General features: G+C 64.4%; 65 protein-coding genes. 40 read left to right on the top strand and 25 right to left on the bottom strand.

Annotated elements, in window-relative coordinates; translation table 11 throughout:
- The 5 genes from GEV06_09015 to GEV06_08995 all read right to left on the bottom strand — a co-directional run.
- The coding region (locus GEV06_09015) for a hypothetical protein (GenBank protein MPZ18039.1) at nt 1-264 on the bottom strand (264 nt) is incomplete at its 3' end.
- Between the two features lie 188 nt (nt 265-452).
- A complete protein-coding gene (locus GEV06_09010) occupies nt 453-2,057 on the bottom strand; it encodes an FAD-binding protein (protein MPZ18038.1) in 1,605 nt (534 codons plus the stop codon).
- A 366-nt stretch (nt 2,058-2,423) separates the two neighbouring features.
- Nucleotides 2,424-3,458 (bottom strand): serine hydrolase, encoded by a 1,035-nt coding sequence (locus GEV06_09005; GenBank protein MPZ18037.1) that lies wholly within the window; start codon nt 3,456-3,458, stop codon nt 2,424-2,426.
- A gap of 329 nt (nt 3,459-3,787) precedes the next feature.
- Nucleotides 3,788-5,488, bottom strand: a complete 1,701-nt coding sequence (locus GEV06_09000; protein ID MPZ18036.1) for a DUF2079 domain-containing protein — start codon at nt 5,486-5,488, stop codon at nt 3,788-3,790.
- A gap of 11 nt (nt 5,489-5,499) precedes the next feature.
- Complete coding sequence (locus tag GEV06_08995) at nt 5,500-7,203, bottom strand: amidohydrolase family protein (protein ID MPZ18035.1); 1,704 nt, start codon at nt 7,201-7,203, stop codon at nt 5,500-5,502.
- 271 nt (nt 7,204-7,474) lie between these two features.
- On the opposite strand from GEV06_08995, the gene GEV06_08990 reads away from it, so the two are divergent.
- A complete protein-coding gene (locus GEV06_08990) occupies nt 7,475-8,074 on the top strand; it encodes a hypothetical protein (protein ID MPZ18034.1) in 600 nt (199 codons plus the stop codon).
- 28 nt (nt 8,075-8,102) lie between these two features.
- Here GEV06_08990 and GEV06_08985 read toward each other — a convergent pair whose 3' ends face one another.
- On the bottom strand, nt 8,103-15,152 hold the full coding sequence (locus GEV06_08985) for a BamA/TamA family outer membrane protein (protein ID MPZ18033.1): 7,050 nt from the start codon (nt 15,150-15,152) through the stop codon (nt 8,103-8,105).
- 110 nt (nt 15,153-15,262) lie between these two features.
- Here GEV06_08985 and GEV06_08980 point away from each other — a divergent pair, with 110 nt between their 5' ends.
- From GEV06_08980 to GEV06_08970, 3 genes are read left to right on the top strand one after another with little or no spacing between them, the layout of a single operon-like run.
- On the top strand, nt 15,263-16,381 hold the full coding sequence (locus tag GEV06_08980) for a hypothetical protein (protein ID MPZ18032.1): 1,119 nt from the start codon (nt 15,263-15,265) through the stop codon (nt 16,379-16,381).
- A 37-nt stretch (nt 16,382-16,418) separates the two neighbouring features.
- The gene (locus GEV06_08975; protein MPZ18031.1) at nt 16,419-18,563 is read left to right on the top strand and encodes a prolyl oligopeptidase family serine peptidase; all 2,145 of its coding nucleotides are present in this window, start codon (nt 16,419-16,421) and stop codon (nt 18,561-18,563) included.
- Nucleotides 18,560-19,063, top strand: coding sequence for a DUF1569 domain-containing protein (locus tag GEV06_08970; GenBank protein MPZ18030.1), 504 nt, complete (start codon nt 18,560-18,562; stop codon nt 19,061-19,063). Before GEV06_08975 ends, GEV06_08970 begins: the two co-directional genes overlap by 4 nt.
- 54 nt (nt 19,064-19,117) lie before the next feature.
- On the opposite strand, the gene GEV06_08965 is transcribed toward GEV06_08970, so the two are convergent.
- Nucleotides 19,118-19,558, bottom strand: a complete 441-nt coding sequence (locus GEV06_08965; GenBank protein MPZ18029.1) for a hypothetical protein — start codon at nt 19,556-19,558, stop codon at nt 19,118-19,120.
- 104 nt (nt 19,559-19,662) lie between these two features.
- Nucleotides 19,663-20,529 (bottom strand): sulfurtransferase, encoded by an 867-nt coding sequence (locus GEV06_08960; GenBank protein ID MPZ18028.1) that lies wholly within the window; start codon nt 20,527-20,529, stop codon nt 19,663-19,665.
- Between the two features lie 216 nt (nt 20,530-20,745).
- Here GEV06_08960 and GEV06_08955 point away from each other — a divergent pair, with 216 nt between their 5' ends.
- The gene (locus GEV06_08955) at nt 20,746-21,258 is read left to right on the top strand and encodes an AAA family ATPase (protein MPZ18027.1); all 513 of its coding nucleotides are present in this window, start codon (nt 20,746-20,748) and stop codon (nt 21,256-21,258) included.
- A 112-nt stretch (nt 21,259-21,370) separates the two neighbouring features.
- Here GEV06_08955 and GEV06_08950 read toward each other — a convergent pair whose 3' ends face one another.
- Nucleotides 21,371-23,764: a heavy metal translocating P-type ATPase gene (locus GEV06_08950; GenBank protein MPZ18026.1), complete on the bottom strand. Its 2,394-nt coding sequence runs from the start codon at nt 23,762-23,764 to the stop codon at nt 21,371-21,373.
- A gap of 86 nt (nt 23,765-23,850) precedes the next feature.
- Nucleotides 23,851-24,201 (bottom strand): metal-sensing transcriptional repressor, encoded by a 351-nt coding sequence (locus GEV06_08945; GenBank protein MPZ18025.1) that lies wholly within the window; start codon nt 24,199-24,201, stop codon nt 23,851-23,853.
- Between the two features lie 175 nt (nt 24,202-24,376).
- On the opposite strand from GEV06_08945, the gene GEV06_08940 reads away from it, so the two are divergent.
- The 9 genes from GEV06_08940 to GEV06_08900 all read left to right on the top strand — a co-directional run bounded on the left by GEV06_08940 (nt 24,377) and on the right by GEV06_08900 (nt 35,658).
- On the top strand, nt 24,377-24,871 hold the full coding sequence (locus tag GEV06_08940) for a GAF domain-containing protein (GenBank protein ID MPZ18024.1): 495 nt from the start codon (nt 24,377-24,379) through the stop codon (nt 24,869-24,871).
- Nucleotides 24,872-24,880: 9 nt separating this feature from the next.
- A complete protein-coding gene (locus GEV06_08935) occupies nt 24,881-25,162 on the top strand; it encodes a hypothetical protein (protein MPZ18023.1) in 282 nt (93 codons plus the stop codon).
- Between the two features lie 114 nt (nt 25,163-25,276).
- Nucleotides 25,277-26,632 carry a hypothetical protein gene (locus tag GEV06_08930; protein ID MPZ18022.1) on the top strand — a complete coding sequence of 452 codons (1,356 nt, stop codon included), beginning with the start codon at nt 25,277-25,279 and terminating at the stop codon, nt 26,630-26,632.
- Nucleotides 26,629-27,831, top strand: a complete 1,203-nt coding sequence (locus tag GEV06_08925; protein MPZ18021.1) for an efflux RND transporter periplasmic adaptor subunit — start codon at nt 26,629-26,631, stop codon at nt 27,829-27,831. Before GEV06_08930 ends, GEV06_08925 begins: the two co-directional genes overlap by 4 nt.
- Nucleotides 27,832-27,841: 10 nt before the next feature.
- Nucleotides 27,842-30,922, top strand: coding sequence for a CusA/CzcA family heavy metal efflux RND transporter (locus GEV06_08920; GenBank protein MPZ18020.1), 3,081 nt, complete (start codon nt 27,842-27,844; stop codon nt 30,920-30,922).
- Between the two features lie 447 nt (nt 30,923-31,369).
- The gene (locus GEV06_08915) at nt 31,370-32,617 is read left to right on the top strand and encodes an efflux RND transporter periplasmic adaptor subunit (GenBank protein MPZ18019.1); all 1,248 of its coding nucleotides are present in this window, start codon (nt 31,370-31,372) and stop codon (nt 32,615-32,617) included.
- Nucleotides 32,614-33,309 carry an ATP-binding cassette domain-containing protein gene (locus GEV06_08910; protein ID MPZ18018.1) on the top strand — a complete coding sequence of 232 codons (696 nt, stop codon included), beginning with the start codon at nt 32,614-32,616 and terminating at the stop codon, nt 33,307-33,309. The genes GEV06_08915 and GEV06_08910 overlap by 4 nt, the downstream gene beginning before the upstream one ends.
- Nucleotides 33,306-34,463 (top strand): FtsX-like permease family protein, encoded by a 1,158-nt coding sequence (locus tag GEV06_08905; GenBank protein MPZ18017.1) that lies wholly within the window; start codon nt 33,306-33,308, stop codon nt 34,461-34,463. Before GEV06_08910 ends, GEV06_08905 begins: the two co-directional genes overlap by 4 nt.
- 4 nt (nt 34,464-34,467) lie before the next feature.
- The gene (locus tag GEV06_08900; protein MPZ18016.1) at nt 34,468-35,658 is read left to right on the top strand and encodes an FtsX-like permease family protein; all 1,191 of its coding nucleotides are present in this window, start codon (nt 34,468-34,470) and stop codon (nt 35,656-35,658) included.
- 101 nt (nt 35,659-35,759) lie between these two features.
- On the opposite strand, the gene GEV06_08895 is transcribed toward GEV06_08900, so the two are convergent.
- Nucleotides 35,760-38,999: a hypothetical protein gene (locus tag GEV06_08895; GenBank protein ID MPZ18015.1), complete on the bottom strand. Its 3,240-nt coding sequence runs from the start codon at nt 38,997-38,999 to the stop codon at nt 35,760-35,762.
- A gap of 258 nt (nt 39,000-39,257) precedes the next feature.
- Between GEV06_08895 and GEV06_08890 the strand changes: the two genes are divergently transcribed.
- The 14 genes from GEV06_08890 to GEV06_08825 all read left to right on the top strand — a co-directional run bounded on the left by GEV06_08890 (nt 39,258) and on the right by GEV06_08825 (nt 53,877).
- Nucleotides 39,258-40,082 carry a UTRA domain-containing protein gene (locus GEV06_08890; protein ID MPZ18014.1) on the top strand — a complete coding sequence of 275 codons (825 nt, stop codon included), beginning with the start codon at nt 39,258-39,260 and terminating at the stop codon, nt 40,080-40,082.
- A gap of 86 nt (nt 40,083-40,168) precedes the next feature.
- Nucleotides 40,169-40,492, top strand: a complete 324-nt coding sequence (locus tag GEV06_08885; protein MPZ18013.1) for a hypothetical protein — start codon at nt 40,169-40,171, stop codon at nt 40,490-40,492.
- Nucleotides 40,489-40,893 (top strand): PIN domain-containing protein, encoded by a 405-nt coding sequence (locus tag GEV06_08880; GenBank protein MPZ18012.1) that lies wholly within the window; start codon nt 40,489-40,491, stop codon nt 40,891-40,893. Before GEV06_08885 ends, GEV06_08880 begins: the two co-directional genes overlap by 4 nt.
- 275 nt (nt 40,894-41,168) lie before the next feature.
- A complete protein-coding gene (locus GEV06_08875) occupies nt 41,169-41,429 on the top strand; it encodes a hypothetical protein (GenBank protein ID MPZ18011.1) in 261 nt (86 codons plus the stop codon).
- A gap of 162 nt (nt 41,430-41,591) precedes the next feature.
- On the top strand, nt 41,592-42,263 hold the full coding sequence (locus tag GEV06_08870) for a hypothetical protein (GenBank protein ID MPZ18010.1): 672 nt from the start codon (nt 41,592-41,594) through the stop codon (nt 42,261-42,263).
- Nucleotides 42,264-42,714: 451 nt separating this feature from the next.
- Nucleotides 42,715-43,863: an ATP-binding cassette domain-containing protein gene (locus GEV06_08865; GenBank protein ID MPZ18009.1), complete on the top strand. Its 1,149-nt coding sequence runs from the start codon at nt 42,715-42,717 to the stop codon at nt 43,861-43,863.
- Nucleotides 43,823-44,512 (top strand): hypothetical protein, encoded by a 690-nt coding sequence (locus tag GEV06_08860; GenBank protein MPZ18008.1) that lies wholly within the window; start codon nt 43,823-43,825, stop codon nt 44,510-44,512. The genes GEV06_08865 and GEV06_08860 overlap by 41 nt, the downstream gene beginning before the upstream one ends.
- Nucleotides 44,513-44,533: 21 nt before the next feature.
- Nucleotides 44,534-46,387, top strand: a complete 1,854-nt coding sequence (locus GEV06_08855) for a hypothetical protein (GenBank protein ID MPZ18007.1) — start codon at nt 44,534-44,536, stop codon at nt 46,385-46,387.
- 605 nt (nt 46,388-46,992) lie between these two features.
- Nucleotides 46,993-48,474 carry a hypothetical protein gene (locus tag GEV06_08850; GenBank protein ID MPZ18006.1) on the top strand — a complete coding sequence of 494 codons (1,482 nt, stop codon included), beginning with the start codon at nt 46,993-46,995 and terminating at the stop codon, nt 48,472-48,474.
- Nucleotides 48,471-50,456, top strand: a complete 1,986-nt coding sequence (locus GEV06_08845; protein ID MPZ18005.1) for a HAMP domain-containing protein — start codon at nt 48,471-48,473, stop codon at nt 50,454-50,456. Before GEV06_08850 ends, GEV06_08845 begins: the two co-directional genes overlap by 4 nt.
- 16 nt (nt 50,457-50,472) lie before the next feature.
- A complete protein-coding gene (locus GEV06_08840; protein MPZ18004.1) occupies nt 50,473-51,837 on the top strand; it encodes a response regulator in 1,365 nt (454 codons plus the stop codon).
- Between the two features lie 165 nt (nt 51,838-52,002).
- Entirely contained in the window at nt 52,003-52,464 is a 462-nt protein-coding gene (locus GEV06_08835) for a hypothetical protein (GenBank protein MPZ18003.1), read from the top strand.
- A complete protein-coding gene (locus tag GEV06_08830) occupies nt 52,457-53,359 on the top strand; it encodes a hypothetical protein (protein MPZ18002.1) in 903 nt (300 codons plus the stop codon). The genes GEV06_08835 and GEV06_08830 overlap by 8 nt, the downstream gene beginning before the upstream one ends.
- A 62-nt stretch (nt 53,360-53,421) precedes the next feature.
- Nucleotides 53,422-53,877 (top strand): hypothetical protein, encoded by a 456-nt coding sequence (locus GEV06_08825; protein MPZ18001.1) that lies wholly within the window; start codon nt 53,422-53,424, stop codon nt 53,875-53,877.
- A gap of 118 nt (nt 53,878-53,995) precedes the next feature.
- On the opposite strand, the gene GEV06_08820 is transcribed toward GEV06_08825, so the two are convergent.
- From GEV06_08820 to GEV06_08765, 12 genes are all read right to left on the bottom strand, one after another.
- Complete coding sequence (locus tag GEV06_08820; GenBank protein ID MPZ18000.1) at nt 53,996-54,295, bottom strand: caa(3)-type oxidase subunit IV; 300 nt, start codon at nt 54,293-54,295, stop codon at nt 53,996-53,998.
- 21 nt (nt 54,296-54,316) lie between these two features.
- The gene (locus GEV06_08815; GenBank protein ID MPZ17999.1) at nt 54,317-54,925 is read right to left on the bottom strand and encodes a cytochrome c oxidase subunit 3 family protein; all 609 of its coding nucleotides are present in this window, start codon (nt 54,923-54,925) and stop codon (nt 54,317-54,319) included.
- A 97-nt stretch (nt 54,926-55,022) separates the two neighbouring features.
- Nucleotides 55,023-56,732, bottom strand: coding sequence for a cytochrome c oxidase subunit I (gene ctaD, locus GEV06_08810; protein ID MPZ17998.1), 1,710 nt, complete (start codon nt 56,730-56,732; stop codon nt 55,023-55,025).
- Between the two features lie 16 nt (nt 56,733-56,748).
- Nucleotides 56,749-57,744, bottom strand: coding sequence for a cytochrome c oxidase subunit II (gene coxB / locus GEV06_08805; protein ID MPZ17997.1), 996 nt, complete (start codon nt 57,742-57,744; stop codon nt 56,749-56,751).
- Nucleotides 57,741-58,634, bottom strand: a complete 894-nt coding sequence (locus tag GEV06_08800; protein MPZ17996.1) for an SCO family protein — start codon at nt 58,632-58,634, stop codon at nt 57,741-57,743. The genes coxB and GEV06_08800 overlap by 4 nt, the downstream gene beginning before the upstream one ends.
- Before the next feature lie 12 nt (nt 58,635-58,646).
- Nucleotides 58,647-59,210, bottom strand: a complete 564-nt coding sequence (locus tag GEV06_08795) for a hypothetical protein (protein ID MPZ17995.1) — start codon at nt 59,208-59,210, stop codon at nt 58,647-58,649.
- Entirely contained in the window at nt 59,197-60,378 is a 1,182-nt protein-coding gene (locus GEV06_08790) for a hypothetical protein (GenBank protein MPZ17994.1), read from the bottom strand. Before GEV06_08790 ends, GEV06_08795 begins: the two co-directional genes overlap by 14 nt.
- Nucleotides 60,371-61,006 carry a c-type cytochrome gene (locus GEV06_08785; GenBank protein MPZ17993.1) on the bottom strand — a complete coding sequence of 212 codons (636 nt, stop codon included), beginning with the start codon at nt 61,004-61,006 and terminating at the stop codon, nt 60,371-60,373. Before GEV06_08785 ends, GEV06_08790 begins: the two co-directional genes overlap by 8 nt.
- A 45-nt stretch (nt 61,007-61,051) precedes the next feature.
- A complete protein-coding gene (locus GEV06_08780; protein MPZ17992.1) occupies nt 61,052-61,618 on the bottom strand; it encodes a DUF3341 domain-containing protein in 567 nt (188 codons plus the stop codon).
- Nucleotides 61,611-62,999 (bottom strand): hydrogenase, encoded by a 1,389-nt coding sequence (locus GEV06_08775; GenBank protein ID MPZ17991.1) that lies wholly within the window; start codon nt 62,997-62,999, stop codon nt 61,611-61,613. Before GEV06_08775 ends, GEV06_08780 begins: the two co-directional genes overlap by 8 nt.
- 27 nt (nt 63,000-63,026) lie before the next feature.
- Nucleotides 63,027-66,101, bottom strand: a complete 3,075-nt coding sequence (locus GEV06_08770) for a 4Fe-4S dicluster domain-containing protein (GenBank protein ID MPZ17990.1) — start codon at nt 66,099-66,101, stop codon at nt 63,027-63,029.
- A 21-nt stretch (nt 66,102-66,122) separates the two neighbouring features.
- The gene (locus GEV06_08765; GenBank protein MPZ17989.1) at nt 66,123-66,782 is read right to left on the bottom strand and encodes a cytochrome C; all 660 of its coding nucleotides are present in this window, start codon (nt 66,780-66,782) and stop codon (nt 66,123-66,125) included.
- Between the two features lie 211 nt (nt 66,783-66,993).
- On the opposite strand from GEV06_08765, the gene GEV06_08760 reads away from it, so the two are divergent.
- The 8 genes from GEV06_08760 (at nt 66,994) to GEV06_08725 (ending at nt 75,984) form a co-directional block, all read left to right on the top strand.
- Nucleotides 66,994-67,419 (top strand): hypothetical protein, encoded by a 426-nt coding sequence (locus tag GEV06_08760; protein ID MPZ17988.1) that lies wholly within the window; start codon nt 66,994-66,996, stop codon nt 67,417-67,419.
- Nucleotides 67,420-67,443: 24 nt separating this feature from the next.
- Complete coding sequence (locus GEV06_08755; protein ID MPZ17987.1) at nt 67,444-67,641, top strand: hypothetical protein; 198 nt, start codon at nt 67,444-67,446, stop codon at nt 67,639-67,641.
- A gap of 15 nt (nt 67,642-67,656) precedes the next feature.
- Entirely contained in the window at nt 67,657-69,015 is a 1,359-nt protein-coding gene (locus GEV06_08750; protein ID MPZ17986.1) for a hypothetical protein, read from the top strand.
- Nucleotides 68,997-70,112, top strand: a complete 1,116-nt coding sequence (locus GEV06_08745; GenBank protein ID MPZ17985.1) for a gfo/Idh/MocA family oxidoreductase — start codon at nt 68,997-68,999, stop codon at nt 70,110-70,112. Before GEV06_08750 ends, GEV06_08745 begins: the two co-directional genes overlap by 19 nt.
- 81 nt (nt 70,113-70,193) lie before the next feature.
- Entirely contained in the window at nt 70,194-71,453 is a 1,260-nt protein-coding gene (locus GEV06_08740) for an ATP-binding cassette domain-containing protein (protein ID MPZ17984.1), read from the top strand.
- Between the two features lie 24 nt (nt 71,454-71,477).
- Nucleotides 71,478-73,367 (top strand): PDZ domain-containing protein, encoded by a 1,890-nt coding sequence (locus GEV06_08735; GenBank protein MPZ17983.1) that lies wholly within the window; start codon nt 71,478-71,480, stop codon nt 73,365-73,367.
- Nucleotides 73,368-73,502: 135 nt separating this feature from the next.
- On the top strand, nt 73,503-74,273 hold the full coding sequence (locus GEV06_08730; GenBank protein ID MPZ17982.1) for a hypothetical protein: 771 nt from the start codon (nt 73,503-73,505) through the stop codon (nt 74,271-74,273).
- Between the two features lie 34 nt (nt 74,274-74,307).
- On the top strand, nt 74,308-75,984 hold the full coding sequence (locus GEV06_08725; protein ID MPZ17981.1) for an FtsX-like permease family protein: 1,677 nt from the start codon (nt 74,308-74,310) through the stop codon (nt 75,982-75,984).
- A 525-nt stretch (nt 75,985-76,509) separates the two neighbouring features.
- Here the strand turns inward: GEV06_08725 and GEV06_08720 are convergent.
- Nucleotides 76,510-78,033, bottom strand: a complete 1,524-nt coding sequence (locus tag GEV06_08720) for a M24 family metallopeptidase (GenBank protein MPZ17980.1) — start codon at nt 78,031-78,033, stop codon at nt 76,510-76,512.
- 128 nt (nt 78,034-78,161) lie between these two features.
- Nucleotides 78,162-79,586 carry a fucose isomerase gene (locus GEV06_08715; protein ID MPZ17979.1) on the bottom strand — a complete coding sequence of 475 codons (1,425 nt, stop codon included), beginning with the start codon at nt 79,584-79,586 and terminating at the stop codon, nt 78,162-78,164.
- Nucleotides 79,587-79,795: 209 nt separating this feature from the next.
- Here GEV06_08715 and GEV06_08710 point away from each other — a divergent pair, with 209 nt between their 5' ends.
- From GEV06_08710 to GEV06_08695, 4 genes are all read left to right on the top strand, one after another.
- Nucleotides 79,796-80,746, top strand: coding sequence for a dihydrodipicolinate synthase family protein (locus GEV06_08710; GenBank protein ID MPZ17978.1), 951 nt, complete (start codon nt 79,796-79,798; stop codon nt 80,744-80,746).
- The gene (locus GEV06_08705) at nt 80,731-81,525 is read left to right on the top strand and encodes an SDR family oxidoreductase (GenBank protein MPZ17977.1); all 795 of its coding nucleotides are present in this window, start codon (nt 80,731-80,733) and stop codon (nt 81,523-81,525) included. Before GEV06_08710 ends, GEV06_08705 begins: the two co-directional genes overlap by 16 nt.
- Nucleotides 81,526-81,680: 155 nt before the next feature.
- Nucleotides 81,681-83,315, top strand: coding sequence for an amidohydrolase family protein (locus GEV06_08700; protein ID MPZ17976.1), 1,635 nt, complete (start codon nt 81,681-81,683; stop codon nt 83,313-83,315).
- Nucleotides 83,316-83,352: 37 nt separating this feature from the next.
- On the top strand, nt 83,353-85,462 hold a 2,110-nt coding region (locus tag GEV06_08695), incomplete at its 3' end, for a prolyl oligopeptidase family serine peptidase (GenBank protein ID MPZ17975.1).

The raw sequence follows: 85,462 nt of genomic DNA, 5'->3' as shown, positions 1-85,462 counted from the left end.
AAGTGATCCCCCTAACCATCGGCCAAGCCAGTACAGATAGATGAACGCGATCGAGCCGAAGAGGGCGTCCATGAACCGCAAGCCAACCTCGTTGTGTGGGAGTAGTCCCGTGCCGATGAGGCCGGCCACCATCCAGTACTTCAAGGGTGGCTTCGAGAGATGTGGCCGATCTGTTGGGCTCAGGCGCGGCGTGAGCCAGTCACCCGTCTCGAGCATCCGATCGACGGCATAGGAATAGATCGCCTCGTCACCGTGTAGATCCAATCGGGCCAACCCAAGGAACAGCGGAACGCAGAAGAACACAACGACGGCGGTCAGGCCGAGATAGGTGGGCCAGTGGGCGAGCGTGATCCTTTGCGGGGCGGCCGTGGAGACGTGATCGACAATACGGATGAAGCCCTCCTCGAGGGGTGACGAGGCCCGTCCGTCACCGACTCCCCCAATGCTCTACTCTAGTCGAACAGCACACCGCGGGCGAGCTTGCCCTCCGGATCGAGCGTGCGCTTCACGCGGCGCATCTCTTCGATCCCGCGGTCACCGTACAGCTGCCGAAGCAGCGTCTGCTTGATGGGATTTCGGCCGACGCCGTGCTCGGCAAGCGGGCACCCCCCGAGGCGTGCAATCGCCCGGCCGAACTCGAGGATAGCCGCTCGCCCCTGCCGCACATCGTCGTACGAGCGCGGGATGACGTTTGGATGCACGTTGCCATCGGAGATATGGCCCCAGATCGCGTAGTCGAGACCACGGCGCGCGAAGCCTTCGCGGTAGATCTGCATCATTTCGCCGAAGCGATCGAAGGGGACAATCATGTCTGCGGCGGTCTTCTCGATTCGCCTGTCCACGTTGTGCTTCGCGCGCGCCACGCGTTGGTTGACGCCCGTCGGCACGGCCTCGCGCACGGCCAAGAGCTCGTCGGCCCGCTGGCGAGCGCCCGGTAATGCGATCGACGCCCCGTCGAGGGCATCGTGCTGCTCGAGCAGCCGGCAAACGCGGACGAGCGGTGTGTCGGCCGCGTCCGGGGCGAGCGCATCCGCGATCTCGTTGTAGGCCTGCTCGGCACCAAGGGCGGTCGGGAGCTCGAGCTGAATGAGCAGGAGCATGTCGGTCTCTGGCGGCCAGGAGACGTTGTTCCGTCGATCGGCGCCGTCTCTGCGCAGAATGTCGAGCGACGGGCGATCGACGTGCTCGATGGCGGCCACGTCGATGCCACGCGGGTCGCGCGCGGCCCACGTCTCATAGGAGGCACGCCGCAGCGCGTCGACGAGCTTCAAGCCGCGAGCCTCGTCTGGCAAGGGGACGAGCGCCAAGCAGAGCCCGACCTGCCGCGGCAAGACGCTCAGCGTGACGTCGACGATGACGCCGAGCGTACCTTCGGAGCCGACGAATAGATCCACGCCGTCCATACCGGGACGGGCGTAGTAGCCCGCGGAGCACTTTGGAACGTCCGGCATGCCGTAGGTCGGCACCTTCACCCGCAGCGCACCACCTCCTGTCTCAATCTCGAACACGCCGTGGTCGTCGACCGTCACCTCTCCACGCTCGATCTCGAGGATGTCGCCGCTCGCCAGGACGACCCTGAGCGCGCGGACCCAATTGCGTGTGCTGCCGTACTTGAAGGTCGCTGCGCCAGCGGCGTTAGTGGCTACGACGCCACCGACGGTGGCTCCGCTGAAGGTAGGCACGGGTGGGTACCAGAGGCCGTGTGCATCGAGCGCCTCCTGCAAGCTGGCGAGCGACACGCCCACCTGCACCCGCACGCGGTCTCGCTCGATTTTCGTGATCTGATTGAGTCGCGCGGTGCTGATGACCAGATCATCCAGTGGCGTGGCGCCACCGGTCACTGACGACTGTGCACCCACCACGAGCACGCGCTGGTGGGCGGTGAGCAGCCCCGCGAGCTCCGCCTCGCTCCGGGGACTGGCAACGCCGACCGCGCGCCCACCGGAGTGGTGCGCAGCGTCTTCCAGGTAGGCGCGGAGATCATCTTCGGAGGTCGCAACACCGGGAAGGGCAGCTGCCCCGCGCGGTCGACTGGTCCTTATGCGGTGAGAAGGCATCCGCGTAATGGGGGAAATGGAACCGGGTACCTTTTCCGGAGCGAAAAGGTACCTGGTTCCATTTCCGCGAAGTCGCGGGTGGCGGCGACTTCTGTGTGATTCGCGACGAAATGTCTTCCTCGAGGAAGACGAGTGAGCTCCTGCAGCCCGTTCTGTTCGGTCCGCACCAGACGACCGTTGTTGAGACTGAGACGGAAGAAGTCCATCGGGACACCGCCTCGTCTCGGCCGGTGGCTCGGTGACCAGGGCGTGAACGGCGAGGAGCAGAGAGGGGAGGCTCGGCTCCCAGTTCTGACACGACCTGGTTGCCGTGCCTCCGGCCGAGGTATTTTCCGCTTTGCCCCTCGAACCATGAACCTTTCCTCCTCACGATAGGATGGCGGCAAGCACTTGGCCGAGAAAGCTGTCGAGTGCGTCACCCTGGATCCACCGGACGACCACGACGAGATCGTGCTCCCAGTCAATGTAGATGATGTTGTTGCCGGCGCCTCGAAACGTCACCGCGGTCGCCGGCGCGCTGGGGAGCGGCTCGCGATCGGTATTGAGAAACCAGTTCATGAACCCGTAGGTCGGGTTCGCTGAACCGGGCGTTCGGGCCATCCGAATCCACTCGTCGGAAACGACCGGTCGACCGCCCCACCGGCCGTTGTGCAGGAACAGGTAGCCGAAGCGCAGCATGTCGCGTGCGCTGATGAACATGCCACCGCCCCAGTGGCCGCCGCCGCTCACCGACTGCATTCGCTGGCCGTCGAGCTCGATCCAGGAGTTGCGATAGCCGTGCCAGCGCCATGTGCTCGACGCACCGATCGGGTCCATCAGCTCCGCGCGCAACACCTGCGGCAGCGGCTTGCGCCAGACGTGCAGGGCAGCCAACGCGAGCAGATTGACTCGTACGTCGTTGTACTTGTAATGCGTCCCCGGCTCGTGAAGGGGCCGGTTTGGATAGTCTGAGGGCTTCTCACCCTCGGGACGGTCCGCCCAATCCGGCTTGTCCCACAGCGTGCCACGCCAGTCGCTCGTCTGTCGCAGCAGATGCTCCCACGTGATCTTCGCGTTGTGGGGCGAGTCGAAGAGCTCGGTCGTCGGCATGTAGTCGACGACACGATCCTTTACGTCATGGATGAGACCCTGCTGCCACGCTAGCCCTACGACGGTCGATAGAAAGCTCTTGGTTACGCTGAACGTCAAGTCAGCACGCGCTGTGTCTCCCCATTCGGCGACAATCGCGCCGTGCCGCACGACGAGGCCGTTGAGTGCCGCGCGCTCACCCAGCGGACCAACGGCTTCATCGAACGGCTCCTCACCGAAGAGGACAGCCCTGTCGAGCGCCAGGTCCTTGGGACCGGGGTTCTCGTGCGCCACGGCGTACGCAACGGCTCGGTCGAGCGCGGCCTTGTCCATTCCCACAGCTTCGGGAGACGACCGGCGCCAAGAACCTCGTGGTGGGAAGTAAGTCCCCTCTTGTGGCCGCGTTTCGCTCTCGGCGCGCGCGGCTTCTTGCAGGCGTGGCGCTGCCTGGCCGCCCGCTCGGACCGTTGCCGCATGTATGGCCACGAACGGACCCACCCCAAGCACCGCGATAACGGACCAGCGCCACACCCTGGCTTCGAGCCGTCTGCGCCATCCCGGGCCCTCTTTACGTGTCATCTCCGTCCTCCTTGTTCGGCTCCGTGGCCCGCGTGGTCTGAAGGGCGCGCGCTGCGTACGGAACACTCAAGTCAACAGCATGTTCATTGACGCGGCCTCTGGGGCGGTTGAGGCTCCCATGAGCGCGTGTGAGCTTCCGGCAATCGTACTGCGAGGATACCGGGAGGCATCGCGCGGAGCGGTCGCAGCAACGTCAGGTCGGCCAGATCCGACGGATCGAACGGATACGCGCTGACATCGGGGGCCAGGAGCACTACGGCGCGGGTGTCCCTGGCGTCCTCGAGCGTCTCCGGTGTCAGGAGTTGGACACGCTCATCGTAGCCGGCATGCGGGTAGAGGCCGCTCTGCACGAGCACAACAGGCTCATTGGCGAGGCGATCCAGCGCTTCGGGAACTGCCGCTACCTCGCTCTTCCAGGGACGCAGGCTGTAGCCACGGTCTCCACTGCCGACAAGGAGCGCTCCGAGGAAGATCGCGGCCGCTGCCGCGAGACGGGCATGACCAGCATTCGCGACAAGTCGGCGAAACAGTGTCAGCGCGCCGGCAGAGGCCGCAATGGCCAGGAACGGCCCGAGAACGATGGCGTAGTAGATCCCGAATGCTCGCAACTGTTCGTTCGCTGATGCGCCATAGAGCGCGACGATTGGCACGATGCCGACGACCCATCGCCAACCAAGCACCGGCAAGAATAGATGGGGCACGATCACGGTCGTCCAGAAGCCCGACGTCATGGTGCTGACCAGAACACGCCAAGGCTGCGTCAGCATGCCAACCAGCGCCAGCATCGGAGTTGCGCCGTAGTTCGCCCAGAAGTGCGCGTATGTCGGCGTTCCGGCGTCCGTGAGCTTCGGTACGACGTAGCCGTAGTAGATACCCAAGTTGGCAGCGGCGACAGCGGTCGGCAAGAAGAGGAACAGCAAGCGGTCCGACCATGTCATTCGACGGAACGCATGCAGCCCCAGGGCTACGGACGCCGCGAAAATCGGCATGACAGCATCCTCCTTGACGAGCGCGCATGCGAGCATCGCTACTGAGAAGGACCTTCGCTGGCGCCGAAGTGCCGCGTCGATCATCCACGGCACGAACCACGCGAAGAGCACTTCGGGATGAAACCCGTAGTTGAGAGCTCGCGCGGTATTGTCATTGAGAATGAAGGCGAGGGCTGTCGCGCTTGCGAGCGCTCCGCCGGCTCCAATGCGCTGCATGATCCGCCGGACATGCACACCTCCCGCGACGACCGCTATCACTGACAGCGCAAGAAGCCAGAGCGGGCTGGGATACAGCGCATACACAGAGCAAACGGGGAGCATCCCCCAGTATGCGTGAACGGCCAGCTCACTGCGATGAGAGAATCCGGGCGCATCCGCAGTCTCCACATACAGCGGTCGCCCCTGCAGCGTCTGAAAGCAGGGCCGGTCGAAGTACACTGTGAAATCGACAGCGTTGATAGCACCGGATTGAAAGCGGGTCAGGACGAGCCAGAACAGGACAAGCCCCGCGATCAGCGCGGCGAACAAGACGACGCGACCACGCGGTTCCCAGCGGTCCAAGGCGCGAAGCTCGGTTTCTCGCCAGCGCCACGGACGCACGACCAACAGAGCCAGCACGAGTGCCGGTGCCACGACGACCGGCAGCCGCACGACCGGAGGCCAGCCCACCAACGGTGCACCGACCAGGACGACGACCACAACGAGGGCGATCGTGGCTAAGGCCGCTCGCACGCGCTCCTTCGGGTCCGCATTTCTCGCCGCGCCTCCCAGCTTCTGACTCGGGGTTGATCGCAGCCCTCACCGACTCACTTCTTCGCCCCCGGCCCCTTCAACGCGCGCCCAGGGCGGGCGCCGGTGTGCTCCCCATCCTTCAACACTCGGACACCGTTCACCCACACATGCTCCACCCCGGACGCAAGCTGGTGCGGTTTCTCGTACGTTGCAAGATCCGTAATGGTCTCCGGATCGAACACGACGACGTCGGCGAACATCCCGGACCCGAGCGTGCCGCGTGCTTCGAGTCCGAGGTTGCTCGCCGGCAGGCCCGACAGACGATGGATGGCCGCCTCGAGGGGGATGAGCTGCTCGTCCCGTACATAGCGGCCAAGCAGGCGTGCCACGTTTCCGTAGGCACGCGGATGCACGGAGGAGCGCAGAAACACGCCTTCCGGCGCGAGCGATCCCGCATCCGAGCCAAACGTCACCCAGGGCAACCGAATCTGCTTGCGCACGTTGTCCTCGGACATCAAGAAGTACACGGCTCCCACGCGCGTGCCATCCTCCGCAATGAGATCGAGGATCGTGTCGATATCGCTCGTCCCACGCTGCCGCGCGACGTCGCCGAGCGTCTTGCCCGTGAGCGGTTTCAGCTCCTCTGAGCGAAACTCCACCAAGAGCACCCGATCGGGCGATCCAGCCGCCTGATACAAGCTCTCCCAGTCGATCGCGGGCCGGCGCATGTCGGCCGCCACCTGACGCCGCCACGCGGGATCACGCAGGCGTTCGACGAACGCCTCCAGGCCTCCCTCGAGCCTCGACGGTGGCACCGCCGCCGTCAGTCCGGTTGCGCCGGCTGTATAGGTGTACATGTCTGCCGTGATCTTCAATCCCTCCGCACGCGCCCCTTCGATCTTGGCAATAGCCGCATCGAGCGTCGGCCAGCTCGCCTCGCCGGCCGCCTTGAGGTGATAGATCTCCGCAGGAATCTCCGCCTCGCGCGCGATTCGCAGCAGCTCGTCGATGGCCTCGAGCAAGCGTGTGCTCTCGTTGCGCAGGTGCGAGATGTACTTGCCGTCGTACTGCGCGGCCACTTTGCACAGCTCGATGAGCTCCTCGGTGGAGGCGTACGCACCGGGTGCGTAGATGAGTGACGAGCCAATGCCGAGCGCGCCCTCCTGCATCTCCTGCCGCACGAGGGTGCGCATGCGCTCCATCTCCTGCGCGGTGGCAGGCCTGTCGTCCAGACCGATCACGTGCTCGCGAATCGTCGCAGCACCAATGAACGACGCCACGTTCGCCGATACGCCCTCGCGTTCCAATGTCTCGAGATATTCGCCGAGCGTCGTCCAGGTGACGTCGTACTTGAGATCGCCCTGTGTCCGCTCGGTTCGCGCTTTCATCTCCGGCGAGAGCGGGCCCATCGACGATCCCTCGCCGAAGATCTCGGTCGTCACGCCCTGCTCGATGTCGCTGAGCGAGCGCCCGTCGACGAGGAGCGACTCGGTCGCCCACGAGAGCATGTTGATGAAGCCAGGAGCAACCGCCAGGCCGCCCGCATCGACCACCTCGCCCGCGCTCGCGCTCTCGAGATCGCCCACGGCCGCAATTCGATCGCCCGTGATTGCAACGTCGCCACGTCGGGGCGGAGCGCCCGTTCCGTCGTAGACGACGCCATTGCGGATCAGCACGTCGTAGCGTCGGCAGGCGCTACCGAGCGCGGTGAAACAGACCACTAGGAGCACGATTGAGATCCAGACGCGAAGAGCCAGGCGCGCACGAAGCTGGGGCATGGCGCTATTATGGTCGAATCAAGAGGGCGGTGCGCTGGCATCGGCCTTGCTGGAGTACTTCGGCGGCGGCTGGTCGACGTCTCCCGGGAGGGACACCGTAGCGCCATCCCGATTTGCAGGAATTGTAGAGCGCGGACGCCTCGGCGAGGCGCCCCAACCGCCAATGGGGCGCCTCCGCCGAACACGGCGTGCCCGGCGAGGGTAGGGCGCGTTCGCCAAACGCGCCGCCCTGAAAATCAGCCACCAACAGTGGCGACCTCAAGGAGTCTGCATGCGGAACCTAGCGATTCTCGGAGTGATGTTGCTGGTCCCTGCCTTCGTGCAGGCGCAGAAGAGCCCGCAGAAGCTCTTCGAAGCCGGAAAGTACGCGGAGACCATCGCCGCGCTGCCGGCGAACAAGGCACGCTCGGCCAGAGAGGCGTATCTTGCCGGGCAGACTCAGGCGAAGCTCAAACAAGACAGTCAAGCACGCGCGGCGTACAAGAAGCTCGCCTCCGGAGACGAGGACAGCGCCTGGACGTTCGTCGGGCGATCGGCGCTCGCACAATTGGGGGGCAACAAGGGCGAAGCGCTGAGTGCCGCCAAGAAGGCGGTAGCGCTCAACGAGAAGCTCGCCGAGGCGCAATACCAACTCGGCCTTGTCCTGAATTCGCGCGGCGAATACAAGGAGGCGGGCAGCGCATTCGCGAAGGCGGCGAAGCTCAGGCCGGACATGGCGTATGCGCACTATTACGCGGGCATGGCGTACAACAAGGCCAAGCGGGTCGACCTCATGGCCACGCACTTCGAGCGGTTCTTGAAGCTGGCGCCGGCCGCACCAGAACGTCCCGTCGTGGAGTCGGTCATGCGCACCGTCCGCGGCAGGCGATAACGCGCGATGGCTGGGTCAAGCGCGCTGATCAAAACGCCTGTCCAAGCGAGAAATACAATCGGGGCCGGCGGCGGCCGTCGACGTCGCGCGTGAGCGGCACACCGACATCGACACGAAACAGGGCGAATGGCGTGTCGATGCGCAAGCCGGCGCCGACCCCGACCTCGAGGTCGAGCGAGAGATCGGAGAACGCGTCGAACACGTTCCCCGCGTCCACGAAGCCCACACCTCGCACCCAGCGGTAGATCGGGAACCGCAGCTCCTGGTTGATCAGCAGCAACGCATTCTCTGCAAGAAAGTCCTCACCAACAATCGAACCGTCCGGGTAGCCGCGTAGGGTTTGCCCACCGCCGATCTGGAACATCTCGCTTGGGATGAGCACCTGGTCACCGATCGCGCGCGTGGCGCCAACACGCAGAGCAGAGGCAGAGACGACCGTCTCGGTCAGCCGACGGAAGTAGTACTGCTGCGCCACGTAGCGGACAAAACGAAGATCGGATGCCAGCCACGTGTCCGAGTACTCGAAGGTCGATGAGTGCAACCAGCCCCGCGTCGCATCAGAGGCATCGTCACGCCTGTCGACAATGACCGACGCGCCGAGCCGAGGCACGGTAACAGGCTCGTCCGGAAAGTCGGGAGAGTCCACACGTGTTCGACTTCGCGCATACGTGTAGCCGTACTCGACGGCCAGCCCCTCCCTGCGACGGAGCCGCAGCCGCTGAAAGATTGAGTACTCCGTTTCATCGGTTGTGGCCTCGAATGTGGCCGCTTCCGAAACGACATCGAAACCCTCACGCGAGCGCTCGACGAAGAGCGTGGTCGAGAGCGGCGCGTCGAACAGGCGCGGCAGTGTGAGAAACAGGCGGCCCGCTTGCCTCCGTCGTTGGTAGCGACCGGCGATGCCGCCGGTCGCGGTTGTTCCAAAGAGGTTGCGGTTCTCGAGATCCGCCGCGAGACCAGGCGTCACCTCGCGGCCAGAGCCGCTAGACGAGGGCTCGTCGTTGACACCGACGCCGTAGCGCAGTCGATATCGCGGCCGCTCCTGGAGCTCGACGATGGCGCGCACTGGCTGTTCGGTAACAACTTCCTTGGATGAAGATTGCGTCCGTCGTTCGATTGGCTGGAGGCTGATGTCGACGCGCTGAAACACGCCAGTTTCGTACAAGCGTTGCCTGGCCTCGAGCATCGTCCGCACGCCGATCGGCGCGCCGCGCTCGAGGCTGAGGGCCCGCAGGATGACCGGTTCGTCCGTGCCAGGTGCGCCCCGGATTGCGACATCTTCGAGCACCTGACGCGGCCCCTCGGCGACGTCGAGGTTCAACAACACGCGACCCGCCTCCGCTCCGCTTCGGCGAGGTTCTACGTCGACGCCGAGGCTGACCGTGGCATTCGCAAAGCCGTCGTTACGATAGGCTGCTTCCACGTTCCTGCGGCCGAGCTCGGCATCCAGCGGCAAATACGCGCTGCCGGGCGCGATGCCGAACCACTGGCGCACCTGGGCTGCAGTCTCCGCCTCCACCCCACTGACGTCCACGGAGGCGACCGAGTATAACGGTCCTTCGCGGATTTCGACGGGAAGGATCACCTCTCTGCCTCGTGACGCTTGCCCGCCGCGGTTGCTCGACCGTGCATCGATTCCGACCCGAGCGAGCGCCGCAAGGTATCCCTGCGCTCGATACCATTCCGCGAGACTCCGCTCGAATGCCGGCGGGTCGAGCCATGCAGTGAGCGCCAGGTCTCGCTCCCTTATGAAGGCGTCTATAGCTGCTGTCGAAGCCTGGTCGTTGCCCGTGTACTCGAGCCGCCAGGGAGATACTGGCCCTGGCTCGACGGTGACAATTGCCTGCTTCACCTCTTGTCGCGCATCGATGCGGACTTGCACACGCGCCTGTGGATGATTCGTCTCGATGAGGTGTCGGCGTGCAATGGCGGTGAGATCGTCCGACAGGAAAGTATCGAAGACGGCAGCCGACCAGGCGTCCCGCATACGTCTGCGCACATTGCCCGGCAGGTCGCTGCCGCGAACGACGACCTCGCATTGCGGACCGGTCTCGATCGTGTAATAGAGCGTGACGCCAGGCGCCTCGTCAGCCGCCTCCGGCCCGGCGGCCGGCTGAGCGGGCCGTTCAACAGGCGCCTCCTGCGATTGTCGCGATGTGCGAATCCGATGCTCGAAATAGCCCTGCTCCCGCAGGTACTCGGCCAGGCGATCGCGATCCTTCTGCCAGCGGTAGAAGTCGAAGCGATCGCCAGCCTCGAGCTTGAGCCGCCGCGCGAGCTGGCGCTCGTCCGCCTCGCTCACGCCACGAATGATGACGGCCGTGACACGCTGGCCTGGGCCGCGCTGTGCGCCCGAGTCGACACGCCGCGTCCGACGGCCGAGGGTCACGTCGTGGCGAAACTCGTAGGCTCTCGACTCATCGTCTCGAGAGACGGCCCTGAGCTCGACGCTTCTGAGCGGGCGATACGACGCTATCCAGGTAAGCGCACCTGCCTCGCGTAAGCTTTGCGAAAGAATGAGCTCGACGCCGCGGGGGAATCGCTTCGCTGCAGTCAGGCGGGCGGCCGGGTTCGCCTCGGTCGCGAGCTGGACCTGCTCGGACCCGATGTCTTCGGCAGCGATGCCACGCTCGAGCCGCAGTGCGTCGAGCCCGATGGTGCGACCGGCCAGCGCAAACAGGTCTCCTGAGATGGCGCTGAGAAGCTGCGTGCGCACGGCCTCAGTCGTGGATTCCCCAGCGCCGCCACCGGCCAGCATCGCGTAGAGCTCCGCCTCGGACTGCTGCGCATCGTCTGACTCGACGGTGACATCGAGGGTTTCGGGTGTGCCGCTTGCCTGGATGGTCACGCCTGTCGCACCCACGTGCGTCTGTGCGACAAGGTCGAGCGTGGGATCGAGTCGGGCAGGATCGGTGAAGTCGGCCGACCCGCGCTCGATGCGGTAGACAAGGCCGCCGAGATAGAGCTCGCCGCCTTCGCGCAGCTCGATGCGCCCGGCCACACCCGGCTGGTCGAGCGTGCCCAAGAGCTGCAGGTCCAACGCGGCGCCGAAACGGCCGTAGTTGTTGTCAACCAGGAGATCCTCTTGGCTGATGACGGCGATGTCGAGTCGAACTGGTGTTGCGGCAGCCGATGAACCTCCGCCGCTGGGCATGCCTCCTAGCTGCCCGCCGCCACCGAAGAGCTCGCGCCCAAGGGTGCCGGTGAGGATGATCGGCTCGCGGTACGAGCCGTGGAGAAGCGTGACGTCACCCCCGATGAGCGTCTCGCGCGGGCGAATCTCGACGCGCATGTCCGCGTTGAGCTCGGCGCGCAGGCCCTCGGGGTATTCGAAGGCGACGTTGCGTCCGGTGATCGTCGCTATGCCCGTGACGGCTGGCAATTGGCCGACGTCGAGTGTGGCATCGAGACGAATCGGACCGCCGTTGGCCATCCCCGTGATGCCAATCGCGCTGATGCGCTGCTCATCGAGCTGGATCGCGCCTGCCACGTCGGACACGAGCAGGCGTGGCTCGCGGAGCACGAGCTCACCCTCCGTCACGTCGATACGGCCGTCGAGCTCGGGCGTCGTTACCGGTCCTGTGGCGCGTACATCGATTGTGGCGGATCCAGCCGTGCCGATATCGCGCGCGAACGCGCCGAGCAAACGCAAGTCCAAGTTCCCGAGCGCGTTGAGCTCCACGACCGGCTGATGATCCAACCCACTCGCGCTCCCGGTCACGCGGAGCTCAGTGCCAGGCCCACGCCAAGAGAACATCTCGATCAGCGCGCGGCCATTGTCGATGCTGATGCGCGTCGGCGCGACCTGTTCAACGGGCAAACCCGCGAAGACGAGGTTGCCCCGGTCGAGAGTCAGCGTTCCGTTGACCGCCGCGAGGTCCAGGGCGGTCGCTCGTGCGTCGAGCGATAGTGCCAGCTCCCCGTCGACTTGCGCCGTTGTCAGGTCGTCGATGAACGGCTCGAGCAGCGCTGGCGTCAAGGGAGACGCCGTGACCTGCAGGCGCGCTTCATCTGGTGTTGCCGGCCGTGCAGCGACGAGCGGTTCTGGCAACCAGCGCGCGAGTAGTCGCAGAGGCAGCGAACCAGTCCCCGCGATCGTGGCGCGCTGCCATGTCCCAGTGAGCTGGTCTATCGTGAGTAAGCCCTCACCCAGGTGCGCCTCGAGGCCAAGGTTGGTGACCGGGGGCAGATCTCGATAGGTCACGCTCGTGTCGATGAGTGAGAGCGTTCCGGCGAGCCGCGGCGCGCGAAGGGTGCCAGTAGCGTTGGCATCGAGTTGGAGCGATCCTGTGAGGCCGAAAGGCACCGTCGAGAACAGCTTCACGATCGGCAGGAGGTCTGCGGCCCGCGCATCGAGCCTGGCGTGAAGCTTCTCGGTCGCAGGGAAGGCGCCGGTCTCCTCTTTCTGCACCCCCAAGCCGAATGACCCGTCAACGGTCAGATGGCTGGCCCCGCTGGCTAGATCGAGCCCCTCCACGGCAAGGCCGCGCGGCGAGTAGCGCAGCGCCGCCGGAGCTGCGAGCGCGAGCCGAGAGTCGCCGATCATGACGTTCGTCTCCGTTAGCGTCGCGCTGCCCTCCGTCTCTGCGAGGTTGTCGAGTCGTCCGTTCGCTCGAGCACCCAGGGACAGGCGTCCGGCGATCGGGAGATCGACGTTGGGCAGGAACGGGGAGAGGCGCTCGACGTCGAGGCCTTCGACGCGCGCCGTCAGCTCGAACGACCTCGCCTCGTCCAAGGCTTGAATGGCGTGGAGCTCGGTCGCAAATGACGAGGCCCGGGCGTCAATCACGGCGCGCTGCCCATCTGCGTCGACCGTCGCCTCGATAGGGCCGAGCGCCGCACCTCGCCATGTGAAGTCCGAAAGCGTGAGGCGTGCTGCGCCAGATGGGTGTGCCAGCGCGCCTTCGCCGCGGGCTTCGAAGCTCACCCGGCCCCCTACGGGAATCGACGCTGCAGTGTCCGACCCGTCCGGCGGCGGATCGATACGCAGATCCTGGCCTCGCGCATCCAACTCGTAACGGCCGGATGACAATGTGTAACTGCCAGTGGCTTCCAGCAGGCCGCTCGGATCTTGTGTCGCTGTCAGTCGCTCGATGCGAAGAGAGTCCGGCGTGAGTTGAACCTGCGCGTTCAGAGAGTCCAGCCGTTGACCGGCCGCGCGGAGGTTACTCGATGTGACCGCCGCATCGAGCATGAGACGAGTCGTCGTTCCAGCGAGCCGGCCGCTCATCTTCACTGTGCCGGTAGGACGCCGTTCGGCAGGCATTGCGCGAAGCAGCGCTGCGACCTCTGGAACGTCGGCTTGCACGAAGCCCTCGACACGGCCGGTTCGAAACGAAACGGTCGCCCGCCCATCGATCTGACTCTCTTCGAGCATGAGCCGCAAGCTTGCCACGGTCGCGCGGGTCGTCGTCGCCGTGCCGCGGGCGTCGAGCTGGCCCGCGCCGTGGCTGGACGACGTGAGATCACGAGAGGTGAGGCTCCAGTTCACGCGAGGTTGTCGGAAGGAACCGGTGAGATCGACGCGGGCATCCAGGCTTCCGTGGATGCGCTCTCCCGTCGGGAGTACGACGCCCGCCACATCCAATAGCGGCACGACGTCCGCAGCGTGCAGCGCGAGGCCGCCCGAGAGTGAGCCGTCGACTGGTTCAGCGGTGAAGTCTGCCTCGGCAGGTGACCTCATGTCCGAGAGCTCGCCCCCCACGCGGCCGCGGAGGGTCAGTCCCTCCGCCGCCAGGTCGGGCGTCAGCGACCACTGCCGCTTCGCGACCGTTAGCGCAAGCGTGCCCGCAACGGGCACTGGTCGGGGACGCGCTGCCCGTTTCGACGACGCTGTCGGCGTGAGTGCCGCATGCACCGAGACTTCCCAGTTCGGCCAGTCGAGCCCCGGACCCTCCACTCGCACCGTGCCTGCCGCCCGTGTGGCGAGATCGACGGGCAACGGACCAGCAACGGACGAGAGAAAGGTGGCGACATCGAGGCCCCGCCAGGTCGAGTCGATCTCCGACCTCACGCCCTGGTCCAGACCCACCGTGCCGCGCACAGCGACTTCCCCTGCGCCGACGGCCGCGCGCAGGTGCCTGACGATGACGCGGGTGGGATCGATTGAAGCGCGGCTTTGCAGCCGGATTTGCCGGAGATCGGCGTAGGCAAGCGAGTCGCTCGAGAGATCAACCTCGATGCGAGGCGCAGCCAGCTCACCCTTCACCGTGCCGCTCGCTTGCACGATGCCCCGCATGGGCAAGGTGGGCGCGGTCTCGGGGTCAGGCTCTCGGATTCCTTGGCCGGGAAGCAGAGGTGTCAGCTCGGTCAAGTCTGCCTCCACCCGGTATCGCAGGTCGCAGGCCGGCTCCGAAGCAAACAGCCGCATCACGCCGGCCCCCTCGATCCGGCTGTGTGCTGTCGTGAGCACTAGTGGTTCGAGGTTGAGTCCTTCGCTGGTCAGGCGCAACGCGCCCTCCACACGGGCCTCGAGTGGTTGGCCGCCGGTCTCGGCGCGAAGGTTGGCGGCCAGGTCGGCCGGACGCCATGCAGCCGGGCCCGGCGTCGCGCGCGAGACCAGCGACAGGCGGCTCAGCTCGAGCGCCGTGCCCAACGAGGGATCTGTAAAGCGAAAAGAGATATCGCGCAGGTCCAATCGGCCCAGATCGATCGCAGACGACGAGGGGGCCGGCTCACGTGCGGCGAGCTCGGGAAGGTTCCAGCGCCCATCTTGCGCGCGCTCGATAACGATGGCCGCATGGTCCACCGAAAGCGACTGCAGGCGTGCCGCGCCACCAACGAAGGCCCAGGGGAGATCGACTCGGGCGTGCCGCGCGGTGAAGAACGCCGGGGCTTCCCGACCAGCCGCAGCCAAGCGGACGTCGGCCAGCTCGATGCTGAGCGACAACAGGTTGTAATCGAGCCGACCGATCCGCGCGTCAATCCCATAATCTCGCTGGAGCATGGCCGTCGCCCACGCAGCCACGCGCCCGCGCACGAGGGGCGTGTGCAGGAGCGCCACGAACAGGGTCAGCACCAGTAGGAGCCCCGCGGCGATAACGAGTCCGATGCGCAGGAGTCGGACAGATACAGGCATAGCTGTGCTGGTGCCATGTTAGCAGCGCGCTAAACGGGGACAGCACTCGTTTTTCACATCGCGGAAAACGGGGGCTGTCCCCGTTCTTTCGCCCCGACTAGAATGTCTCTATGTCGTCGATGAACAAGAACCAGTCTCTCGGTGTCGGTTTGGTGGGGATCGGATGGTGCGCGGCGCAGCATATTCAGGCGTTCCAGAAGAACCCGCACACGCGTGTCGTGGCCCTGTGTGGTCGGGAGGTGCAAGGCGTCGAAGCAAACCTCACCAAATACGGCGTGAGCGCACAGGGTGCGCGCATCACGACCCGCTACGAAGATCTCCTGGAGGCTGACGATATCGAGATCATCTCGATTGTGACGCCCAACAATCTCCACGCCGCGCAAGCGATTGCAGCTGTCGAGGCCGGCAAGCACATCCTTCTCGAAAAGCCAACGGCCCTACGCCTCGACGAGCTCACGCAGCTCAGCGCCGCGGTCCGCAAAGCCGGGACTCGCTCGATTGTCTCGTTCGAGCTGCGCTACAATCCATACCTTCGGTTCGTTCGTTGGCTACGGTCGTCAGGGCGTCTGGGGCGCGTTCGCTTTGTACGTGTGCAATACCTCTCCCGAGTGCTGGACTGGTACGCGGGTTGGGACTGGTGTCGCACAAACGAAGGCGGCGGCAGCCACCTACTGGCGGCTGGCTGTCATGCGGTCGATACGTTCCGCTGGCTGAGCGGCCTCGAGCCCCTGGACGTCAGCGCGTTTCACACGCATTTTACCGCGGGCTACGAGTGGCCCACGTCGATTCTCGCGAACCTGCGGCTCCAAGAGGGAGCGCTGGGACACGTGACCAGCTCCACGGATTTCATGCTGCCGTATACGTTCGGCGTGGAGTTGATGGGTGATCGGCTCTCCGTCCGCGATACGCTCATCGCGTGGAAGGACGAACCGGTCGATCTCGAGGAGCTGCGCGACGCCAACCCTGTCCCCGAGGTGACACTACACCCGAGTCGTTACGGCAGCGCGGCAGAGGCGATTCAAATCGCCTGCGACAACATGCCAGATTCTGTCGACGTCGCACATCATCCATTTCAGGCAGAAATCGACGACCTCGTTGCCTGCATCCGGGAGGGTCGGGATCCAGAGCTGAACGTTCTCGACGCCGAAAAAACCATGCAGATCTGCCTGGCGGCGGATCGGTCAGCGGCGCTGGGCGGCACGGTCCTCGAGCTGCCACTTCGTGTCTGATGTTAGGTGGACGTAAGCCTCAGCATGCGGAGGCCTCATGCGAAACGTTGCTCTAGCCGGTGCCTTGCTCACGATGTTCCTCTCAAACCTATCCGCTCAAGAACCGAAGCGCCTTCCCTACCCGGACACGAAGGGGCTGGATGTCACCGACGATTACTTCGGTACGAAGGTTCGCGATCCGTATCGGTGGCTCGAAGATGACAACAGCGCCGAAACCGAGGCGTGGGTCGAAGCACAGAACAAGCTCACGTTCACGTACCTCGAGGGCATTCCCGAGCGCGAGGGCCTTCGTCAGCGCTTGACCGAGCTCTGGAACTACGAGCGCTATGGCGCTCCGGCAAAGCATGGCCCCTGGTACATCTTCTCGCACAATACAGGGCTGCAGAACCAAGCCCTGATCTTCAGGACGAAGAGCCTCTCCGCCGAGCCCGAAGTGCTGATCGACCCGAACGCGCTGTCGCCCGATGGCACGGTGGCGCTCGGCGCTCTTTCGTTCACCGACGACGGGCGGTTCGTGGCGTATGCCCTCCAGTCGAGCGGGTCCGATTGGAGAGAATGGCGCGTACGGGACGTCGCGACGGGACAGGATCTGCCCGACGTCATCAAATGGTCGAAGTTCGTGGGCGCGGCCTGGCTCGAGGACGGCTCCGGGTTCTTCTACGGCGGATATGCCGAGCCGAAGAGCGATGAGGCGCTCACCGGCGTCAACAAGAACCAGAAGCTGTACTTCCACAAGATCGGGACGACGCAGGATCAGGATCAGCTGATCTACGAGCGTCCAGACAAGCCCGATTGGATGTTCTCCGCGGACGTGACGGAGGATGGCCGCTGGCTCGTCGTCTCTCAGACCGAGGGTACGGAGCCTCGGAACCGGGTCTTCATCCGAGACTTGCGCCAGCCAGACTCGAAGATCGAGCCCTTGCTGAATCGGTTCGATGCGTCATACACAGTGGTGGGTAATGACAGCGATCGCTTCTACGTGCTCACTGACAACGGGGCACCACGTCGTCGTCTCGTCGCGATCGAGAAACGTGCTCCGGATCCGTCATCGTGGACGACCCTCATCCCGGAGGCATCCAATCGCGACGTCTTGGACGGCGTGACGATGGTGAGCGACCGGTTCGTCGGCATCTGGATGACCGACGCCCACAACGTGTTGCGGATCTATGGTCTCGACGGTGGAGTGGAGGGCGAGATTCCATTGCCCGCTATCGGGACGATCAACAGGTTCACCGGCAAGCGTAAGCACAGCGACGGCTTCTTCGCGTTCGAGTCGTTCACGCGTCCGACCACGACCTTCCGTTACGACTTCGCCGTGAAGCGAAGCGAGCCGTTCAAGGAGCCAAAGGTCGCCTTCGACCCAGCGGACTACGAGACGACGCAGGTCTTCTACCCATCGAAGGATGGAACGAAGATTCCGATGTTCATCACGTCACGGAAGGGCACGAAGCGCGATGGACAAACGCCAACGCTGCTGTACGGGTACGGCGGCTTCGATATATCGCTGACGCCATCGTTTTCGGTCTCGAGCATGGCTTGGCTGGATCGCGGAGGGATTTACGCGGTTCCCAATCTGCGTGGTGGTGGTGAATACGGTAAGGAATGGCACGACGCCGGACGGCTGGAGCACAAGCAGAATGTGTTCGACGACTTCGTCGCCGCGGCTGAATATCTCATTCGCGAGAGGTACACGTCATCTTCCAAGCTGGCTATCTCCGGCGGCAGCAACGGCGGTCTTCTCGTGGGAGCGTGCATGACGCAGCGACCGGATCTGTTTGCCGCAACCTTGCCCGCGGTTGGTGTGATGGACATGCTGCGCTTCGACAAGTTCACGGTTGGATGGGCGTGGCGGTCTGACTACGGCAGCTCGGCGACAAATGAGGGCTTCGATACGTTGATCAAGTACTCGCCGCTCCACAACATCGAGCCGGGTACCGCGTACCCCGCCACGCTCATCACGACGGCTGATCACGATGACCGCGTCGTGCCGGCGCACAGCTTCAAGTTCGCAGCAACACTGCAGGCGGCACAGGCCGGAAAGGCGCCCGTCCTGATCCGGATTGAAACGAAAGCTGGGCACGGCGCCGGCAAGCCAACCAGCAAGCTCATCGACGAAGCTACTGACCGCCTCGCGTTTCTCGTACAAGCGCTGGAAAACGGAGGACAGAGCAGCTCTCCATGAACGCGCAGCGGAGCGCCTCCGGATCGACGGATGCGGTCCTCAGCTCGTCGACGTTATCGAGGCTCGCGACCCAGCTCGATAATCTTGCGCTCATCCTCGGTGACGCCACCCCGGAAGCGCTCGGACGCCGGCCCTCATCGGGCAAATGGTCTGCGCACGAGCACTTGGCACACTTGGGTCGTCACCAGCAAGTGTTCCTCGAACGCATGGCCAGGATCGTGCGCGAGGACGAGCCGCCGCTCGGTTCATATCGCGCCGAGCAGGACCCCGAGTGGCCAGCTTGGCAAGCGCTTCCCCTCGATGAGGTGGTCGCCCGTCTGCGGCACGGTCGGCGTGAGCTCCTGTCATTCCTCGCCAGCCTGCAGCCGGAGCACTCCGCCCGGGTGGGCACTCATCCAGTGTTCGGGCGGATGTCCATCCCGGTGTGGATCGAGTTCTTCCTCGTCCATGCGGCACACCACCTCTATGCCGTCATGAAGCTCGCCCGCGGCGGCGCGTGAAAACGGGGACAGCCCCCGTTTTCCACTCCTCGGAAAACGGGGGCTGTCCCCGTTTCACCCCTTCAGTGCTTGGCGGGCGAGGGCTTGGACGGCGAGCACCATCGAGCGCAGGCCGAGCCCTTTGCCCATCGAGATGTTCTCGCGAAAGATCGCCTCGACAATCTCCGCGTCGACCCGCGCCACGTCTTCCGGCGGGAGACCAGAGAGCGCCTGATCGAGGATGGTCGCGAGGGCTTTGGCGGAGACGCCGCTGGGGCTCTCTACGGCAAAGTAGAACTTCAACGTGCCCTCTGGCTGGAGGTGGGCCCAGACATACGCTTCTGACTCGCATTGCGGAACCTGATTGGCCTGGGCGAACGGTCTGGTGGCGACCTCCGGCGGAACTTCGGTGAACTTGTCGGCGAAGCTGAGAAGGATCTGGGCGCGCTCGGTTGCATCCGGAAACATGGCGAGCGTCTCGAGCATATCGCCCAGCTTGCCAGGCTGCGTTGTCATCGTTTCACGATCCTCCACGCTCTTATGACGCGCAATCCCTCAGCACCGTCACAAGGCGGCACCGCCGTCTAGCCCGGGGGCGCTCCGGGCCACTAAGTGGACCACTAAGGCTTCTGGATGGGCACACCCACCAAGTTGCCCCACTCGGTCCAGCTGCCATCGTAGTTGCGAATATTCTGGAAGCCCAACAGGAACTTCAACGCGAACCAAGTGTGGCTGCTGCGCTCGCCAATGCGGCAGTACGCGATCGTGTCCACCTTGGGATCGAGCCCTTGGTCCTCCAAGTAGATCTGCCGGAGCTCCTCGGCCGTCTTGAACGTGCCGTCCTCGGGATTGATCGCACGCGCCCAGGGGACGCTCTTCGCGCCTGGAATGTGACCACCCCGCAGCGCGCCCTCGTTTGGGTACTCGGGCATGTGAAGCCGCTCGCCCCGGTACTCCTCCGGGCTCCGCACGTCTACCAGCTGACCACGGCTTCCTTCGACGAACTTCCGCACATCATCACGAAACACGCGATGCGGTCTGTCGTCTCGCGCAGTGACCTTGTAGGTGGCGGGCGGATGGCTTGCCACGTCACGCGTGAGTGGGCGACCTTCCTTCTCCCATTTGAGTCGTCCTCCATCCATCACGCGTGCGTTCGTGTAACCAAACAGCTGGAATACCCAGAATGCATAACAGGCCCACCAGTTGTTCCGGTCGCCGTAGAAGACGACGGCGGTGGCCGGCGTGACGCCGATACGTGACATCAACTGCTCGAAATCTTCGGCCGTGATGTAGTCGCGCCGGATCTGGTCGTTGAGATCCTTGGTCCAATCGACATGCACTGCCCCAGGGATGTGCCCGGAGGCATAGAGGAGCGTGTCCTCGTTCGATTCAACCAGTCGCAGCTTTGGATCGTTCAGGTGCTCGGCAACCCAGTCGGTCGACACGAGGACATCCGGCTGTTTGTATCCCCGATCTTCAATCTTCATGGAATGTCACTCCGAAAGAACCGTTGCGAACCCGAGACTTGTCTCGGGGCTCGCAATAGAGCGTCGTGGGGCGTGGCCGAAGGCCGCGGCCCGCAAGAACGTACACCACCGGCAAACAAAGGGACTACGTCCCTGTCGCGACTCAGGGGAGGGCCAACCGGCATCTTATCAGGGAGCCATGGAAGCCGTGAAACATCTATGTCAAACTTCCGTGCGATGGTCCTCATCTTGATGGGCGTCACCGCGTCTGGCAAGACCACGGTGGGTCAGCAACTGGCCGACGCGCTCGGCTGGCCATTCTACGATGGAGATGACTTCCATCCGGACGAAAACGTCGAGAAGATGCGCCACGGCCTGCCGTTGACGGACGCGGATCGGAAGCCGTGGCTCGATCGCCTTCACGCCCTGATTCGTGACACGCTGGCCCGGGGCGGGCATGCGGTCATCGCTTGCTCCTCTCTCCGCACGTCGTACCGCGCGACCCTCCGCGGAGGACTCACCGACATGAGGTTCGTCTACCTGAAGGTCAGCCGTCAGGTGCTGAAGCAACGCATCGAAGCACGGCAAGACCATTTCATGCCACCGTCGCTGCTCGACAGCCAACTGCAAACGCTCGAGGAGCCGGCCGAATCACTTCGGATCGACGGCGCTCAGCCGCCGGACGCCATTGTCCAGGAAATACGCCGCCGGCTGCGGCTCGATGAACCCCGTCCGTCTCACTCGGCCTAGCGTGACATAGCGAAAAGGGGACGGGCTCCTTCTCCTCTGCACAGGAAACGGGGACAGCCCCCGTTTTTCGCATGATGGAAAACGGGGGCTGTCCAGTGGGCTGTCCCCGTTTTCACAGCTGCGCGTGTCGCAGGCGCAGGGCGTTGACAATCACCGAGAGCGAGCTCAGCGTCATGGCAGCGCCTGCCCAGATGGGTCCAATGAGCGTACCGGTGAGCGGATAGAGCACACCGGCAGCAACCGGCACGCCAACGGCGTTGTAGACAAACGCGAGGAAGAGGTTCTGTTTGATGGTACGGAGCGTCGCGTGACTGAGCAGCCGTGCCCGTGCAATGCCGCGGAGATCTCCCTTGACGAGCGTGACGCCCGCGCTCTCAATGGCGACATCCGTGCCCGCGCCCATGGCCACGCCGACGTTCGCGGCCGCGAGGGCCGGCGCATCATTGATGCCGTCGCCCGCCATCGCTACGCGACGCCCCTTCGCCTGGAGCGCGCGCACCACATCCTGTTTCTCCGCTGGAAGCACCTCCGCGTGCACGCTCGTGATCTGCAACGCCCGAGCGACACCTTCTGCGGTTGTGCGGTTGTCGCCGGTCACCAGCACAATATCGATGCCCTCCTGACGCAGCGCCTCCAGCGCCTCTGGTGTGGTCTCCTTGACGGGATCCGTCACGCCGAGCAAGCCGGCCAGTTGGCCATCCACCGCGACGAACACGACCGTCTGACCGTGTGACCGCATTGCCTCGGCGTTAGCCGTCTCAGCCGATGTGCTCACGCCTTGGTGCTCGAGAAATCCCTGGTTGCCCACCGACACATCGCGTCCCTCCGCCGTGGCCCGCACACCGCCGCCCGTCGTCGACACAAACGTGCTAGTGTCAGCCAGCGCCAAATCGCGCTGTCGCGCGGCAGCAACGATCGCGTGGCCTATCGGATGCTCGCTGCCTTGCTCGACCTCCGCCGCGAGCCGTAACAGCTCCGTATCCTCGAATGGTGGGCGCGCGCGCAGCTCGACCAACGCCGGCTTCCCCTCGGTGAGCGTGCCGGTCTTGTCGACGACCAGCGTGTCCACACGGGCGAGCGTCTCCAGCGCTTCCGCGTCGCGGATCAGCACGCCGGCAGTTGCTCCGCGCCCAGTGCCAACCATCACGGCCATGGGTGTCGCCAGCCCGAGCGCGCAGGGGCACGCAATGATGAGCACCGCGACGGCGCTCGTCAGCGCGTACAACAGCCTTGGATCCGGTCCCCACAGAGCCCACGCTGCGAAGCTCAACCCGGCGACGACCACGACCGAGGGGACGAAGACCGCCGCCACGCGATCGACGAGGCGCTGGATCGGTGCGCGGCTGCGTTGCGCCTCGCTCACGAGGCGCACGATCTGCGCCAACAGCGTCGCCTGCCCGACGCGCTCGGCCCTCATCAGAAAGCTGCCCGTGCCGTTGATCGTGCCGCCGATCACGCGCGCGCCACGCTCCTTCTCCACCGGCATCGGCTCGCCGGTGACCATCGCTTCGTCGATGTAGCTGTGGCCGTCGATGAGCTCGCCGTCCACCGGCACCTTCTCGCCCGGCCGAACACGCAGCACGTCGCCGACGCGCACATCCGCCAGTGACACGTCCTCGTCTCCGCCGTCTCGGACTCTCCGAGCTGTCTTCGGAGCGAGGCCGAGCAGCGCGCGGAGCGCCGCACCCGTGCGTCCGCGTGCCTGAAGCTCCAGCACTTGTCCCAGAATGACCAACACGATGATCACGGCAGCGGTGTCGAAGTACGGCTCAACGACGCCATCATGCGAGAAGCCGCTCGGGAACCAATCGGACACGAGGGTTGCCGCCACGCTATAGACATACGCCGCGCCCGTGCCGAGCGCGATCAACGTGAACATGTTGGGACTACGCGTCACGATCGAGCGCCAGCCGCGCTCGAAGAACGGCTTACCGGCCCAGAGCACGATAGGGGTTGCCAGCACGAGCTGAATCCAGTTCGCCAGGTGGCCACCGATGGCGCGCGTGACTACGCCGCCAGCGATCATGTCGCCCATCCCAATGACAATGATGGGCAGGGCCAGAAGCGCCCCGATGACCAGGCGCCGCTTCATGTCCACGAGCTCAGGATTCGGCGCCTCCTCGAGCTCGACAACCCGCGGCTCGAGCGCCATACCGCACTTGGGACACGCACCAGGTTCATCGCTCTGCACTTCCGGGTGCATCGGGCAGGTGTAGACAGTCCGCACGCCGGGTGCAGCCAGCTGCTCCGCTTCCAGCGCCATGCCGCAACTTGGACATGGCCCGGGCTGTGCCTCACGCACACCGGGGCACATGGGGCAGACCCAAGCGGCCGCGCCCTCCGTATGCTCCGGTGTCTGCGCTGGTGAAGGAGCCGTCTCGCGCTCCGATTCGAGGAAGCGTTCTGGATCGGTGACAAATCGCGCTTGGCATCCGGCGCCGCAAAAGTAATACGTCGTGCCACGATGCTCGGCATGGAGCTTGGTACGTGTGGGGTCCACCTGCATGCCGCAGACCGGATCGAGAGCGATACCCGCTGACGCGGGCGCGTGGTGAGTCTTGTGAGCCATTGGGGCAACTCCGGACGACGGCGTCAACGGGAATGCTTGTAAATGAGCTCGAGCAGCTCGTCGTACGTCGCTTCGACGCGTGCGTCGGACCCTTCTCTCAGTGCCTCGGTCACGCAATGACGGAGATGGTTGGCCATCAGCCCTCGCCCGGCATGACGAAGGGCCTCCTGGGCGGCCGAGAGCTGCACGAGGATGTCAGGACAGTAGCGATCTTCCTCGACCATCCGGTGCAAGCCACGCACCTGGCCTTCGATACGCCGCAGCCGTCTGAGGTTTGCTGTCTTTGTGTCCGGATCAACGCCGGTCGCGTGGCGTTGGTCGTCACGACTGACGTCACCCGACCTGCGGGCTGTTGCTCGAGTCGCTGTGCGCATCGGTTGTGTCCCTACCCTGCCAAGGTCCAGCGGCACGCCGAACCGCCGCCGGATACCCATAGGGGTATAGTCTCATATACCCCTATGGGTATGTCAAGAAGACGGAAGAGGAACCGGGTACCTTTTCGAGCCCGAAAAGGTACCCGGTTCCTTTTTCGCCGAGGATAATGGAGTAATGTTCGAGCCAACCGTGATCGACGCCACCGACAAAGCCACACTCTACGGAGATCTCGAGCGTCAGCTCTCCGCGCTCCTGACCGGCGAGCCAGACCTCGCTGCCAACGCGGCCAACATGTCGTCGTTGCTCTTCCATGCCCTGCCAGACGTCAACTGGGTGGGCTTTTACTTCCTGAAGGATCAGGAGCTCGTTCTCGGGCCATTCCAGGGCAAGCCTGCGTGCACCCGCATCGCGCTCGGGAAGGGTGTTTGCGGCACCGCCGCCAGCCGCCGCCGGTCTGTCATCGTCGAGGACGTGGAGCGTTTTCCAGGACATATCGCCTGTGACAGCGCGTCGCGCGCTGAGCTCGTCGTGCCACTCATCGAGAACGACCGGCTTGTCGGTGTCCTCGATCTCGACAGTCCACGCCTCGCTCGCTTCGACGAGCAGGATCGCCTGGGCTGTGAGCAGCTGGCGGCGGCGCTCCTCCGTGCGAGCTCCTTTGTGCTATAAGTGCTGACGATGCTCCGGGCGATTGCACTCGCCTTGTTGGTTACGACGCTCACGCAGACGGCAATCCTGCCACTGTTCGCCCGGGAGGTGTGCACGGACGTCGCCCCTAGCGCAGACGATTGCGCGCCGGACTGCGCGGCTTGTCTCTGCTGCGCAGTGACGCGGGACATCGCGTCTGAGCTCACGCCCGTGATCGCTGACGGCGCGGTCAGCCGCGTCGCTCTGTGTCCATTCGGTCGGGGCGTGCCGCTCGTCGATCCTCGGGAAATCCCGCATATCCCCAAAGCCTAGACCTCACCACAAAGCTCTGGCCGCGAGAACGGCCCCTTCTTGCGTTTCTTCATTCGTGCACCCGACACCTGCGGGTCGGGGTCCACACATTTCGATTCGTCCGTGGGAGTGCCCATGCAACCAGGATTCATTACGTGTGCGCTGGTGGTGCTGGTGGCGTTGCCGGTGATGGCGACCGACGCGAGCGCGCAGCAGCCAGAAACATCAGTGCGGGGCGAGAGCCGCCGCCTCACTTCGGCCGAGAAGCCTCCGGCGCAGTGGAGCTTGTCGTTCCAGGAGGTGCTCGAGCGCGCACGGCAGCAGGCGCCCACCGCACGTGTCGCGCGCGCACGCATTGCCGAGGCGGAGGCCCGGCTGGTCGGGGCGCGCGCCAGACTGCGAAGCAACCCGGAGGTCTCGGCCACATTGGGTCCACGAACCAGCGAAGGGGACCACTCGAGCGACGTCGAGATCGGCGTGTCTCAGGTCTTTGAGCTCGGCGGCCGGCGTGCGGCGCGAGTGGCCGGCGCACAAGCGGGCATCGACGAAGGCACAGCCGTCGCGGAGGAAGCAATCCGCTTCGCCTTACGGGATGCGGCACTGGCCTTCTACGATGCCCTCCGCGCTCGAGAACGCGTTCGTCTGCTCGGCGAGGCCAAGCACGTTGCCGATGAGGTCCTGCGGAGCGCGGAACGGCGGTACCAGGCGGGAGACATCGCGGTGCTGGATGTAAACGTCGCCCGCGCCCAATTGGCCAGAGCCTTGACCGCGGAGGCTGCCGCCCGAGCCGACTTGACACGTCCGTTGGCTGACTTGCGGGTCCTGCTCGGACTGTCCCGCGGCGACGGTCTGCACTTGAGGGGCTCACTGACTGACGCCCAACCCGAGGGTCAGGCCTACGAGCTGACTCGGCGCATCGCGGACCCCTCCTCACCCGTCGCGCAACGACGGACGAGCGAGCTAATGGACAGAGTGGATGATCTTCCGGCATTTCGAGCCCTCGACGCCCAGATCCGTGAAGCGAGAGCCGACCAAGCACTCGCACGCGCCCAAGCCAAGCCAGATGTCGGCCTCTCCGCGAGCTACGCCAACGAGGAGGCGAGTCACATTCTCCTGGGCGGTCTCACCATCACGCTTCCGACGTTTCAGAAGGGCCAGGAGCTGAGCGCCGCGGCAGCCGCACGGCTCACGCGGCTTTCCCTCGAACGGGACGCGTTGCGCCGCGAGGCCGAGGTCCGATTGCAGGCGGCACTCGAACGCTACCGCGAGGAGCGTCGCGGCCTGGAGAGCCTGGAGCGTGATGCGTTGCCAGGCCTCGAGGAAAACGAGACGCTCGCGCAGCGCAGCTACGAAGCTGGAGAACTGAGCCTACCCGAGTGGTTGGTGCTCCGCCGCGAGCTCCTGGAGACTCGCCTCGAGCACGTCGACCGCCTCTTCGGCGTCGCTCGGTCCGCGCTGGACGTGGACTTCGCGTCAGGAGTGTTGCGATGAGTCGCTTTGCCAGACTCTCGACGATCCTCGTTGCCCTGGTGATCGCCTCGGCGTGTGGTAGCCCCTCGAGGATGAACGAGCAAGGAACAGAGTCCGAGCGATCAGCGCCAGAAGACGAGAGGGCGCACACAGAAGACGTGGGCGAGGAGCCTGTCCTGCGATTGAGAGCCGATGCGCTGCGCGACTTACGTCTGACTACGACGGCAGTCGAATCGCGGTCGGGGCGGCAACAGGTGGATGCGCTCGGCGAGCTGCAGGCGAATCAGGAGGCGTATGCGGAGTTGCACGCCCCCTTGTCGGGCCGGGTGGTCAAGCTGCTCGCGACACCGGGCGACCGTGTGCGCACCGGGGCGGGCCTCGCGGTCATCCAAAGCTCGGAGCTCGGCCGAGCGCGGGCGGCATACCTGTCGGCGATGGCGCGGCTCACCCTGGCGCGGCAGAATCGAGAGCGCAAGCGCGGCCTTGCGGCTCAGCGCATCGTGCCGGCCCGTGACGTTCAACAAGCCGACGCGGAAGCTGCCGCAGCAGACGCCGAGGTACGCGCCTCTCGCGCGACGCTGAGCGCACTCGGCGTGCCAACTAACGAGGAACGTCACGATACCTCGCATTTCACGCTGCGATCGCCAGTCAGCGGCGTCGTGCTCTCGCGCAGCGTGCTGCTCGGCCAGATCGCGGATGTGACATCGCCTGCCTTCACAATCGCCGACCTCGCCACGCTGTGGTTGACGGTTCACGTGTTCGAGCGCGATGCCCTCCGCGTCGATGTTCGTGCGCCCGCACGTGTTCGGTTCCCCGCGCTGCCCGGCCGCGGCTTCGAAGGCCGCGTGACGTTCATCGGTCGCGAGGTCGACGCGAGCTCTGGGACGATTCCAATCCGCGTCGTCCTCGAGAATGCAGGCGAGTCTCTGCGGCCAGGCATGTCCGGATCGGCGGAGCTGCAGCTCGATGCTGGCACGCTGACGATCTCGAGCGTCCCCACTGCCGCCGTACAACGACTCGGTGACGCATGGGTGTGCTTCGTGCCGCGTGACGATGGCGCGTTCGAGATACGCAAGGTTGGACGGGGACGAGATCTCTCCGGCGAGGTCGAGATCCTCAGTGGCTTACGTCCGGATGAGCGCGTGGTGGTGCAGGGCGCGTTCGTCCTCAAGGCTGAGGCAGAGAAGATGAGCGGCACCGCTGATCCGCACAACCACTGAAGAGACCAACATGATTGCTGCCATCGTTCGCTGGTCTTACGCGCGGCCCGCGCTGGTGCTCCTCTTGGCGTCAGCCGGCACGCTCGTCGGCGCGCTGTCGTTCCAAGGGCTCCGCCGCGACGTGTTCCCCGACCTTGCGACCCCCGTCTTCAACGTCATCGTCCAGAATCCAGCCATGGGGGCGGAGGAGTTGGAGACGGGCGTCTCCATTCCGATAGAAGTTGCGCTCGCCGGGCTGCCCAACGTCCGACGTGTTCGATCGGTCTCGCAGCTCGGTGTCGCACGAGTCACCATCGAGTTTCAGCCCGAGGCCGACTACTACCTCTCTCGTCAGTTCGTCGCGGAGCGGCTCTCACAGCTCAGTGGGGAGCTCCCACCAGGCACCGATGCGCCGCTGCTCTCGAGCCTGACGGGACGTTTGAACGAGATCTTCGAGTTCACACTCGAAGCAGAGGAGGGCGCCGCGGATCTGATGACGCTGCGTGACCTGGCAGAGTTCGAGGTGAGGAACCGCCTGCTCGCCGTGCCTGGTGTCTCGACCGTGGAGCGGCTTGGTGGGTATCTTCGGCAGTTTCAGGTCCAGATCGATCCCGAGCGGATGGTCGCGCGCGGGGTGACGCTCGAGGAGCTGCTCCACGCGGTCGACGAGAGCAACCTGAACGCCTCCGGCGGATTCGTGACCCAGGGAGATCTGGAATGGACGATCCGTGCGGTCGGACGCGCCGAAGGAGCTGTCGATCTCCAGAGCACGGTCGTGGCTGTACGTGGCGGCGTACCGGTCCTGCTGTCGGACGTCGCGGATGTGCGCGAAGCGCCGGCAACGCGGCGCGGTTTGGCGCACCGGCTCCGTGGCGAGGTCGTGAGCTGCCGCGTGGCCAAGCAGTTCGGCGCAGACACGGTGGAGGTTGCGACGGGCATCCGTCGCGCCATCACTGAGATCAGCGCCAGCCTGCCGGAAGGCGTCCACCTTCGTGTCGTGTACGACCAGTCACAACTGGTCGACTCGGCGCTCGGAGGTGTGAGTCGCGCGGTGCTCCTCGGCGCCATCTTCGTCGTTCTGGTGCTGCTGGCCTTTCTTGGCAACGTGCGCGCGGCGCTCATCGTGACGCTCACGATTCCGTGCTCGATCGCCCTTGCTGGCCTGCTGCTCGACCGCTTCGACATCGGCCTGAACACGATGACCCTTGGCGGGTTGGCCATTGCCGTCGGCTTGCTCGTCGACGCGTCGATCATCGTGGTCGAGAACGTGCTGCACAGGCTGGGCGAGCCAAGCGAAGCGTCGTCGTGGGAGCGTGCGCGCGGCGCGGCTATCGAAGTTGGCCGGCCGATTGCGTTTGCGACGATGACGGTCGTGGCGGTGTTCGTGCCGCTGTTCGGGATGACGGGGATCGAGGGCCGAATGTATCGCCCGCTGGCAGCGGCGGTGATCGCCACGCTGGTGGCCTCTCTCGGTCTGGCACTGACGGTCACGCCCGTGGCGGCTGGTTGGCTGCTGCGCCGCTCGCCCCAAGCGGGGTCGAGCGCTGGCGAGGAGACATGGATCATTCGGCGGATCAAACGGGCCTACCGACCGCTGCTCGACCTCTGCCTGCGCCGGTCCGGCGCCGTTGCCATCGTATCGACAGTCGTCGCGTTACCGCTCGTCGTGTTGAGCGGGCGCATTGGCACCGATTTCATGCCCGCGCTCGACGAAGGCGCCTTCCTCCTCCAAACCGTCCTTCCACCGGAGGCGTCACTCGAGCAAGTCGACCGACTCAATCATCGCGTCGAGGATGCGCTCCGCGCGTTTCCCGAGGTAGAGGATGTCGTTCGGCGGACGGGACGGGCGGAGCGCACCGAGGACCCGATGCCGCACACGCTGTCGGATGTCCTGGTCGCGCTCGCGCCGGATCGCTCGCGCACGCTGGACGAGCTCGAGACGGCCATGCGCGAGGCGGTCTCGGCATTTCCTGGTGTCTCCGTCCTGTTCACGACGCCGCTCGGTATGCGCATCGATGAGGGGCTCGGCGGGACGCCCGCGGATCTGTCGGTCCGGATCTTTGGCCCGGATCTCGCCAGGCTGCGCAGCCTTGCTGCAGACGCGCATCGCGCGATCGAGGGGGTGCGTGGGATCGCGGATCTCCGCGTGGAGTCCCTGACCGAGCTGCCGCAACTTCGCATCCGCGTCGACCGGCAGGCGGCGGCGCGGGTGGGACTGGCGCCTGGAGATATCGTTCGCGCCGTGCGGGTCGGGCTCGTCGGAGAAGAAGCGTCCGAAGTCTGGGTAGGACAACGTCGCTTCGACCTGTTGGTTCGGCTGCAGGACGTCTGGCGAAACGACGCAAACAGGATCGGTCGGCTGCTCCTGAACACCCACGCGGGTGTGCCGATTCCTCTCAACACGGTCGCGAAGATTGAAGAGGTCTTCGGGCCTGGGGCGATTCGACGAGAAGCAGGGGCGCGACGTATCGCCATTGATGCGAGCGTGACCGGGCGCGATCTCGGAACGACCGCGGCTGAGATCGGAGACCTCCTCGCCGAAAGGCTCGAGCTCCCGGCAGGCTACTTCATCGATGTTGGAGGACGGGTCGAGAGCCAGCAACGGGCGGCGCGCTCGCTGGCGGTGGCAACCGCCGTCGGCATCCTGGCGGTTGTCGTGTTGCTCTACCTGGCGTTGGGCTCGTTTCGCGAGACGTTGCTGATTCTCGCAACGCTGCCCAACGCGTTCGTTGGCGCCATTGTGGCGCTCTATCTGAGCGGAGGCACGTGGAACGTTTCCTCCCTCGTTGGCCTCATCGGCCTCTTTGGTATCGCGGTTCAGAACGGCCTCGTGCTGGCGACGCAGACGCACGGCCTCATGGCGGACGGCGTCCCCTTTGTGGACGCCGTCCGCGAAGCCAGTCTCGGCCGCGTGCGCCCAAAGCTGATGACCGCGGGCACCGCCATCCTTGGCCTGCTACCGATTCTCGTGCTGCGCTTCGAGGGAACGGAGATCGAGCGACCCCTCGCGGTCGTGATGGTCGGCGGGCTCGTCACGTCGACGCTCTTCACCTTGCTCGTTCTGCCTGCGTTCTATACGCTGCTGGGCCGACGGGTGACCTCCTCACCGTAGGTTCGTGCACGACAGCGGGGCCACGACTACTATCAGTATTCACTTATATAAGACTATCCTGTAACATCTGCGTCGAGACCCCCTACCCGGTACCCGCCCTTACCCCGGTTCAGATGTCGTTTACCGGGCTATGGCCACCAGCCACCGAAACGGGGAACCGCGGAACCGTTGACAGCGTAACCTCTCTCTGAACATCGGCGAGAGCCGCTCGCGATTCATGAGGGCGGATGTCATCACCGCGTCGATCTCGCGCCTTCTCATTCGACGTATAGGTAGGGCGCGTTCGCCGCACGCGCCGTGATCATGAGCGGCCGCCTCGGCGGGGCGTTCCTACCCGAGGTGGCGAGTGAATTGAGGTAATCTGGAACTCTTGGGGCACCAAGTGAGCGTCGGGGAGCGCGGCCAGAGGCCGCGGTCCGCTAGAACAGCCCGCGATTATCCATCCCCATGACGGACCTGAAAACAGATCTCGCATCGCTGCGCCTGGACCGGAGCTCCAAGCGTGGTGGCTCGACATGGCGCGCCTGGGGGACGGCTCTCGTGCTGGTGCTCGTCCTTGCGGGTGGTGGTTGGTGGTGGGTGACGCGCACGCAGGCTGCCACCGTACGCACTGCAAACGCTGTCGCGCAGAGCAGCGGCGGCGCCGGCGGCGGCCAAACCGTCCTGAATGCCTCCGGCTATGTGACGGCGCGGCGCCGCGCCACGGTCTCGGCCAAGATCACCGGTAGGCTGGTGGACGTGCTGGTCGACGAGGGGATGCGAGTGCGCGCCGGCCAAGTGCTGGCGCGCCTCGATGACTCCATGTTTCGCGCCGCGCTGGCGCTCGCCGAGGCGCAGCTCACCTCTGCAGAGAAGCTGCTCGCCGAGAACGAAGTGCGTCTTCGAGAGGCGGAGCGTCAACTCGGCCGGCAAGATCGGCTCACGAACGAGGGCATCGTGCCGCAGGCGGATCTCGACACAGCGCAAGCGGAAGTGGACGCGCTTGGCGCCCGCATCGCGGCGGGCCAGCAAGAGGTGGCCGTCGCTCAGCGGCAGGTGATCGTGCGCCGCACGGAGCTCGCCGACACTGTGATCACGGCACCCTACAGCGGAGTCGCGATCACGAAGGATGCACAACCGGGCGAGATGATCTCGCCGGGGGCGCAGGGCGGCAGTTTCACGCGGACGGGTATCTGCACCATCGTGGACATGTCGTCGCTCGAGATCGAGGTGGATGTCAACGAGGCGTACATCCAGCGCGTGTCGCCCAATCAACGCGTGTCGGCTGTGCTCGATGCGTACCCTGATTGGGAGATCCCGGGACGCGTGATCACGACCGTTCCGGCCGCCGACCGCCAGAAGGCCACGGTGCTGGTACGGATTCGGTTCGAGCAGCTCGATCCGAGGATTCTGCCCGACATGGGCGTGAAGGTGGCCTTCCTGCAGGATGCCCCCCAAGATGGCACTGGGTCGCAGACGACCGAGGCCCAGCCACGCGTCCTCGTGCCGAAGGGGGCCGTCCGGTCCGTCGACGGCAGCAACATCGTGTTCGTCGTGCGTGATGGCCGTGCCGAGCGTCGCGCCGTGCGTGTCGGTGCCGCGGACGGTGATCAGCTCGAAGTGCTGTCAGGTCTGACTGGCGGCGAGCGAGTCGTGGTTGAAGGGCCGGCCGATCTCGCGGACGGTACCACGGTTGAGGAGGTTTCTCGGTCATGAGTACGGACAGCGTTCTCGTCAAGGTTCAGGACGTACACAAGGTCTACCACCGTGGGAGCGAGCGGATCGACGTCTTGCAGGGGGTCAACCTCGACGTCGAGAGCGGAGACTTCCTTGCGCTCATGGGGCCGTCCGGCTCTGGCAAGACCACGTTGCTCAACCTCTTGGGCGGGCTCGATCGGCCGAGCGAGGGCAGCATCGACGTGGCTGGTGAGCGGATCGATCAGATGTCTGGTGGACGGCTGTCGCGCTGGCGGTCGGAGAACGTCGGCTTCGTCTTTCAGCTCTACAATCTCCTGCCGGTGCTCACGGCTGAACGGAACGTCGAGCTGCCATTGCTGCTCACCAGCCTCTCGCGCGCGGAGCGGAGGCGGCGCGCCCAGGTGGCCTTGTCGGTCGTCGGTCTCGGGGAGCGCGCGAAGCATTACCCGCGGCAGCTTTCCGGCGGCCAGGAACAGCGGGTCGGCATCGCGCGAGCCATCGTCCATGATCCGACGCTGCTGCTGTGCGACGAGCCGACCGGTGATCTCGATCGCAAGTCTGGGGATGAGATTCTGGAGCTCTTGCGCGTGCTCAACCAGGAGCATGGCAAGACGATTTTGATGGTGACGCACGACCCGCACGCAGCCGCCTGCGCGCGCCGCGTCGTGCATCTCGAAAAGGGCCGGCTGAACGCGGAGGTGGCCGCATGAAGTTCCTGCCGCTCGTCTGGCGCAATCTCATGCGCCGTAAGGTCCGCACAATCTTCACGGCGCTCTCCATTCTGGTCGCGTTCGTGCTCTTCGGAGCGTTGATGGCCATTCGAGGCGGATTTTCGCTCGGCATCGAGCTGGCCGGCGCAGATCGCCTGGTCATGATCCACAAGGTCTCGTTCATCCAGCCGCTGCCAATCGCGTACGGGGCGCGCATCGCCGCGACGTCAGGCGTGACCGCCGTGACACACGCCTCCTGGTTTGGCGGCATCTATCAGGATGAACGGAACTTCTTCGCGAACATGGCGGTCGAGCCCGAGTCGTTTCTCGAGATGTACCCGGAGTACGTGCTTCCAGAGGATCAGAAGAAGACGTGGCTCGCGGATCGCACCGGTGCGATCGTTGGCCGGGCCCTGGTCGAGCGCTTCGGCTGGAAGATCGGGGATCGTATTCCCTTGCAGGCGCCGATTTGGCGAAAACCGGATGGCTCGGCCTGGGAGTTCACGATCGACGGCATCTACGACTCAGGGAAACAGGGCACCGACATCACACAGATGTTCTTTCACTATGACTACCTGAACGAGACACGTGATGAAGAGGCTCGTGACATCGTCGGCTGGTACACCATTCGCGTGGCCGATCCAAGCGGTGCCGCGAATCTGGCCGATCGGATCGACGCGCAGTTCGCCAACTCCGCTGCGGAAACGAAGACGTCAACCGAGAAGGCGTTCGTACAGGCGTTCGCAAACCAGATCGGCGACATCGGCGCCATCATGATTGCCATCCTCGTGACAGTGCTCTTCACGATCCTGCTGGTCTCCGGGAACACCATGGCGCAATCGATCCGGGAGCGCACCAATGAGCTCGCGGTGCTGAAGACGCTCGGCTTCACTGACAGACATGTGCTGGGGCTCGTGCTGCTGGAGTCTTTGCTGCTGGCGGTGGTCGCTGGCCTGCTCGGTCTCGGTGTTGCCTGGCTGATCATTCTCCAGGGTGATCCGACCGGCGGTCTTTTGCCTGCGTTCTACCTGCCGACGCGAGACATCGTCATCGGCATCATCCTCATCGTCGCGCTGGGTCTCGTGGCTGGCGCGCTGCCAGCCTGGCGTGCCGGACAGCTCAAGATCGTCGACGCGTTGAGACAGCAAGGGTGACATTATGCTGAACTGGCTATCGCAGCTCGCGGCCGTGACCGCTGTCAACGTGCGCAGCATTCCCCAGCGCCTTGGCTCCTCCGCGGTGGCGGTCGTTGGCATTGCCGGTGTGGTCATCGTCTTCGTTGCAGTCCTCTCGATCGGCCGGGGCTTTCAGGCCGCAATGACGACGGCGGGGGATCCGCAGACGGCCATCGTGATGCGCGCGGGGAGCGACTCGGAGATGTCGAGCATCATCGAGCGCGACAGCGTGCAGATCATCAAGGATGCGACCGGCGTGCTGCGCGGCCCGAACGGCGCCACCGCATCCGCCGAGCTTTTCGTAATCGTGAACCACCCCAAGGCTTCCACCGGCACGGATGCGAACGTACCGTTGCGCGGCGTGGAGCCGGCAGCGTTCGCCGTTCGTGATGAAGTGCAAATGGTGGAAGGACGACGGTTCGAGACGGGCCGCAACGAGATCATTGTCGGAAGGGCTGCGGCGCGACAGTTCGGCGGGCTCGAAGTGGGCCGGACCGTCCGCTGGGGGCAGAATACCTGGACGGTGACCGGTATCTTCGAGGCGGCTGGTGGGATCTCGGAGTCGGAGATCTGGTGCGACGCGGGTGTGCTGCAACCGGCGTATCGACGGGGCAACACCTTCCAAACGGTGTTTGCCAGGCTGGAGTCTCCCGAAGCGTTCCAGACGTTCAAGGACGCCCTCACGACGGACCCACGGCTCGATGTGGATGTGGAACGTGAGACCGACTACTACGCCGAGCAGTCGACCGTCCTCACGCAGCTCATTACGACCCTCGGCTTTGCCATTGCTGGTCTGATGGGCGTCGGTGCCATTTTCGGCGCGGTGAACACGATGTACACCGCCGTGGCGACGCGCACGCGCGAGATCGCGACGCTCCGCGCGCTTGGCTTCGGGGGCAGTCCGGTCGTCTTCTCGGTCCTCGCGGAGTCTGCAGTGCTGGCGCTCATTGGAGGCGTGCTGGGCGGCCTTGCTGCGTGGGCCATCTTCGATGGCGTGCAGACCTCGACAATCAACTTTCAGTCGTTCAGCCAGGTCGCATTTGCCTTTCGGGTGACGCCGGAGCTGCTCTTTCAGGGGCTCTTCTATGCCCTGGTCATGGGCCTACTGGGTGGGCTTCTTCCCGCGATTCGCGCCGCGCGCCTGCCGGTAGTCGTGGCACTCAGGGAGCTGTAGAAACGGGGACAGCCCCGGACAGCCCCCGTTTTCCGAAGGATGGAAAACGGGGGCTGTCCCCAATTTACGGTTCTTGAAAAACGGGGGCTGTCCCCGTTTCATTAGAAATAGAACTTGAACACGAGCTCGACGGTGCGGGAGTCGCTGACGGTGCTCGTGATCGTCCCGAAGGTGGCCGCGTCGTTGATATTGCGATTCGGCGGGCCGAAGCTCGGGTGGTTCAGCAGGTTGTAGGCTTCGACCTTGAATTCGCCGTAGCGCTGCTGGGTAACGGGAAATCGCTTCGCCAAGACGAAGTCGAGATTCCAGTAGCCTGGCGCGCGCAGGATCCCGACGCCGGAGTCACCAAACGTCCCTCCAGGGGCGTGCTCGAACGCGCTGATATCGATCCATTCATCGATGGTCGGGTTGTTCACCTCGCCGCTGCCGATGCGGTTTGGACGTTCTGTACCTCGCACTGCCTGCAGAGACTGTCCCCCGCTGTCGACGACGGTGATCGGGAATCCGCTTCGCACTTGCACGATGCCGCTCACAATCCAGCCGCCGAGGATGGTATCCGTGAGCCTCGACCATTCACCTCCCAACGTCCGACCGCGCCCGAACGGCAGCTCGTAGTTGGCCGAGTAGACGAAGTTGTGCGTGGCGTCGAAGAACGCCGGGCCGTAGTTTGCCTCTGGATCATAGGCGTTGTACCAGTAGGCACCCTCGTTGGCGACTCCCGGTGATCCGTAGTAGCCGAGGTTATTGGTCATCGTCTTGCTCCAGGTGTAGGAGGCCAAGAACTCGAGACCATTGTTGAGACGTTGTCTGACGCTGGTCTGGAGCGCGTTGTATTTGCTGCGCCCGCGGGCACCAGTCGTGGAGATGTTGGTGATATCCGGCGCGACGGCAGACAGAGGACGGCGCTCGTCGAGCGGCGCCCAGGTGCTGGGGTCGCCTTGACCCGGAAGCGGCTGGTTGCCCTCGACGGGCGTCACGAGATGGTCGGCATCGTGTCCGACGTAGCCGATGTTGACCGACATGTTCGGAGTGAGCAGGTACTCAGCAAAGATATTCCACTGCTGCGTGAACTGCGCGCGGAGATCCGGATCGAATGCGCGAACCTGCCCGGACGGCGTGTCCAGTGGTTCCAGTCCCTCGAACCCAGTGGCAATGCTGCCCCCGCCGGTCGTCGTATCGTACTGGACATCGGATTCGAAGAAGAACGGTGGGTTCAGCGGGAGACGCAGGTTAGCACCAGTGCCTTCCATGTACTGCGAGATGCCGTAGGCACCGCGCACGACCGATCGGTCGGTCGGCGTCCAGGCAAAGCCAACTCTCGGCTCCCAGCCTCCGTAGAACGGCTCGTACAACGCACGGCTGTTCCCGTCCTGCCCGGCAAGGAGGTGCTGTCCGGTTGCGAGGTCGAAGTTGGCCTGGCGATCATCCTTTTCGACGAGCGGCGAGGTGTTGGCCCACCGCAAGCCGAGATTGAGCGTGAGGTCCGGCCTGATCTTGAAGTCGTCTTGCGCGAAGATGGCCGCGCGGTGGTGCAGGTGGGTCCATGGCGGCGCGACGCTCCCGCGCCCCTTCCTGGTGAGCTCGTCGAGAAGGAAGTCGGCAAACGCGAACTCCGTGAACCGACCGCCGTACACAAACAGGCCCTGTGCGCCGTTGTTGCCGGCGTAGTAGCGCTGCTGGCGCAGGTAGAGCCACTGGCCCCCGAACTTCAACGTGTGGCGGCCTTTCAACCAAGTGAGCCTCTCGTTGATTTGGTAGGTCTTGTTTTGCGTATCCCAGTCAGCGGCGCCGGCGCCGATATTGCTCAACCCGCTCCCCATGTTGATGGAGCTCAAACCGGGAATGGGCTGACCGCCGGGAATTCCGAACGCCGCGTTCCCATTACCGAGACCTCCCCAGTCGTGCGAGAAGCGTTGCTGCCCTACCTGGTTGTAGCCAACCAGCAGCTCGTTGACGAGCGTGCTGCTGAACGTCCGGTTCCAATTGAAGCCGAAGTTGCGTGTGGGCGCGTCGATCAGGTTGCTCATGATCAATGGCGTTGCGCGGCGCTCGGGAGCCTCCTCGTAGTCAGCGTATGAGAAGCGCCCCCACACCTTGTCCGCATCCGAGAGATTCGCGTCGATCTTGACGTCCCACTGGTGAGCGCGCGTGGTCGTGAACTGCTCGCCCACGAAGTTGCCCGACACGCCTTCCACATCCCGGTTCGGCAGCGGATAGAGTGACGTGTCACCGAGAATCGCGCGAGCGACTGGACTGATCCGGTTCTCGGGAATCTGATTGCCGGGGAATTGCTGGTTCGTACGCGGGTCGATGATTGGCGTGCTGACGTCGGAGAGATCGCCCCGCCGCCAGGACTCGGGCGCGACCGAGAGCACCTGCGAGCCTGGCTGGTCAAGGCGTGTTCCCTGATAGTCGCCGAAGAAGAACAGCTTGTTCCGAACAACCGGACCGCCGAGGGTGAAGCCATAGATATGCTGCGTCCGCTCCGGCTTGTCGGCATCCGAGCGGTTGTTCGCCCAGGAGTTCGCGTCGAAGTCGCTGTTCCGGTAGAACTCGAAGACGTTGCCTCGCACCTCGTTGCTGCCGGACTTGATGACGTTCGCAATCACGGCGCCGGCGACGTTGCCCAGCTCAGCGGAGTAGTTGTTGGTCTCGAGACCAATCTCGGCCAGGGCATCCGGGCTCGGCTGATAGGGCACCAGATTGTCGATGGACTCGTTCATGTCCACGCCATCGAGCGTGTAGTTGTTGGTTTGCTCCCGGTTGCCGTTCACGAACGGCCGGCCGCTTCCGAAGTTGCGGACCGCGGTGAACGCACGCGGATTCGGCGTGACCACCCCAGTGAGCAGCAGCGAGAGTTGTCCAGTATTCCGGCCATTGAGCGGTAACGCCGTGGCCGTGCGTGCCGAGATCACCTCACCTACCGAGGTGGACTCCGTCTGGAGCACGGGGTTGGCGCCAACCACCTCGACCGTCTCCTGGAGCGTACCAACTTCCAGGTTGAAGTCCATCCGGGCGATCTGGTTCGCTTCCAACGTCAGGGGCGGCGTGACGGACAGCTTGAACCCCGTGAGCTCCGCGTTCACGACGTAGGCACCAAGTGGCACCGACGTGATCGTGTAGTTGCCCGCCTCGTTGGTCACAGCGACATACGGGACGTTGGTTCCTTGATTGGTGGCCGTGACGGTCACGCCCGGCAACGCCGCACCGGTTTCGTCCGTGACGATGCCGGTGATGGATGCGGCGCCGGTCTGTGCGCCGGCCACGGCTGGCCACACGAGAAGCGCCAGCAGCGCAAGCAGATAGGCCCTGGGCCGCAAAGCGGCACAAAAGGTACACATGGCGATCTCCCCCCTCCTCACGAGGCGGTCCTAACGGACCGGCCGACAAAACTTTCATCGCGAACGTAGCGCGCGGCACTCGCCGCACCGCCAGAACTGCCGCTCGATCATGGGAAGCGTATCAGCGTTTGACGGACTCCGCGAGTGATATGCTTCCCGCGTCTCCCCCGGACCGGCAGCACCTGTGGCGACCCGCGGGGAGCCTGCCCGCCGGTCCCGACTGCGTGACGGTGGGCTTGCATCAGGAACGAACCGGTTATGACCAGCGGGCAAGAACAGCGTACGCCGCGCCGCCAAAAAGTCAACCCTGGCGCCATGGTCCGCAAAGAAAGCCCGATTCCCCTCTATTATCAGCTCAAGACGGCCATCGAGGCGCGGATCGAAGAGGGGGGCTGGCCGCCAGATACACAGCTGCCGTCGGAGCGCCAGCTCTGTGACCAATTCGGCATCAGCCGCATCACGGTTCGCCAGGCGCTCGCTGAGCTGGTGCGCGAGGGTCGGCTGGTCAGGAGCCACGGCCGCGGCACCTACGTCGCGCAAGCACACCTCAAGAAGCCAGTGTTCCCGCTGGTCAGCTTTACAGAAGACCTGCGCGAGCACGGGTTGCAAGCCGGCGCGCGTGTCCTCCGCTTCGAGCGGACGACACCACCGCCGCACGTCTCGCTCGCGCTCCGGCTGGCCGCTGGCGACAAGACCATCCTGCTGCAGCGGCTGCGCCTCGCCAATCACCGGCCGGTCGCAATCGAGACCGTGCATCTCCCAGATCGCCTCTGCGCCGGCTTCCTCGACGAAGACATGGCGGATCGGTCGCTCTACGCGACACTCGGGGCCCGCTATCACATCGTTCCGGCACGTGCCCGGCAGCAGTGGCAGGCGGTGCGCTGTGCCGCCTCCGATGCTCAGCTGCTCGCCGTGCCGAAGGGCAGTCCTGTCCTGCGCATCGATCAAACCACCTACGATCAGCGCGGCCGCGCGTTCGAGTACATGGAGTCGTTCTTCCGCGGCGACAAGTTCATCTTCTTTGCCGAGCTCACCAATCACAGCAGAGTGACCAGACGACAAGGCCGGAAGGCGACGCGGTGAGAGTCTGACAGGCCGTCGGCGCTCGTTTGACGAGGCGACCCAACTTTGATATGTACGTCTTAGATGTACGGTTAAGGGAAGTTGCTATGGCCAAGAAGGTCGTCCTGCCGCTTGCCAAAGCCCGGGCGAAATTGTACGAGCTTGCGGACCATGTGGCGAGCTCTCCCGATGCGGTGGTCTATCTGGAGCACCGCGGGAAGAAGGAGCGATTGGCGCTCGTGCGCGAAGCGCGCCTGGCGTATTTGGAAGCGACCGTGGAGCGCGCCCAGGCGCGAGTCACCAAACCGTTCAAGCTGGCCGGTAGCCTTCAGACGACATTGAGCGACGAAGAGCTCGAGGCGGCGTTGGCCGAGGCCAAGCGTGAGGCCGCACGGGCGTTCGACAAGAAGCTCGGAAACGTGCCCGGATGATCCACGTTGCCGTCACCGATGCGCACACGCTGATCTGGTACGGCCTCCGTCGATTCCGTAAGATCGGCGCCGCGGCGCGCAAGGTTCTGGAGCGAGCTGACACGGGACGCGCAGCAGTGTATGTGCCCACCATCGCGCTGGTGGAGATCGCCGAAGCCGTCTACCGCGGTCGGATCGATATCGCAGACGGGTTCGCCACGTGGGCCGACCGCCTCTTCAGCACACACCAGTTCATTCCAGCCGAGCTTACCCTCGACGTCGTTCTTCGTGCTGAAGAGCTGTATGCCGTTCCTGAACGTGGCGATCGTCTCATTGCCGCGACCGCCCTGGATCTTGGATATCCACTCCTGACCAGAGATCCTAATCTTCATCGCGTCCCGGGGCTGGAGACCGTCTGGTGATCGGGTGTCACGCTGTCACCCTATCACCTGTAGCCACCTCGCGCTCCTGTCAGGGAACTTGGTTCTCTCCTGAGGATACTCTGCGTCGATAAACCAGCCCCAACCAGACATTCGGAGGGAAGCAAGTACTCGCTCCTCTCTTGGCCGTTTCCTCTCCTCAGTACGTTCGTACTTAGTACATCTCGATAGCTCCGTCGCGGGACGGCATCGCTGTTGCGGTTATGGCGCGCAGTGTAACTCACTGTTGCAAACCATCCACGAAACAAGGAGGAGCCATGACAACCCGCCAGCGAATCGCTCTTAGTGCACTTCTTGCAGTGCCGCTCAGCGTGAACGCCCCCACAGTTCACCAGGCCGTCGCTCCAGCGCCGGTGATGGGGGCCGATCACGGCGCCCTGCTTGGCTACATTTCGTCGGAAGACCCGTACGGCTGGGCCTGGACCGCCGCCTTCCAGGCGACAACCGGCGCGATCTGCATTGCGTCGTTTGCCGCACCGCCCGCCGCCGCCATCTGCCTTGCATCGGCCGTGGCGTAGCGGGTTCGTGAAGAAGGGACGCCAGGAACGCGGCTGGCGGCGGTACTTGCCCGTGGCGAACACCGCCGCCAGCCCGGCTTGGCTTTAGCCCGGCGCGTTTCGGCGAACGCGCCCTACCGTGGTGAAGGTAGGGACGTCTCGCCGAGGCGTCCGATTGCTACCATGCGCTTCTTCGACCAATCGTCGCTGCTGCTCTGGGAGCCGTCGCGGTTCTTTGCGACGTGCCGCCCAACGGATCCCAACTGGCGTGCTGGTGCAATCGCACCGTTCACGTGCGCGGCAATCTATCTCGGCTTCGAGCTCGTGATGGCCAAACACCTAGAGCCGGTCGTCCTGGCGGCCGTTCGCGATTCCGGCGTGCCGCCGTTCCTGCTGACGTCGACGTTGTACAGCACCGCGGTGGCGAGCGCATTGGCCTTCCCTTTGCTATGGCTCGCGTCGACAGCGTTCCTCGTGAGCCTCGATGTCCTGTTCGTGGATCGGGGCGACGCGCGCAAGCAGCTCGAGCTCGCCGGCCGCGCCTTCGTGTCCCAGATCCCGGCTCTCGTGCTCCTATTCATTGCCGCGAGCGCCTTCGATGGCCGCACGCTTCACGGGTTGGACCTCAGCCGCGCCGAGAATCTCGGCCAGCTGCGGGCCCGCTTCGCGAGCAGTCCAATGTTTGCCACGGCCACCGCGGTGAGCCAACTGTCGCAAGTGTGGCTCTGTGCCCTTCTGGCACTGAGCTATCGCAGCCTCAGCGGGCTGCGCGCGGCAACAACAGCACTGGTCGCCGCGTTGCTCTACGGCATCTTCTTTCTCGGCGGCATGCTGATCCCGCTCCTTCTGGATTGAGCAACGGTCATGGCTGCGTCCTCGTGGAACAAACATCCTGGTTCGTCGCCGAGACCTGACCCCGCGCAGGATCGGGCCGGCATCGGCCGCAATCCATCGGCACGAGGCACGACGTGCTTGCGTCTCTGCGTGTACCTCGTCGTTGCGACGAGCATTGTCGGGGCCTTGGTCGCCTGGCTTCGGGGTGAGACGAGCGGTCCCCTGCCCGTATGGCCCGCCAACCGGCCGCTGGACCGCCTGCCGTGGAACGCCGCGCTCATCGCCGCGACGAACCTCCGTGTGGTGGCGGCGCTGCTCCTTGGCGCTCTCCTATTTGGTGCACCGACCGCGCTCATCCTCGCGTTCAATGCGTTCCGTCTGGGCTGGGATCTTTCCGCACTGGCGTCTGTCTCGCCGGGAGACGCCGCGCTGATGCTCCTCTACGTGCCTCTCGAGTACGCCGGCCTCGTGCATGGCGCAGCGGCGGGCATACAGATGGGGATCCGCTGTTTCGGCGTCCTGTTCGAGATCCCGCTTGCGACCGGGCCTCCACACGTCCTCGTCTTCACGATTCGTGCGTGCGGTTTGGTGCTCGCCGGGGCGTCGGTCGAGGCCTTTGGGATGTATCTGCGCAGCGTCGGGTGACGCTCGAAGGAGGCACATGCGGCTCCAGGGCTCCAAGATATTCGCACCAGACGCGTGGCCACATACCGAAGCACCAGGGGAGGGCGCCGCGCTTCGTGCACACAGCCTCGTGAAGCGGTTTCCAGGGTTCCAATTGGGCCCAGTCGACCTGGATGTTCGGCTCGGACACATCTACGGGCTGTTGGGAGTCAACGGCGCGGGGAAGACCACGCTGCTCTCTTGCCTGGCGCAACAGTCCGCTGTCTCGGCCGGTGAGATCCTTGTCGGCTCGCGTCGCGTGGCATGGACCGATTACTCGTATCGGGAGCTGGTTGGCTTCGTTCGAGAACTCCCAGTGCTCTACGAGCCATTATCCGCGGCACAGCACGTCCGTCTCGCCGCGCGGCTCTTCACGCGATGGGATCCGGCGCTTGCCGAACATTGGCTCGACCTCTTTCGAATCGACCGTCGAAAGCGCGTGCGCCACTTCTCCAAAGGCATGCGGGTCAAGTTGGCGCTCATCCTGGCGCTCGCCCATCAGCCGCGGTTCCTTCTGCTCGACGAGCCGATGAACGGCATCGACATCGAGAGTCGATTCGAGCTTCGAGAGTTCCTGCAGGCCATCGTTGCCGATGCGGACGCCGCAATTCTCGTTGCTTCACACGTGCTCCAGGACGTCGAGGCCCTGGCCACCGACCTGATCATCATCCGCGAAGGGCGCATCGTGTTCACGAGCGGCTACGACGCGCTCGGCTCACTCGCCGCGTGGACATTGCCGCCAGACGGACAGATGCAGATACCTCCTTCGCACCAGCTGCTCCGCGCCTGGGTGGACCGCCGTGGCCCACACCTGCTTACGCGCGGCCCTGTGCCGATACTCGATATGCCAGTGCCCTCCACCAACGTCAGGCGGGCATCCTTGGAAGACGTGTATCTTGCCTTCGCGCGAGGAACCGATGACAAACGAATGGCACCAGGTCAAGGCACTGGTGATTAAAGACGTGTGGCTTCATGGCCGCCCGATCGTGCTGTTGCTCACGGCCAACTTCGCCGTCTATGCGTCGCTGCTGTCTCTCGCGCCATGGCTCTTTCCCGATACGCGGCTTCGGGCCTTGGTGAGCGCGCTCTTCATGCCGCTGGTGCTCTACGCTGGGCTCATATCCTCCGTGTGGCTCATCGAGACGGAGCGCATGAAGGGCACGCTGGCGCTGTTACGAACGTTGCCCGTGTCCGACGGAGCGATCATTCTGTCGAAGCTCCTTCTCTCTTCGGCGGTACAGATGGTGACAGGCACGGCGGCGATCCTGCTCTTGCTCCCTTCCTTGCTGGAGCCGCGAAATCTCGCCTTCTGCCCAGTCCTCGTCGGCGGTCTGGTGACGTTTGGGAACCTGAGCATCCTGACCCGCTTGCGCTTCGGTACCAGGCTGGGCGGGGTGCTGCCCTTTCTCATCCTGCTCGTCCCCAGTGCCGCCATGATCGCCCTCGGCTGGCGCGTGCCAGCCGGCGCCGAGTACCTCGTGGAGTCGGTGCGGGCGCCGACGACGGTCCCCGCGTGGCTGGCGGCGGAGTTGTTGGTCAACGTCTCCTTGTGGCTGTACCTGACGCGCTGGCTGCCAACCCAGGATACCAGCGAGCTCCTCGAGTAGTTGCACGTGAAGGAGTCTGACGTGCCGTGTGCCCTCGATAACGGCCTGCCGTCCGATGGAAAGTACCGGGCGGTCAACATCCAGCGCTTTCCCGCCGGCGATGGTCTGGAGCTCGCCGTCCGCGAGCAGGACCACGTCGCAGTGGTCGTTCGGCCCGAGATAGCAGCAGCGCTTCAGTCCCGCCAGTCCTTTGCGCCGCTGGAGACCCACGCAGCAGCGTTTCAGCGTGTGTTCCGCGGAACGGCGCTCGAGGCGATCGACCCAACAGGCTTCTGTCGAGAGCTCTGTCGCGTCGGCTTGCTCGAGCCGGAGGCTGCATTTGTAGAGCGCTGTCGTCTGGCCACGGCGCCACAGTCCACCTCCACGACCGGCTCGATTCGCACCTTTGGGTGGATCACATGCGAGCGGCCGGACGCCTTGCGTCGCTCTGTGACGAGCTACATCGAGAATGCGAGAGCGCACGCTCGAGCAGTCGAGGCCGTTGTGGTGGACGGCTCGCTCAACCGTGGGGCCTACCTGCGCAATCAAGAGGTCCTCCGTAGCGCTGGCCGCGCGATGAACGTACAGGTTCGATACCTAGGGCCGGTCGAACGGGCCGCGTATGGTGCGGCCTTGGCTGCACGAGCGGATATCCCGGGCGAGCTCCTGGATTTCGCGCTTGGGGATCCCCAAGGGTGCGGTTGCGCCATCGGTGCGAATCGAAACGCGCTTCTGCTCGATACGCTTGGCGATCTCGTGCTCAGCGCAGACGATGACACGATCTGCCGGCCAACGCCCCATCCGAGCTCGCGGAACGGTTTGTCCCTGTACGGTAGGAGGGATCCAACAGATCTCTGGTCTTTCGGGGACAGGAGCAGCGCCCTCGCCTTCACGCCTCCGGCCGAGGTCGACATCGCAGCCGCTCATGAGATGGCGTTGGGGCTTTCATTGTCGTCGCTGGTTCGAGACCGGCTGGGATCGAATCAGTTGCACTGGGGCCAATTATCGGCCGACGACGTGCGCGTGCTCGAAGCAGGATCCGGCCATGTCATGCTGAGCTTCACCGGCGTGATCGGCGATTCCGGAATGGCAACGCATTCCGGGCTCTTGTGGGGATTGCACGAGCCTTCCCGCTCACGCGTGCTCGGTGACATCGTCGCCTACCGCACGGCTCTCGAAAGCAGGGAAGTGCTGCGCGTGGCACCGACGCTCTCCGCGGGCGCCTCTGCTCACTGCATGGGCACGGCATTTGGCTTCGACAACCGCCTGCTGTTACCAGCCTTCATGCCAGTACGGCGCAACGAAGATAGCGTCTTCGGCGCTGTGCTGAGCGCATGCCGAGACGAAGCGGTCTTTGCGCATCTCCCGTTAGCCCTCCTGCACGACGCGCCTCCACGCGCGGCCGGCCTTCGTGTCGAGTCGCCGTTTGCGCGCCGGCAGCTGAGCGATGTTCTGATGTTCTCGATCCTGTCACACCGCCGATCGCCCGGCCGACACCCCTGCTCGAAGAGGCTGCACCAACTCGGCTCGCACCTCCGGGAGGTTGGAGCACTGCCGTTGAGCGAGCTGGAGAAGCTCTTGCGAGTGCAGCTGGCCGCCCAGGCGAGTCTGTTCTTCGCCACGCTCGACTGGGTACAGCGCCTTTACGGAGCGCAGCCGGCGCACTGCGCTGCAGATATCACAGCCTGCGCGCAGGGGGCTCGCGAGGCGCTTCAGCACCCCGACGCGATCGTGCCGTTCGAGCTAACAGCGGGCCATCGAAACCGGGGGGAGGTGTTGACCATCACCCGCGACCTGATAAGACGATTTGGTGAGCTCCTGTGTGCATGGCCCCATATCGTTTCGACCGCGTGTGAGCTGCGACAGGCCGGGATTCGGCTCTCGCGACCGCTGTGAAACGTGATCAGGTGACACCACTGATAACATGGCACCGTGCAACGCGGGGAGGCGATCGCGCACCGGCACCGGCTCTCGATGGAGGCCACCCTCGCTGTCTGTCTCCTGCTCCTCAGCGCTACTGCCTCTTTCGCGCAGCTTCCCTCCGAGCCGGTCACGCTCTTCGATGGCCGCGTTCTCGTGAGCGGCGAGCTTCGGGTTACCATCGCGCCGCTCGATGAGGGCTATTTCAACGCGTCGGACTACAATCACAACCTGCTCCGTCTCTTGACCATCGGCCTCCTTGCAGAAGGCCGGATAAACGACCGGATCTCGGTGCTGGCAAACGTCGAGGACCGTACCGCGATTGGCAGGCTCCAAGGCGGCGGCGACCGGCACGTGCTGCTGCCCTACGCGCTCTTCGTGCGGGTTCGCCCATGGAAGAGCCGCGCGCTCGATATCGAAGCCGGCAGAATTCCTCGCGTCTTTGGCGCCTTCGCCGCCGGAGACTACGCCGCGTCGAACCCGCTGATAGGACGACCGCTCGCCTATCAGTATCTTCTCGCGTTACGTGACGATTCGCTTCCCGGCTCGACGACGGACCTGTTTCCCAACCAGGGCCGTGGATGGCGCGTGAGCTACCCGGTTGGCGATCTGCGTCCAGCCGCCGGTGTCCCGGTCGTGGCGAGCACACGGCTGGATACCGGTGTCCAGGTGCGGTGGCGGTCTCGCTGGCTCGATATGCGCGCGGCGCTCACGCGTGGCACGTTGTCGCATCCGCTCGTGCGCGACAACAACGACGGCAATCAGCTTGCCGGTCGCGTTGCCATCACGCCGACGCCTGCGCTCGTCCTGGGTCTCTCCGCCGCCCGCGGAACGTTCGTCGACGAGGCCGCGGTCGAGCGCTTGCCGGCGGAGCTCAGACAAGAGACGTTCGCGCAGCGCGCTCTCGGGCTCGATGCCGAGTGGTCCTGGTCGCGCTTCCTGTTTCGGACCGAGACCATAGTCAGCTCCTGGGAGGTGCCCGCCGTCGCGGCGCCTCGAATCGACCGTCCATTGCGGGCCCTGTCCGTCATGGGCGAGGGACGGGTGAAGATCACGCCGCGTGTCTACGCGGCGGCCCGTCTCGACGGTCTCACGTTCTCGAACGTAGCGGACGGCGCCGGCGCGTATCGCCCCTGGGAGGCGGATGTGACGCGGCTCGAGGTAGGTGGCGGTTTTCGCCTGCGCCGCAATGCGACCATCAAGCTTGCGTATCAGCACAACTGGCGCGACACGCCGCGGTTCGATCGCGGTCGATTCGTGGCGATGGAGCTCTCCTATTGGTTCTGAGCCGCTCTTTGCTCGCCGTGATGCTCCTGGGCGCCCTGCCGGGCATCGCCCTGGCCAATGGTGTCATCCGCGGGCGGGTCACCATGCCGCCGCGCGATCCAGTCGAGCACCGACCTAGCTTGATGCAGCCGCCAGCTCATGCACCGGAGGCGGAGTCAGGACCAGTCAGCGTCGTCTACTTGGAGCGGGCGCCGCGTGGCGCGTTCGAGGACAACGAGCAACGCCGCTATCGGATGGATCAGCGGGGCGAGCGCTTCGTTCCACACGTGCTCGCCATCCGCACCGGGTCGCTCGTCGACTTTCCCAACAACGACCCGTTCTTTCACAACGTCTTCTCGCTCTCGCGCATCAGGAGCTTCGACCTGGGACGTTATGCGCGGGGTCGATCGCGCGCGGTCCGCTTCGAGCGTCCCGGAATTGTCAGGGTGTTTTGTGACATCCACTCTCACATGAGCGCATTCATCCTCGTCTTTGCGCATCGATACTTCGCGGTGACAGACGAGGATGGCAACTACCGCCTCGAGAACGTCCCGCCCGGCACGTACACGCTCGCCGTCTGGCACGAGACGCTCCCTCCGACGATGCGAACGGTCACGGTGCATAAGAGCGGCGATGTCACTGTTGACTTCGCGCTCGTCGAGAAGGAGACCGACCACGAGCTTGCCTCGCCGAAGCGGCTTGCCTCGCCGAAAAGAAGCGAAGGCGGACTTGGCCGCCGACCTGTCCGCCGAAGCGCGGAGCGCGCAGGCGGAAGCGCGGAGCGCGAAGGCGGATGACTCGGTTCCTCTCCTCGCTCAGCAACCGTATCTTTCTGGCGAGCGCCCTCCTGGCTCTGATGGCGATCGGTGCGGCGATGCTCGTGGTCAATGCGGTCGTGACCGCACAGGCCGAGGCCGAGCTGGAGCGAGGCTTGGAGGAGGCCGCGACCCTCGTCGACGGGTATCACCGCGAGCACTTCGATGCTCTCGATCGGGACGCCCGCCTCATCGCCGACCTGCCGAAGCTCAAGGCTGCTGTCGACACGAACGATCCGCCCACGGTGCTACCCATCGTCGAGGCGTATCCTCAGCAACTCGGCGCCGATCTGTTCCTCGTGACGAATCGCGCCGGAATGCCCTTGGCCACGATCGGAGATCCCGGGGCAGGTGCCGAGGCGATCCGCGAGCTGCCGGCAATCAGGGCGGCGCTCGCCGGCCGCACGAGCAGCTCGTTCTGGCCTCGAGGAAATGGCGTTCTTCAGGTGGTCGTCTCGACGCCGATTTGGATAGAGCCCGTACCGGAGATTCTCGGAACGCTCAGCGTCGGCTTCAGCCTCGATGAAGCGCTGGCCAAGCGGTTCAAGCAGCTGACGCAAGCGGACATCGTCATGGCGTCGCCCACCCGCGTCTATGCGGCCACGCTGGATGTCACGCCGCCCGCGCTGCTGGAGGCGCTCCGGCGATCCCGCGGCCGTTCCGAGAAGAGCTCGGTGGCTCGGGTGACGCTCGAGGGGGAGGACTACGTTGCCGTTACGCGGGAGCTGCCGCTGAATCGCGCGTCGGCGACTGCTGGCGACGGCGGTGCTGATCCGGTGCCGCTTGCCATGGTGCTCCAGTCGCGCACCGAGCGCTTGCGCCCGCTGCGCACGGTGCACACCGCGCTCGTGGTCACAGCGCTCCTCGCCGTGGTCGGCGCAACGCTGCTCAGCTACCTGGTGGCACGGACGATCACTCGACCACTCGCGGCCATCACGGCAACCATGCGCGACGTTGCGGTGACCGGTGATTTGACCCGGGCCAGCTCGCCACCGTCCAGCGGTTGGTGGGAAGACGAGGATGCCCGCTTGCTCGCCCGGACGTTCGAGTCGCTCGCCTCGTCACTCGCGCGGTTCCAGCGAGAGGCGGCGCTCAGGGAGCGGCTCTCGACGCTCGGCCGGTTCTCGACAGTCCTGGCCCATGAGATCCGCAATCCTCTGATGATCATCAAGGCGTCACTGCACACGCTCAAGCGCTCCGCCTTCGCGCCTACGGCGCTTCGGCGAGACAAGTCCGGCGCCGCGGCTTCGCCGCTTCCGCCTTCGCGCTCCGCGCTTCGGCGAGACGAGTCCGCTGTCGTGCTGCCACCGCAGGAGGAGCTCAGCCCATCCGAGATCCCGGAGTGGTTGCCCCGACTTGCAGACATCGAGGAGGAGGTCAATCGCCTGGATCGGCTCGTTGGCGAGGTGCTCGATTACGCGCGGCCCCTGCGATTCAGCTACGAGACCGTCGACCTCAGCACAGTCTGCCGAGGCGCGGCCGAGGCCAGCACACGGGGCCACGACGTCAAGGTTGTCGTCGCGGCGCCACCCGAGCCGCTGGAGATCGTCACCGACGCCGAACGGTTGCGCGCGGCGCTCGTGAACATCCTGGCGAACGCGCGCGAGGCCGTCCTCACGCGGCGCGCCGACGAGGCACGGGTCACTCACCCCGTTACAACGAAGCCCACACCACCGGAAGACAAGGGCGCCGAGCTGAACGCGATGGCGATCACGTTGGAGGTGCGGCAGGACCGGCCGAGCAGGGTGCGTGTCGTCGTTGCCGATCGCGGGACTGGCATCGCCGAGGAAGACCTCCCGCGCGTCTTCGAGCCGTACTTCACAACCCGCCGGACGGGCTCCGGACTTGGCCTTGCAATTGCACGTCACATCGTCGAAGGTCTCGGCGGCACGATCGAGCTGGCCAGCCGGCAGGGCGAGGGTACCACTGTGACGATCGCGCTGCCCGTCGACTCGCGGGCCTAGGAGGGGCCCCTAATCCATGACGGTTCGTGGCTCCGTTCTCATCGTCGATGACGAGGTGAAGATTCGAACGTTGCTCGCGTCGGCCCTTGGTGACGATGGCCACGAGGTGCTCTGCGCGGGCAGCGCTGCGGAGGCGCGACAACTGCTCGGTCAGCGGCTCTTCGATGTCCTGGTCGTCGACAACTTGATGCCAGGGATGACGGGGCTGGAGTTGATTCGCGAGCTCTCGGCGACCGTTGCAGACAGCGATCGGCCCCAGGTCGTCATGATCACGGCACACGCAACCGTGGAAGGCGCCATAGCCGCCATGAAGCTCGGCGCGTTCGACTACTTGCAGAAGCCGTTCGAGGTCGACGAGCTCATCGTTGTCGTCGGTCGCGCCTTGGAGCATCAACGCCTTCGCACAGAGCACCGATATCTGTTGTCGGAGCGCGACGAAGAGTTCAATCACTACGGCATCGTCGGACGGAGCCGCGCGATGCAGGAGGTGATACGCCAGGCGGAGCTCGTCGCCGGATCGAAGAGCACGGTCTTCATCATGGGGGAGACGGGCACGGGAAAGGAGCTGGTGGCACGCGCCATCCACGCGCACAGCGCCGAGCGTCACATGCCGCTCATCAAGGTCAACTGCGCGGCACTCCCGGAAACACTGCTCGAATCCGAGCTCTTCGGCCACGTGCGTGGAGCGTTCACGGGGGCGATCTCGAACAAGAAGGGACGCTTCGCCCTGGCAGATGGCGGCACGCTGTTTCTCGACGAGATTGGGATGATCAGCCTCACGGTGCAGGCCAAGCTCCTGCGGGTCTTGCAAGAGCGCGAGTTCGAGCCGCTCGGCAGCGAGCGTAGCCAGCGGGTCGACGTCCGCGTGATTGCCGCGACGAATCGAGACCTCGCGGCGCTTGGCCGCGAGGGCCGTTTTCTCGAGGATTTGTATTATCGGCTGACGGTCATCCCGATTCGTATTCCACCGCTCCGTGAGCGTCGAGAAGACATCCCGGTGCTGGCGGAACACTTCGTGCGCAAGCATGCAAAGCGCGCGGGACGGCGCATCGAGCGACTCGATCAAGCGGCGCTCGATCGGCTCTCGGCCTACGACTGGCCAGGCAATATCCGCGAGCTCGAGAACGCCATCGAGCGCGCCGTTGTGCTGTCTGCGACACCCACGATCACGGCAGACGCCATCTCTTGGCCGGCGTCGCTCGGCTCGCCGTCGACCGTCCTACCATCGAGCGACCTCCACCAAAATCTCGACTGGGTCGAGCGTGAGACGCTCACGCGCGCGCTCGAGGCATCGCGCGGCGTCAAGAAGGACGCCGCTGAGCTCATGGGCATCAGTCAGCGGGCGCTCAGCTACTACCTTTCCAAGCATCGCGTCGATTAGCGACGTTGAACCACGACCGTCCGACCCTTCGTGGTTACGTGCAACGTAAGCCCTTACGCCAAGGGAAAGACTTTACCGGCACGAGTTGCCGAATTCGACCTGTTTACCAGGCGTGCGGCCGGCACCGGCCTTGCTGGGTTCTCCGCGGACTAGGAGGTTCTCAGCATGAGGTTCGTGCCGCTACGTGCCGTCTCGATGCGGGTGCTGCTCGTCGCCATCGCGATCACTGGTCTCGCGTGTGACGAAAAGCTGTCGGAGATCACCGGCCCCACACCGTCGCTCGAGCCAACGTTCTCCAACATTCGCGAGAACATCCTCGAAAGCACCGACGCCGCCGGACGCACGGCATGTGTGGCATGTCACACCAGCGCCGGGCGGCCTCCTGCTGGAGGCCTCGACCTTTCACGCGATCCCTATGCGGCGCTCGTGAACGCGCCAAGCCGGCAGAGGGAAGGCGCTGTCCATGTGGTTCCCGGCGATCCGGCGGGCAGCTATCTGATGCAAAAGCTGCAGGGTACTGCCGGCATCATCGGCCTTCGTATGCCACGCAACGGACCACCTTATCTGACGGAGGGCCAGGTCCTCGTTATCGAGCGTTGGATTCAACTCGGAGCTCGCAATGATTAAGAACACATCACCCGCGCTCGCACTGACGCTGACGCTGGCGCTGGCGCTCGCGTTGGCGGCTCTCGCCCCAGCAAGTACGGCCCTGGCGCAAGAGGTGCCACATTCAGACGGCTCCACGGCGGACGCCGACCAGGAAGAGGCCGATAGCGACTCACTCGATCGGCGGCCCGACCCAGTGCAGCCGGACTACACGGTGGTCAACCTCCCGACCTCGCTGCGGCTACCGCGCTTTGGCAGCGCCTTTCGCGTCACGCACCGGTTCTCGCGACCGCTCGGTGAGGGGGACTTTGGCGATCTCGTCTCTGATCTGTTTGGTCTGGACGCCGCCGCGCAGATTGGCTTGGAATATCGCTTTGGCCTCTGGCGCGGCCTCCAGGTAGGCCTGCACCGCACCAATAACGAGAAGACCATCGAGTTCTTTGGCACGTATGACCTCTTGCCCGAACGCGGTGGGCGGCCATTCGGCCTTGCCTTGCATGCGAGCGTGGATGGAACGAACAACTTTCGTGACAGCTACTCGCCAGCCCTGGGTGTCATCGTGTCGCGCAAGTTCAGTAGGTACGGCGTACTCTACGTCGAGCCGATCTGGGTCAACAACACGAATCCCCAACCCTCGGAGCTCGTGGATGACAACGACACGTTCATGATCGGGATCGGCGGGCGACTGCGCATCAGGCCGTCTGTCTACGTGACAGGAGAGATCACGCCGCGGGTCGCGGGCTACGACCCTGGTGCCCATGCGGGGAGCTTTGCGATCGAGAAGCGTGTCGGCGGCCACGTGTTCCAGCTGAACTTCTCGAACACGCTGGCCACGACGATGGGCCAGCTTGCGCGCGGGGGCGTCTCGAGCGACACCTGGTATCTCGGCTTCAACATCACGCGCAAGTTCTTTTGAAACGGGGACAGCCCCCGTTTGTCGCATGTTGGAATACCGGGGCTGTCCCCGTTTCTCTGCGTATGGTCAAACGCGTTGTCCTCGTCCTCTTCGTCCTGTTCCTCGCGATACAGCTCTACCGGCCGGCGCGCACCAATCCTCCTGTCGACTCGAAGCGCACGTTGCAGTCGCGGGTCGGCGTGCCGGCCGACGTGGACAACATCCTCGAGCGCGCGTGTCGCGACTGCCATTCGAGCGAGACGCGCTGGCCCTGGTATAGCCACGTGGCCCCGTTGATGTGGGGCGTTGCGTGGGATGTCGACCAAGGCCGACGTCACTGGAACCTGTCGGATTGGCGTTTCTCGACCGAGGAGAGCGCCGATCTGCTCGATGAGATATGTACGGAAGTCAAACGAGAGACGATGCCGCTGCCTCGGTACGTCTGGCTCCATCCCGAAGCCCGTCTTCGTGAACAGGACGTGCAGCGACTCTGCGCCTGGACGAACGAGGCCATCGACGAGCTCTTCGCTGAACAGTAGCGCCGGCTCCTCACAGCGTCTTGCTGTCGTCGGTGGCTCGACTGCCGCGACTAAAAGGGAACCGGGTACCTTTTCGCGACCGAAAAGGTACCCGGTTCCTTTTTCGAATCCTTGATTCCTATTTTCCGAGGGCGAGGATGTCGCGGGTGAGGTAGTCGCTCAGCGTGAAGGTGACCATGATCAGGAACCAGATGAAGCCGGCCACAGCGGTGAGCTGTATCAGGCGCGGCGAGTACCTCACGTGCATGAAGAAGAGCACGACGAGGCTGGCCTTGGTGATGGCAATGGCCAACGCGACTGGGGTATTGAGCCAACCGAGGTCAACGCCAGCGACCGCGACGGTCGCGACGGTGCCCACCACGAGGGCGGTGAAGATCGTGAGATAAACGCGCACGGGCACGATGTGGTCAGACGACATATATGCACTCACCTGCCTTCGTCAGTGTCCAGCCCCACCCCCGAAGACGGACAAGCCGCCAATCAGATAGAGCAACGGGAAGAGAAAGATCCAGACGATGTCCACGAAGTGCCAGTACAGGCCGGATATCTCGAGCGGCGTGTACCACTCGGTGCTGAAGCGCCCGCGCCATGCCATGTAGAGCATGACGAGCATGATCCCGGCGCCGATGATCATATGTAGGGCGTGCAGCCCCGTCATCGCAAAGTACAGCGAGAAAAAGAGCTCGGCTCCGGGTGCGAGCGCCGACGGGGTGAATGCGAAATGGGCACCTGGTACGAGGTGATGAGTGAACTTGTCAGCGTACTCGATGACCTTGACACCGAGGAAGGCGGTGCCCAGAACGATCGTCAGGGTCAGGAACAGGAGCTGTCCCCGCCGGTTCGTCGTCTGTCCCGCGCGCACGGCAAGCGCCATCGTCAGACTGCTCGCGATGAGCACGAGGGTATTGAAGAAGCCCCAGCCCACCGACAGATGGCGGCTCGCCTCGTGAAAAGCCTCCGTATACCACCCGCGGTAGAGGATGTAGGCCATGAACAAGCCGCCGAAGAAGAGCACTTCGGTGAGCAGGAAGACCCACATTCCGAGCATTGCTGCGCGCTGCTGCTGCGCGAGATCGTCGAAGTGATGCTGCAGCGCGGGATGATGCCCGTGACCCACGACCCCGGCATGCTCGACGTGCACTGCGTCAGACACTCCGCACCTCCTGCCCGCCCGACTCGCCCGATCCCTCCGTGGTGCCGCCGTAGGGCTCCACGACGTCGGCGTGGGTGTAGGCGTACGCAGGGCGTGTCACGATCGGCGTCACCTCGAAATTGGATGGCGGCGGCGGCGTCGTCGTGTCCCACTCGAGACCGTATGCACCCCACGGGTTGCGTCCCGCAATCTCTCCCTTGAACAAAGAGTGGAGGAGGTAGCAGGCTGGCAGGATGAAGCCGATGGCGAGGATCGACGCGCCGGCTGTCGAGAGCACGTTGAGCACTTGGAACTCCGGCACGTAGGCATGGTACCGCCGCGGCATACCGAGATAGCCCACGAGGAACTGCGGGAAGAAGGTCAGGTTGAAGCCGACGAACACCGTGACGGCCGCCACCTTGGCCCACCCCTCCGTGTAGAGACGTCCCGTGATCTTCGGCCACCAGTAGTGCAAGGCGCCCAAGTACGCCAATAGCGTCCCGCCCACCATGATGTAGTGGAAGTGCGCAATCACGAAGTACGTGTCCTGCATGTGGAGGTCGAGGCCCAGCGCCGCGAGGAACAGGCCGGTCAATCCTCCGATCGTGAACAGGCCGATGAAGCCGAGCGCGTAGAGCATCGGCGACTGAAGCGAGATGGAGCCACGGTAGAGCGTGGCCGTCCAGTTGAACACCTTGATGGCCGACGGAATCGCAACAATGAAGCTCAGCACCGAGAAGACCAGCGCTGCATAGGCGGATTGACCGCTCGTGAAGAGATGGTGGCCCCACACGAGGAATCCGACGATGGCAATGGCGAGGCTCGAGGCGGCGATGAAGTTGTAGCCGAAGACCTGCTTGCGCGAGAACGCGGCCACCAGCTCGCTGATGACGCCCATGCCCGGCAAGATCATGATGTACACCGCCGGGTGCGAGTAGAACCAGAACAAGTGTTGGAACAGGATCGGGTCGCCACCGAGCTTCGGATCGAAGATGCCGAAATGGAAGACCCGCTCCGCGAAGACCAGGCCCAGCGTGATCGCGAGCACCGGCGTCCCGAGCACCATGATGAGGCTCGTCGCGTACTGCGCCCACACGAAGAGCGGCAGCCGGCCCCAGGTCATTCCAGGGGCACGCATCGTGTGCACGGTCACGATGAAGTTGAGCCCCGTCAAGATCGACGAGAAGCCCATCACGAAGATCGCCAATGCGGCCAGAACGACATTGGAGGTCGAGCCGGTGGTGCTGTACGGCGGGTAAAAGGTCCAACCGGTGTCGACGCCGCCCATCAGCAGCGTCGTGAGGATCATGAAGCCGGCAATCATCGCGATGTACCAGCTCATCAGGTTGAGCTTCGGGAAGGCGACATCCTTCGCGCCGATCATGATCGGCAGGAAGAAGTTGCCGAACACGGCGGGAATCGACGGCACCAGGAAGAAGAACACCATGATGATGCCGTGCATCGAGAACGCCGTGTTGTAGGCCTCCGAGCTGAGCAGATCCCCCTCTGGCGTCAGCAGCTCGAGCCGCACCAACATCGCGAACACCCCGCCGATCAGGAAGAAGACCGAGATCGCAAACAGATAGAGCAGGCCGATACGCTTGTGGTCCTTCGTGAGGAGCCACGCCGCAATGCCGTGCGTCGCGTTCAGATAGTGAACCCGCGGCTGGACCTCGGTCTGGAACGCCTCGCCTTCAGGATCAGTGCTGCGTACATCGTGCATGACCGTGTCCTCGTCTTCACGGGTCCGACGGCTGCGGCTTCGGGGTGCTCCCCGGAACCGCGGCAGGTGTGGGTGTGGGTGTCGCGCCGCCCTGCGACAGCGACTTCACGTACTCGATCAACTGCGCGAGACCCTCCTCGTTGACCAGCCCCTGGAAGGTCGGCATGAGCGGTAGGTAGCCCTCGACCATCTTCGCTTGGGGGTTGAGGATCGACTCACGCGCGTACTCCTCGTCGAACAGTACTTGCTGCCCGTTGGCCAGGGTCACCGTCGTGCCGAAGACCCCCTCCAGATTGGGGCCGCGCGCTTGCGAGTCACCGCTGTGGCACGTGGCGCATCCCAGCTTGTTGAACAACTGCTCCCCCGCCTCGGCCAGAGAGCCCTCTTGCGCGCCGCCACCCAGCCACGTCTGGAAGGCGCTCGGCTCCATCACTTCGACATATCCCGTCATCCCGGAGTGGTTGGTGCCGCAGTACTCCGCGCAGAACAAGTGGTAGCGGCCCGGCTTGGTTGCCTCGAACCACATCGTCGTGATCCGGCCGGGCACCGCATCCATTTTGGCGCGGAATGCGGGGATGAAGAAGCTGTGGATGACATCCTCGGACTGGATGATCAGCTTCACGGGTTGCCCCACGGGCACGTGCAGGGCGTTGATCTCCTTCTGGCCGGTCAGGTGCTGCGCTTTCCACATCCACCGCTTGCCGGTGATGTAGATCTCGACGGCGTTCTGGGGGACCCGCGCCAAGTCGAAGTACACGCTCGCCCCCCAGACGAACATCACCATGGCAATGCCCAGCGGGATGATCGTCCAGGTCAGCTCGAGCACGAGGCCGCCGTGAATCGGCGCTCCGACCGACGCCTCGTGGACGCGCCGGTACTTCACGGCGAACACGACCACCAGCACGGCGATCAAGACCGCGAAGAACGCCGAGACAGCGAGCAGGAAGAAGAACAGGTTGTCCACGCTCGCCGCCATCGTGGACGCTTGTTCCGGCATGAACGGAAACGTCATCTCTCAATCCGCGCATACACGCCGCGTCGCTCGCGGCGCCACATCACACCCCAGAAGAGCACACCGGTGACCAGAAGCAGCACGCCGCCGGCCCGAAGCAAGTTGATGGCCACCCAGCCGTAGCGTCCCGTCGTCGGGTCGTAGTGGAAGCAGTAGAGCAGCACCTGATCGGCCAACGTGCCGATCAGGTGCTGCGAAGCCTCCACCAAGCCGAGGCGCACGTCACGAGGCGCCGGCTGGATCCCGTAGAAGTACCGCGACACACGCCCCGTGGGTGTCAGCACGATGGTAGTGGCCAGGTGTGAGTACTGCTCCGCCTGTTCGTCCCACTTGTACGAGAAGCCGACGGCATCGGTCAGCGCCGTGATCGCCGCCTGCTCGCCCGTCAGAAAGTGCCAACCGCCCGCCGAGTCCGGCCGGCCGTACCGGTCCACATAGGCCAGCTTCTTGAGCGCGGCCAGCTTCGGTCCCTCTCTCGGGTTGAAGCTCACGGCCAGGACGTCGAAGTCGCGCCCGACCTCGTAGGAGAAGCCAGACGACTTCAAGGCGCTCGTCAAGCCGTTGAGCACTTGCGTGCACAGCATTGGGCACTCGTAGTAAACCGGGGCAAGAATCACAGGCCGTCCCCTGAAGTACTGTCCCAAACGGACGGTGCGACCCTGCTCATCGACGAACGAAAGGTCGAGCGGCAGCTGCGCATCGAGCTTCTGCTCTATCGCGACACCCTCGAGCGCACGCGGACGCTGGCTCGCCGGCTCCCGCGGCGCCTTGAAGTCGTGGCCCCCTGGCTGTGCAAACGCCTCGGAATGCACACTGCACACGGCCAACACCAAAATGACTGCCTGCGCGCCCCACCTGAAGGTCGCGCCGACGCCGCGTTTCGCTTGCACTAACATCACACCCTACTGTTCGGCTGCGCCTTTCGTCCTCGCAATCGCCGGGGCGGGGCTCCCGGCGGCTCCGTTCGACGGCGGTGCGGAGGCTGCCCGCGGTGACGTCGGCACGCCGCGCTCGACGAGCAACGTCATCGCACGGTCAATCGGCACACGCCACGAGCCCTGAGCTCGATCGACCACGCCATAGCTGTTGAGCACCGCGGCTTCATCTTCTCGAACGCCTGCCAGGTCTGCCGGCTCGTCGACCAGCAGGCGCGGCTCGGGCGGCTGCCGATCTTGGCCCGCCTGGCGCTCGGTCACGATCGGCAACGGTTGATCTGCCGACGCGAGCCGGCCTTCCATCCATCGAAACATCAGCCACATGGCGGCCATGACGACCGCGAGGAACACGGCCGAGCCAATCACCACCCAGTGCGAGCGCGAAACGTCGACATCCGACCGCTCGTGACCGCCGTCGGCCGGCACCCCTGAGCTCGAGCCATGGCTCGGGCCTTCCGAGGTGGTGCCATGCGAAGACCTTCGGTCAGGGTGCGGGACGATCTCCGTCTCGTGTGGATCAGTGGTGGCCATCGGCCAAAGCCTCCTCCAGGTACGGATCGCCGACCGGCAAGAGCGCGCGTCCCTTCAGGTTCCAGCAGAATGCCCCGAGCCACAAGCCCACGATACCGACGGCGGTCGTGACATCCAGCCAATGCAACGTGGCCGGATCACCAAAGTTGGGGACCACGAGCCAAAAGGTCTCGAGGAAGCGCATCGCGAGGATGATGATGGCCAGCAGAGCGAGGCGGCTCGCGTGACGCTTGAGATCGCGCAGCAGCAGCAGACAGAACGGGAAGGCGAAGTGCCCGACAATCACGAGCAGGCTGAGCCACTGCCAACGCTCGCGCGCCCGAATGAGATAGTAGCCGACTTCTTCCGGCAGGTTCGCCGACCAGATCAGCAGGAATTGGGAGAAGCCCAGATACGCGTAGAGCATCACGAAGGCAAGCAGCAGCTTGCCGAGATCGTGGAACTTCTTCGGCGTGAGCACACGGCTCATCTCGGGCGTACGGCTCAAGAAGAACGTCATGAGGATGACGAAGGCCAGCGCGGACAGGCCTTCGCTCACCATGAAGAGGAGCCCGAAGATCGTCGAGTACCAATGAGGATCGAGCGACATCACCCAATCGACCGAGGCCAAGGTGATCGTTAGCCCAAAGACGAGGATACCGGGCCCACTCACCATGCGCAGCCGCACGTCGTCGCGGCCGGTCGTATCCTGCTCGCGCGACCATTTGCTCAGCAGCAGCGCGATGGCGGTCCACACGGCGAAATAGATCGCCGCGCGAACGAGAAAGAACGGTGCGTTCAAATACGGCGCCTTCCACTGCAGGACCCTGTCGGTCGCCACGAGCTCGGCGTGCGTCCATTCATAGAGGTGCGATAGCCCGAACGCGATCGGCACGAAGAGCAACGCCATGAAGGGGATGGTCCGCGCGGCCGCCTCGAGCGTGCGCCGCGTCGAGACGGCCCAGCCGCCGCCTGTGAGATGTTGGATCATCAGCAGGGCGAGGCAGCCCATCGGAACGCCGAGCGTGAAGATATAGCCGAGCAGATACGAACGGTAGAACTGCTCCGTGTCGACGAACGCACCAACGATCGTCAGCAACAGGCCGACGACGCCGAGCCCGAGTGCCGCGCGCTGGATGCGGTCGACGCCGGGTGGAACCTGGAACGACTCCGGGCGAATCTCACTCATGGGAGGTCGGTTCCTCCTCCGCCTGGTGCGACGAGCTGGAAGCATCGGGGGCCTGGCCGGTCTCCAGCTTTTGCCGCTCTTCGGCGGGCACGTCATCGGCGGTGGCGCTGCGGCTCAACTGCAGCGCGCGGATATACGCGGCAATCGCCCAACGATCGCGCGGGGTGACCTGCGTTCTGTAGTCCGGCATCTGGCCGAACCCATTGGTCATCACATCCACGAAGTAGCCCACGGGCATGCCGCGCAACCGCGGGTCGTGAAACGATGCCGCCTCCTTGAAGCCGCGCCTGACGACCATCCCTTGTCCCTCACCTGTGTGCCCGTGGCACGGCGAGCAATAGATATCGAAGCGCTCGCGCCCGCGTTCCACGAGGTCGCGCGTCAGAGGCATGGGCAGCTCGGCCACTGGTTGATTGTTCACCTTTCCGGTGTAAAAGGCCTCGTCGGCCCGCAGCTCGCCGCGCGCGACGGTCCCCTCCGGCAGGGGGCGCGCCGAGCGCTTGTCCGAGAAGAAGTCGCTCTCCTCGAGTGGCTCGAAGCGCGGCGTGTCGTGCATATCCTGTCGACAGGCCACGCCGCCCACGACCACAGCGACGAGCACGGCGCCCATCAACAGTCGTCGACGCATGAGCACAAATGGGTTGATCCGTAGATGGACACAGGTAGACACAGATCACGCCTCGACTTCATACACGTCCTTCGCACCTGCGGTCTCGAGCAACTGCCGCGTGGCCGTGCGATCGAATCGTGGATCCTCCGCCTCGATCGCCAGAAACATGCCGCTGCTCGTGGCGCGCTCCCGCACCGCCGGCACGTTGAAGACCGGATGGTACGGCTGCGGAAATCCGCAGAGCACGATCAGGCCAACGAAGCAGCTCAGTGCGGCAAACAGGATTGTCGTCTCGAACGTCGGCACGATGAACGCAGGCCAACTGTTGAGCGGCCGCCCGCCGGTGTTGATCGGGTAATCGATGACCGACGTCCAGTAACACAGCATGAAGCCGGCCAGCATGCCGGCGACTCCGCCGGCCAACGTGAGCGGCGAGAGCCGTCGATCGTTGTAGCCCATCGCCTCGGCCAGCCCATGGACCGGCGCAGGCGTGTAGGCGTCGATCTTGCGGAAGCCCTCCGTGTGCACGCGCCGTGCGGCCGCCAGCAGCTTGTCGACCGTCTCGAACTCCGCGATCAGGCCGTAGAGTGACGCCCCCGTCTCCGCCGCGCGCGTGGCGTCCTCAGACATGGCTGGACTCCTCTTTCGGCGTCGCCGCCGGCGACAGCGTGCGCATCTCGAAGATGGACAGCATCGGCAGCACGCGAATGAACAGATAGAAGCAGGTCAGGAACAAGCCCATCGTGCCGACAAAGATCATCCAGTCCCACACCGTGCCGTGATACATGCCCCACGAGGAGGGCAGGAAGTCTCGACTGAGGCTGGTCGGCACGATGATGAAGCGCTCGAGCCACATGCCGACGTTGACGAACATACAAATGCCGAACAGCCGAAGCGGCTTCGTGCGAAACCTCTTGAACCACAGCGCCTGCGGCGCCACGCCGTTGCAGAAGATCAGCGTCCAGTACAGGTATGCATAGGGACCCGTCCACCGGTTCGTCATCATGAACCACTCGTACGGGTTGGCGCTGTACCAAGCGAAGAACGCCTCCATCTGATAGCCGTAGAACACGATCAGCCCGGTGGCCAACATGACCTTCGCCATGTTGTCGAGGTGCCGAATGGTGACGAAGTCCTCGAAGCCGTAAATGCGCCGCAAGGGAATCATCAGCGTCAGCACCATCGCAAAGCCTGCGTAGATGGCGCCCGCAACGAAATACGGCGGAAAGATCGTCGCGTGCCAGCCCGGGATGAGGCTGGTCGCGAAGTCGAAGCTCACCACGGTGTGCACGGAGAGGACCAGCGGCGTCGAAAGGCCAGCCAAGAGGAGCGATGCGAGCTCATAGCGCTGCCAGTCGCGCGCCGACCCGCGCCAGCCCAGCGAGAGCACCCCGTAGAACAGTTGCAAGAGGCGATGCTTCGTGCGATCACGCAGAGAGGCCAGGTCTGGAATGAGGCCTGTGTACCAGAACACCAGCGAGACCGTGAAATACGTCGACACCGCGAACACGTCCCAGATGAGCGGACTGCGGAAGTTCGGCCACAGGGACATGGCGTTCGGGTATGGAAACAGCCAGTAGGCGGCAAGCCATGGGCGGCCGGTGTGCAAGATGGGGAACAGCCCTGCGCACATCACCGCGAAGATCGTCATGGCTTCGGCGGCGCGACTGATGGACATCCGCCACTTCTGGTTGAAGAGGAGCAGGATCGCCGAGATGAGCGTGCCCGCGTGGCCGATGCCAATCCACCAGACGAAGTTGATGATGGCAAAGCCCCAGCCCGCCGGTTGATTGATCCCCCACAGCCCGACGCCGCGCATCAAGAGCCAGGTCGCCCCCAACATCAGCGCCTGCAGCAACCCGAAGCCGACCGCGAAGCCGATGAACCAGCTGATCGGCGTTCGCTTGGTCAAGACCGCCGACGTGATCTTCTCGGTGATGCTGCCAAACGTATGCCCCGGCGCGATGAAGCGCGTCTCGGGGGGATCGAAGTGCTTTGCTTTCTCTAGCAAGGTTCGACCTCGTCAGCAGGTCCTCGCCTATCCATGGTGCCCCGCAGCCGGCTCTTCCTCCGGCGCCAGCTCCGGATTCGGATTCCGTACCACCGCGAGATACGTGGTCCGCGGCCGCGTGTTCAGATCCTCCAGGAGCCCGTAGTTTCGCGGCTCCTTTTTGAGCTTGGCCACGCGGCTCTCGGGATCGTTGATGTTGCCGAACGTAATGGCGCGCGTCGGGCAGGCGGACTCGCAGGCGGTGACGATCTCGCCATCGCGCACGACACGATCCTCGAGCTCTGCCTGGATCTTCCCGGCGTTGATACGCTGCACGCAATAGGTGCATTTCTCCATCACACCGCGGCTGCGCACCGTGACGTCGGGATTCCGCGCCATCTTGAGCGTCGGCGTGTTCCAGTCCGAGTAGAGATAGAAATTGAACCGCCGCACCTTGTACGGGCAGTTGTTGCTGCAGTACCGCGTGCCCACGCAGCGGTTGTAGACCATGTCGTTGAGGCCTTCGCTGCTATGCGTCGTCGCCGCCACGGGGCACACCACCTCGCAGGGCGCGTTCTCACACTGCATGCACAGCACGGGCTGCGTCTCGACCGCGTGCGGGCCGTCCGGACTGCCCTCGTAGTAGTTGTCGATCCGAATCCAGTGCATCTCGCGGCCCATGACCACCTCGTGCTTGCCGACAACGGAGATGTTGTTCTCCGCCACGCAGGCGACCACGCACGCGTTGCACCCGGTGCACGCGTTGAGGTCGATGGCCATGCCCCAGGCGTAGCCCTCGTCGTACTTCCACTCGTTACCGTGCAGCGTCTCCTCGTACGGCGGCACGTGCTCGAGGTGCTGGGCGACCGCCGGATCTCCTTGATACTGCGTCAGCGACGTGCCGCGCACGAGATTGCGCCCTTCCATCTGGAAGTGCATCTGCGTGGCCGCGAGGCGATACGACTCCCCCGTCGAGTCGATCTCCGCGCCCGTCCCGAACCAGGGCTCGTCGGCAGTGCGAATGCGATACGCGTTGTAGCCGACACCGTTCCCGACCTGGCCCGCGCGCGTGCGTCCGTATCCGAGCTGCACATTGATCGAATGATCCGGATGGCCCGGCTGCTCGCGAACCGGACCAGTGATCTCCCGCCCCTTCCATCTCACGGTCACCAACGGCGCCCACTGCTCGAGCACGTCCGGCCTTGGGAGCCCCAATCGCTCCCGCATCGCAGGGCTCATGACGACGATGTTGTCCCAAACCACTTTACTGAATGGCTTGGGGCACTCTTGCAACCAGCCGTTGTTCGCGAAGCGCCCGTCGTACACGGTTGGATCCGCGCTGAAGGTGATCTCGACGGCCGAGGTGTTCCCTGGACGTGAGGGGGGCGGCACCGGTCCGGAGGTCGTCACCTCCGCGGCCGGCAGGGCGCTCCCGACAACGAATCCGTCATGGAGCGCCTGGCGCCAGAAAGCGTCGAAGCTGGGAAAGGGCTGGCCATCGACGTTGGTGAGGCTGCCGAACCGACCCGACGGGGTCGTGACCTCCGCCTGCCAGAACGCCTTGACGATCTCCGCCCCTCCTTGCGTCGGGTTGCTCGTGAAGGCAACCACCACTTCGTGGGCCGACTTGTTGTTCTCGTAGAGCGGCGCGATGAGCGGCTGACAGATGGTCACACTCCCGTCGAAAGCCCGCAGATCACTCCACGCCTCGAGCGGGTGCGCCTCCGGCACGTGCCACCGACAGTACGGCGCCGTTTCGTCCTCGAACAGCCCCACGTGCACGGCTACCGGGACCTTCTTCAGCCGCTCCCCGAACTGGAGGTCGACGGGCGCCGTGTAGACGGGATTGACGCCGATCATGACCAGCACCTCCACCGTGCCGGCGGCCATTTCTCCGGCGAGCTCACGCAGCGCCTCGACCTGGATCTGCGGGCGCATCTCCACCGCTGCCGTGTACTCCACGGTCTGCCCCACGTTGCCGAGCGCCGCGTTCATGACGTGGGCGAGTTGGTGGACGACCGCCGGTTGATGGTCGCCGGCCACGACGACCGAGCGCCCGCGGTGCGCGGAGAGATCACGCGCCAGCGCGACGACCCATGGCTCCTCTACACCGCTCGGCAACGCCGATGCGGCCACGCCAGCGACACCGAGCGTCGCCGCGACCGCCCGCGCCACGTGCTCGACGTCCGACGCACGCACCGCCAACCGATGATCCGCCTTGGCGCCGGTGTTGGTCAGCCGGCTCTCCACGACGTACAAGCGGTTCATGTCCGTCTGGCCGTCGATCAACCGTCGCCGATCGGTGAACGCCCGCGCGTAGGCAAGGCGCCCGGGCCCCTCCTCGATGAAGTCCGCGTCGAGCGACAGGATCATGTCCGCCTGCTCGAGTCGATAGCGTGTCTCGACGTCACGGCCGAACACTGCCCGGGCACCGGCGCGAGCGTTGTCGCGCGAGACGGCGTCGTACTGCACCCACTTCGCGCCCGGCAGCGTCTTGAGCAGCTCCTCGATTTGCCTTCCGAGCGTCGGCGACGTGACGGACTCGGTCAGCAAGCGGAACCCGCTCCCCTGCGCCGCCTTCTGCGCCGCGATTGCCGTCTGCATCCGCGACACGAACACATCCCACGAGCGAATCTCACCGTATTCCTTGATGGCGCGCGATCGGTCGGGGTCGTAGAGCGTGAGGATGGAGCCCTGCGCAAAGACGTCCGTCCCGCCGCGCGTGGCCGGGTGATCCCGGTTGGGCTCGACCTTCGTGGGCCGCCCCTCGTGGCTCTCCACCAGGACGGGTGTCGCGAAGCCGCCGTGCGGCAGCGCCGTCGCGTAGAACAACGGCTTGCCGGGCACGAGCTCTTCGGGCGCATTCACATACGGAATGATCTTCTCAGCGGGCTGGCGCGTGCACGCAGTCACACCAGCAAGCGCCATCGACGCCCCCATCAACTTGAGGAACGTCCGCCGCCCTTGCGGGTCGCTCAGCTCGGCCGCCGTGGCCGGGAACTCACGCTGGAGATGCCGCCGGAACTCCTCGGTCTCAGCGAGCTCTTCGAGACTGCGCCAATACGTGGGACCGTCGGTCGAGGCGAGCCGGGCCCGGAGGGCCGATGGATCGAGGTTGGACATCGTTCTCGCTTCAAGAACTTGTTACCGATGGCACGTCGAGCAGGACGTCAGCGTCTGCGCATCCAGCACCTTGTACTCCTGCTTCAAGCGCCGACCGATCTCGAGCTGGTCGCCTTCCGGCTCGTAACCCATCACGGTGACTTGGCTGCGGGGCCGGAGATATTGCTCCGGCCGGCGGTGGCAATCCAAGCACCACTCCATCTGTAGCGAGGCCACCTGTTGCATGGCGGGCATCTCGTCGACGCGGCCATGGCAGGTCTCACAACCAACGCCTTTGTTCACGTGGATGCTGTGGTTGAAATAGACGAAGTCGGGCAAGTCGTGCACGCGAATCCACTCGATCGACTGCCCGGTCTTGAAGCTCTCGCGCACAGGCTCCAGATATGGGCTCTCCAGCCAGATCTGCGAATGGCAATTCATACAGATCTTGGTCGACGGGATGTCGGCAAATGCCGATTTCTCCACCGATGTGTGACAGTAGCGGCAGTCGAATCCCTCGCCGCCGACGTGGTGAAGATGGCTGAACTGAATCGGCTGCTGCACGTTGGCTCGGGCCGCTGTGACGAAGTCCGACCGCTGCAGAAGGAGAATCGCCCACGCCCCTAGGACGATGAGCAGCAGCAAGCCGAACAGTGAGAACCGGGCCCACGCGTTCGCACTCTTCGGAAAGATTTGGCTCATGGTCTCGTGAGCCGGCCGGCTGCCGGCAATCGTCCGGGCGTCATTCTGTCACAGGCCGCGACGTGGCACACCCACAAAGCCCGCGCACCTAGGCCTCGTCGTTCCAGAGCAAAGGAGTGAAAGCCAGCGACGTCGAAACTCCAACGCATAATGATGTGAAAAGATTCACAAGCTGTCAAATCGATGCGCTCTTGGCTTAAGATTCAGCATAGTGGCGTACTTTTCCGATCCGGATGCACGAGTCCTCGCCGACCGGCTGCAATCGCTCCAGTCGCCTGTCCGCCTCACCTTCTTCACGCAGTCCCTCGACTGCGAAAGCTGCCCTGCAACCAAGGGCATCCTCGACGGCCTGGCGGCGGCCAGCCCGTTGGTGACCGTCGACGAGCACGACCTGCTGCTCGACAAAGGACTGGCCGAGACGATGGGCATCGAGCGCGCGCCGGCCGTTGCCGTTGTTGGGGAGACCGATCCCGGAGTCCGCTTCTACGGGGCGCCGGAAGGATACGAGCTGGTGTCGCTGCTCGATGCCATCCTTGCCGTGTCCGCGAACGATTCCGGGCTCTCGGCGACGACACGGCAGCGGCTGGTTGGGCTCACCGAGGCACTCCACTTACAGGTCTTCTCGACGCCGACCTGACCTCACTGTCCCCGGGCGGTCGCCCTGGCAAACCGCCTCGCGCTCGAAAGCCCCCTCATCCGAGCGTCTTCCATTTCCGCGGTCGATTACCCGGACTTGGTGCGGCAGTATCAGGTCACAGGTGTGCCAAAGACCATCGTCAACGGCCATGGCGAGATTCTGGGAGCGCTGCCCGAGGCCCAGTATGTCGAGCAGATTCTTGCGGGTCTCGAGGCCTCTTAGCGCTCAGGTGCAGTGATGGCTGATCTCACGCGGCGAGAGTTGTTGCGCGGCGCGGCGCTTGCCGCGGCGAGCGTTTCTGTTGCGGGCCGTCCCCTAGCCCAACCTGGCCGTCGCCGCGTGGCACCGAGCGACCAGCTCGCGATCGGCATCATCGGTGCTGGCGGCCGGGGCGCGGATAATCTTGCCGGCGTGAGCAGCGAGCAAATCGTCGCGTTGTGCGATGTCGACGAGAGACAGGCGGCCAAGACGTTTGCCCGCTACCCGCAGGTCCGCCGCTACCGCGACTTCCGCCGCATGCTCGATACGGAAAAGGCGCTCGACGCGGTCGTGGTGAGCACGCCGGATCACGTCCACGCGGCCGCATCGATTGCCGCCATGCGCCGGGGACTGCACGTGTACTGCGAGAAGCCGCTGACGCGCACGATCTGGGAAGCTCGCATGATGAGAAACGTCGCGCGCGAGGCGGGTGTCGTGACGCAGATGGGAACGCAGGGGCATGCGCTCGAGGGCTCGCGGCGCGCCGTCGAGACCATTCGAGCGGGGGTCATTGGAGAGGTGACCGAGATTCACGTGTGGACCGATCGCCCGGCCGAGTGGTGGCCACAAGGCGTGGAGCGCCCCCAAGACAGGCCGCCGGTGCCGAAAGCGCTCGATTGGGACCTGTGGCTTGGACCGGCGGCGTCGCGCCCCTACCATCCCGCATATGTGCCCTTCGTGTGGCGAGGATGGTACGACTTCGGCACCGGCGCAATGGGCGATATGGGCGTGCACAACCTCGACCCCGCCTTCTGGGCCCTCGAGCTGGGCGTGCCGGTCTCGGCGCGGCTGAAGGACTCGTCGCGCCGCACGGCGGAGGGGCCGCCCGAATGGGAGATCGTCGAGCTCACCTTCCCAGCGCGCGGTCGTCGCCCCTCGGTTGCCGTGACGTTCTACTCCAGCAAGCAACAGCCCCCGCGAGATCTCTTCGACGGTGAGCCGATACCGACAAACGGCTCGCTGGTCATTGGCACCACGGGGACGCTGTTCACACGAACGTGGCATGGCGGGCAGACAGACGAGGACATGTTCCTGTTGCTGCCGCGGAAGAAGTTCGTGGACGCTGCACCGATCCCATCCACGCTCCCGCGTCCGCCGGTTCGAGGCGAGACAGGGCATCATCAGGAGTGGATTCGCGCGTGCAAGGGTGAAGGCCGGGCGCTCGCGGATTTCGCGTACGCGTCGACGCTGACGGAAGCGCTGCTGGTCGGTCTCCTGGCCGTCCGGACCGGCCGCACGATCGACTGGGACGCCGAGAACATGCGCGCGAAGGGCGTCCCAGAGGCGGACCCGCTCATCAAGCCAGACTTCCGACGAGGGTGGGAGATCTCGCCGTGACGGATCGGCGCGAGACGGGCGTCAGGGTCGGACTGATCGGGTCGCAATTCATCTCCAGCATCCACGCGGACGCCTTGCAGCGGTGCAAGCATGCTGAGCTGTTCGGGGTCGCCTCCCCCACCCCCGGCCACGCCCAGGCGTTCAGCGAACGTTACGCGATCCCACACTACGTCACCGACTATCGGGCGCTTCTCGCCATGGACGAGGTCGACATGGTCGTCATTGGCGTACCGAACGACCTCCACTGCGCGATCACACGTGACGCTGCCGCCGCCGGCAAGCACGTCGTGTGTGAAAAGCCGCTGTGCCTGAACCTGGAGGAAGCGGACCGCATGATCGACGCCTGCCGGCGAGCGAACGTCAAGCTCATGTACGCGGAGGAGCTCTGCTTCGCTCCGAAGTACGTCCGCCTGAAACAGTTGCTCGATTCCGGCGCGCTGGGCCGACCGACACTCATCAAACAGTCCGAAAAGCACGACGGTCCGCATGCTTCGCACTTCTGGGATGTGTCGCGCTCCGGCGGTGGCGTCACGATGGACATGGGATGCCACGCGATTGCGTTCTTCCGCTGGATGCTGGGCCGGCCGAAGATTGCCTCGGTATACGCGCACATGGACACGCGCGTGCACGACGAAAAGACACGCGGTGATGACAACGCGATCCTGCTGGTCGAGCTCGAAGATGGCGTGACTGGCCTCGCTGAGGAGAGCTGGACGAAGCTTGGCGGCATGGATGACCGAGCCGAAGTGCACGGCTCGCAGGGTGTGGCGTATGCCGACTTACTTCACGGCAACGCGATCGAGACGTACAGTGAGGTTGGCTACGACTACGCCGTCGAGAAAGGCGGCGAGACGGTGGGCTGGTCGTTCACCGTCTACGAGGAGGCCTGGAATTATGGCTTTCCGCAGGAAATGGCGCATTTCGTCGATTGCGTGTTGCACGACCGGCCACCGCTCGTCACCGGCGAGGATGGGCGTGCGGTCCTCGAGGCCATCTTCGCCGCCTATCAGTCCGCTGGCTCCGGCCGGAAGGTCTCGTTGCCCTTTGCCTCTCGCGCTGAGCGGCCCATCGACCTGTGGTGGACCCCCGAGCCGTGAGAAACGGGGACAGCCCCCGTTTTTCGTATATCGGAAAACGAGGGCTGTCCCCGTTTTCTCCTGTCGGTGGAATCCTGAGCCGTGAGCGCGCCAGCAATAGTGCTCCGCAACGTCACGAAGGGCTTCGGTAACACCGTGGCCGTAGACGATGTGTCGCTCGAGGTGCCGAAGGGCTCGATCTACGGCTTTATTGGCCCGAACGGTTCCGGCAAGACCACGACGCTCAGGATGATCATGCACATCCTGCTGCCGGACCGCGGCGCCATCGAGGTGCTCGGCCTATCCGACGCGCGCGCGGCACGCGATCAGGTCGGCTACCTACCCGAAGAGCGCGGGCTCTACAAGAAAATGACGGTGCGCCGGCTCTCGGACCGGGTCCGTCGCGACGATCTCTTTGCCTTCGTCGAGATACCGCCGGACACACTGACGGCCGGCAGCACCGCAGCCGTTGGCTACTACTCGAGCCAGCCCACATATCAACCACTCCCGTTGTGGCTCGAGACGACAATCAATGGCGCGGTACGCGCCCAGCGGTTCAAGGCGTTGAAAGTGGACCAAGCGGGAATGGACGCCGCGCTGCGTGAGGTCCCATTTCGTCAGCTTGGCTTGCTCGAGCGCGATGCCCAGGGTCGTATCAGGCCGGCGACTGAAGTCGACCGATTTCGGAGCTTCGGTGCGGCAATTGGACTGCCGATCCTGCTCTTCATGTTCGTGATGACCACGGCGCCTCAGTTGCTCAACGCGGTGATCGAGGAAACAATGAGCCGGATTGCGGAGGTCATGCTCGGATCCGTCACGCCCAGTGAGCTGATGTGGGGGAAGCTGCTTGCCACTGCGGGGGCGGCAATCGTGCTCGCCGTCGTGTATCTCGGTGGCGCCGCAGTGGCGCTCGGCTACCTGGGATACGGGGACATGCTCGCGCCACGAATCGTGGGCTGGTTCGCCGTCTTCCTCTTGCTCACACTGCTCATCTTCGGAGCGCTTTTCCTGGCCATTGGCGCAGCCTGCACGGATCTGCGCGACGCTCAGACGATGATGACACCGGCCATGATGATTGCCGTCATCCCGTATGTGCTCGTGTTCTCGGTGGTGCAATCGCCTGACACCACCCTCTCCGCGGGCCTTTCGTTGATCCCGTTCTTCACGCCCTTTCTCATGCTCGTGCGGCTCGCGCTCGAGCCCGGACCTCCGCTCTGGCAGCTGCTGCTCTCCGTGGTGCTCACGGTGGCCACGGCGGCTGGCGTCGTCTGGGCGGCGGGCCGGATCTTTCGTGTTGGCCTGCTCGTACAGGGTAAGTCTGCGACGTTTCGCGAGATGCTGCACTGGGTTCGGGCTGCTTGAGTTCCGAGTTCTGAGTTCTGAGTTATGAGTATCCGTCTTCGGCTCTCTTTCCTCGCCCTTGTCGTACTGGTCGCCGGCTCGATGAGCTTGGCGCAGAGCTCGCAAGCGCCGATTCAGTACCAGGTTTCCTTTCCCGAGCCGGAGCACCGTTGGATGCAGGTGGACGTGATCTTTCCCGACGTGCCTGCGGGATCCTTCGAGGTGCGCATGAGCCGCGCGTCGCCCGGACGCTACGCGGCACACGACTTCGCGAAGAACGTATTCATGGAACGTTTCACCGATGGGAGAGATGAGTCGGTGGCGGTTACACGACCGAGCCCGCATCAATGGCACGTCACGAAGCACGACGGCACGGTGAAGGTGAGCTATCGGATCTTTGGCGACCGTGTCGACGGCACGTACCTGGCCATTGACGAGACACATGCACATATCAACATGCCAGCGGCGTTCATGTGGGGGCGTGGTCTGGAAGGCCGGCCGGTCCGCATCACGTTCGTGCCACCTACCGGGAAGAACTGGCGCGCCGCCACGCAGCTCTTGCCCGCAGACGAAGCGCTCACGTTCACGGCACCCAACCTCCAGTACTTCATGGACTCACCCACCGAGCTGAGCGCCTTTACCCTCCGCGAGTTCGACGTCTCCGCGCGGCCTGGCGGTCCTGAAGTGACGATTCGGGTGGCCATGCACCATGCGGGGACAGACGAGGAGCTCGGTCGGTTCGTGAGCGACGTCCAGAAGATCGTGCGCGAACAGCGTGCGATCTTTGGTGAGCTGCCCGAGCTCGAGCCGGGTACCTACACATTCATCGCCGACTACCTACCGTACGCAAGCGGTGACGGGATGGAGCACCGAAACAGCACCATCCTCACCTCGTCTCGCGGCCTGGCCCAGGCGTACGCCGGGTTGATTGGCACCGCCTCGCACGAGCTCTTCCATGCCTGGAACGTCGAGCGGGTGAGGCCGGCGTTGCTCGAGCCGTTCGATTTCGAAGATGTCAACATCTCGGACGAGCTGTGGCTGGCCGAGGGATTCACGAACTACTACGGCAAGCTCGCCCTGATACGCACCGGTATCGTCGAGCAAGTCGAAGGCGTATCGCAGTGGGAGAGTGTAATCAACGGCGCTCTTCACAGTCCTGGAACGGCCTTTCGGTCGGCGGTCGACATGAGCCGCCTGGCGCCGCTCGTCGATCGTGCCGTCGCGACCGACCGCACGAATTGGGAGAATACGTTCTATTCGTACTACACGTTCGGCGAGGCGCTCGGCCTCGGCCTCGATCTCACGCTTCGCAGCCGGACGGACTCACGCGTGACCCTCGACGACTTCATGCGCGCGATGTGGGTCACCCACGGCAAGCCCGGCGGTCCCGAGCCCGGACTGGTCGCCAAGCCGTATACGCTGTCGGACGCTCGAGATCGATTGGCTGAAGTCAGCGGGGACGCACAGTTCGCGGCGGACTTCTTCGATCGCTACATCGAGGGCACCGAGAAGATCGACTACGCTTCCCTTCTCGAGCGCGCCGGATTCCTCCTGCAGAAGGCGGATCCGGGCCATGCGACTCTCGGCCTTCCGGAGGTCGAGCTCCGAGAGGGCAAGGTCTTCGTGAGCGCAACACCACGCGCGGGCTCGCCGGCCTATCAAGCGGGGATCGGTCGCGACGATGTGCTTCTCTCGATTGACGGCCAGGAGGTCACGGCTGCGGATCAGATGACGAATATCCTGACGGCGCGCAAGCCGGGTGACCTGGTACGCGTCGTGTACGAGAGCCGTGCCGGTCGAGTCGAGCGGTCGGTGAAGCTGGCCGAGGACCCTTGGCTAACAATCGTGCCGATCGAGCGAGAGGCGGGGACCCTCACCGAAGCGCAACGAGCATTTCGGGAGTCCTGGTTGGCAAGTAAGGCAACCGATCGATAGGCTGCGGCTTTCGCCGCCGCCGGAGCTCCTACATCTGCTGCGCCAGCGTCTTTCACGCACCGAGATCAGCGTGTTGAGTCGTAGGCAATCGAGGCTCAAGGCCGGGCACCATTTCATCCGCATGAGGTGAGACACATGAAGACTCTCCTGGCCGATGTCCGGATCGCGGTGCGGAGCTATCTCAAGACCCCGCTCGTGGTGATTGGCGTGACGGTCTCACTCGCTCTCGGCGTCGGAACGGCCGCGACCGTGCTCAACCTGGTCGATGTCCTGTTGTTCAGGCTTCCTGACGTTCCCGAGTCACACGAGCTCGTCGGCATCTATTCGCGGACGCCCGACGATGCGTATATAGGGACTTCGTTCCTGGACTTTCGCGACTTCCAGCAGCGTAGTCAGTCGCTGACGGGCCTCGCGGCGTACATCCGCGTCGCCGTGCATGTGGAGAGCACAACCGGCACGCGAGAACAGGTGCAGGCCGAAATCGTCACTGGGAACTACTTCGAGCTGCTTCGTCTTCGAGCATCGCGAGGGCGGCTGCTCATGCCCAAAGACGATGTGGTGTCTGCGCCTCCCGTGGCGGTCGTGAGCCCGGACTTCGCGCGCGAGCATTTCGGCGAAGACCTCGAGCTTGGTGACCGTTCACTACGCATCAATGGCGTTTCATTTGCGATTGCCGGTGTTGCGCCCGAAAGCTTTTCTGGTCTGACGAAGGATTGGGGGCCGGCACCTCACCTCTGGGTCCCGGTCGTCCATTTGCCGTCGGCAGTGTCTATCTTCGCAAACAGACCTTTTCTCGAAGCGCGGGAAGCCCGCTCGTTCCTCCTCGTCGGTCGTCTTCGGCCAGGAGTGGAGGCCTCGTCCGCCCAAGCTGACTTCGATCGGTGTCACTCAACAGCTCGCTCGTGAGCTACCAGACACCAACAAGCAGTGGTCTGCAACCGTGCTGCCCGCCAAGTACACACGCTTCTGGGTGGGACACCGGTCATCCGTGGAGCTGATGCTGGCGGTCATCGGCGGGCTGGTGCTCCTCGTGTGGCTCGTGGCGTGCGCAAATGCCGCGACGCTGCTGACGACGAGAATGCTGGGGCGACGCCGAGAGCTGCTCATCCGCCAGGCCCTGGGTGCTTCTCGCGCCCGTCTCGGGAAGCAACTGCTGCTCGAGGCCCTGATGCTCGCCCTGCCCAGCGCGCTTCTGGGGACCAGTTGTACGGTGCTCCTCTCCTCGGCCCTCGAGGCAGGACGAGCACTGTTTCGAATTCCCATTCGACTCGATATGGGGCTCGACGCGCGCAGCTTGACCATCGTCGCCGCGCTCACGGTCGCCAGCGCGCTGTTTCTGGTGTTAGTCAGCGCCCTCTCCGCCTTGCGCCGCGGCGATGCGTCTACTCCAATGACCGCGTTGCTCGGCGACCGCAGCGGCGAAGGCGCGGGCGTCCAGCGAGGTGCCTTCTCCCTTCGGCGCCTGCTCGTCCTCGCACAGGTCGCCGGCGCAGCGACGTTGCTGGTTGTCAGCGCCCTACTGATTCAGAGCGTGCGCCAGCTGCAGGACGTGGACGCAGGATTCGACACCAGCGCACCGGTCGCCATGACGTCGATTGATCTGTCCCTTTCAGATCGGGTGTCGGTCGACGAGCACCTGGCGCTTCGGCTGCGCCGTGGCTTGCTCGAGCAATTGCGTGCCGTCCCTGGCGTGGAGACCGTGAGCCTTGCCGACCGTCCGCCGCTCAGTATGGTGAAGTCGACGCTCACATTGGCAGCGAATGGCTCTCAGCCTGAACGTTCCGTCGCGTACACGGTTGCCAGCTCGGACTACTTCCAAACGATTGGGCTGCCGCTCATTGCTGGCCGGGGATTTCGAGAGAGCGACGCTGGCGAGCCCGTGTCAGTCGTAGTAAACGAGCTACTCGCCCAACAGCTCGCACGAGACGCTCGTCCGCTGGGGCAACCGCTCGTATTGCGCATGGGCGAGACGTTGCTGGATGCGCAGATTGTTGGCGTGGCCAAAAACGCGACAACGACGCTCCTGCGGGAGCCGCCAGCGCCGCATCTCTATGTGCCTCACACACACGTACGCAGAAATCAGCCCACCGTGCTGTTTCGTAGTGCGATGCAGCCGGGCGCTGTGGAAGGCGCCCTGCGCGACGCGCTGCGCGCGGTAGACCCACACCTCCCGGCGCCCAAGCTGACCACCCTCAGCGAGATGATCACCGGATCCATGGCGCAAGAGCGGCTCTTGGCTGTGGCAGCAGCCGGTGCTGCACTGGTAGCCATGCTGCTTGCCATGCTGGGCCTCTACGGCCTCACGACATACTTCGTGATCCAGCGGCAGCGAGAGCTGGGGATTCGTATGGCGATGGGAGCGAGCCGAGGCGACATGACGAATCTCGTTCTCGCCCAGGGCCTCGTGCCTGCGGTCGCCGGTGTGGCGGTTGGTCTGACGGTCGCGGCCGTCGCGAGCACAGCGCTCGCCAGCTTCGTCTACGGCATCGCGGTTCGTGATCCGTTCAGCTACGCCGGCGTGGCGCTGCTGCTCCTTGCTGCGACGACTGGCGCCAGCGCAGGCGCTGTTCGACGTGCATGGGCCATCGATCCGGCCGTGCTCCTCAGAACCGAATGAGCGCGCGAAGGGCGAGGGCGGAAGCTCGAGCCCATAGATCGCAAGGCTTATCGGGTCATTACTGCAATTCTCTTGACCGGAGGCGGCGGCGCCACGGAGAGTGTCGGCAAAAGAACGTGCAATGGACCGTCGACACTTCTTGCAGAATCTCGCCGCAGCTGCTGCAGCAATCAAGACGCCGGCTCCAGTGACAGCAGCCGCGCAGGTGATGGCCGCCAGTAGGACTGACGGCCCATCGCCTGTCAGCATCGATGGCCACACACTGATTTGCGAGCTCGAGCAGGGTGGCCAGAGATGGAAGGTCTACGAGGATCTACGCAGCCGCGAGGGCACCCTTACCTTCTTGTCTTCGACAGGAGCCGCCCGCGTTCTGGCCAAGAGCGCGGAGGCCACCTTCGCCGAAGAGGGTCCGCAACACCTCGGGCTGAGCATGGATCGGTACATCAGCACAACTCATTTGACTGCGAGCCCTCTTGCCACAAGAGTGAGTCGTCTTGGAGGGACTCTATGGACTAGGAATCAGGATCAAGGGATCAAGGGAGGTGCTTGATCAACGTGAGGCGTTGGCGGCACTTTTTGGACGATGCCTTCTTCCCGCACGAGCTTTTCGATGTCGTCCAGCTCCATGGGCAGGAAGTCGGTGAAGTTCTCGACGCCATCTTCTGTGACGACGACGGTGTCTTCGTAGCGTAGATAGAGATTCTCTTCGGGCACGCGGAGCTGAGGATCGACCGAGAAGACCTGGCCAGGCTTCAAGCCGTCGCGATAGCTGCCGACGTCGTGTACCGCCATCCCGACCGTATGCGAGAACACGCCGCCACCCGTGTCGACGAGGCGCCGCGCTGCCTGCTCGTAGATCGGCTTCGAGAAGGTCGTGCGCGCGAAGACCGGCTCCATCGCCTTGCGCGCCTCTTCCATGACCTGCGCGGGCGTCACACCGGGCCGGACGCGCGCCAGCACCGTCTTGTGATACTCGAGCACGAATTGCAGCAACTCGCGCTGCCACGGGGCGTAGGTTCCATTGACCGGCCAGACGCGGCCGATGTCGCTCACGTAGTAGCGATAATCGGGCGCATAGTCCATCAACACCAGGTCGCCGTCCTTCAGCGTCGCCGAGTTGCGGAAGTAATGCATGTTGTTGATATTCTCGGTGCCGCTCGCCGTGATCGATCGATAGGCTTCGAGACGCGCATCGTTGACGAGGAACACGTACCGCGCGGCGGCGTCGAGCTGGTACTCTGCGACGCCCGGCTCGGTACTGCGTATGGCTTCCATCAGACCAAGGCCGGCCAGCTGCGACGCGCGGCGGATCAAGGCGATCTCGCGGACACTCTTGATGCTGCGAAGCTCGTCGAGGATAGCGTTGAGATCCCTGACTTCCACGCGGGGATGACGGGCCCGCAAGAGCTCGACGAATCGACGTTGTCGTGAGACGCCGGCGTCCCAGAAGTCGTTGACACGCGCGAGCTCTGCGGAGATCAACTCACCCCGACTCTGTCCCGCGCCCTCGGCGGGGCTGAGCTCCGCGTAGAGGGCAACCGGTGGCGTGCCTTCCCGTCGGTTGGAGGGCGGTACGGTCCCACTTGGCCAATTGGCCGCCATGGCGTCCACCGGCTTCACATCGTCTACTCCCGTGAGCTGCCTCACGAGCTCCGCATCGTCTGCCGAGAGCACCCTGCCCTCGGCGCGCTCGAGACGTTCGTCGCGCGGTGGGAGGTAGAGCGTGACCTGCTTGGTGCGCCCGTCGAGCAGCATGTAGGCACCAGGCGTCTCGATGCCAGAGAGGTAGTAGAGCGTGTTGAACTGCCGTGGAAGGATGAATCCGTCCGTCTGCGGCATCCCCTGCACCACCGCGACGGCGCTCTCACCGATACGCTCGAACACCTTCTGCCAGCGCGCCCTGAATTCCTCTGGAGGAAAATCACTCTGGTAGTGCTGCGCCATCGTGGGATGCGCCGTAAACGCCATCACGGCCAGCATGAGCAAGCTACGAACAAGCATGCACCTTCTCCTGTTCGTCGCGCCACCGACGAAGACACGAGCTCTCATGATTGCGCTGAGTATAAGAAGTCTCGCCCCTTATGGGCACATGACTTTTCTCACTGGGCTGGCGGACGTGGCAGCACGCTTCCACAGATGGGCGCGAAGGGGAAAGGGGCCTGTCCCCTTTTCCCCCCTCACGGGCCGTGCCGATAAACTTCCCAGCCGAGATACGTAGAGAATGCATCCTCGATGGCGCCGGCAGTGGAAGCGCGCGTGGCGGCCACGTGGTGCTCGAAGCCCTGCTGGCAGACGAAGCGCAACAGGCGCTGGAAATCCGCGATCTCGATCACGCCGTAGCCGCCGAAGGTCTCGAGCCTATCTTCCGTGAAGCGCCCCTCACCCACATACGAGCTGATCGTGCCGCGGAGATCGTCTGTCGACACACGACAGTAGGTGAACGGCCCTGGTGCGATCCGGCCGACAATCGTGCCGAACGTGTTCTCCTTGCCCACGGTGCCGGCAATGATCTCCTGATAGTCCATGCGCTGGTCGCTGAAGAAAGCCTTTGGCAGATTCGAACAGTGGAAGACGACACCCTTGTTGGGATCGTCGCCGAAATTGTTGTTCCAATCGAGGAGCGCTGCTGGCTGCTGCGAGGCTGCCTGTAGGACGTACATGCCAACCAGGCCGGCGATGTCGGTCTCGCACGCGCTGGGAAGCAGCGAGCTCGACATCATGCTCATCAGCGTGCACGGCACGACGCCGTAGAACTCTTCGAGCGCGGTCCAGCACTGGATGGCGGTCGCCGTGAGCTCCTTCTCCGCCATCCAGCGATCAATGACGACGCCGAGCTTTGCCATCTTGACGAGGCTCGCTGGGGGGATTCCTTCGACACGCGTGTACGCGCGGATGCCTTCGAGCTTTTGCTGAACCGCCGCCTCCTCGTCTTCCAGTCGCCTGATCCAACCGAGCAGCTCCGAGAGATCAAGTGTCTCGACCGAAATGCCCGCGCGCTCGAACAGCTTCTCGCTGTACCGCACGGTGTTGAAGGCGGCCGGGCGTGCACCAATCGCACCAATGCGCGCACGCTTCAGTGCGCGCACGACACGGCACGTTGCGGCGAACCGCTGCAGATCCTCCCGAAAGGAGGCGTGGGTCGGCACGACGGTATGCCGGGTCGTGAGCGAGTAGCGGATGCCGTACTGGCGCAGATTGTTGCAGACCGACATCTTGCCGCAGAAGCTGTCGCGGCGGAACTGGATGCTCATCCGCTCACTGTCGTCGGCGAAGGCGTGGATGAGCACCGGCACGTCGAGCCCCGCCCAACGCAGCGTGTTGGCAACGGCCCGCTCGTCGCCGAAGTTGGGCAACGAGACCAGGACGCCGTCGATCTGGTCGCGGTGCGTCTTGAACAGCTCGGCGCAGGCACGCGCGTCCGCCAGGCTCTCGACCGCGCCAAAGGGGGTCGCTTCCGGCGTCAGCGCCACGACCCCGAGGCCTGCTCCCTCCAAAGCGGTTAGGATCTCCTGGCGGCCGGCCGAGCAGAGATGCGACGGAAAGAAGCCGCGGTTACCGACAATGACGCCGATCGTGACAGGCTCGCCCACGGCAGATGTCATCGTGCACACGCTATCACAATCGTGATCGTTCACGGTGCAGTGCAGTCAGGATTTGGGGTTCGGGATTCGGGACTCGGGAAACCGGAAACGGGAAAGAGGAAACGGGCTTGCCTCGCCGTAGCTCGCCGGAGGCAAGCGAAGGCGGGTGATGGGCCGATTAGCAGAATCCATTTGACGGTGCTGGGTAGCGATTCGTAAGGTCCTTCGGGATTCACGATTCGGGAATCAGGGAACAAGGAAGAGGAGAGGAAGTGCAAGGTGTTTACTCGGTTCTGCCGACCCCGTTCTCGCGAAGCGCCGACATCGACGAGGCATCACTGCGCCGCGTTGTCGATCTGGCGCTCGCCGCCGGTGTGGATGGGCTCACCGCGCTGGGCGTGACGAGCGAGGTTGCACGGTTTTCGGAGGCCGAGCGCCATCTGGCAACTGACATCGTCATGGCGCAGGTCGATGGGCGCGTTCCCATCGTCGTTGGCACGACTGCCGATGGGATGCGCAGCTGCATCGAGTACAGCCGCGCGGCCAAAGCGGCGGGGGCCGCGGCTGTGATGGTCAGCCCGCCGCGGATGCCGAAGCTCAACTCTGACGCGGTCGTGCGTCATTACGTGGCTTTGGCCGAAGCGGTGGACATCCCGATCGTTGTCCAGGACTATCCACCCATCTCGGGCTACGCCATGGAACCGTGGTTGCTGGCGCGGATCACCGAGGAAGTCCCAGCGGTACGAGCAATCAAGCTCGAGGATCCGCCGACACCCGTCAAAATCACCCGCATCCTGGAGCGGACGGGGGAGGGACGTGTGGCAATCTTCGGTGGGCTCGGCGGCGTCTTTCTGCTCGAGGAGCTGCTGGCAGGATCGGCGGGCGCGATGACCGGGTTTGCGTACCCGGAATCGCTCGTGGAAATCGTCCGGCTCTATCGGGCAGGCGATGTCGACACGGCGGCCGACGTGTTCTATCGCTTCGTTCCGCTGATGCGCTTCGAGTTCCAAGAAGGTATCGGAATGGCAATTCGCAAGGAGATCCTGCGCCGGCGAGGTGCCATTGCCGACGCGGCGACGCGGGCGCCCGGCGCTCAACTCGATTCCACCACCCTGGTCGCCCTCGATCGCCTGTTGCGATGGACGGCGGCCCAGGAAGGAGCCTCATGGATCTCGGCTTGAAGGGTAAGGTTGCGATGGTCGGCGGCGCGAGCCGCGGGCTCGGACTGGCGGTCGCTCGGGCTCTGCTTCAGGAAGGAGCACACGTCTCGATTGCCTCGCGGCGCTCGAAGGCCATCTGCGAAGCTGCGCACAGGCTCGAAGCGGAGACCGGGGCGGACGCCGTGCTTCCCGTCGAGGCGGATCTTCGATCGGGCCCGGCCATCACGGCATGGCACGACGCCACGGTTCGTCGCTTCGGCGGCGTCGACCTGCTGTTTGCAAACGGGGGCGGCCCGCCGTCGGGCACGGCCCTCGGCGTCGACGATGAGGCGTGGCAGATGGCATTCGAGCTCCTGCTCTTGAGCGCCGTCCGCCTGGTGCGGGTGACCGTGCCCACCATGGTCTCGCGTGGGGGAGGCAGCATCGTCTTGTCGACATCGTCGGCCGTGAAGGAGCCGATTCCCAATCTGGCGCTATCCAATGTCGTGCGCGCGTCCGTGGCGGCGCTGGCCAAGACGCTGTCCAATGAGCTTGCGCCGCAAGGCATCCGCGTGAATCATTTGCTTCCAGGGCGCATTGAAACCGACCGCGTCCGCGAGCTCGACGAGACGCGCAGCCGCGAGGCGAACATCTCGGCCGAGGAGCAACGGGCCCGCAGCGAGCGGGCCATCCCACTTGCACGCTACGGCGCCCCGGAGGAGTTTGCTCTGGCTGCCGTGTTTCTCTTGTCGAACGCGTCGGCCTATACGACCGGCGCCTCGTTACAGGTCGATGGTGGAATGATTCGGGGTGTGTTGTAGGTCCTTGGTTCTTGGTCCTTGGTGCTTGGTGCTTGGTGCGGGCGACGAGCCTCAGGGCTGTCGTCGAAACGCCTGGCGCCGACCGGTACCGATGCTGCACCAACGGCGCAGGCGCACCAAGGACCAAGGACCAAGCACCTGAACTGGAGGTTTCGATGGCTCGACGTCGGCGCGCGCAATGGGTGCTCCTCTGGGGATTTCTTGCAGTCACGTCATGGCTGCTGCAGACCAGCACCAAGGCACAAGACCAAGACGGCTCTGCGAGCACGACTGCCAAGCATGCCGCACAGTACAAGCGGCTGCTGATCCGCAACGCCATGGTCATCTACGGAAGCGGCAAGCCGCCTTTTGGTCCGGTCAACATCCACATCGAGGATGGGCTCATCACGCGCATCCAGTCGTCCAACCCGACCGATCGCCGAGAGGATGATGAGAAGCCGCCCCCGCAGCCGGATGCCATCATCGATGCCACGGGCAAGTACGTCATGCCTGGCATGGTCAACACGCACATGCACTGGCACGAGGAGCGCAAGAAGGGCATCCCGATGCCCATTCAGTACGAGCGCAACCTCTACTTGGCGTCCGGCACCACGACCGCGCGCGAGGTTGGCGGCGACTACGACAAGTCCAAGAAGTGGCGTGCCGAATCGGCGGCCCATCGAATCGTCGCGCCGCGGATCCTCGTCTACGAACGTCCGTCGATGGGCAAGCTGCGGACTCCCGACGAGATCCGGGCAGGGGTCCGCAAGGTCAAGGAGACCGGTGGCGACGGCTTGAAGATTGGCGGCCTCGACCGGGACCAGCTCGAGCCGTTGCTGGACGAGGCCGAGAAGGTGGGCCTGCGGACAACGACGCACATCGGTGTGGAAGAGACCACGGCTCGAGACTATGTGGAGCTGGGCGTCGATTGCATCGAGCATTTCTACGGCGTCGCGGACGCCGCGCTCGACGGCATCCAAGACTTCCCGCCCGAGACGAACTATACCAACGAGCTCCATCGCTTCGGCCGGGCCGGTGAGCTCTACATCCAGCGCAACCTCGATCGGAAGAAGCTCTCCGAGCTGCTCGACCTCATGGTCGAGCAGGGCGTCGCCTGGAGCCCGACGATGTCGACTTATGAAGCGTCGCGCGATCTGCTCAAGGCCCAGAATCTGCCCTGGTACGAGGACTATCTCCACCCCTCGCTCGCGGAGTACTACAAGCCCAGTCTTCAGCGTCACGCCACGTACTGGCTCGGCTGGACCAACACGCAAGAGACCCGATGGAGGCAGACGTATCGGGTGTGGATGGACGCGTTGCGTGAGTTTGGCGTCAAGGGCGGCGTCATCACGACGGGTGACGATGCCGGCTATCTGTACGGATCTCTCTACGGGTTTGGGATGATCCGCGAGCTCGAGCTCCACGAGGAGGCGGGCTTCCATCCGCTCGAGGTGATCACGCATGCGACCGCCAACGGCGCGAAGGTCGTCGGGCTCGAGGACCGGATCGGCCGTGTGCGGGTCGGCTTCGTTGCCGATCTCTTGGTGGTCAACGGGAACCCGCTCGAGAACCTGCGCCTCCTGAATCCGTACGGCACCGACGTGATGATGGTTGGCGACAAGGTGGTCAACAACTATTCGGCAGTCAATCCTGGCGACACCTCTGTACAGAACGCGCATGGTGGCGGCATCGAGTGGACGCTCAAGGACGGCATCCCCTATCACGTGCCCGCTCTGATGGAAGAAATCAAAGAGATGGTCGAGGAGGGGCGCGCCAGCTTGGCGAAACAGAAGTCTGAGACCAGTCAGTAGCGCAGGCCTTTAGGCCTGCCCGTGTACGGCTGGGGACATGGACTGGCAGGCCGGAAGGCCTGCGCTACGTGTATCTTCCAGAGAAACGGAGGTCGCCGTGGGGGTGGTGCGCTCGCTCCGATCTGTCATTCTCCTGTCGGTCGCGATCATGGCGCCTGCGCTCGCGGGTGCCCAGGGCACGCTTGCCGATTACGAGAGGGCGACGAGTCTTCGCGAGAGATACGAGGCGGCCGCTGAGAACATCGCGGGACCGGCGCGCTGGATCGACGACACGAATCGATTCTGGTACCGCAAGTCCGTCAAAGGCGGGCACCAGTTCGTGATGGTCGACGCCGCGACGCTGGAGAAGCAGCCTGCCTTCGACCACGAGAAGATTGCGGCCGCGCTCGCGAGGGCCACTGGCGAGCCACAGAAAGCCTTCGATCTGCCGTCTCGCGGCATCGACTTCGCCGCCAAGGGAGAGCGCCTCGAGCTGAGAATCGACGGCGAGCGGTGGGAATGCAACCTCTCCGACTACACCTGCCAGAGATCGGAAAGGACGGGGCTGTTCGACCGAGAGCAAGCACCGCCGCCCTGTAGCCAGTCCGCTCGGAGTGACGAGCCAACGGCATCGCCCGATGGCAAATGGGAAGCGTTCATCGACAACTACAACGTTGCGATTCGCGCAACCGGCTCCACCGACGTCGTGCATCTCAGTTTGGACGGGTCGGAAGGCAACTGCTACGTGCTGACGTCGCTCGAGTGGTCACTCGATTCGACGAAGCTGGCTGCCTACCGGCTGAAGCCGGGCCACCGCCGTCTCGTGCACTACATCGAATCGTCTCCGGACGACCAGCTGCAGCCCAAGCACTCCACTCGCTTCTACCCGAAGCCAGGCGACGTGATCGACGTCGAACAGCCAGTGCTGTTCCACGTCGACTCCCGCGAATCCGCCTCCGCTTCGCTTCGGCGAGATAAACAGATCATCGTCGATAACAAGCTATTTCCCAATGCCTTCGGTCTGTCAGAGCTGGAGTGGCGAGAAGACAGCTCCGCCGTCACCTTCGAGTACAACGAGCGCGGTCACCAACTCTACCGCGTGATCGAAGTCGACGCGAAGACGGGCAAGGTCCACGCAGTTGTCTCGGAAGAGAGCAAGACCTTCTTTTCCTATTCCGGCAAGAAGTTTCGCCACGACGTCGATGACGGAAAAGAGATCGTCTGGATGTCGGAACGGGACGGTTGGAATCACCTATATTTGTACGATGGCGCGACAGGTACCGTGAAGAACCAGATCACGAAGGGCCCTTGGGTGGTGCGAGACGTCTCCAAGGTTGACGAGGAGAGGCGCCAGATCTGGTTCAGCGCCAGCGGAATGTATGAGGGTCAGGATCCGTACTTCCTGCACTATTACCGGATCAATTTCGACGGCTCCGGGCTCTTGGAGCTCACCGAAGCGGAGGCCAACCACCAAGTCAGCCTGTCGCCTGACGGCACTCTCTACGTGGACACGTATTCACGGGTCGATCTCGCCCCGGTGATGGAGCTGCGCCGCGCCAGTGATGGCTCGCTCGTCAAGGAGATCGAGCGGGGCGACCTCACCGCCCTGAAGCAGGCCGGCTGGCGCCCGCCGGAGGTATTCACGGCGCTGGGGCGCGACGGCAGGACGGACATCTGGGGAGTCATCTACCGGCCGACCAACTTCAATCCAGCGAACGAGTACCCAGTTATCGAGAACATGTACGCTGGACCGCAGGACTCGTTCGTTCCCAAGTCCTTCAGCCCGTACAGCCCGATGCAGGCGCAAGCGGAGCTGGGCTTCATCGTCGTGCAGATCGATGGCATGGGCACGTCGAATCGCTCGAAGGCCTTTCACGATGTGACCTGGAAGAACCTGAAGGACGCAGGATTTGCCGATCGGATTCTCTGGCACAAGGCCCTGGCGGCCAAGGATCCTTCGTACGACATCAGCCGCGTCGGGATCTACGGCAACTCGGCCGGTGGTCAGAGCGCACTGGGAGCGCTCCTCTTTCATCCCGATTTCTACAAAGTCGCAGTGTCGAGCGCCGGATCTCACGACAACCGCATGGACAAGATCTGGTGGAACGAGCAGTGGAGGCGCCGCTCGGAAACTAGACCAGTCCGCCGCTCGGAAAGTGATCCACCTG

Origin of the sequence: Luteitalea sp., assembly GCA_009377605.1 — a bacterium.
GTDB lineage: Bacteria > Acidobacteriota > Vicinamibacteria > Vicinamibacterales > Vicinamibacteraceae > WHTT01.
This window is presented reverse-complemented; position numbering and strand designations above follow the sequence as displayed.

Coding starts and splice junctions, on each gene's coding strand:
- GEV06_09010 (MPZ18038.1), bottom strand. CDS start 2,057: ATGCCTTCTCACCGCATAAGGACCAGTCGACCGCGCGGGGCAGCTGCC.
- GEV06_09005 (MPZ18037.1), bottom strand. CDS start 3,458: ATGGACAAGGCCGCGCTCGACCGAGCCGTTGCGTACGCCGTGGCGCAC.
- GEV06_08995 (MPZ18035.1), bottom strand. CDS start 7,203: ATGCCCCAGCTTCGTGCGCGCCTGGCTCTTCGCGTCTGGATCTCAATC.
- GEV06_08990 (MPZ18034.1), top strand. CDS start 7,475: ATGCGGAACCTAGCGATTCTCGGAGTGATGTTGCTGGTCCCTGCCTTC.
- GEV06_08985 (MPZ18033.1), bottom strand. CDS start 15,152: ATGCCTGTATCTGTCCGACTCCTGCGCATCGGACTCGTTATCGCCGCG.
- GEV06_08980 (MPZ18032.1), top strand. CDS start 15,263: ATGTCGTCGATGAACAAGAACCAGTCTCTCGGTGTCGGTTTGGTGGGG.
- GEV06_08975 (MPZ18031.1), top strand. CDS start 16,419: ATGCGAAACGTTGCTCTAGCCGGTGCCTTGCTCACGATGTTCCTCTCA.
- GEV06_08970 (MPZ18030.1), top strand. CDS start 18,560: ATGAACGCGCAGCGGAGCGCCTCCGGATCGACGGATGCGGTCCTCAGC.
- GEV06_08965 (MPZ18029.1), bottom strand. CDS start 19,558: ATGACAACGCAGCCTGGCAAGCTGGGCGATATGCTCGAGACGCTCGCC.
- GEV06_08960 (MPZ18028.1), bottom strand. CDS start 20,529: ATGAAGATTGAAGATCGGGGATACAAACAGCCGGATGTCCTCGTGTCG.
- GEV06_08955 (MPZ18027.1), top strand. CDS start 20,746: ATGGTCCTCATCTTGATGGGCGTCACCGCGTCTGGCAAGACCACGGTG.
- GEV06_08950 (MPZ18026.1), bottom strand. CDS start 23,764: ATGCAGGTGGACCCCACACGTACCAAGCTCCATGCCGAGCATCGTGGC.
- GEV06_08945 (MPZ18025.1), bottom strand. CDS start 24,201: ATGCGCACAGCGACTCGAGCAACAGCCCGCAGGTCGGGTGACGTCAGT.
- GEV06_08940 (MPZ18024.1), top strand. CDS start 24,377: ATGTTCGAGCCAACCGTGATCGACGCCACCGACAAAGCCACACTCTAC.
- GEV06_08935 (MPZ18023.1), top strand. CDS start 24,881: ATGCTCCGGGCGATTGCACTCGCCTTGTTGGTTACGACGCTCACGCAG.
- GEV06_08930 (MPZ18022.1), top strand. CDS start 25,277: ATGCAACCAGGATTCATTACGTGTGCGCTGGTGGTGCTGGTGGCGTTG.
- GEV06_08925 (MPZ18021.1), top strand. CDS start 26,629: ATGAGTCGCTTTGCCAGACTCTCGACGATCCTCGTTGCCCTGGTGATC.
- GEV06_08920 (MPZ18020.1), top strand. CDS start 27,842: ATGATTGCTGCCATCGTTCGCTGGTCTTACGCGCGGCCCGCGCTGGTG.
- GEV06_08915 (MPZ18019.1), top strand. CDS start 31,370: ATGACGGACCTGAAAACAGATCTCGCATCGCTGCGCCTGGACCGGAGC.
- GEV06_08910 (MPZ18018.1), top strand. CDS start 32,614: ATGAGTACGGACAGCGTTCTCGTCAAGGTTCAGGACGTACACAAGGTC.
- GEV06_08905 (MPZ18017.1), top strand. CDS start 33,306: ATGAAGTTCCTGCCGCTCGTCTGGCGCAATCTCATGCGCCGTAAGGTC.
- GEV06_08900 (MPZ18016.1), top strand. CDS start 34,468: ATGCTGAACTGGCTATCGCAGCTCGCGGCCGTGACCGCTGTCAACGTG.
- GEV06_08895 (MPZ18015.1), bottom strand. CDS start 38,999: ATGTGTACCTTTTGTGCCGCTTTGCGGCCCAGGGCCTATCTGCTTGCG.
- GEV06_08890 (MPZ18014.1), top strand. CDS start 39,258: ATGACCAGCGGGCAAGAACAGCGTACGCCGCGCCGCCAAAAAGTCAAC.
- GEV06_08885 (MPZ18013.1), top strand. CDS start 40,169: ATGGCCAAGAAGGTCGTCCTGCCGCTTGCCAAAGCCCGGGCGAAATTG.
- GEV06_08880 (MPZ18012.1), top strand. CDS start 40,489: ATGATCCACGTTGCCGTCACCGATGCGCACACGCTGATCTGGTACGGC.
- GEV06_08875 (MPZ18011.1), top strand. CDS start 41,169: ATGACAACCCGCCAGCGAATCGCTCTTAGTGCACTTCTTGCAGTGCCG.
- GEV06_08870 (MPZ18010.1), top strand. CDS start 41,592: ATGCGCTTCTTCGACCAATCGTCGCTGCTGCTCTGGGAGCCGTCGCGG.
- GEV06_08865 (MPZ18009.1), top strand. CDS start 42,715: ATGGCGCAGCGGCGGGCATACAGATGGGGATCCGCTGTTTCGGCGTCC.
- GEV06_08860 (MPZ18008.1), top strand. CDS start 43,823: ATGACAAACGAATGGCACCAGGTCAAGGCACTGGTGATTAAAGACGTG.
- GEV06_08850 (MPZ18006.1), top strand. CDS start 46,993: ATGGCGCGTGAGCTACCCGGTTGGCGATCTGCGTCCAGCCGCCGGTGT.
- GEV06_08845 (MPZ18005.1), top strand. CDS start 48,471: ATGACTCGGTTCCTCTCCTCGCTCAGCAACCGTATCTTTCTGGCGAGC.
- GEV06_08840 (MPZ18004.1), top strand. CDS start 50,473: ATGACGGTTCGTGGCTCCGTTCTCATCGTCGATGACGAGGTGAAGATT.
- GEV06_08835 (MPZ18003.1), top strand. CDS start 52,003: ATGAGGTTCGTGCCGCTACGTGCCGTCTCGATGCGGGTGCTGCTCGTC.
- GEV06_08830 (MPZ18002.1), top strand. CDS start 52,457: ATGATTAAGAACACATCACCCGCGCTCGCACTGACGCTGACGCTGGCG.
- GEV06_08825 (MPZ18001.1), top strand. CDS start 53,422: ATGGTCAAACGCGTTGTCCTCGTCCTCTTCGTCCTGTTCCTCGCGATA.
- GEV06_08820 (MPZ18000.1), bottom strand. CDS start 54,295: ATGTCGTCTGACCACATCGTGCCCGTGCGCGTTTATCTCACGATCTTC.
- GEV06_08815 (MPZ17999.1), bottom strand. CDS start 54,925: ATGCTCGGAATGTGGGTCTTCCTGCTCACCGAAGTGCTCTTCTTCGGC.
- ctaD (MPZ17998.1), bottom strand. CDS start 56,732: ATGCACGATGTACGCAGCACTGATCCTGAAGGCGAGGCGTTCCAGACC.
- coxB (MPZ17997.1), bottom strand. CDS start 57,744: ATGACGTTTCCGTTCATGCCGGAACAAGCGTCCACGATGGCGGCGAGC.
- GEV06_08795 (MPZ17995.1), bottom strand. CDS start 59,210: ATGGCCACCACTGATCCACACGAGACGGAGATCGTCCCGCACCCTGAC.
- GEV06_08790 (MPZ17994.1), bottom strand. CDS start 60,378: ATGAGTGAGATTCGCCCGGAGTCGTTCCAGGTTCCACCCGGCGTCGAC.
- GEV06_08785 (MPZ17993.1), bottom strand. CDS start 61,006: ATGCGTCGACGACTGTTGATGGGCGCCGTGCTCGTCGCTGTGGTCGTG.
- GEV06_08780 (MPZ17992.1), bottom strand. CDS start 61,618: ATGTCTGAGGACGCCACGCGCGCGGCGGAGACGGGGGCGTCACTCTAC.
- GEV06_08770 (MPZ17990.1), bottom strand. CDS start 66,101: ATGTCCAACCTCGATCCATCGGCCCTCCGGGCCCGGCTCGCCTCGACC.
- GEV06_08765 (MPZ17989.1), bottom strand. CDS start 66,782: ATGAGCCAAATCTTTCCGAAGAGTGCGAACGCGTGGGCCCGGTTCTCA.
- GEV06_08750 (MPZ17986.1), top strand. CDS start 67,657: ATGGCTGATCTCACGCGGCGAGAGTTGTTGCGCGGCGCGGCGCTTGCC.
- GEV06_08735 (MPZ17983.1), top strand. CDS start 71,478: ATGAGTATCCGTCTTCGGCTCTCTTTCCTCGCCCTTGTCGTACTGGTC.
- GEV06_08730 (MPZ17982.1), top strand. CDS start 73,503: ATGAAGACTCTCCTGGCCGATGTCCGGATCGCGGTGCGGAGCTATCTC.
- GEV06_08720 (MPZ17980.1), bottom strand. CDS start 78,033: ATGAGAGCTCGTGTCTTCGTCGGTGGCGCGACGAACAGGAGAAGGTGC.
- GEV06_08715 (MPZ17979.1), bottom strand. CDS start 79,586: ATGACATCTGCCGTGGGCGAGCCTGTCACGATCGGCGTCATTGTCGGT.
- GEV06_08705 (MPZ17977.1), top strand. CDS start 80,731: ATGGATCTCGGCTTGAAGGGTAAGGTTGCGATGGTCGGCGGCGCGAGC.
- GEV06_08700 (MPZ17976.1), top strand. CDS start 81,681: ATGGCTCGACGTCGGCGCGCGCAATGGGTGCTCCTCTGGGGATTTCTT.